We start from the raw sequence: 112,148 nt of genomic DNA on the forward strand, positions 1-112,148 counted from the left end.
TCGGCGGTGGCCGTGCGGTTGGCCCAGTCCTTGGTCGCGGTCACGTCGAAGAGCCGGGTCAGAGTGTCCGCCGTCGCCCGGAGCACGTCCTCGGCCTTCACCTGGACCCGGGTGGACTCGGGCGGCAGCTGCTCGCCCTCCTCGTCCTTGGGCTGGTACGTGCGCGAGAGTCCGGCCAGCAGGGCGGGCTTCTGCACGTCGTGGTGAGCCTGGGTCAGCTCCTGGAGGGACTTGGACTTGACGCCCTTTTCGACTGCGATGATCTGATTCAGCTTCGGCACGTGATGAACCTAGCAACGAGCCGGGCGTGCCGACCATCCTATTTTCTTCCGCCGGTCGGCGGCTCTGCACAGGCTCTGGCAGGAAAGTTTCCTATCAGTTAGCATCCGGGCGGCGGCTTGGCGCGGCGCCCGCATCCCCGTACTCCCGGGGGCGGGCGTGACGCGCTCAGCGAGAGCTCTGACCCGGCCGCCGTGCACGCGCGCGCCCCGGTACGCCCGCCGTCCCGGGTCGGTCCGCGCTGCTCGCACCGGTGCCCAGCTCTCGTCCTTTCCCGGCCAAGGGAGTCCCAGGTATGCACCAGCCACACGCCTCCGCCTTACCCCGGCGCACCACCGCCCTGTCCCTGCTGCTCGCCGCAGTCCTGCTCGTCACCGGCGGCCTCGCCCTCGCCTCCACCGGAACTGCCGTCTCCGGCGACCGGGCCGCGGCCGCCGACCCGCTGCTGTCCCGCGGCAAACCCGCCACCTCCTCCTCCGACGAGACGACCGCCCTGTCCGCCGCCAAGGCCTTCGACGGGGATCCCGCCACCCGCTGGGCCAGCGCCGAGGGCTCCGACCCCCAGTGGCTCCGCGTGGACCTCGGCGGCACCGCCACCGTCTCCCGCGTCCGCCTCCTCTGGGAGGCCGCCTACGGCAAGGCCTACCGCGTCGAGATCTCCGCCGACGGCACCAACTGGACCGCGCTCGCCACCGAGACCGCCGGCAACGGGGGCACCGACGACTGGACCGCGCTGGGCGGCAAGGGCCGCCACCTCCGCGTCCTCGGCACCACCCGCGGCACCCCGTACGGCTACTCCCTCCACGAGTTCGAGGTCTACGGGACCACCGGCGGCACCACCCCGCCCGGCAACGGCGCCTTCACCGTCGTCGCGGCCGGTGACATCGCCGCCCAGTGCACCGCCTCCAGCAGCTCCTGCGCCCACCCCAAGACGGCCGCCCAGGCCCAGCGGATCAACCCGAAGTTCTTCCTGACGATGGGTGACAACCAGTACGACGACGCCCGGCTGTCGGACTTCCGCGCCTACTACGACAAGACCTGGGGCGCCTTCAAGGCCAGGACCCGGCCCGCTCCCGGCAACCACGAGACCTACGACCCGGCCGGCCCGCTGGCCGGCTACAAGGCGTACTTCGGGGCCATCGCCTACCCCCAGGGCAAGCCCTACTACAGCTTCGACGAGGGCAACTGGCACTTCCTCGCCCTCGACTCCAACTCCTTCGACGACCCCGCCCAGATCAAGTGGCTCAAGGAGGACCTGGCCCGCAACACCAAGGGCTGTGTCGCCGCCTACTTCCACCACCCGCTCTACTCCTCCGGCGGCCACGGCAACGACCCGGTCTCCAAGCCCGTCTGGCAGATCCTCTACGCGGCCCGGGCCGACCTGGTCCTCAACGGGCACGACCACCACTACGAGCGGTTCGCCCGGCAGGACCCGGCAGGCCGGGCCACCGCCGACGGCATCGTCGAGATCGTCGGCGGCATGGGCGGCGCCGACCCCTACCCCATCGAGACGGTGCAGCCCAACAGCCAGAAGCGGATCAGCGGCACGTACGGGGTGCTGAAGCTGGACCTCACCGACACCACCTACAGCTGGCAGTACGTCGGCGCCGACGGCCAGGTCAAGGACACCGGCCCGACCTACACCTGCCACTGATGTACCTCGCGACCACCGGTCGCCGGGACGCGCCGCCCGCCCCCTCCGGGGCGCGGCGGCGCGTCTCCGCCACCGTCCTCGCCCTCGGTTCGGTCAGCCTGGTCACCGACGTCTCCTCCGAGATGGTCACCGCCGTGCTGCCCCTCTACCTGGTCGTCGGCCTCGGCCTGACCCCGCTCCAGTTCGGCTTCCTGGACGGGCTGTTCAACGGGGCGACCGCGCTGGTCCGGCTCGCCGGCGGTCATGCGGCGGACCGCAGCGGCCGCCACAAGGCGGTCGCCGGGGCCGGGTACGCGCTGTCGGCCTGTTCCCGGCTGGGGCTGCTGCTGGCCGGCGGGGCGGCCGGCGGCATCGCCGCGGCTCTGGCCGCCGACCGGCTCGGCAAGGGCATCCGCACCGCCCCGCGGGACGCCCTCATCACCCTCGACAGCCCGCCCGAGGGGCTGGGCCGCGCCTTCGGCGTGCACCGGGCCATGGACACCACCGGCGCCCTGCTCGGGCCGCTGGCCGCGTTCGCGCTGCTGTGGGCGACGGCGGGCGCGTACGACGCCGTGTTCGTGGTCAGCTTCTGCACCGGGCTGCTCGGGGTGCTGCTGCTGGTCGTGCTGGTGCCCGGCGGACGCCGGGAACCGGCGGGCGGCAGCCACCGTCCGCCCGGTCTCGGCGCACCGCTCCGGATTCCCGGGGTGCGCCGGATCGTCCTCGGAGCCGGGCTGCTCGGGGCGGCCACCGTCGGCGACGCCTTCCTCTACCTGCTGCTCCAGCAGCGGACCGGCCTGGCCGCCGCCTGGTTCCCGCTGCTGCCGCTCGGGGCTTCGGCGGCCTATCTGCTGCTGGCCGTGCCGGCCGGACGGCTCGCCGACCGCACCGGCCGCCGCCGGCTGTTCCTGTACGGGCACGGGGCCATGCTCCTGGCCCTCGGGCTGCTGCTCTCGGCCGCGCCCGCGCCGGTGCTGCTGGTCGGGGTGCCGCTGCTGATCGGGGTCTTCTACTCCGCCACCGACGGGGTGTTGATGGCGCTCGCCGGGCCGCTGCTGCCGCCCGGGCGGCGGGCGGGCGGGCTCGCGCTCGTCCAGACCGTACAGGCGCTCGCGAAGGTGGGCGCGGCGGCCGCCTTCGGGGCCGCCTGGACGGTGTGGGGTCCGACGACCGCGCTGGTACTGGCCCTCGGGGGGCTCGTCCTCGCGCTGTGCGGTGCGGTCCTGCTGCTGCCGGGCGAGCCGCCGGCCGGCTCGCCGGCGGCCGACCGCCCGGTGCCCCACCTCCCAGTGCCCGACCTCCCCGCGCCCGACCTCCCGGTGTCCGCTTCCCGCCCCGGAAAGGGGTCCCCCGCATGACCGCCACCGAGAACACCCCGACGACCGCCACGACCACGACCACGACCACGGCCGCTGCCGCCACCGCCACCGCCACGGCAACCGCGGGGCCCGGGACCGGCGGACGCCGGTACCGGCTGTGGGCGCTCGTCCTCGGGTTCCTGCTGCTCGCCGGCGGGGCCACCGCCTACACGGTGCGGGCGGCCGCCGGACGTACCGCTCCGGCCGCCGCGACCGCGGACGCCGGCTTCACCCTCGACTCGGGCTCCCCCGGCGGCCTGTGGTTCCGCGACACCGCCTCCGGACGGGTGGCCCGGCAGGACCCCGGCGCTCCCGGGCAGCGGGTGGCGCTCGGGCCCCGCTGCGACCGCTTCCACGCCGCTGCCGGTACCGGGCTGTGCCTGCGGCTGCGGCCCGGGGTGCCGGCCCGGTCCTCCGTGCTGGTCCTGGACCGGCGGCTGCGCGAGGTGCGTTCGATGGTCCTGCCGGGGATCCCCAACCGCGCCCGGGTCTCCGCCTCGGGGCGGGTGCTCGCCTGGACCACCTTCGCCAGCGGGGACTCGTACGCGGTCTCGGGGTTCTCCACCCGCACCTCGATCCTCGATCTGCGCACCGGCTATCTGATCAAGAGCATCGAGCAGATCCCGCTCACCCTGGACGGGCGGCGGCACCACGCGCCCGACGTCAACTACTGGGGCGTCACCTTCGCCTCCGACGACAACCGCTTCTACGCCACCGTCTCCACCCGGGGGCGCACCCATCTGGTCGAGGGCGATCTGCGGAAGTGGGCGGCGCGGGCGCTGAAGGAGAACGTCGAGTGCCCGTCGCTGTCCCCGGACGGCACCCGCGTCGCCTACAAGAAGAAGGTGTCCGCCGACCCGCGCGCACCCTGGCGGCTGCATGTCCTCGACCTCGCCACGCTCCGCGAACACCCCCTGGCCGAACGGCGGTCGGTCGACGACCAGGCCTCCTGGACCGGTCCGGACACGGTGGCGTACGCGTACGGGGGCGCGGTGTGGACCGTGCCCGCGGACGGCTCGGGTGCGGCGCGGCGGTCGGTCACGGGGGCGGGTTCGCCGGTGGTCCCGGGGTGAGCCGCCTCGCATGATCCACGGAATCCCGTGCGGGGAGAACCGAACGCGCCCCGAACGCGTGATACCGGGAGAACGTTGTGGCATGCACATGAGAGCGGGGGGTCACAGGTGATACCTGTGTCGAAAGTGAGGACGGCGGCGCTGGCCGCCACGGTGGCGGCGACGCTGATCGCGGGGACGGCGGCGGCCGCGGGGCCGTCGGCGGCGAAGCCTGCCGCCCACCAGGGGAAGAAGGCTCCGGCCGGGCCGGCGAAGACCGTCACGCTGGTCACCGGTGACCGGGTGGCCGTGGCGGCGGACGGTTCGGTCGTGCGGATCGACCGGGCCGCGGGCCGTGAGGGCATACCGCTCTCGATCCGGCGGACCCCCGGACACACCTACGTCATCCCGCAGGACGCCCTGCGGCTGCTGGACGAAGGGGTCCTGGACCGGCGGCTGTTCGATGTGGCGGGGCTGGTCTCGGCCGGGTACGACGACGCGCGCCGGGGCACCCTCCCGCTGATCGTCTCGTACCGCAAGGACGCCGCCGGGGCCAAGGCCCCCAGCGCCTTCGGGGAGGCTCTGGCCGACTCGGCACGGGACCGGCGGGCGCTCCCCGCCGTCGACGGGGAGGCCTTCGAGTCGCCCAAGTCCGCGGCCGGCGGCCTGTGGTCGCGGCTGGTGGGCCCGACCCGCGCCGGGACCTCGACCAGGTCCACGGCGCCCGTCACCCGGCTGTGGCTGGACGGCAGGGTCCGCGCGGCGCTCGACAAGAGCGTGCCGCAGATCGGCGCGCCCTCGATGTGGAAGGCCGGTTTCACCGGTACGGGCGTGAAGGTCGCGGTGCTGGACACCGGCGTCGACCAGACCCACCCCGACCTCAAGGGCGTGGAGATCGCCGAGAAGAACTTCAGCAGCTCCCCCGACAGCAAGGACCGGCACGGCCACGGCACGCACGTGGCGTCCACGGTCGCCGGCTCGGGTGCCAAGTCGGGCGGCAAGTACAAGGGGGTCGCCCCCGGTGCCCGGGTGCTGGACGGGAAGGTCCTCGGGGACGACGGCTTCGGCAGCGAGTCCGAGATCGTCGCCGGTATGCAGTGGGCCACCGACCAGGGCGCGAAGATCGTCAACATGAGCATCGTCGGCGGTGACGGGCCCGAGGTCGACCCGATGGAGGCGGCGGTCGCCCGGCTCTCCGGCAAGGCCCTGTTCGTGATCGCGGCCGGCAACGACGGCGACAAGCCCGGCACGATCACCTCGCCCGGCAGCGCCCCGGCAGCCCTGACCGTCGGCGCGGTCGACAAGCAGGACCGGATCGCGGAGTTCTCCAGCCGCGGGCCCACGGCCGCCGGCCTGTCCAAGCCCGACCTCACGGCCCCGGGCGTGGACATCGTCGCCGCCGCCAGCACCCAGGGCGGGGCCACCGGCGGCAACGGCTACGTCTCCATGTCCGGCACCTCCATGGCCACCCCGCACGTGGCCGGCGCGGCCGCCCTGCTGCTCCAGCAGCACCCCGGCTGGAGCGGGGCCCGGCTCAAGTCGCTGCTGACCGGTTCGGCCACCCCGCGCCCCGAGCTGAACGCCCATCAGCAGGGCGCCGGACGGGTCGACCTGAACCGGGCGCGGACCGCCTCCGTGGTCTCGGAGCCCGGCTCGCTCGACTTCGGCACCCAGCTGTGGCCGCACGCCGACGACAAGCCGGTGGCCAAGACCCTCACCTACCGCAACCAGGGAACCAAGGCCGTCACCCTGGCGCTGTCCGCGGCGGGCACGGACTCGGCCGGACGTCCGGCCCCCGCCGGGATGTTCACCGTCAAGGACGCCAAGCTCACCGTCCCGGCCGGCGGCACCGCGCAGACCACCGTCACCGTCGACACCCGAAAGGGCACCAAAGACGGCTCCTTCGGCGGCACCGTGCTGGCGGCGGGCGGCGGCCAGTCCGTGCGGACCGGCCTGGCCGTGCTGCGCGAGATCGAGTCGTACGACGTGACCGTGCGGCACCTCGACGACGCCGGCAAGCCGGCTCCCACCTACTCCACCCTGCTCGCCAAGGCCGGCAGTGACGGGCAGGAGCGGCTGGAGGTGCCCGCCAAGGCCTCCGGCACGGCCGTGCTGCGACTGCCCAAGGGCGACTACCAGCTGGAGAGCCTGATCATGAGCCCGGGCAAGGAGAACCGCATGGCGGTCTTCGTGCAGCCCGTGCTGAAGGTGACCGCGAAGAGCACCGTCACCCTGGACGCCCGCGCGGCCAAGCCGTTCGCCGTCACCGCCCCCGACCGCAACGCCAAGCTGGTGAGCGCCACCGTCGGCTACTACGACAAGGACGCGATCGTCAGCGGCAGCTGGGTGTTCGACGGGGCGACGCAGTTCCGCACCGCCGCGCTCGGCCCGGCCGCCGCCGGCATGCAGTCCCAGCTGTCCGGCGTGTGGCGGTCGCCCGCCGCGCCGACCACCGACTACCGGCTGTCCTTCCACCGCACCGGAAGCTGGTTCACCGGCCTCACCCGCACGGTCGCGCTCGGCGAGCTCGCCGAGCTGAAGTTCGGCTTCGGGTCCTCCGTCTCCGGCGCCCAGGGCCTGGTGGAGATCACCGCCTCGGCGCCGGACGGTTTCAGCGCCGGCCCGATCACCACCATGCAGCGGGCCCTCCCGCTGTCCGGCACCCAGTACATGAGCACCACCGGCACCCTGTGGAACTGGACGGCCACCCAGGCCGACGCCCAGGGCGCGGGACGCGTCATCTACAACCACGGGCCCGTCTCCTACAAGCCGGCCGCGCGGCACACCCTGGAGTTCAACAAGGGCGTGATCGGCCCCGACCTGGCCGCCACCCCCAACGAGCAGGGCGCCAACCGCTACGGCAACACCCTCGACGCCAACGTGCTGCTGTTCGTGGACGGCTCCGGGCACCCGGGCTACGCGGTCCCGACCGGAGGCTTCACCAGGCTGGAGTCCGGCGGGAAGACCCTCGCGCAGGCGGGTCCGGGCGAGTGGCTGACCGCCGAGGTCCCGGCCGCCTCCGCCGTGTACAAGCTCACCAAGGAGGCGACCCGGTCCGCGAAGGACACCACCATCAGCACCAAGGTGACGGGCGTCTGGACGTTCACCTCCGCCAAGGCCCCCGACCAGGGCGTCCGGCTGCCGCTGTCGACCGTACGGCTCTCCCCCGCGCTCTCCCTCAGCGGGACCGCGAAGACCGGCAGCAGCCTGAAGGTGCCGCTGAACGTGGCCGGGGCGGCCGCCGCGGCCGGCCAGCTCGCCACGCTCACCGTGAACGTCTCGTACGACGACGGCAAGACCTGGCAGCCGCTGACCGTGACCACCGACCCGAAGGGCGCCCGCTCGGTGACGGTCAAGCACCCGGCGACCGCCGGGGGCGTCTCGTTCCGGGTGGACCTGAAGGACAAGCAGGGCAACACGGTCCGTCAGACGATCGCCAACGCCTACCGTCTCGTGCGGTGACCTGAACACCCGTTCCACGCACCACCGAGGGCCCGGCCCCCGCACTCCGCGGGGTCCGGGCCCTCGGGCCGTGCCCCGGTTCAGGGGCGGGGGGTTGTCCAGGGCGGCGGGGCCTGCTGGCCGCTCCAGGCGGCGAGCGCCTCCCCGTCCAGGCAGATGATCCCGCACTGCCGGGCGTACTCCAGGGCCGGCCCGGTGAACCCGCTGGTGGTGACCAGCACCGCCACGGTCGCACCGTGGACGGTGAAGCAGGTGCCGCCGAAACGCTGGAGGTCCTGCGAGCCGACCCGCCGGTCCGGGTGGTAGCGCTTGCACTGGACCACCACCCGCTCCCCCTCCCGAGTGGTCGCCACCACGTCCGCGCCCAGATCTCCGGCCCCGCCCGAGACCTCCAGTGAGGTGCAGCCGTCCCGGACGCAGAGGGCGGCGATGGCGTGCTCGAACTCCTCCGGATCCAACGCCCCGTACTCCACCGGGACTTCCGGCGTCGGGGCGGCCGGGGGCGGACCGTCGATTGGGACCGTGACGGCCGGCGGTTCGGCTTCGGCGGGCCAGACGGCCGCCGCGTCGGGTGAGGAGGAACCGCGGCGCGGCCGGTCGCGGCCGCCCGCCAGTACCGCCGCGCCCAGCCCCAGGGTGACCAGGACCAGCGCCGTCACCGGCCAGAGGGCGGCCGAGGTCCGGGTCGAGGCGAGCGTCCGCAGCCCCAGGGCCAGCCCGCCCAGCAGGATCGACGGCAGTCCGACCGCCAACAGCAGGTCTCTCACCCGGATCCGGAACCGGACCCGCGCCCGTCCGCCGACGCCGGCCGTTCCGGGCCCCTGCACCGGTGTGCCCATCGCCCGCACCCCCCAAGATCGTTCCAGTGTGGGGGCCTCCTGCCCCGGTTCCCCCCGCGCATGCGGGCCGGGGGGCCGGCTCGGACGGGCGTGTCAGCGGAGGTCAGCTGCCCAGGGGGGCGCCGCGCCACTGCTGGTTGGTGTGGGCCGGGGCGCAGTCCCAGATGCCGAGGCGTGTGCCGTTGCCGGTGGCCCAGCCCAGGGCGTCCAGGCACTTCCCGGAGTGCACGCTGCGCAGCAGGCCGTCCGGGAGCAGCTCCCACTTCTGGTTCAGGCCCTGGTGGCAGGTGTTGAGCCCGATGTGGGAGCCGTTCTCGGTCTTGGCGTACTGGACGTCCATGCAGCGGCCGAGGGCGCGGACGGTGCCGTCGCTCTCCAGGCGCCAGGCCTGGGCGTCGGTGCCGTTGCACTGGTAGAGCTGGATCGGGGCGCCGTCCTTGAGGCTGGCGCCCTTGACGTCCACGCACTTGCCGGAGTGCACGCCGGTGATCTGGCCGGATCCGGGCGGGGGCGGCGCCTGACAGTAGATCTCGACGAGGACCTGGTAGTAGCCGTTGCCGCCGATCGGATTCGCGGCGGGGCCGGCCGAGCGGGCGCAGCGCGAGGTCTGGTAGCCCTCGTTGGCGGCGGCCGCGTAGGCGGTGTTCCAGGCGGCGTCGACGGCGATGTTGTACGGGCCGTAGCCGGTGCCCAGGAAGTACTTGGGGCCGGTGGGAACCAGCGCGGCGGCCGGTGCGGAGCTGCCCGCGGCGGCGGTCGCGGGGGTGCTCGCGCCGCCGCTCGCGGTGCCGCTGGCGGAGGCGGGCACGGTGAGCAGCGCGGTCGCGGCGAGGAGGGCGGTGGCGGTGGTCGACAGCCATCGGACGAGCTTCATTGCGGGTCCTTTCGGGCAGGTGGTGGCCGGGCGGGAGGTGCGCCGCCGGGGCCCCCGCGGTCGTTCCGACGCTAGCCGGGGGACGCCGCCGCGGAGTCTCACCGTGGTATCAACCCGCCGCCGTCACGCCCACCGTCACGTCCCGTTGACCGGCTGGTCATTTGCGCCAGAACAGGTGGTGTGTCACCCCGCTCGGGCTGGGGACGACGTCCCGGTGGAAGCGGTCGAGCAGTTCGTCGGAGGACTCCCAGAGCCTGACGCCGGATCCGAGTTCCACCGGTGAGACGGCCACGTGCAGGGTGTCGACGAGGTCGGCGTCGAGGAACTCGCGGATGGTGGTGGCCCCGCCGCCGAGCCGGACGTCCTTGCCCCGGGCCGCCTGCCGGGCCTGTTCGAGGACCGTGGCGGGATCGCCGTCGACGAAGTGGAACGTGGTGTCGGAGAGGGTCAGCGAGGGCCGCCGGTGGTGGGTCAGGACGAACACCGGGGTGTGGAAGGGGGGTTCCTCTCCCCACCAGCCCTGCCACTCGTGGTCCTGCCAGGGTCCGCGCTGGGGGCCGAACTTGTTGCGGCCCATGATCTCGGCGCCGATGTTCCGGGGATAGTCCCGGGTGAGGTAGTCGTCCAGGCCCCGGCTGCCGCCTGGTTCGGTGCGCATGGGCCAGCTCGCCGTGGCCCCGGCCCAGGCGAACAGCCTCGCGGGGTCCACATGGCCGAACGGCCGCTCCAGGGTCTGGTCCGCGCCGGCGCCGATGCCGTCGCTGGAGACGTTGAAGTTCTGGACCCTCAGCAATTGGGCCATGTGTTCCTCCTGCGCGGTCGACCGGCGGCGGTGGCGAATCCCCCGAAGCGAACGAAGCCACACCATCGGGGACGAATCAACACGACACGGCGGGGACGGGGACAGCGGCGGGAGTCGGCCGCGGCGGCGGGGCGGGAGGTGCATAGGGTGTGGATCAATCCCGGTCAGGGCGCTCTTCCGCCACGCGACCGGTCGGCGACACAGGGGACAGGGGGGTCGAGGCGTCATGCGCGTCACCGACAGGGGAACGGGACGCCGGGGGGCTCGGGGGGTGCCGGGGGTGCTGCTCGCGCTCGCCCTGGTGGCGGGCGCCGTCCAGGCCGTCGCCGGGCCGGCGGCTGCCGCGGCCCCCTCCGTACCGGACGGGTCCACGGTCGCCGCACCGCTCGCGCCGCAGGATCCCGGCGGCTACCGCCTGCACTACGACGACACGGCCGCCGCGGCCACCGCGGCACTCGAACAGGCCGACCCGGTCCGGCTCTCCCCCGTGTCCCTGGCCGCCGTCCTGGACTCGGCCGACCGGGACGGCCGCCCGGCCACCTGCCCGGAGGCCGCCAAGCGGGCCGACGACGGGGTGTACCAGTCCGGTGCCACCGGATTCTGCTGGGACGCCCAGGACACCACGACCGGCACCTGGACCCCGCAGGGCATCACCACGAACGCGACCCCCTACGCTCCGGTCGACGGCCGCCGGGTGCTCGCCGCCAGCTGGTACAAGTCGGGCAACACCCGGATCCGGGTGAGCTTCGCCGACACCACCGACCCGGCCCGGGTCCGCTACGTCCACGTCCTCCTCGTCGTCCCCTCCGGCGGCAGCTTCTCGGCACTGGCCGGGCACGGCGACGACATCGTCTGGTACCGGAACCGCCTCTACGTGGGGTTCGGCGGCGGCTTCCACCTCTTCGACCTGGACCACATCTGGAAGGTCGACGCCTCGGGCACCGGGATGGGCAAGGGCCCCTCGGGCGCCTTCTCCGCCGAGGGCTTCGGCCATGTGCTGCCCGCCGTCGGCTCCTTCTCCTACCGGAACCCGTCCGGCTGCGGCACCCATCTGGAGAACCCGTCGCCGAACCCCTGCAACGCGGGCGCCTCGCTGGACCTCGGTGGTTCCGCACCGGCGATCGTCACCACCGAGGTCACCTCCCGGGCGAACCAGGGCTTCGTCGGCAACGGAGGGAAGATCGTCCGCTGGCCCCTCGACCCGGCGGACGGGCTGCTGCGGAGGACCTCCGAGGGCACCGGCAGCGTGGTCCGGGCGACGGAGGCCTGGTCCTCGCCGATCGTCGGGGCCCAGGGCGTCGCCGTGCACGAGGGGGTCCATCTGATCTCGGCGCCCTGTCCCGAGTACGTGGAGTGGGTTCCGGGCGGGCCGGACGTCGAATCCGTGAACAGCTGTGTCTACCGGGCCCTGCCCGGCCAGCCGGTCCAGCTGTGGAAGCGCGCTTCGGTGCACCTCCAGAACCTGGCCTACGACCCGCGGCGCGGGGACCTCTGGTACCTCAACGAGAACCAGCCCAACCGGGTGGTCTACCGCACTCCTTGGCCACGTTTCACCGGACCGCTGGCCGCCCTCACCGGCACCGGGGACCTGACCGGGGACGGCCGCCCCGACCTCCTCGCCACCGGGGCCGACGGCGAGCTGTGGCGCCACTCCGGCGCCGGCGGGGGGCGCTTCTCCCCCGCGGCCGGTCTGGGCGGCGGCTGGGACGCCTTCGTCCGGCTGGTCGGGCCGGGAGACATCACCGGGGACGGCAGACCCGACCTCCTCGCCGTGGACGCCGGCGGACAGCTGTGGCGCTACCCGGGCACCGGCGGCGGGGCCTTCGGGACACGGGTCGCCATGGGCGGCGGCTGGCACACCTTCACCCACCTCGTCGGAACCGGCGACATCACCGGCGACGGACTGCCCGACCTGCTCGCCGTGGAGGCCGGGGGCCGGATGTGGCGGTACCCGGGCACCGGCGGCGGGGGCTTCGGCACCCGGGTGTCCATGGGCACCGACTGGGGCGGGTTCGGTCGGCTGGTCGGGCCGGGCGACATCACCGGGGACGGCAGACCCGACCTCCTCGCCGTGGACGCCGGCGGACAGCTGTGGCGCTACCCGGGCACCGGCGGCGGGGCCTTCGGGACACGGGTCGCCATGGGCGGCGGCTGGCACACCTTCACCCACCTCGTCGGAACCGGCGACATCACCGGCGACGGACTGCCCGACCTGCTCGCCGGGGAACGGGCCGGGGACGGCCCGCTGTGGCTCTACCCCGGCACCGGCACCGGCCCGTTCGGCAACCGCACCCCCTTCACCTTCTGACGGGGCGGGCCGCCCGCCCGGTCATCCGAGGGCCCCGGGACGGGGGTCCCGGGGCCCTCGGGCCGTAGTCCCCGCCGCTCAGGCGCTCTTCCGGCGCCGCGCTATCAGGGCGTACGCGGCCAGCAGGAAGGCCGTGAAGGCGAGGCCGACGCCCGCCGCCTGCCGCATGTCCGGGACCTCGATCGCGGTGGCGGCGACGGCGAGCACCCCGGCCCCCGCGACCAGTGCGAGCACCGGCCCGCCGGGGACGGTGAACCCGGTGAACCCGGCCGGGTTCGCGTCCCGGTGGCGGCGGAAGGCGATGTAGGAGGCGAGGATCAGCAGCCAGACCAGCAGCACCGCGAAGAGGGCGATGGACATCAGGATCCCGAAGATCCCGCCGACGTCGTAGAAGGCGAGGAGCGCGGCCACGGCGATGCCGAGGGTGGAGGCCGCCAGGGCGTTGGCGGGCACTCCCCGGGAGGTCAGTCTGGCCAACGGGGCGGGGGCCAGACGGTCGTCGCCAAGCGAGTGCAGGAGCCGGGAGGCCCCGTACAGGTGGGCGTTGGCGGCGGAGACGGCGGCGATCAGCACCACCAGGTTGGTCAGGGTCGCGGCGGCCGGGACCCCGATCTCGGAGAAGACCCGGACGAACGGGCTCGCCTCGACGCTGCCGTCCCCGGCTGCGAGGGTCTTCCAGGGGATCAGGGCCATCACCAGGGTGATCGCGAGCACGTAGAACACGCTGAGCCGCCAGGCGAGTTGCCGCATCGCGGTACGGATGGTGCGCTGCGGGTCGGCGGCCTCGGCGGAGGCGATGGCGACGACCTCGAAGCCGGCGTAGGCGAACATGACCACGGACATGGCGATCCAGATGGACTTGGCGCCGTGCGGCATGAACCCGCCGTCGTCGGTGAGGTGCGCGAAGCCGGTGGCCTCGCTGTCGGGGAGGCCGAAGAGGACGAGGAAGGCGGCGCAGAGGATGAACACGCAGAGCGCGGTCACCTTGATGGTGGAGAGCCAGAACTCGGTGGTCCCGAAGGACTTGACGTTGATGGTGTTGACCGCGAGCACCACCGCCGCCACCGCCAGGATCGCCGCCGTCATCGGGACCCCGGGCCACCACCAGCGGATGTAGAGCGCGGAGGCGACCACCTCGGTGCCGATCACGACGACCGCGCTGAACCAGTACGTCCAGCGGGTGAGGAACCCGGCCCAGGGTCCGAGGTACTTGTGCGCGATGACCCCGAAGGAGCCCTGGACCGGGTGGGCCGCGGACATCTCGCCCAGCAGCACGGCGATGATCGCGACGAGCACGGCCCCGATGGCGTACGAGACGATCGCGGCGGGCCCGGCGGCGCCCATCGCGGAGCCGGAGCCGAGGAAGAGGCCGGTGCCGAGGGCCGAGCCCAGGCCGATCATGGTGGTCTGGCGGTGGGTGAGGGAGCGGACCAGTCCCCCGGCCGGAGCTGCCCCGGCGGAGGGGTCGGCGGGGGCGGCGGGGTCCTGGGCGGGGGCGGGTCTGTCCGGAGCAGCCATGGCGGGGACGTCCTTCTGTGCGGGTGCGGCGAGCGGGGGGAGGCAGGGCCCCGCGGGCGGGGGCGGGGCCCTGCGGGTGGAGCGGTGCCCTGCGGGCGGGGCGGTGCTCAGAACTCGCTGTTGCGGAACGGCTTCTCGGGCCGGGTGAGGTGCGGCTTGCCGAGGACCTTGGGCGAGGACAGGGCGTAGATGCCGTGGTTGGTCAGCACCCAGGCGATGTTGCGGTCCCATTCCACGTAGACCCCGTGGGTCTGGTTGCCGTAGGCGTAGTCGGGGGTGTCCTTGCCGTAGGCCTTGGGGACGAAGTAGGCGTCGATCTCGGGCCGGGCCGGGTCGGAGACGTCGAAGAACTGGACGCCCGCGTTGTAGAAGCCGTAGCCGAGGACTCCGGCGTCGTGCCGGCCGGGGTTGGTGTAGTAGCCGGTGCGCTTGGGGCCGAAGCTGCCGCGGCGCTGGCAGTAGTCGCGGATGCCGGCGGCCGCGGGCGGGGTGGGGCGGGGCAGGGTGCCGACGATCCGGGGGTTCCTCGGGTCCTTGGCGTCGATCTGGTAGACGTCCTTGTACGGCTCGTAGCAGTCCTCGGTGAGGGGGTAGCCGGAGTAGTAGATCAGTCCGGTCTTCTCGTACTGCGAGACGTCGATGTTGTCGCCCTCGGTGCCGGCCACGGACGGCGGGAGGTCGAGGTGGCCGACGGTCCGCAGGTCGGCGGGGTCGGAGACGTCGAGGACGGTGAGGCCGTAGCCGCCCATGGCGGCGAAGGCGTAGCGGCCGCCCTGCTCCACCGGCTTGGGGAGGAACAGCGGCATCCGGGCGCCCATCCAGCTGGTGCGGTTGCCGCAGCGGGGGTTGGCCCGGTAGGCGGCGTCCTCGCCGGTGCGCTGGCCGGGCAGGTGCCAGGTGTCGAGGAGCTTGGGGCGGGCCGGGTCGGACATGTCCCAGGACTGGTAGCCGGCCGAGTGGAGGTTGGTGGGGTACTCGGTCCCGGAGTAGGTGTCGTCGGGGGCCGTGGCGATGAACATGTAGCGGTCGCCGCTCCAGTACGGCACGTCCAGCGAGCCGGAGCCCTGCTGGGCCTTGCCGGGGTCGGAGGCCAGCGGGTCCTTCTGGGTGGCGTCGGTGGACACCGTGGCGAGCAGCTTCCAGTCCTTCTTCCGGGGGCCGTCCAGCCGGAAGACCTTGAACCCCTTCAGACCGGGCTTCTCGCGGAGCTTGCGGACGCCTTCCGGGTTGCCGTACTTGTCGTGCCCGGGCTCGTCGGTGAGTTCGGAGATCTGCCGCTTGTCCTCGAAGCTCTGCACCATGACGTAGGCGCGGAGCTTCTTGTTCCACTGGATGGTGGAGGCGCCCCAGTAGTCGTGGGCGGCCCAGCTGCCGTTCGCCCGGCTCTCGTCGCCGCCGACGTCGGACCGGCTCATCTTCTCGACGACCCGGACCTTCTTCACGTCGGTGATGTCGTAGACCCGGCCCTCGGAGCGGTCGTACTGGAAGAGGTAGCGGCGGCCGTCGAAGTCGACGATGTTCTGCCAGGTGTGGAAGTGGTCGGGGGTGAAGTCCGCGCCCTCGTAGGCGGCTTCGACCTTCATGTTCCTGATGTAGGAGCGGGTGTCGTAGTCCTTGTTGCGGCCCGGGAAGGAGTGCTCGTGCTCCTCGTCGACGGGGGTGAGGGCGGGGTGGCGGAAGGTTCCGTCGAGCTGCATGCCGTACGCGCCGGGATCGGCGGGACCGGGGCGGCGGTCCTCGCAGACGTCGGGGATGTTCGGGTCGGCGGCTCCGGCGGCCTTGGTGGCGTCGGCGGCGGTCGGGGCGGTGGCGGTCGCGCCGGTGGCGCCGGGCACGAGCAGGGTGGCGGCGGTGGCCGCGGCCACGGCCGTGGCCAGTACCGCTCTGGTGCGCAGGGTTCGCATGGGAGTCCTCGGAGGTCTCGGCGGTGGGGGGAGGTGCGTCGGGTGTGGGTGTTCCGGGGTGTGACGGGGTGCCGGCCCGGGGGTCGGGCCGGCTCGGGGATCCCGTCGGGGCCGTCAGGTGACGGTGGGGCGCTGCTGGTGCTCGGGGGCCAGGTGGGCTCCCGTGGTGGCGATGTCCCTCAGCTCCTCGACGGCGTGCAGGACGTCGGTGTGCCGGAGGTAGAGGGCGTTGAACCCGAAGCGGAGCAGGTCGGGGGCCCGCATGTCGCCGATGACCCCGCGGGCGGTCAGGGCGGAGATCAGCGGGTACGCCTCCGGGTGGCGCAGGGCGACCTGGCTGCCGCGGCGGGCGGGGTCCCGCGGGGTGGCCATCTCGAAGCCGAGGCCGTCGAGGAGCCGGTCGGCGCATTCCTGGAAGAACCCGGTGAGGGAGAGGCTCTTGGTGCGGACCTCTTCCATGTGCACGCCGTCGTAGGCGGTGAGGGCCGCTTCCAGGGCGATCAGCGAGAGCAGCGGCGGGGTGCCGATGCGGGCACGGGTGACTCCGGGGGCGGGGGTGTAGGTGCCGGACATGGCGAAGGGTTCGGCGTGTCCGTGCCAGCCGGTGACGGGCTGGTCGACCTGCGGCTGGTGGCGGTGGGCGAGATAGGCGAAGGCGGGGGCGCCGGGGCCGCCGGAGAGGTACTTGTATCCGCAGCCCACGGCGAAGTCGGCGCCGATCGCGTCGAGCCGGATCGGCAGGGCTCCGGCGGCGTGGCAGAGGTCCCAGTGGGCGAGGGCCCCGGCGGAGTGGGCCGCCGCGGTGAGCGCGGCCATGTCGTACAGCTCGCCGGTGCGGTAGTCGACGGGGGCGTAGGCGGCCACGGCAACCCGGTCGCCCTCGGCGGCGAGGACGGCGGCGGCCTCGCGGGCCGGGACCCGGCGGACTTCGAGGCCGAGCAGGCGGGCGACGGAGTCGGCGATGTACTGGTCCGTGGGGAAGTGGTCCGGGTCGGTGAGGAGCAGCGGCCGGCCGGGGCGCAGTCGGGCGGCGGCGAGGAGGGTGTTGAAGAGCTGGACGCTGGTGGAGTCCCCGGCGATGACCTGGCCGGGGGCCGCGCCGACGAGCCGGCCGATGGCGTCCCCGGTGCGCAGGGGGGCCTCCCACCAGCCGTTGGCGTTCCAGGAGCGGATGAGGTCGGTGCCCCACTGGCGGTGGACGGCGTCCTCGATGGCGGCCGGGACGGCGGCCGGGAGGGCGCCGAGGGAGTTCCCGTCGAGGTAGACGACGCCCTTGGGGAGGATGAAGCGTTCGCGGAGGCGGGCGAGCGGGTCGGCGGAGTCCAGGTCGGCGGCGCGCTGGTTCAGCATGCGGGTACTTCCTCGGTACACGAAGGGGCGGTGCTGTCGGTGCTGTCGGTGCTGTCGGTGCTGTCGGCCGGGGCGTCGGACCTGGCGGCGGGGGCCGCGCCGAGGTCGAGGGCGATGTCGGTGAGCAGGTCCTCCTGGCCGCCGACGAGCCGGCGGCGGCCGGCCTCGACGAGCAGGTCGCGGGTGTCCAGGCCGTGGCGGGCCGCGGTGGTCTCGGCGTGGCGGAGGAAGCTGGAGTACACGCCGGCGTAGCCGAGGGTGAGCGTTTCGCGGTCGACGCGGACGGGCCGGTCCTGGGTGGGGCGCACCAGGGTTTCGGCGGCGTCCATCAGGGGGAAGAGGTCGCATCCGTGGTCGAGGCCCATCAGGTCGAGGACCGCGATGACGGGTTCCAGCGGGGCGTTGCCGGCGCCGGCTCCCTGTCCGGCGAGGGAGGCGTCCACCCGGTGGGCGCCGGCCTCGACGGCGACGATGCTGTTGGCGACGCCGAGGCCGAGGTTGTGGTGGGCGTGGATGCCGATCTCGGTGGCCGGGTCGAGGAGGTCGCGGTAGGCGCGGACCCGGTCGCGGACCCCGTCCATGGTGAGGCGGCCGCCGGAGTCGGTGACGTAGACGCAGTGGGCGCCGTAGGACTCCATGAGCCGGGCCTGTTCGGCGAGCCGGGAGGGTTCGGCGAGGTGGGACATCATCAGGAAGCCGGAGACGTCCATGCCGAGTTCCCTGGCCAGGGCGATGTGCTGGGCGGAGACGTCGGCCTCGGTGCAGTGGGTGGCGATGCGGATCGAGGTGACGCCGAGGGCGTGGGCCCGGCGGAGGTCCTCGGCGGTGCCGATGCCGGGCAGCAGCAGGGTGGTGAGGCGGGCCCGGTGCAGGACCTCGGCGGCCGCCTCCAGCCATTCCCAGTCGGTGTGGGCGCCGGGGCCGTAGGTGACGGAGGAGCCGGACAGGCCGTCGCCGTGGGCGACTTCGACGGCGTCGACCCCGGCGGCGTCGAGTGCGGCGGCGATGGAGCGGACCTGGTCGAGGGTGTAGCGGTGGGAGACGGCGTGCATGCCGTCGCGCAGGGTGACGTCCTGGACGTAGACGCGGGTCATCGGGCCGGGGTCCGTTCGGCCAGGCGCTCGGCGGTGCGCAGCGCGGCGGAGGTCATGATGTCGAGGTTGCCCGCGTAGGCGGGGAGGTGGTGGGCGGCGCCTTCGACTTCGAGGTAGACGGAGACCAGGAGCCGTTCGCCGCCGGCCGGGCGGGCGAGGCCCGCCAGGGGGTCGTCGGCGGTGAGGCGGCGGTACTGGGGCGGCTGCTTGAGGCGGTAGCCGGGGACGTACGCGGCGACGGACTCGGTCATGGCCCGGATGGACTCGGTGAGCCGGTCGGTGTCGCAGTCGTCGGTGACGCAGTGCACGGTGTCGCGCATCAGGAGCGGGGGCTCGGCCGGGTTGAGGACGATGATGGCCTTGCCGCGGGTGGCGCCGCCGACCTGTTCCAGGGCGCGGGCGGTGGTGTGGGTGAACTCGTCGATGTTGGCGCGGGTGCCGGGTCCGGCGGAGCGGGAGGCGATGGAGGCGACGATCTCGGCGTAGTGGACGGGGGTGACCCGGGACACGGCGGCGACGACGGGGATGGTGGCCTGGCCGCCGCAGGTGACCATGTTGAGGTTGCGGGCGTCGGCGTCGAGGTGTTCGTCGAGGTTGACGGGCGGGACGACGTAGGGGCCGATGGCGGCCGGGGTCAGGTCGATCAGGGTCTTTCCGTACGGTGCCAGGGCGGCCGCGTTCGCGTGGTGGGCGGCGGCCGAGGTGGCGTCGAAGACGACGTCGATGTCGGCGAAGCCGTCCAGGGCGATCAGGCCGCGGACCCCGTCGGCGCTGGTGGGGACGGAGAGGCGGCGGGCGCGGGCCAGTCCCGGGGAGTCGGGGTCGATGCCGATCATGGCGGCGGGGGTGACGGCCCCCGAACCGCGGATGATCTTGATGAGGAGGTCGGTGCCTATGTTGCCGGAACCGATGACGGCGGCCTTCATCGCACGGTCTCCTTCACCAGGTCGTGGAGTCCGAAGAAGCGGACGGCGTTGCCGCCGAGGACGGCCTCCTTCTCCCGGCCGGTGAGGGTGCTCTCCCCCACCAGCCGGCCGATCTCCTCCTCGCCCAGCGGGAAGGGGTGGTCGGAGCCCAGCAGCACCCGGTCGGCGCCCATCACGTCGACGAGCAGCCGCAGCGCGCCCGGGTCGAAGACGGCCGAGTCCACGGAGAACCGGCTGGTGTACGAGGAGGGGGGCCGCGGGCTGTCGGCGCGCACCAGGTCGCGCCGGTGCCAGGCGTTGTCGGCGCGGCCCAGCAGGTAGGGGAAGCTGCCGCCGCCGTGGGCGAACAGCAGGCGCAGCGAGGCGGGCAGCCGTTCGAAGGCGCCCGAGAGGATCAGGGACAGGATCGTCAGATGGGTCTCGGCGGCCATGCCGGCCAGCCAGGCGAGCATGTAGCGGGAGAAGCGGGGCCCGGTGGGCAGGTCCCAGGGGTGGACCAGGACGGCGGCGTCCTCCTCGGCGCAGTGGGTGAGGAACTCCAGCAGTGCGCCGTGGTCCAGGTCCCGGTCGCCGAGGTGGTTGCCGATGTGCACGCCGCGAAAGCCCTGGCGCATCGCCTCGGAGAGCAGGGCGCAGGCCGCGCCGGTGTCCTGGAGCGGCACCTGGCAGAGCGGGGCCAGCCGGTCGGGGGCGTGCGAACTGTATTCCAGAATGCGGGAGTTGACGGTGCGGCACCAGTCGGTGGCCCGGTCGGCGGGGAGGCCGTAGCCGAACATCAGGGGGGTGCTGGACAGCACCTGGACGTCGACTCCGAGCCGGTCCAGGTCGGCTACCCGTTCGGCGGGGTCCCACAGGGTGCGGTTCACCGGCCGGTACTCGCGGTCGCCGGCCATCATCATCCCGCTGCCGGGTCCGTCGGTGGTGCGCAGCCAGGGGCCGTCCTCGGATCCGGTGAGCAGCCGGGACTCGGTGCGGGTGATCTCGGGGAAGACGTGTGCGTGGGTGTCGACGACGGTCATGCGTCCGCTCCGTCCCGGGCGGTCCGAGGGCGCAGTTCCTCGGGCCACTCCCTGCCGGGGTGGACGGCCCCGCAGTGTCCGCAGGTGCGGGCGGTCTCGTCGGCGTAGAAGGCCTCGAACACCGGCGGGAGGTCGTCGACGATGGAGGTCAGCTGGACCTCGCTGCGGTGCACCAGGTGGTGGCAGTGCGTGCAGTACCACTCGAAGGCGTCGCGGCTGCCCTGCGGGCGGGCGAACTCGACGACCATGCCGATGCTGTCCTCCTCGGGGCGCTGCGGGGAGTGGCGTACGTGCGGCGGCAGCAGGAAGACGTCGCCCTCGCGGATGTGGACGTCCCTCGGCCGCTTCCCCTCCTCGTCCATCACCCGCAGCACCATGTCGCCCTTGAGCTGGTAGAAGAACTCCTCGATCGGGTCGTCGTGGAAGTCGGTGCGGCGGTTGGGGCCGCCCACGATCGTCACCATCAGGTCGGCGTCCTGCCAGATCTGGACGTTGCCCACCGGGGGCTTGAGGAGGTGGCGGTGCTCCTCGATCCAGGCGTGGAGGTTGAAGGGGCGCATGGTCATGGGTGCTGCTCCTGCTCTGGTGCGTGGTGCGGTTCCCGCGGCGGCCGGGGGTCGTGGTCCGGCGCGGGGGGTTGCGGGAGGTGGGCCACCGCGCTGATCTCGATCAGCAGGTGGGGGTGCGGGAGTTGGTGGACGGCGACGGTGGTGCGGGTGGGTCCGGTCTCGTCGAAGTACTCGGCGTAGACCTCGTTGTAGCCGCCGAAGTCGTTCATGCTGACCAGGTAGGTGGTGACGGACACCAGGTCGGCGAGGCTTCCGCCGACCGCGCCGAGCAGGCTGTCGATCGTGTCGAGGACGGCCCGGGTCTGGGTGCGGATGTCGAGGTCGGTGACGCCCATCCGGTCGGCCGACGCGCCGGCGAACGTGCCGTCGGGTCGGCGTGAGCTGGTGCCGGAGACATGGACGAAGTCCCCGGCCCGGCGCAGGTGCGGGAAGCGGCCGCGGGGCTCGGCGGCGCCGGGGACGATCACCGGGGCCCCCCGGGCGTGCGGCCGTCCGGCCCCGGGCCGGCGGGTGTCGGCGCCGGGGGTGTCGGTGCCGTGGCCCCCGGCCGTGCCGGGGCGGTGTCGAACCGTACGCTGCCGAGGGAGGCGACCGTCGCGCGGACATGGGCTCCGGGCGGCAGCGGTACGGCGGCGGTGGCGGCGCCCGCGAGGATCACGGTGCCGGCGGGCAGCGGTCCGGCCAGCCGGGCGGCCGCGGCCAGGGCCCGCAGCGGGTGTCCCAGGATCGCCGCGGTGGACCCGGTCTGCCGGGGCCGTCCGTCGATCTCCAGGATCACCCCCAGGTTGGCCAGGGCGTCGGCCGGACCGGCCGGACCGGCCGGGGCGCTCCAGGGGCCGATCGCGTACCCGGCGGCCGAGGTGTTGTCCGCGATCACCTCGGGCAGCGAGAACGCGAACCCGTCGTAGCGGGAGTCGATGACCTCCAGGGCGGGCGCCACGGCCGCGACCGCGGCCGCCGGATCGCCGTCCGGCCCCAGGGTGTCGCCGAGCAGGAACGCGATCTCGGGTTCCACCCGCGGGTGGATGAGCCCCGAGAGGTCGAAGCGGCCTCCGTCGGCGATCCGCATCCGGTCGGTGAGCCGGCCGTGGATCAGGTCGCCGACGCCCATCTGCCGCATCTTGGCGAGGCTGGTGAACCCGAGCTTGAACCCGGTGACCCGCTCCCCGCGCGCCACCATCCTGGCGACCAGGGCCCGTTGGACGGCGTAGGCCTCCTCGGTGCCGCCGAGCCCGGTGGTGCCGCCGGGGATCGTCCGGGCGGTGCGGGCGGCGTCGTCCAGCCGCCCGGCGAGCGTGTCGGCGCGATCTCCGCTCATCGGTCCTCTCCTGTCGGCGTGGCGGGTCCGAAGGCCGCGCGGACCGTGCCGAGGCCGTCGATCCGGGCTTCGAGCACATCGCCGGGGGCCACCTCGGTCATGGGTCCGAGCGCCCCGGTGAGGACGGTGTCCCCCGCCCTCAGCGGACGGCCCAGGCGCACCAGCGTGTCGGCGAGCCAGATCGCGGCGTGCAGCGGATGCCCCAGGCAGGCGGCGCCCGCACCGGTGGAGACCGGTTCGCCGCGCCGCTCCAGGACCATGCCGGCGGTGCGCAGATCGAGGTCCCGCAGTGCCACGGGCCGGGTGCCCAGGACGTAGGCGCCGCTGGAGGCGTTGTCGGCGACGGTGTCCACGGCGGTGATGTCCCAGTCACGGATGCGGCTGCCGACGATCTCGATGGCGGGCAGCGCGAACGCGGTCGCCCGGAGGAGGTCGGCGACGGTGTGCCGCTCGTGGTCCAGATCGCGTTCCAGGACCAGGGCGATCTCGGCCTCGGCCTTGGGCTGGAGCACCGAACCCCAGGGCAGGTCGGCGCCGTCGGGCACCGCCGTGTCATCGAAGAGGGCACCGAAGTCAGGTGTGTCCACACCGAGTTGGGCCTGGACGGCGGGGGAGGTCAGCCCGATCTTCCAGCCGGTGGGACGACGGCCCTCGGCGAGCCGGCGCTCGGTCAGCAGCGCCTGGACGGCGTAGGCCGTGTCCAGGTCCCCGGCGGGGAGGAGGTCCCGGACCGGGGCGCAGGGGATCCCGGTGCGGCGGGCCTCGTCGAGTCGGGCGGCGGCCTGCCGGACGTGCTCCGCGACGGCCGCGGGGCGGTCCGGCACGGCGGGGTGGGTCGGCACGTCCGGGTCGGTCGGCACGGCGGGGTCGGTCGGCACGGTGGGGTCGGTGGTGGGAGCGGTCACAGTTTCACGCACACGTTCATCGGCTCGGAGAAGAAGTCGAGGGAGTGGTGGCCGCCCTCGCGCCCGATCCCGGAGGCCTTGACCCCGCCGAACGGGGTCCGCAGGTCCCGCAGGTTCCAGGTGTTCACCCAGGCGATCCCGACGTCGAGGGCGGGGGCGACCCGGTGGGCCCGGGCGAGGTCGCCCGTCCACACGGTGGCGGCCAGACCGTAGGGGCCGGCGTTGGCCAGGGCCAGGGCCTCGGCCTCGGTGTCGAACGGGGCCAGATGGACCACCGGCCCGAAGATCTCCTCCCGGACGGCCGGGTGGTCCTCGGGGAGCCCGGCCAGCACGGTGGGCTCGACCCAGAAGCCGCCGTCCCGGGCGTCCCCGAAGCGCGGCACACCGCCGCCCGCCAGGACCTCGCCGTCGGCGGCGGCCGCGCCCAGATGGCCCAGCACCTTGTCCCGGTGGGCGGCGGACACCATCGGCCCGTATCCGCCGAGCTCGCGGGCCTCCTCGGCGAGCCGGCCGGCGAACTCCTCGAAGACCGGCCGCTCGACGTACAGCCTCTCGGTGCACAGACAGACCTGGCCGCTGTGGGTGAAGGCGGACCGGACCGTCCCCGCGACGGCCTGCTCCAGATCCGCGTCGGCGAACACCAACCCGGCGTTCTTGCCGCCCAGTTCGAAGGAGACGGGCGCCAGGCGAGCCGCCGCCGCACCCATGATCGTACGGCCGGTTCCGGAGGCCCCGGTGAAGGCGACGGCGTCCACCCCGGGGTGCTCGGTGAGCCACTGGCCGGCCGCGCCCGGGCCGGCGCCGTGGACCAGGTTGAACACGCCGGCCGGCAGCCCGGCCTCGGCGGCCACCTCGGCCAGCAGACAGGCGGTCGTCGGAGTCAGCTCGGACGGTTTGGCGACCACGGTGTTGCCCATCGCCAGAGCGGGGGCGACCTTCCAGGTCAGCAGCAGGAGAGGAAGGTTCCACGGCGAGACCACCGCCACCACACCGAGCGGCTTGCGCACGGTGTAGTTGAGCGCGCCACGCCCGTCGGGGGTCTCGGTGTGCCAGGACTGCTCGCTACGACCGGCCGAAAGGTCGGCGTAAGAGCGGAAGTTGGCGATGGCGCGCGGGATGTCCACGGTCTCGGCCAGCTCGCGCGGCTTCCCGGTGTCGGCGCACTCGGCGGTGACGAACTCCTCGAACCGGGCCTCGATCCCGTCGGCGATGCGGTGCAGCACCTTCGACCGGTCGGCCGCGCTCCAGGACCCCCAGGGCCCGCGCAGCGCCTCGCGGGCGGCGCGCACCGCACGGTCCACCAGCTCGGCGGGGGCCGAGGGGACCTCGCCGACCGTCCGCCCGTCCACCGGATCGATGAGCGGGAGCGGATCGCCCGACGCGTCGAACCCGCCTCCCACGTAATGCCGCACAGGTGAACTCACCTTGCAGACCTCCCTTGCCAGGCCGGGGCCGTCGGTTCGTCGACCCCGGTGCGTGCGGACATCATGCGCCCCCTTCGATATACCGAACCAATGCCTAATGAGGCCGTTCCCATATCGATTCCGGTATGGGATGCTCATGCCCTCCCGGCACCACCCCCCGGAAGGAACGGCTCTGTTGGACCTGCTGGACGGCCGGCTGAAGTTCCGGCACCTGACCCTCCTGCTCGCCGTCGTCCAGCACGGCGGCGTGGCGCGGGCCGCGGAGAGCCTGCACCTCACCCAGCCCGCCGCGACCCGCACGCTGCGGGAGCTGGAGGCCATCGCCGATCTGCCGCTGTTCGTCCGCGAGCCCCGCGGGATGCGCCCCACGGTCTACGGGGAGGCGCTCGCCGGTCACGCCCGGGCGGTGATCACCGAGGTCCGCCGGGCCGCCGAGCACCTGGAAGGCCTCCGGCAGGGCCACGAGGGCACGGTGACGGTCGGCACCCTCCTGGCCGGCGCCAACGTCCTGCTCCCCCGCGCGGTCGCCCGCCTGAAACGGGAGCGGCCCCGGCTGACCGTGGTGGTCCGCGAGGGAACCCTGGACGTGCTCCATCCGGCCCTGCTGGGCGGCGAGTTGGACGTGATCGTGGGCAGGGTGGGCCCCGCCCCGAAGGAGGGCGACCGACTGCACCAGCGCATGCTGTACCGGGAGCGCATCATGCTGGCGGTACGGGCGGGCCATCCGCTCACGGGGGCGGGCACGGGGGCAGGATCGGGGGCGGGAACGGGTGCGGACACGAGTGCGGACACGGGTGCGGATGGGGGGCCGGTCACGCTGACGGACGCCCTGGAGTACCCGTGGATCCTGCCGGTCGAACAGACCGCGCTGCGGCAGGAACTCGGCGCCCTCTTCGTGGAACGCGGCCTGGTCTACCCGGCGGACCGGGTGGAATGCACCTCGATCCTGACCATGCGGGCCCTGCTCCTCCAGACCGACATGGTGGCCCTGCTGCCCGAGCTCGTGCTGCGCGAGGACGAACGCCTGGCGGCCCTGCCGGTGGACCTCCCGTCGGTGGGCCGCACGGTCGGCACGACGGAGGCCGCCCGACGGACCCGCACCCCGGCCCTCGAAGCCCTCCTCCACCAGCTGGACGAGGAGGCCGCCCACCTGCGGCAGACCCTGGACACGGCACCCCGTCCGCCCGACTCCTGCCCCTGAGGGGACCCCCCGTTCGCCTGCCCCGAATGGCGCAGCAGCCCGGAGTGCCGCTGAATGTAACAAGACGTGCGCTTCCCGTAACGCACGATGACCGGCACGCGAAGCGTAGACCCGTGTGTCGGCGAACGGAGCTTTCCATGAATCACCCCAGCCCCCTCGCGGCCACCGAACCCCACGACCGCGAAGGAATTCCCCCAGCACAGGCCCCGACCGGCGGCCCCCTGCCGACGGACGGCCCGCCCCCGCCGGACGCACCCCGTCCGGACCAGGCCCCGCACCCACACGGCGCACCGGAGGCGGTCGCGCCCCCGGAATCCGCACTCCCGCCGGACCCGGCAGCCCTGGCGGCCGCGTCAGCCCCGGCCGACGCGGCCGTACGGGCCGCCGAACCGGCCACCGAACCGGCCGCCGACCAGGTCGCGGCACCCCCGCCACCACCGGAAGCGTCCGCGCAGCCACAGGCGCAGGCGGGCGCACAGGCGCAGACAGCGGTGGAGGCGCGGTCCGAGCAGAGCGGGTCGGTACGGACCCTGCTGGACACCGCGGCGACCTGCCGGCCCGTGGAGGAGCTCATCGAGCTGGTCGACCTGCTCGCGCGCACCGGTCAACTCCCCAACCCGGGGCACGAGGCGCTCCGCGCGGCCGCGGTCACCCGGCCCGTCCACGAGGTGCAGCGGATCATCGCCCTGCTGGGCGAGAACCGGCACGACGGGGTCGAGACCGCCGTCACCCTGCGCGCCGCGGCCGTGGGCAGGTCCGTCGAGGACGTGGCCCTGCTGGTCAGCATCCTCGGTCCCGACCCCGACCCCGACCCGGAGCCCGGCCCGGCGGCCGGATCCGCCCCCGCCGCCTCCGGCCGCGACCGGCGGACGGCCCCACCGCGATCGGGGCCGGCCTCCTCCCGGCCCGAAGCGGAGCCGCCGATACGCCGGACGGGGTGGTCCGAACCGGCGGGCCGTCCTGGCCCGGACCGGGCCGGCGGTGCCCTGCGGCACCTGCTGCGCTGGCCCGCCGCGGCCGCGCTGCTGCTCGTAGGGGTCGTGCACCTGCCGCGCGATCCGGGGGCGCTGCCCACGGCCGGATCGGGGATCGTGCTGCCGCTGGCCGTGTTCGTGCTCTGCCTGGGCGCGGGCGTGCTGCTGGCGGTGCGCGACACCGCGCCGGTCTGGCGGGGCGTGGCGGTGGCGGCGCTGGCCGTGGTGACCCTGCACCTGGTGGGCGGGATCGTCGCCTTCGCACCTCTGGAACGGGCGGTAGGCGGCCCGTACGACTGGGCCGGACCGGCCACGGTGCTCTGCGCGGGTGCGGTCGCCGTGCTCGCCGGCCTGGCGCTGAGGTCCCGCCCGGACGCGGCGGGGTCCGAACGGATCTGACCCGCCCCTGACGGCGCGCGAAGGTGCCCTCCCCCTGCGGGGAGGGCACCTTTCCGTGGGGGCCGAGGCCGGTCAGGAGTGCGGGACGATCGCGACGGGGCAGCGGCTGTGGTGGAGGGCCTCGTGGTCGGTGTGGCCCAGGGACCGGAAGTGCCGGTGCAGCCGGTGACCGAGCACCAGGAGCCCGGCGTCCCGGGTCGCCTGGAGGAGGGTGGCCGAGGTGCCTCCGGCGGGGATGGCGGAACTGCGCACGGGCACGGACGGGTAGGCCTGCCCGGCCTCCCGGAGGACGACGTCGAGCTGGTGCTCGATACCCCGGAGGGTGTCGTCGACGCCGGGCGGTGCGGACGGCGTTCCGACCGGGACCGGGTTGCCGGGGACGGGGTGCCAGACCCGGATCCCGTGGACGGTCGCCGACCGTTCGCGGGCCCGGGCGAAGGCGAATTCCAGTACCTCGGCGGGGTCCCCGGCCGGATCCATGCCGATGACGACCTCACCACCGCGTACCGGGGCCGGACCGGCGGCAGGCCCGGCGGCCGAGGCGGGGGCAGGAGCGGGGGCGGCGGCCTCGGATCCCGGTCCGTGCACGAGGACCACCGGGACCTCGGCCCGGGCGACCACCCGGTCGGCCGTCGTGCCCAGCAGGGCCACGGGATGCCGCAGGACCCCGCCGGGAACCTCGTCGCCGACCCCCAGCACCAGCAGACCGGCCGAGGCCGAGGCATGCAGCAGCTCGGTGGCCGCGACGCCCTGGGCGGTGTCGGTGAGGATCTCCAGCCCGGGGTGCGCGGTCCGGACGGCGTCGGCCGTGGTGGCCAGCCAGTCCCGGGTGCGCACACCGACGTGGACGAGGCTGGCCTCGTCCACCGGCAGCATGACGGGCACCGGATGGCCGACGGCGAGCATCCGCAGCGGCACGCCCGCGAAGGAAGCCTCCTGCGCCGCCCACAGGGCCGCTGAAATGGCCGCCGGAGAGCCGTCCACACCCACGAGAACGGGTCGGTCCATGTTCAGGCCTTCCGGTCGGTCGGCAGCCCCTTCAGGGCACCGCCTTGTCAGGCTAGCCCCGAATGTCGGATATCGCCGGACCGTGGTCGGCACATGGCAAAGGCAAGGAGAGGGATCTCCCTGCCACTGTCAAGGTATAGCGCGCAGGGGGGCTTGCCACAAGGCCCCCGTCCTGCCGCAGAATCATCGCTCCCACCCCCGACCTGCGGAAACGCGGAAGCAAGGACCGGGAACGGGGAGTGGTGTCAAGGTCGGCCGCGGTTCGGCCGGCGGTTTCGACGAGAGTGGACGGTGTCGCGGTGACCAGGCAGTACGTGTGGGGACTCGGCGAGGTCGACGAGACGCGGGGCGCCGACGTCGGCGGCAAGGGTGCGCAGCTGGGTGCGCTGACGCGGATCGAGGGCGTCCGGGTGCCCGACGGCTTCTGCGTCGGGACCGAGGCCTTCCGGCGGGTGGTGGCTGCCGCGGCTCCGTCGGTCGGCGAGCTGCTCGACCGCCTGTCCCGGGTCGCCCCGGACGACCGGGAGGCGATCCGCTCCCTCAGCGAGCGGATCCGCCGGACCATCGAGGGCGTCACCGTCCCGGACGACCTCGCGGCGGAGATCACCGGCGCGCTCGGCCGGCTAGGCGAGCGGGACGGGCTCGGCGGGCGGACCCCCGTGGCGGTCCGCTCCAGCGCCACGGCCGAAGACCTGCCGACGGCCTCCTTCGCCGGCCAGCAGGACACCTATCTCAACGTGGTGGGTCCGGCGGAGGTGCTGCGGCACATCAGCCGGTGCTGGGCCTCCCTGTTCACCGAACGGGCGGTGGCCTACCGCCGGCAGCACGGCATCGACCACCGTACGGTCCACATGGCCGTGGTCGTGCAGCGGATGGTGGTCCCGCAGGCGGCCGGGGTGCTGTTCACCGCCGACCCCGTCACCGGGGACCGGACCCTCGCCACCGTGGACGCCGGCCTCGGTCTAGGCGAGGCCCTGGTCTCCGGGCTGGTCAACCCGGACGTCTTCACCGTGCGGGACGGAGCGGTCGTCGGCCGGACGATCGCGGCGAAGTCCCGCGCCCTGCGAGCCCGGCCGGCCGGCGGCACCCAGGAGGTCGCCGTGGCGGCGGGGCAGCAGGGGCAGCCCGCGCTGACGGACCCGCAGGTCCTGCGGCTCGTTCGGCTCGGGCGGCGCATCGAGGCGCAGTTCGGCCGCCCGCAGGACATCGAATGGTGCCTGGTGGACGACGGGTTCCGGATCGTCCAGAGCCGCCCGATCACCACACTGTTCCCCGTGCCCGCCCCCGTCCCGGTGCCGGTGCCCGCTGCCGGGGGCGGGGATGACGTCGGGCGGAACCGGGTCTACGTCTCCGTCGGCCACGGCCAGATGATGACCGACGCCATGAAGGCCCTGGGCTGGTCCATGTGGCAGCAGACCGCCATGGTGCCGATGCACGAGGCCGGCGGCAGGCTGTTCGTCGACGTGACGGAACGCCTGGCCGCCCCCGCGAGCCGGGCCGGTCTCCTGGACGCCATGGGAAAGGGCGATCCGCTGGTCAGGGACGCACTGGAGACCGTCCTCGCCCGCGAGGACCTCATCCCGGCACCCGCCACGGCCGGCCCCGGGGGCGTCTCCGGGCCCGGGGCCGGGTCCGGGCGGCCCTCCCCCACCCCGGTGGAGACCGATCCGGCCGTCGTCACCGCGCTGATCGAGCGCAGCCGGGCCTCCGTCGCGGCCCTGGAACGCGAGATCCGGACCAAGTCGGGTCCCGCGCTGTTCGACTTCCTGCTGGAGGCCTTCGAGGAGCACAAGCGGGTCCTGGGGGATCCGCTGAACCTCCAGGTGATCATGGCGGGGATGGAGGCCAGCTGGTGGCTCAACGACACCCTGCTGGAACTTCTGGGTGAGAAGAACGCGGCGGACACCCTGACACTGTCCGCTCCCGACAACATCACCTCGGAGATGGGCCTGGAACTGCTGGACGTCGCGGACCTCGTCCGCCCGCTGCCCGAGGTGGTGGCGTTCCTGCGGAGCACCGCCGCCGACGGCCTCCCGGACGGGGACTTCCTGGAGGAACTGGCCAAGGTCCCGGGCGGAGCGGCGGCCCGCCGAGCCCTGGAGGCGTACCTCGACCGGTACGGCATGCGGTGCGTCGGCGAGATCGACATCACCCGGCCGCGCTGGCGGGAGCGCCCCACCGCGCTGGTGCCCGCGATCCTCGACAACGTCAGGAACTTCACGCCGGGCGCCGCCGGACGGCAGTTCGAGGAGGGCCTGAAGAAGGCCCGGGCGAAGGAGCAGGACGTGCTGTCCCGGCTGCGGGCCCTGCCGGACGGGGAGCGGAGGGCCGAGGAGACCAAGCGGATGATCGACCGGGTCCGCACCTTCATCGGCTACCGCGAGTACCCGAAGTACGGCATCGTCAGCCGCACCTTCCTCTACAAGCAGGCCCTGCTGGCCGAAGCCGGACGCCTGGTGCGGGCCGGAGTGCTGGCCGAGCCCGAGGACGCCTTCCACCTCACCTTCCAGGAGCTCCGGGAGGCCGTGCGCACCCAGCGGGTGGACTCCGGGCTCGTGGAGCGGCGCAAGGAGGAGTTCCGCTCCCACCAGGCGCTCACCCCGCCCCGGGTGCTCACCTCGGACGGTGAGGCCCTCAACGGGTCGTACCGGCGCGAGGACGTCCCGGAGGGCGCGCTGACCGGCGTACCGGTGTCCACCGGGACCGTCGAGGGCAGGGCCCGCGTCGTACGGGACATCGCGGCGGCCGACCTCGAACCGGGCGACATCCTGGTGACGCCCTTCACGGACCCCAGCTGGTCCCCGCTGTTCGTGGGGATCTCGGGGCTGGTGACCGAGGTCGGCGGGGTGATGACCCATGGCGCGGTGATCGCCCGGGAGTACGGCCTGCCGGCCGTGGTGGGGGTGGACGGAGCGACTCGGCTGATCCGGGACGGACAGCGGATCCGGGTGCACGGGACCGACGGATACGTGGAGCTCCTGACCTGACCGGCCAGGTCAGGACGGCTTGGCGTCGGCGCGTACGGCTTCGCGCCTCCGGCGCTCCTGCTCCACCCAGGCGTCGGAGTCGATGCGTTTGCGGTAGACCTGCTCCGGTTCCGCCGCGCCCAGGTGGACCGTCCCCACCCACAGGACGGCCGCCAGCGCGAAGAGGAGCAGCGCCGCCACCAGGAAGGAACCGATCTCGTCGGACTCCGCCACCCCCTCCTCGTGCACGAAGTCCGGCACACCGGAGATCAGCGCGTTCACCCACCATGCGAGGGCGGCGTTGGAGAGGGCGAGAACGATCCAGTAGGCGATGCGGATGCTCTTGGCGGGGCCGCTCACCTCCCCCAGCAGGAGCAGGCGCCGCAGCGATACCGGCCCCGCCGGGTTGCGGCTTCCCGACTGCTCCTTGGCACGGCGGACGGACGCGTAGCAGTCGTCCAGCCAGCGGCCCGGCTCCGGGTCCGGGGGCGGGCCGTCGGTCGGCGCCCGCTCCTTGGCCTGGATCCAGCCGTTGATGAACTGGATCTCCAGCTGGGCCCGCTCCAGCCGGCGGCGGTAGTGGTGGTCGGCGCCGCGCGCCTCGCGGCGGTCGCGGATGAGGAGGCTGGCCCCGCCCACCAGCCCGCTGATCACGGGCACCAGGAACGGGGCGAACAGCACCAGCGAGTCCATGGCAGCCACCGCACGCCTCCTCGCCCCTCCCCTCCGGACTTCCTTCCAGAGTCGCACCGCCCCGACCCCGCCCGCGCGGGCGGGGTCGGATTCCGCCCGCGGACGCGGCCGGCGGCAGCCCTCAGGCGCGGCGCCAGAGGGCCGGGGTGTTCGGGGGTTCCCAGCCGGGGGCGGCCGTATGGGCCTGGAGGCAGGTGTAGGCCGAACCGCCGTAGGTGACCCGGTCGCCCGTCCGGTAGGTGGTTCCGGCCGCCCAGGTGCCGCCGGGCGGGGTGCTCGGGCCGGGTGAGGTCGTGGTGGGCGAGGGTGAGGGAGACGGGGTCTGCGGCACGTCCAGGACGAAGTCGAAGGTGCCCTCCTTCGCCTGGCCGACCTGCCGGACGTTCATCAGCAGCCGGGCGTCGAAGATCGAGTCCGTGGCGTTGCGGGGTTCCCCCGGGAAGTACAGCTGGGTGGTCAGCACCGGCCGGCCCGGGGCCTGCACCTTGACGTGGATGTGGCGGGTGCGTCCGGGGTAGAGCCCGGGCACGATCGTCGACAGCCGGAAGGCGCCCTGGGCGTCGGTGAACTGGTGGCCCCGGAAGGCGAATCCGGTGTTGTCGTACGCGCCGTTCACATCGGCCTGCCAGAAGTCCAGCAGGGCGCCCGCGACGGGCAGGCAGGCCCGGCCGAAGACGTAGCCGCTGACGGTGAGCCGGGTCCCGGGCGTGGACACGGTCACCAGGGAGGTGCGCCGCGGGGAGTTCGGTTTGAAGTAGGGGCCCTCGGTCTGCGGCACCGTGGGGTGGTCGCCGTCGTCGCAGGCCGGGGTCAGTTCGAGCAGGGCACCGGCCTCGCGGCGGTCGCGGGCCAGGGCCACCCCGCCGCCGATGAGCAGCGGGGTGGCGGCGGCGAAGGCGGCGGCCTTGAGGAAGTTTTTGCGGGTCAGCCGGGTCTGCCGGGTGGCCGGGGCCGCGTCGGGGGCGGGGCCGGGGGCCGCGGGGGTGTGTCCGCCGGGCAGCGCCGACGGATCGGGTCCCTGGTCTTCGGGGCTGGGCATGGGACGGCTCCTTCACACTCGTGGGGCGGGGAAGGCGGGGGATGGGTGGGGCGGTGCACGGGGCCGGACCACCGGTCCGCGGTGGGGCGCGGCCCGGGCCGGGGCGCCCACTGGGTCGTCCGGCCCCGTCGGCGTCAACCTACGGTTCCTTCCGCGGCGGCCGCGATGGACGGGATCCGGGGATCGTGGTGAATTCCTCCGGCCTCCGGCTGGGCTCCCCGGCCGATCGCCGCCCGGTAGTCACCGGGGCTGAGGCCGGTCTCGCGGCGGAAGAACCGGCAGAAGTAGGCCGGATCGGCGAAGCCGCTGTCCCGGGCGACCTGTCGGATCGTGAGATCGGTGCGGGCCAGCAGCCGTTTGGCCTCCAGCGTCTGCCGACGCCGGATCAGCCGTCCCGGGGTCTGACCGGTGGCCTCCTTCACCCGGGCCTGTAAGTGGCCTACGGACACGCCGAGTTCCTTGGCGCAGGAGGCCACGGAGGACTCCGTACCGCCCGGTGCCGCGATCAGCCGGGTGAAGGCGGCGGCCAGTTCGGCGGCCCGCCCGGCTGCGGCGGGCGCCCGGCCCGGGCCCGGTTCGCCGTTGCGCAGGGCCCGGACGATCAGGATGTGGAGGTAGGCGCGCAGCACCCCGGCGTAGCCCGGGCGCAGGTTCCGGTACTCCTCCTCCATCTGTGCGAGCAGGTCGGGGATGCCGTCCTGGTGGCCGCGGAGGGTCAGCCAGGGGCGGCTCGCCAGCAGGTCCAGTGCGGTGGCGTCGTCGGGGTGGGAGAGCAGGAAGTCCTCGTTGAACAGCATCACCCGGCCGGTGAGCCCGTCGGCGTCCTCCCAGTGGTGGACCTGGCCGGGGGTGATCACGCAGAGGTGGGGCGGGTCCAGGGGCCGGTGGGCGAGGTCGAGGACATGGGTGCCGCGGCCGCCGGTGACATGGACGATCTCGTAGAAGGCGTGCCGGTGCGGGAAGTTCGCGCGGGACAGCGGCCCGATGGAGTCGAAGGATCCGATGGCGAAGGGCAGGAGGTGCGGGAGCGGGACTTCCAGGCGGTGCAGCGGCAGCTCGCCGGCCCGGGACACGCTCACGGGGTGATCCTCAAGGGGTTCATCGGGCCAGTCTGTGACGCCTGCTTCCTGTGGTCCAGACCAGAGATCGGCCAGCGGCCGCGCATCCGGTGTCCCGGCGGCCCCACTGGTTGCGGTGCCCTGGACGGGGCATACGCGAGGTATCAACCAGCCTGGTCCGGCCACCCCGCGCCGCGACACCAGGGGGGGGCGGCCGTGCCGGGCTCCGATGCGAACGGCGGATCCGCCCATGGGCCTCAACGATTTCGCCGTCGACGTCACCGGGCCGGCCGTCGGCGCCTCCGCGGCGGCCCATACGGCCGAGCGGTCCGAGCGGATCGTGGTGTCCGTGAGCGGTGACATCGACTACGGGACCTGCCCCCTGCTGGAGGACGCCCTGGCCGCCCTCGTCCTGCCCGGCCGGACCCTCGTACTCGATCTCGCCCGGGTGACGTTCGTCGGCACCAGCGCCCTGCACGTCCTCCTCGCGCTGCGCGCCCGCGCCATCGACGAGGAGTGGACCCTCGAACTCGCCGGTACCCCCGGCCAGGCACAGCGCGTGCTGGACCTGACCGGCACCCGCGAGCTGTTCGCCCTCCGCCCGGCGCTCGTATGAAGCTCAGCACCGACCACCCCGGTCCGGCGGAGGTTTCACGGAGGCCGACGGGGTACGCGCACTCCATGACCCCGGTGAAGCCGCCGAGCGGCACAGCATGCCTGGATCCCGTCCCCGTGGCGCACGGCGACGGTGAGCCCCTCCCGATGGACCACACGCAGGCGATCCTGGAGACCACCAAACTGGTCGCCGCCCTCCTCAAGAGATCCGGCCTGCCGTTCGCCCTGGCGGGGAGCGTGGCCGCGTTCGCGCACGGCCTGCCGGCCGGATTCCAGCACGACACCGATTTCTGTGTCCGCCCGCAGGACGCCGAGGCGGCGATCAAGGCGCTGGAAGACGGTGGGATCGAGATGCGCAGGGCCCCCGAGGACTGGCTCGTCAAGGGCCGCTCCGGCGGGGAGGAGATCGACCTGATCTTCGAACTGGCCCGGCGGCCGGTCAGTACCGCCCTGCTGGACCGGGCCGACGTCAAGGCGGTGGACTCGGTGTGGATGCCCGTACTGGCACCCACCGACCTCATGGACAGCCGGCTGTCCGCGCTCTGCGAGCACTACTGCGACTTCGGAGACCTCCTCCCGATGGCACGCATGCTGCGGGAGCAGATCGACTGGGCGCGGTTGGACCGCGACCACCGCGACGCCCCGCTGGCCGACGCATTCCTCCACCTGCTGGAGCGGCTGGACGTCATCGGCGGCCGGACCCGCGGGGGCTCCGGGCCCACCGGTCTCGCCGGACCGGCGGGGGAAGAGGAGGAGACGGCATGACATCCCACGACACGATGGTGGAGTACCGCATCGAGCACCTGCGCGACCGGCTGGCCCGCGAGGAGCTCGCGGAGCTCGGCGTACGGATCGAGGTGCACGGTGCCGCCGCGGTGGTCTCCGGCAGCGTCTCCAGCCCGGAGTGCCGGGCGGAGGTCCTGCGGCTGGCGGCCGAGGAACTGGAGGGCCTGGAGTGGCGGGAGGACCTGAGGATCTGCCGGTCGGCACCGCCCGGGCGGGCGGAGGAGCTCTCATGATCCGCGTGGCGGCCGTCGGGGACATCCATCTCGGGCCGGGCAGCGCGGGGTCCCTGCGGCCGGCCTTCGACACCCTCGGGGACTGCGCGGACCTGCTGCTGCTGGCCGGTGACCTGACCCGGCACGGCACCCGTGACGAGGCCCGGGTGGTCGCCGGGGAGGTGGCCGGGCTGGGCGTGCCGGTGATCGCGGTGCTCGGCAACCACGACTACGAGAGCGACCAGGAGGAGGCCGTCGCGGAGGAGCTCACCGCGGCGGGGGTCCATGTGCTGGAGGGCAGCGGGGTCGTCGTCCACGTCGACGGCACACCGGTGGGGGTCGCGGGCACCAAGGGCTTCTGCGGCGGGTTCGCGGGGCGCAGCGGCAGCGAGTTCGGCGAGCCGGAGATGAAGGCGTTCATCCGGTACACCCGCAGGTGCGCGGACGGGCTCGGGCGGGCGCTGCGCGAGCTGCGGGAGGAGGGGGGCAGCGAACTGCGGATCGCGCTCACCCACTTCGCCCCGGTGCCGGACACCCTCGCGGGAGAGCCGTTGGAGATCTATCCGTTCCTGGGCAGCTATCTGCTGGCGGAGGCCATGGACGGGGCGGGGGCCGACCTCGCCGTGCACGGGCACGCCCATGCGGGGACCGAGCACGGGATGACGGCGGGCGGGATCCGGGTCCGGAACGTGGCGATGCCGGTGATCGACCGCGCCTACGCCGTCTACCACCTCTCCGGGCCGGGAACCGGGCCGGAAGCCCGGCCGGGAGCCGGGCCTTCGCGGGATCAGAAGGCGTAGCGGATGCGGAGCCAGGGTGCGTGGGTGGTGACGAGGGTGCGGAGGGCGTCGACGGCCTCGGCCTTGACCCCGTCGCGGTAGCGGACGTTCCAGCTGCCGTTCTGGGAGCGTTTGGGTTGTTGCAGCTCGGGGCGCCAGAGCGCTTCCTCGGCGCGCGGGTGCCAGCCCAGGTTGAGGCGGTGCAGGTCCTCGTTGTGCGTGAGCATGATCACCTCGGCGGCTGCCCGGTCCTTCACCGCCGCGGGCAGGACCTCGTCCATCTGCCGCAGGAGCAGGGCCCAGTCCTGCTGCCAGCCGGGGCGCAGGACCACGGGCGAGAGGTTGAAGTGGACCTCGTAGCCCGCCTCCAGGAAGTCCCCGGCGGCGGCGATCCGGTCGGCCACCGGGCTGGTGCGGATGTCCAGGAGCCTGGAGTCGGCCTCCGGCATCACCGAGAAGCGCACCCGCGTCCGGCCGCGCGGGTCCAGCAGGAGCAGGTCCGGGTTGACGAACTTGGTGGCGAAGGAGGCCTTGGCGGTGGGCCAGCGGGCGAAGGACGCGACCAGGTCGGCGATGTTGTCGCTGATCAGGGCGTCGACGGAGCAGTCGCTGTTCTCGCCGATGTCGTAGACCCAGGCGGTCGGGTCGCACTGGTTCGGCTCCGGTTTGGGTCCGAGCCGGGCGATGTGCCGGGCGAGGTGGGCGATGAGGCGTTCGATGTTCGTGAACACGGTGATCGGGTTGGCGTACCCCTTGCGGCGCGGTACGTAGCAGTAGGCGCAGGCCATCGCGCAGCCGTTGGCGGGGCCGGGCGCGATCCAGTCCGCCGAGCGGCCGTTGGGCCGGGTGGTGAGGGTCTTCCGCTCCCCCAGGACCAGGACCTCGCTCTTGACGCGCACCCACCGGTCGACGTTCCCGGCGTTCCCGTGCAGGTCCGGGATCCTCCAGTGCGAGTCGACCGGGAGGACCTGGGCGTCGGGGAAGCGGGCGAGGACCTGCCGGCCGCGCGGGGAGGCCGCGGCGGCGGGCTCGGCCCGGATCTCGCGGACCGAGAGCAGCCGGCGGGCGGCCGGGGAGTCCCGGAACAGCGGGCCGGCCGCCGCGCGGGCGGGCCGCTCCCGCCCCGTGTCGATGTCCTCCGGACCGAACAGGGCCTCGGGCCCGAACAGGGTGTCGGGACCGGGCACGCCGTGGACTCCGTCGTCCTGGCGGCCCCTGCGAGGCGTGGCGCCCATGTGCTGCTCCCGGGTTCGGGCCGGGGTGGGTGCGGGGACCGCCCGGCCCTGGTGCTTGCGTGCTTGCGTGCTTGCGTGCTTGCGTGTGCGGGGGAAGGTCCAGGATGCCGTGCTCCGGGCGGTCGGACGGCCGTTTCAGGTGCCGGTCGTCAGTTCGGCGCAGCGGGTGACCACGGAGGCCAGGTCCCGCCCGTCGGCGTACAGCCGGCGCTGGGTGCGTGCCCCGTTCCCCTTCTCGTGCAGGTGTGCGAGGCCCTCCCGGACCCGTTCGGCGTCCCCGTGCTGCTCCAGTGCCTCCCGTACGTGCCGGTGGAGGGCGTCGACCGCGTCCTCGGCCGAGGTCTCCCGCATGGTCTCCGGATGCAGCAGCGGCCCGTCCAGCCCGGACCGGCCGGCCCGCCAGGAGGCCAGTCTCAGCAGGCTGGTGCCGGTCCGGGCCGGCGGCCGCCCGTCCTGCCAGTCCCGGGCGGCCGTCTCCACCAGACCGCGGATCAGGGCGGCGAGCAGTACGGGGGTGGCGGCGTCGAGGCAGACGTCGGCGACCCGGATCTCCACCGTCGGGTAGTTCGCCGACAGCCGGGCGTCGAAGTAGACCATGCCCTCGTCCCGCAGGACCCCGGTGTCGATCATCGCCCGGACCTGTTCGTGGTACCGGTCGGCGGAGCCGAAGGCGTCCACCGGGCCGGCCGAGGGCCACCGGTTCCACACCCGGCTGCGATAGCTTCCGTATCCGCTGTCCTCGCCCTGCCAGAAGGGCGAGTTCGCGCTCAGCGCGGTCAGCACGGCCAGCCAGGGCCTGATGCGGTCCAGGACCGCCACGCCCTCCTCGTCGGAGGCGACCGACACATGGACGTGGCAGCCGCAGGTGAGCTGCTCCTGCGCGGTCAGTCCGAACCGTTCGCCCATCCACCGGTAGCGCGGTCCGGCGTTCAGCGAGGGCTGCACCGGCAGCGGCGAGGTCGCCACCGCGGCCACCATGGCACCGGCGGTCGCGGCATGCCGGGCCGCCTCGCCGCGGATCCGGACGATCTCCTCGTGGAGCTCGCCCATCTCGGTGACCGGCTTCGTCGCGAACTCCAGCTGCTCCTTGTGCAGTTCCTTGGTGAACTCGTGGTCCGCCCCACCGTTCCCGCGGCCCTCCCGCCACACCGTGCGGTCCGCGGCGGCCAGCACCGCTCCGGACACGGCGAGCGGGGCGCCGCTCGCCTCGTCCACGAGCAGCAGCTCCTCTTCCACACCCACACTTCTCATCTCGCCGCCCATGGCTCTGTACCCTCGGTCGACCGGCTCACGGCCCTTCTCGGCAGGCGTCTGCCCGCACCCCGCCGATCCATGTGGGGATCGGCGGGCGGGCCCGACCTACCCTCGGCCGGTGGCGAAGGGGCTGTCGGCGAGGGAGGCCAGCAGATGGGCCGGGTCGCGGTAGACGGCCGCGGCTCCGGCCCCTACGAGGTCCTCGCCGGGGATGCCGCCGCAGAGCAGCCCCACGGCGGTGGTGCCGGCCCGGACGGCCGCCTTCATGTCCCAGACGGAGTCCCCGACGAACACGGCGCGCCCGGGCGGCACTCCCGCCCGGGCGAGGGCGTGCTCGACGGGGTCGGGTGCGGGCTTGCCGTGCTCGACGTCCTCGGAGGTCGAGGTGTCGGCGATGGCGTCGTCCGCGCCGACGGCCGCGCGCAGGGCGCGGAGTTCCCGGTCCTTGGCGGAGGTGACCAGCAGGACCGTCCAGCCTTCCCCGGCCAGCGCGCGAAGCAGCTCCGCGGCCGATTCGAAGGCGGGCAGCCGGTCGAAGTAGGTGGCGTAGAGGACGTCGTGGGCGGTGCTGAGCCGCTGGTCCCCGGCACGGTCGCGGCCCTGCTCACCGAGGAGGTGGGGGAGGAGGTCCTCCCCGGGGAGGCCGATCGCCCGGTGGACGGCGTGCATGGGGATCCGGTGTCCGCCCTGGCGCAGGGCTTCCCACCAGCACACGACATGGAGGTGGTTGGTGTCGGCGAGGGTGCCGTCCACGTCGAAGAGGGCTGCGCGGTCCATGGGCGCGGCCCACTCACAGGTCCCGTAGTACGGGCAGGAGCGCGGTCTCGGCCCATTCCAGGAACGGCTCCTGCCGGTCGCCGCCGATCTGGACCAGGGCGATCTCGGTGAACCCCGCCCGCACGTAGGGGCGTACCGCGTCGACGAAGGCGTCCGGGTCGTCGCCGCAGGGGATCGCCTCGGCGACGTCCTCGGGCCGGGTGTGCGCGGAGGCCTGCGCGAATCCGGCGGGGCCTCGGAGTTCGGAGTTCACCTTCCAGCCTCCGAGCGCCCAGCGGAACTGCTCGTGTGCCCGGGCCACCGCCGCGTCCCGGTCGGTGTCGTAGCAGACGGGCAGCTGGCCGATCCGCGGCTTGCCCTCGCCGCCGTGCGCGTCGAACCCGTCGAGGAGCCGTTTCTCCGGCTCGGTGGCGATGAGGAGGTCGGCGTGCCGGCCGGCGATCTCGCAGGAGCGGGGGCCGGAGACCGCGATCCCGATCGGGGGTGCCGTCCCGGGGAGGTCCCACAGCCTGGCGTCGTCCACGTCGAAGTGCGTGCCGTGGTGGGTCACCGACCCTCCGGCGAACATCCGCCGGATGATGCCGGCCGCCTCGTCCAGCATCTCCAGACGTACGTGGGCGGCGGGCCAGCCGGCTCCGACGATGTGCTCGTTCAGGTTCTCGCCCGAGCCCAGGCCCAGTCTGAACCGGCCTTCGGACAGGATCTGCATCGTGGCGGCCTTCTGTGCGACGACCGCCGGATGGTAGCGGAACGTCGGGCAGGTCACGTAGGTCATGAGCGGGATCCGGGAGGTCGCCTGCGCCGCCGCACCCAGGACGCTCCACGCGTAGGGTGCGTGCCCCTGGGACTCCAGCCAGGGGAAGGAGTGGTCGGAGACGACGGAGAAGTCGAATCCCGCCCGCTCCGCGCCCACGAGGTGGGACACCAGTTCCCTCGGCCCGGCCTGCTCGGTCATCATCGTGTATCCGATTCGCACCATACGCGGCGCCTTACCTCGTCGGCGGGTCCGAAACCTTCGCGGTGGTCCGGATCCGCCGGGGACCTCGGTCATCCCTCCCGGGCGGCGGTGCGGGAGCGGAGCTGCTCGGGGGTCAGGTACCGGTCCGTGTACTCGAAGTCGCGCAGGGTGCCGGGTTTGTGGGTCTGGAAGCCGGTGCGGACGAAGTCGTCGCCGGCCACGGCGTTGAGCAGCCAGTTCGTCATCACCCGGGTCTTCGCGGTCCCGGTGCGCAGGGCCGCCCAGTGGTAGCCGCGGGCCACCGCCTGGGCGGGCATCCCGCGCAGGCCGATGCCGAGCGGCCGGGCGACGCCGTCCCGGCCGCCGAGGTCCACGACGAGTCCGAGGTCCTTGTGGACGTACGGGCGGAGCGGTGTGCCCCGCAGGGTGGCGACGAGGTTGTCGGCGGCCGTCCTGCCCTGGCGTTCGGCGTGCTGTGCGGTGGGCGGGCAGACGGTGCCGTCCCCGCCGCCCGCGAGGTCGGGCACGGCGGCCGCGTCGCCGAGCGCGAACACTCCGTCCGCTCCCGGGACCCGCAGGTCGGGGGTGACGACGAGCCGGCCGCCCTTCGCGGTCTCGGAGCCCAGCGTGGCGATGAGCGGGCTGGCCGTGACACCGGCCGTCCAGACGAGGGTGCGGCAGGGCAGCACACGCCCGTCGGTGAGGGTGACCTCCTCGGGTCCGGCCTTGGCCACCGAGGTGCCGAGGGAGACCTCGACGCCGCGATGGCGCAGTACGTCGAGGGCGGCGCGGCCGAGCCGGTCGCCGAGCTCCGGCATCAGCCGGGGGGCCATGTCGACGAGGTGCCAGCGGATCTCGCGGCGCTCCAGCCGGGGGTAGCGGCCGACGGCGTTCGCGGTGAGCCGCTCCAGCGCGGCGGCCGTCTCGGTGCCCGCGTATCCGCCGCCGACCACGACGAAGCCGAGCCTGGAGGCCCGTTCCGCCGATTCCGGCGCACAGGCGTCGGCCAGGTCCAGCTGTGCGATGACGTGGTCGCGCAGATGGGCGGCCTCGGCGAGGGTCTTCATGCCGCGGCCGTGCTCCGCCAGGCCGGGGATGTCGAAGGTGCGGGTCACGCTGCCCGGGGCCAGCACCAGGTGGTCGTAGGGCTGGTCGACCAGTTCACCGGTGATCTTCCGGATGACGCAGATCCTGGCCGCGGTGTCGATGCCCACGGCTCCGCCGGGCACGATCCGGGTCCGGTGGCGGCGGCTGCGGCGCAGCGACACCGCCACCGACTGGGGGGTGAGCATCCCGGAGGCCACTTGCGGGAGCAGCGGCAGATAGAGCTGGTAGGAGAACGGAGTGACCAGCAGGATCTCCGCCTCCCCGGGTGACAGGGTCCGCTCCAGACGTCGTACGCAGGCGACTCCCGCGAAGCCCGCGCCGACGACGACGATCCTCGGTCGTGCCATGGTGTCCGTCCCTTCTCGCATCCCGCAGGTGTCCGGTCCCCGACGCGCCTTCCCCGGTCCGGTGCTCCTTGCACGTGCCCGGCGCCGGGAAACGGGAAATGGGAATGTCCTGCTCCGCAGGTTGTGCAGGACCGCTGATCGCGGGTAGGCGCCGTGCATGTTCGCATCCACGCCCCTCGCGGCCGAAGGTTCCTCGTCCCTGCTGATGCTCCTCGCCGGACTCGTCGTGGTCGTCCTGCTGATCGCGGCGTTCTGGTACGGGGCCCGGCGCCGCTCCCGCAACGAGGACCCCGGCACTTCACCGGCCGGGCAGCCCCCGCAGGCCGAGGCCCGTCGCGACTCCTGGCAGGACCCCGACGAGGCCCCGGGCTCGGGTGACCACCGCTGATGTCGGCGCGGGAACAGTTCCCCTCCCCACGGACCGGAGGTACCCCATGACCACCACGACCTTCTTCCCGGTCCCCCTGTCCGACGGGCTGATCGCCCTGCCCGGCGTCTACCGGCCGCAGGCGGACACCATGGTGCTGTCCGAGGCGCTCGCCCGGGAGCGTCTGGCGCCCGGCGCGGAGGTGCTGGAGATCGGCACGGGCACCGGCGCGCTGGCCCTCCAGGCCGCCCGGCGGGGAGCCCGGGTCACGGCCTCCGACGTCTCCTGGCGCGCCGTGGCCACGACCCGGCTGAACGCCGCCCGGCAGCGGCTGCCGGTGCGCGTGGTCCGCGGCGACTTCGCCTCGGCGGTCGCGGGCAGCCGCTTCGACCTCGTCGTCTCCAATCCGCCGTACGTGCCCGCGCCGGCGGCCGGGCTCCCGGGCCGGGGGCCGGAGCGCGCCTGGGACGCCGGCCGCGACGGGCGGGCGGTCGTCGACCGGATCTGCGCGGGCGCCCCCGCCCTGCTGCGCCCGGGCGGCGTCCTGCTCCTGGTGCACTCCGGCATGTGCGGGACCTCGCGGACCCTCGCCCGGATGGCGGACGCGGGGCTGACCGCGGAGGTCGTCGCCCGGGTGCTGGTGCCCTGGGGACCGGTACTGCGCTCCCGCCGCGCATGGCTGCGGCAGCAGGGGCTGACGGGCGAGGCCCCGGAACTGGAGGAGCTGGTGGTGTTCCGTGCCCGGTACCTCTGACGGCGCCGAGCGCCCGACCCCGCCCGAGACCCCGGTCCCGGGCCCGCCTCCGGGTGCTCCCGTGGTGGCGGAGGCCCGCACGGTGATGGTCGACCGGCAGGGCCCGGTGCTGGTGGAGGGCCCGGTGGAGATCGTCCTGGACGACGGCACCCGGGTGCGTTCCGACCGCTTCATGGTCGCGATCTGCACCTGCCGCCGCAGCCGCAGCTATCCGTGGTGCGACACCAGCCACCGCCCCCGCGTACGCAACGACCCGCCCCCTGCGGAGAGGAGCCCCTCATGACCCCGCCCAGCCCGTCCCCCGTGAGCCTCGCGTCCGGGCCCCGCCTGGCCGAAGGGCGAGGCATGCTCTCCGGCACCGTCGTCGAGGCGCTGCGGGACGGCACCGCACCCCGGTACGCGCCCGACGCCGTCCTCCGGGCGGACCCCTGGGGCGAGGACCTCCAGCTCTCCCTCTACCTCCTCTACGAGCTGCACTACCGCGGCTTCCACGGGGTTCCCGACGACCGGGAGTGGGATCCCGAGCTGCTGGGACTGCGCCGCCGGCTGGAGGACCGCTTCCTGCACGCCCTCCGCACCGACCTCGCCGGCGCCGCCCGGACCGTCGGCGAAGCCTTCGCCCCGCTCCTCGTCGAACCCGTGGACCCCGCCGAGGGTGGCCTCGGCCACTTCCTGGAGAAGGAGGGGGAGTTGTGGCAACTGCGCGAGTACGCCGCGCTGCGCTCCCTCTACCACCTGAAGGAGGCCGACCCGCACCTCTGGGTCGTCCCCCGCCTCACCGGCCGGGCCAAGGCCGCGATGGTGGCCGTCGAGTACGACGAGTTCGGCGCGGGCCGTGCCCAGAACGTGCACGCGCGGCTGTTCGCCGACCTGATGGTGGACCTCGGCCTCGATCCCGCCTACGGGCACTATCTCGACCGGGCCCCCGCGCCCCTCCTCGCCACCGTCAACCTGATGTCGCTCTTCGGGCTGCACCGGGCGCTGCGCGGTGCGCTCGTCGGCCACTTCGGCTGTGTGGAGACCACCTCCTCCCCCGGTTCCCGTCGCCTGGCCAACGCCATGCGGCGGTGCGGGGCCGGGGCGGCGGCGGAACGCTTCTACGCCGAGCACGTGGAGGCCGACGCCGTCCACGAGCAGCTGGTGCGCCGCGAGGTCATCGGCGGCCTCCTCGCCGACGAGCCCGGCCTGGAGGCCGACATCGCGTTCGGCTGCGCGGCCACCGTCCTGCTGGAGGACCGCCTGTCCGAGCACATCGCCACGGCCTGGTCAGCCGGCCGCAGCGCCCTCCTCGGCCCGCTGTAGACCATCCCCTGCGTAGGGCCCGGGGCGGTTCCTCCGCCGTCCCGCCCGGCCGGCCCCCGCTCAGAAGGCCGAGCCCGGGCCCGGCCCGGCGGGGGCCGAGTCATCCTCGTAGTAGCCCCGCAGGAGGGCCCGCTCGGCGTCCCGGTGCGGGTACATGAAGAAGATCAGCAGTGCGCCCAGGGCGACCGCGACCAGGCCGACGGCGTAGGCCCAGTCGTCGCCGTGGAGGAAGGACTCGCGGGCCGCCGCCACGATCCGGTCGGTGTACTGGGGGTGCTGCTCGGCGACCTGGCCGGCCGAGGCGAAGGACTTGGTCAGCTCGCTCTGCACCTGGTCCGACACGTTCTCGGCCTCGGCGGAGGAGGCGATCGCCGCGTTGAAGGCCGAGGCGTAGCCGGCGGTGAGGAGGACGCCCATGATGGACTGCATGACGGCCCCGCCCAGGTCCCGTTGCAGGTCGGCGGTGCCCGAGGCCATGCCGGCCCGGCGTACCGGCACCGATCCGGTCAGCGAGTGCGAGGCGGGCGTGCCGGCCAGCCCGGCGCCGATCCCGATGAGGACGTAGGCGAAGCCGATCTGCCAGTAGCGGCTGTCCTCGTCCCAGAACACCAGCATCCAGGCGAAGGCGAGGAAGAGGAACCCGTAGCCGATCAGCAGGGTCGTCCGGGCGCCGCGCGTCTCGACCAGCTTCGCGGACCGGGGTGCCACCAGCACCATCATCACCACCAGGGGGAGGATGGCGGCGCCGGCCTCGACCGGGTTGTAGCCGAGGACGTTCTGCAGGTACTGCATGCTGACGAACGCCGAGCCCATCATGGAGCCGAACACGATGATCCCGGCGCAGGCGGCGACCCAGAAGGTGCGGCGGCCGGCGATGTGGAGGTCGTAGAGCGGGTTGGGCGCCCGGCGCTGGCGCAGGAAGAACCCCACCCCGGCGACCAGGGCCAGCACGGCGAGGCCGATGACCAGCGGCCCCTCGCCGGGGACGGCGGCGAAGTTGATGGCCAGCACCAGTCCCGCGATCAGGAGGACGGACAGGACGCCGCCGAGGTTGTCCACCGGTTCGGTCGACTCGTTGGCGTGCGCGGGGACGAACACCAGGGCCATGGTCAGCGCGATCACGGCGAGGGGCAGGGTGACCAGGAACACCGAGCCCCAGTAGAAGCGTTCGAGGAGCGCGCCCGCGATCACCGGCCCGAGCATGGAGATGCCGCCGCCCAGCGCGGACCAGAGCGCGATCGCCTTCGTACGCCCCGGGCCCGCCCACAGGGCGGTGATGAGCGCGAGGGTGGTCGGGTAGGCCATGCCGGCCGAGAGCCCGCCGAGGATCCGGGCCATCGCGAGGACGGTGTCGTTCGGCGCGTACCCGGCGAGCAGACAGGCGGGGATGGAGAGGGCGATGCCGAGGAGCAGCAGCAGCTTCCGTCCGTGGCGGTCGCCGACCGCGCCCAGATAGAGCACCGAAGCGGCCAGGCCGAGGGAGTAGCCCACGGCGATCATGTTCAGTGAGGTCTGGGAGGAATCGAAGGCCTTCCCGATCGCGGGCAGCGCCACATTGGCCACCGACAGGTTCAGGTTGGCCACCGCGGCGACGGTGATCAGGGACCCGAGAACGAGCGGCGCCCGCTCCGGGGCCTCACGCGGAACGTCGGCGCGGGGCGCACCGCTGTGCGACATGGGACCTCCGGGGCGGAGTCGGGCGGGGCGAGGGTCCCGTCTGATCTATCGCGCCGCGCTCCGCCGCACGGGCATGACACGCCCACGACCCCGCACGCACCCCGGCGGAGGGCGTGCGGATGGCGGGCGGCCGGCCGGTCAGGTGCCGGGCGGGAGGGTGAAGTCGAAGATCGCGGAGTCGAAGGCGGTGTAGTCCGCGTAGCCGAGCACCTCGTAGAGGCGGGAGCGGGTCTGCATACGGGGCAGCAGGGACTCCTGGGTGCCTTCGGCGGCGAGGGTGCGCAGTCCGTCCTCCACCGCGCCCATCGCGAGGCGGAAGAGGGTGACGGGGTAGAGGGCGATGTTGTAGCCGAGGGCCTCCAGTGCGGCCGTGTCCAGGAGGGGGCCCTTGCCGAACTCGGTCATGTTGGCGAGGAGGGGCACGTCGACGGCCTTCCGGAAGGCCTCGAACTCGGCCTCCCCGGCGAGGGCTTCGGGGAAGACCGCGTCCGCGCCCGCGTCCACGTACGCCTTCGCACGGTCGACGGCGGCGCCGATCCCCTCCACCGCGCGGGCGTCGGTGCGGGCCATGAGGAGGAAGTCCGGGTCGCGGCGGGCGTCGGCGGCGGCGCGGATCCGGCGGACCATGTCCTCGCGGGGGACGACGGACTTGCCGTCGAGGTGGCCGCAGCGCTTGGGGTCAGTCTGGTCCTCCAGGTGCAGTCCGGCCAGCCCGGCGTCCTCCATCAGCTGGACGGTTCGGGCGGCGTTCACGGGCCCGCCGAAGCCCGTGTCGGCGTCGACGAGGACCGGCAGATCGGTGACCCGGGTGACCTGCTGGGCGCGGGCCGCGATCTCGGTGGAGGTGGTCAGGCCGATGTCCGGCAGGCCCAGGTCGGCGGCCAGCACCGCGCCGGAGAGGTAGACGGCGTCGAAGCCGTTCTGCTGGATGAGTCTGGCCGAGTACGGGTTGATCGCCCCGGGGACGCGCAGCAGCCGCCCGGAGGCGAGCTGCTCGCGGAACAGGCGGCGGCGGGCGGCGGGGGTGGTGCGTGTGTGGAGCATCGGACCGGGCCCTTCGGGAGGGATGCGTCGCGGGTGGCGACCGTACCGGTGTCCTCTCCGTGCCTGCCGTCTCGACAGCCGCATTCCGCCTGTCAGCCCGACAGAACGGAGCAATGGTCCCGTGCGCGAGAGCCGGGGCGTCCGGCCCCGAGCCGTGGGCGCGCGGGGCCGCGACGGGCTGGTATGCGGCGAATGCCCCAAATTATGGATACATTCCGTTCTGACCACCGGGCCTGGACGAGGGAAGCCATGAGCGACGTTGAAGCCAACGCGGCGGCCAAGCCGGCCTCGGGCCCGCCGGCCGTCAAGCTGACGCTGGTGACGCTGACCGCGATGGTGGTCGGCTCCATGGTGGGCGCGGGGGTGTTCTCGCTGCCCCGCCGCTTCGCCCAGGAGACCGGTGTCGCGGGCGCCCTGATCGCCTGGGCGATCGCCGGCACCGGCATGCTGATGCTGGCCTTCGTGTTCCAGGCCCTGGCGGTCCGCCGGCCGGACCTGGACGCCGGTGTGTACGCCTACGCCAAGGCCGGCTTCGGCGAGTACCTCGGGTTCTTCTCCGCCTTCGGCTACTGGGCGAGCGCCTGCGTCGGCAACGTCACCTACTGGGTGCTCATCATGTCGACCGTCGGCGCGGTCTGGCCCGCGCTCGGCGACGGCGACACCCTGCTGGCCGTGGTGCTGTCCTCGGTCGGGCTGTGGGGGTTCTTCCTGCTGATCCGGCGGGGCGTGCGGGAGGCCGCGGCGATCAACCGGATCGTGACGGTCGCGAAGGTCGTCCCCATCCTGGTGTTCGTCCTGATCGCCCTGTTCGCCCTCGACGCGGAGGTCTTCGCGGCCAACTGGGGCGGCGCCGACTATGCCGGCTCGCTGTTCAACCAGGTCCGCGGCACGATGCTGGCCACCGTCTTCGTCTTCCTCGGGGTGGAGGGGGCGAGCGTCTACTCCCGCCACGCCAAGCGCCGCGAGGACGTCGGCCGGGCCACGATCCTCGGCTTCCTCAGCGTCTTCGCCGTCTTCGCCTCCGTCACCATCGTGTCGTACGGCATCATGCCGATGGCCGAGATCGCGGAGCTCCGCCAGCCGTCGATGGCCGGTGTGCTCCAGCACGCGGTCGGCACCTGGGGGCAGGTCTTCGTCAGCGTCGGCCTCATCGTCTCCGTCCTCGGCGCCTACCTCGCCTGGACGCTGATGGCCGCCGAGGTGCTGTTCGTCGCCGCCAAGGACAACGACATGCCGCGCTTCCTGGGGCGCGCCACCCCCGCGGACGTACCGGCCAACGCGCTCCTGATGAGCACCTCCCTCAGCCAGGTGATCCTGGTCGTGACGATGTTCTCCGACGACGCCTTCACCTTCGCCCTCGACCTGACCAGCGCACTGAGCCTGATCCCCTTCCTGCTCGCCGCCGGCTTCGCCGTGAAGATCGCGGGTGGCCGGGACGACACCCGGACCGCCGGCCGGAGCACCCGACGGGAACTGGTGGTCGCCGTCCTCGCCACCCTGTACACGGCGTTCCTGCTGTTCGCCGCCGGCCTCAAGTTCGTCCTGGTGTCCTTCCTCCTCTACGCACCGGCCACGTTCCTGTTCGCGAAGGCCCGGCGCGAGCAGGGGCGCACGGTGTTCTCCGCCCGCGAGGCCGTGATCTGCGCGGTCTCGGTGGCGGGTGCCGTCGTCGGGGTCATCGCCCTGGCCATGGGCTGGATCGAGCTCTGACCCCGCACCGACCATCCGCACCCACCACCCGCACCCGCACCCGCACCCGAATGAGCGCGTCCCTCCGCCCCACCCGACCGAAAGGCGCAACGAGTTGAGCACCGACGGAACCTACGGCAGCGACGGCACCGCGGGTGCCGCCGGCGCCGAAAGCACCGCTCCCCCGGCCTTCGGCGTGCACTCCGAGGTCGGCAGGCTGCGCAAGGTCCTGGTCTGCGCCCCCGGACTCGCACACCGGAGGCTCACTCCGACCAACGCCGACGACCTGCTCTTCGACGACGTCATGTGGGTGGAGAACGCCCAGCGCGACCACGCCGACTTCGTCAACAAGCTGACCCGGCGCGGGGTGGAGGTCGTCGAGCTGCACGCCCTGCTGGCCGAGACGATGGCCATCACCGAGGCCCGCGACTGGCTCCTCGACCGCAAGATCACCGCCAATGAGGTGGGACTCGGCCTCCTCGACGGCACCCGGGCCTTCCTGGAGTCCCTCGCCCCCCGCGAGCTCGCCGAATACCTGATCGGGGGGCTGTCCACCGCCGACCTGCCCGACGAGTACCGGCCCGCGTACGTGGCGCTGGCCCGGGAGGGAACCGGGGCGCGCGAGTACCTGATGCCGCCCCTCCCCAACACCCTCTACACCCGGGACACCACCTGCTGGCTGTACGGCGGGGTCACCCTCAACCCGCTGTACTGGCCCGCCCGGCACGACGAGACCCTGCTGATGAAGGCCGTCTACACCTTCCACCCCGACTACCGGGCCGCCACCGTCTGGTGGGGGGACCCCGAGCAGTCCTGGGGGCAGGCCACCTTCGAGGGCGGCGACATCATGCCGGTCGGCAACGGGGTCGTCCTGATGGGGATGAGCGAGCGCACCTCCCGGCAGGCCATCACCCAGGTCGCCGCCTCCCTGTTCCGCAACGGCGCGGCCGAACACGTGATCGTGGCCGGCATGCCGAAGCTCCGTTCGGCCATGCACCTGGACACCGTCTTCACCTTCGCCGACCGGGACATCGTCACCCTCTACCCGACGATCATGGACGCGGTGCACACCTTCTCGCTGCGCCCGGGGGACGCGCCGACCGGTCTGCACCTCACGGACGAGGGCTCCCGGCCCTTCGTCGACGTGGTCGCCAAAGGCCTCGGCCTGCCCCGGCTGAGGGTGATCGAAACCGGCGGGGACGTGTACGCCTCGGAGCGCCAGCAGTGGGACAGCGGCAACAACGCCGTCGCCCTCGAACCGGGGGTGGTCTTCACCTACGACCGGAACACCACGACCAACACCCTGCTCCGCAAGGCGGGGGTCGAGGTCATCACCATCGTGGGAGCCGAGCTCGGACGGGGCCGCGGCGGCGGCCACTGCATGACCTGCCCGATCGTCCGCGACCCGGTCACCTTCTGACGCCCCCCCGGGGGGATGCCGCCGAGGAGGACCGAACCCGACGAGGGCGGGGGCGGCGGCGGGGCTTACGATCACGGCCATGACCACCGCCTTGATCCTCGTCGACCTGATGCCGCGCATCATCGCCCTCCCGCTCGCACCGTATTCCGGAGACGAAGTGCTCTCGCGCTGCCGGGAGTTGGCCGACTCGTTCCGGGAGAGCGGCCGGCCGGTGGTGCTGGTCCGGGTGGACCGTCCGGGCGTGGACCGGCAGCCGCCCGGCAGCGGCTTCGCCGAGGGCCTGGTCAGGGACGGCGACGTCCTCGTGGTCAAGCGCACCGTGGGAGCCTTCCACGGCACCGGCCTGGACGAGCGGCTGCGCGCCCTCGGCGCGGACACCGTGGTCATGGCCGGCCTGGTCACCACCATGGGTGTCGAATCGACGGCCCGGGCGGCCTCCGACCACGGCTACGAGGTGGAGTTCGTCGCCGACGCGATGTCCGGCCTGGCCGCCGACGAGCACGAGTTCGCCGTCGGGCGCACCTTCCCCCGCTTCGGCGAGGTGCGCAGGACCGCCGACTACCTCTGACGGCGGCCGCCGCGTTCCTGCGGCGGTCGCCCCCGGGTCAGTGCTCGCAGAGGGAGAACTCCCGCTCGTAGACCTGTTCGTTGTGCTCGTCGACGAAGAACTTCCGCTCCTTCATGAGCTCCTCCCGGTACGTCTTCGCCTCCTCCAGCGTCATGGTCGAGGTATCCGACCAGGGCTGCTGCGGCGGGACGTCGGCGGTGGACACGATCCGCTCCGACGGGTCGACCAGGAAGAACGCGAGGATCTTGCGGTGTCCCGGGCGGGTCGGGTCGGCGAGGCGGAAGGCGTCCACCCGGTGCTGGAGGACGTTGGGGAACGCCAGGCAGCGTCCGGCCGGGGTCGGTACGGCGCCCAGCTGCTGGTTCAGCGCGTCCTCGTCCTCCAGGCCGTAGACCTCACGCATCCCGGCGTCGTCGTTCTGCTCGTAGTTCGGGTCGTCGAGCGCGGCCCGGAAGCCCAGCCGGCTCTCGGTGATGTTCTCGCTGTCCCAGTAGTAGATGCCGGTCGAGACGATCCGCTCGTTCAGCATGCCCTCGACATGCCAGGAGCCCCCGGCGTACTCGGGCTCCTCCGGGGTCAGATGGACGGTGGCGAGCTTGACGATGACCTGGAGCCCCCGGCCGCGCAGGTCGACGCGGGCGGAGTCCTCGGGCGGGGCCGGCGGGGTGAAGACCGGGGCGTCCGGGAGGACCGGGCTGCGGTTCTCCCACCAGGCCTCGTGGGCCTCCCCCCAGGCGGCGCGGGCCTCCTGGAAGGCCCCGTCGTCGCCGAAGGCGGCCCGGCTCGGGTACTCCGGCTCCGAGTCGTACCAGCCGTAGGGGTCGGCCTCGATCCGCGGCGGGCGCGGATGCCGCAGATCGGTGAGCACGTTCTCGAACAGCGGGCGCAGGCGCGCGAACAGCTCCGGCAGCACCTCGGCCAGGGCGCGGTGCTCCACGGGGTGGACGTTGTTGACGTACGAGCGGAAGGCGGCGGCCCCGTCGTCACCGACCTCGACGTCCGCGGGCAGCCACTGGAACCGCTCCGAGAACTCGTACCGGGAGTAGCGGTGCGCCGTGTTCTGCCAGGCCCGCTCGGGTTCCCCGCTCACCCCCCGCACCAGGCAGAACAGCGAGGGGTGCACGAGGTCCAGGACCTGGCCGTCGGATCCGGGATGCCAGTCCCGCTCGGCTTCCGGGACCTCCTCCAGCACCCGGACCGCCTCGCGCAGCCGGGTGGTGAGCTCCTCGTCGACGAGGGCGTCCGAATGCCACACCCCGTCCACCGCGGACACCTCTATCCCGGTGTGCTCGTCACGCAGCGCGGCATAGTGCGCCAACTCGGCCACTACATAGGCCACTTGTGCCTCGGTGAGGCCCTGTGCCACCGCCTCCCGGGTCCACCGGGCGACGATCTCCGCGTCGTTCATCTTCTCGAACCAGGCGGGCTTGGCGCGCAGGTGGGCGCTGCACTGCATCATCTGCAGTTCCCGGAGCGTCCTGGGCGTGGCGAACGCCGATACACGGGATGACTGGAACGGCAGCGGGAAGGCGGACAGGCCGGTCACTTCTGGTGGTCCTCACGGTCGGTTTGCGGTGCCCGGAAGAATAGCCCGCCCTTCTGACAGCACCGCCCCGGCCCCGGCCGGGAACCGGCTCGGGCGCTACCCGGAGCCGGCTCCGGGGCCGGACAGGTGGGCGGTGGTCTTTCCGGCGACGGTCAGTTCGCAGCGGCCGTCCTGGCACGAGCGCCGCAGTCTGCCCCGGGAGACGGTCTGCAGCAGCCCGATCGTCCAGCACATGGGGCATCCGCGGAGGGCGAGCAGGCCGACCGGTGCGAGCAGGAGGGCGCCCGGCCCGGCCGCGGAGAGGAGGAGGACCGCCCCGGCCAGGGAGCCGAACCCCAGGGCCCCGCGGGCCAGATGGCGGGGCAGGGACGAGCTGGCGAAGCTCCGCCGGTCATCCACGGTCGGCCTCCGGCAGCAGGTCGGGGACCTGCCCCTCCCGGAGTTCCCGGCGGACCGTCGTACGGGCGCGGTGCAGCCGGGACTTCATCGCGGCGCCGCTGAGGCCGAGCGCGTCCGAGACCATCCGCCCGCTGTAGCCCTGGATGTCCCGCATGATCAGTACGCGCCGCTGGTCGGCGGGCAGGCCCGCGATCACCGCCGCGACCCGGGCCGCCTCCAGCCGCTGCAACACCTCGTCCTCGGAGGACGGCACGACCCCGTCCGGGACCGGTTCGTGGCCGCGGAGCGTCAGCCGGGCGCGCCGCAGGCATTCGTTGCGCACGATGCGGAACATCCACGAGGCCAGCGCACCGGAGGCCCGCAGCATCCCGATCTTGCGGTAGAGGATGATCAGCGCTTCCTGGGCGGCGTCCTCGGCGTCCTGGGGCGAGGCGCACAGGGAGCGGGCGAACCGCTGCACGTGCGGGTGCGAGCCGGACACCAGGGCGGCCGCCGCCTCGACGTCACCTTCCTGCGCCGCGGCGATCAACTGGTCACCGGGCCATGTGAACTCAGCCACGGGAGCGCCCCTGACGACGTCGCACGACGAGTACGCACGTGCAGACGAGCACGGCCGCGACGATGACGGCACCTATGATCACGACAACCTCCGGTTCCTGTGCCGACATTGTTGTCCGCACAGAGATGAGAGGCGCGACCGCCGCGAAAGGATTCGCGCGAATCGCGGCGCAGGGCGCGGCGTACGGTCACCTGGCGCGGCTTACGTTCACGTGGCGCGGCGGGGCCCGGTCCTCCCAGGCAAGGGCCCGACCGTCGGGGTGCAGGGAGGTCGCCCCGTCGTACACGCGCAGCGCGCCGCCCTCGAAGGGACGCGGCGTGCGGTGCAGGTAGTACACGAAGGTGAGCAGACGCCGGGAGGCGAACTCCGTTTCGCCCACGTCCTGGTGGGCGCGGTAGAAGTCGCCGTCGTTGTGCACGTTGAGCCCGTAGGAGTACTCGCTGTCGGGGCAGGACACGTCGAGGGCCTGCTCCATCCACGGCGGGACCTCGTTGATGGCGGCGATCAGTTCGGGTGCGGCGAAGGCACCGTCCGAGCGGGACCGGCGGAAGGTGGGGACCACGTCTCCGTCCCGGATGGTGGAGGCGGTCATGGTGCCGACGGCGGTCGCGACGGCACGGTCCAGGAGCGCTTCGGAGGCCCGGGCACCGAGCAGGTCGGTGATGCGGCAGACCGTGCTGGGCAGCCGCCAGACGGCGTCCCGGTGCACGGCGGATCAGGTCAGGTCAGGAGCAGTGCGCGATGGGCGACTTGTCCACGACGTACCTGGCCGGCACCCGGCCGCGGTTGTCGGGGAGCCGGTACCAGAGCTTGTTGTCGCCGACCTTCTCGCCGTTCTGCTTGCGCTGGACGGCGATCATGGTGCCCGGGGACGCCCTGCTGGCCGGGGGCTCCGGTCTCGCCGATGGGGCCGGCCGGGCCGGGGGCACCGGGGAGCCCGTCCCTGCCCGGCGTACCGGGTGTGCCGTTGAGGCCGGGCGGACCGGGCGCGCCGTCGGTGCCGGGCGGGCCCGGCACCGGCGTGGCGACGGCGAACGCCACGGGAGCGTCCGGGTAGCCGGTGCCGATCGCCCACTCGCCGTTCTCCAGCGTCACCCCGTCCGGGGCGCCGGGGTCCACCGTCAGGTTCACCGACAGCCTGGTGCGGGTGTTCGCCGGGAAGACGGGTTCGTTGCCGACCGGGGCGAGGCAGGTCAGCAGCGTGTCGGCGTTCGACAGCGTGCACGGCATGGGCCCGGCGCGCTCGGGGTTCCGGTCGCGGGAAAGGGGCGGGCGCGGTTGGGTGGTATGAGGGGCACCCCCACCCTCAACGGAGGAGGCGGGCCATGCATCCGTCCGGACCGGGGGGTCTCCGCCGCCGCCGTGCGGCGGGTCTGCTCGCCGCCGCGCTCTGTACGGCCGCGCTCGGCTCCCCCGGGCCCGCCGCGGCCCGGGACACCCCGTCACCCGCGCCCTCGCCCGCCGTACCGCGGCTGGACTGGAGTCCGTGCGCCTCCGGCAGCCCGTACGACTGCGCCACCGCCCGGGTGCCCCTGGACTACGCCTCGCCCGCCGGCCGGAGCATCGAGCTGGCACTGGTCCGCAGGAAGGCGGCCGACGGGGCGCAGCGGATCGGCACCCTCTTCGTGAATCCGGGCGGGCCCGGCGGCCCGGGGACGGTACAGGTCCCGCAGAACTACGAGACCCTCCCCTCGGAGGTGCGGGAGCGGTTCGACGTGGTCAGCTGGGACCCGCGCGGGATCGGCAGCAGCACGGCGGTGAACTGCTTCGACAGCACGGCCGCCGCCGAGGCCTGGGGCGCGTCCAAACCGGTGGGGTTCCCCGTCGGGGAGAAGGAGCGCGCCGCCTGGAACAAGGCGTACGAGGATCTGGGCCGGCGCTGTCAGCAGCGCGACCCCGAGCTCCTGCGCCATGTGTCGACCGCCGACACCGCCCGGGACCTCGACCTGCTGCGGCAGGCCGTGGGCGAGACCCGGCTGAACTACTTCGGGGTGTCCTACGGAACGATCCTCGGCGCCACCTACGCCAACCTGTTCCCCGACAAGGTCCGCGCCATGGTGCTGGACAGCAATATCGCGCCGTCCGCCTGGACCGACGACAACCGGCCGGACGCCACCGCGCCCACCTTCCTGCGGATGGGCTCCGACCGCACGGCCGCGGCCACCCTGGACCGGTTCCTCAGCCTGTGCGGAGCCGCCGGTACGGACCGCTGCGCGTTCTCGGCGGGCAGCGCGGAGGCGACCCGCGCCAAGTTCGACGAGCTGATGCGGCGGCTGCGGGAGCGGCCGGTGGACTCGTGGACGTACGCCCGGACGGTCGCCGACACCGTGACCGCCCTCTACATCGTCGACCCGGGCTGGACGGACCTCGCCGGGCGGCTCCAGGAGCTGTGGCAGGGCCGAGCCCCGAAGCCGCCCGTGTATCCGCCGCCCCCGCCCGTGGCCGAGCCGAATCCGTACCTGGGCGACGAGCAGGCGATGGCGGTGTGGTGCGGGGACAGCCCCAACCCCCGCGATCCCGGCGTCTATCCGCGTCTGGAGGAGGAGAGCGTCGCGCGGGCCGGTGACGTCGGCCGGTTCTGGACCTGGTCAGGCGAACCGTGTGCCACCTGGCCGGCGCGCGGGGCCGACGAGTACGACGGGCCGTGGGACAAGCCCACCGCGCACCCGGTGCTCGTGGTCGGCACCCGGTACGACCCCTCCACCTCGTACACGGGCTCCCAGGCGATGGCCCGGGAACTGGGCGACGCCCGGCTGCTCACCAACGACGGGTACGGCCACACCGCGCTGTTCAACAACGCGAGCAGCTGTGTGAAGTCCTACGAGAGCCGGTACTTCGTCGACGGCGCCCTGCCACCGGCCGGAACCGTCTGCCGACCGGACGAGCAGCCGTTCTCCCGAGAGGGACTAGAGCGATCGTTCTAGAGCTGTGCTACGTTTCCCCCAGGCGCTGGATAGAGCGCTCGTTCTAGTCCGACTTCCTGGGGGACCCACCATGAGCAGCACCAGCAACCCGCGCAGCACCCGGAACTCCGTCACCGTCATCGGGCTGGGTCCGATGGGGCGGGCCATGGCCGACGCCCTGCTGGACCGCGGTCACGAGGTCACCGTCTGGAACCGCACCGCCTCCCGGGCGGACGAACTGGTGGCCCGGGGCGCACGGCTCGCGCCGAGCGTCGGGGACGCCCTCGCCGCCAGCGAACTGGTGGTCCTGAGCCTCACCGACTACACCGCGATGTACGAGCTGCTCGGCCCCGCCGAGACCCGGCTCGCCGGCCGGGTGCTGGTCAACCTCAGCTCCGACACCCCCGAAGAGGCCCGCAAGGCCGCCCGCTGGGCGACCGACCGGGGCGCCGTACAGCTCACCGGCGGGGTCACCGTCCCGCCCTCGGGCATCGGCCGACCCGAGTCCGCCACCTTCTACAGCGGCCCCCGGGAGGCCTTCGAGCGCCACCGGGAGGTCCTCGAAGCGATCACCGGGACCACCGACTACCGCGGCGAGGACCCGGGGCTCGCCGCACTGCTCTACCAGATCGGCATGACGATGTTCTGGACCTCCATGCTGAGCTACTGGCAGGCGATCGCCCTGGCCCGGGCGAACGGGCTGACCGCCTCCGACATCCTCGGACACGCCGTCGACACCGCCAACTCCCTCCCCGGCTTCTTCGCGTTCTACACGGGCCGGATCGACGGCGGCGACCATGCCGGCGACGTCGACCGGCTGGCCATGGGAACGGCCGGCGTCGAACACGTCCTGCACACCCACGCCGACGCCGGGGTCGACACCGTGCTGCCCGCCGCCGTCACCGCCCTGTTCCGGCGCGGCATGGAGGCGGGCGGCGCCACGGAGAGCTTCTCCGGACTCGTCGAACTCATGGGCAAGAGCGCCTGACCGGCACCCCGGCGGCCTTTCAGCAACTCGCTCTCGGACGCCGACGCGGCCTGGGGCAAGACCGCCGTACTGCGCGGGCGAGGACGTCCTCGGGCAGATCGGCCGCCTCAAGGAGCCGGCGGATCCGGGGCGGTGGCCCTCACCCTGCGCCGTACGGAGTCCGGGGCCGCCGAGACCGGCGAGTTCCTCGTCCGCGACGGCCGGGAAAGCGTCGCCTGGCCGGACACCCCACCGGCGGGCGACGGCTCGCCCGCTGGTGGATCCGGGCTGACGGCCCGCCGGTGGCCGGCTGGTCGGTGGTCTGCTAGTCGGTGGTGAGGAGGTCGGCGACCAGGGTGGCGAACTCCTCGGGGGCGATGACGCGGATGCCGAGTTCCTCGGCCTTGGCCCGCTTGGAGCCGGCCTTCTCGCCCGCCACCACGAGGGTGGTCCGCTTGGACACCGAGGAGGAGGCCTTGCCGCCGGCCCGCTCGATCAGCTCGTTCATCTCGTTCCGGGACAGCACCGCGAGGGGGCCGGTCATGGAGCCGGTCACCACCACGGCCTGCCCCGCCAGCGGCCCGCCCGCCGGGGCCCCGCCCTCACTCGCCTCGTCCGCCCCGCTCCCGTCGCCCCCGTCGTCCCCGTCCGTGTCGCCGGGGGCGGCGGGCGCGGTGGTGGCGGGGCGCTGCGGCTCGCTGACCTGGGTGCCGACCCGCTGGTCCTGGAGCTTGTCGAGGAGCGGGGCGAGTTCGAGGAGTTCGGCGGCGACCACACGGGCCTTCTCGGTGCCGATGCCGGGGACCCCGGCCAGGGTCTCCGCGTCGGCGGCCCGGATCGCGGCCATCGAGCCGAAGTAGGCGGCGATCCGACGGGACATCGTCCGCCCGGTGCCGCGGACGCCGAGGGCGCAGAACACCCGGTTCAGCGCGGCCCCGCGGGCGGTCTCGATCGCGGCCAGGAGGTTGCCGGCGCTGGTCTCCCCCATCCGTTCCAGGCCGAGGAGCTGTTCGCGGGTCAGGGTGAACAGGTCGGCGATGTCCTTGACCAGACCGGCCTCCACCAGCTGGACCGCCCGGGTCCCGCCGAGGCCTTCGATGTCGAGCTGGTCGCGGCCGGCCGCGTAGATCACCGAGGCGACGGCCTGGCAGCTTCGGCCGCGCACACAGCGCCAGCGCTGCTCGGAGGTGTCGATCTCGTCCCCGCAGCGCGGGCAGGCCTCGGGGAAGACGATCGGGGACTCGGCGCCGGTGCGCTGGTCGGCCAGGGGTGCCTCGACCCGGGGGATCACGTCGCCGGCCCGGTACACGAACACCTGGTCGCCGATCATGAGTCCGCGACGGGTGATGTCGGAGGGGTTGTGGAGGGTGGCGTAGGTGACCGTCACCCCGTCGATGACCACGGGTTCCAGGACGGCGCGGGGGGCGATGATGCCGGTCCGGCCGACGTTCCACTCCACCGCCAGCAGGCGCGTCACCTTGTGCTCGGCCGCCAGTTTGCGGGCCACCGCCCATCTCGGGGCGCGCGAGCCGTTGCCGGCCTGCCGCTGGTCCTCGGCCGTGTCGGCCTTGACCACGACACCGTCGATGCCGAACGGCAGTTCCGCGCGCAGGCCGGCGATCACGTCGATGCGCTCCTGCACCTGCTCCACGGTCTCGCACCGCATCGGGGCGGCGGCCGTGCTGGCGGCGGTGTTCGCACCGAGCGCGGCCAGCCGCTCCAGCAGGGCGGCGTGGCCGAGGTCGTCCAGGCCGATCGCGCTGTAGGCGAAGAAGGTCAACTCGATTCGGTACGGGCGGTCCTTGGCCCGCAGGGTGCCGGCGGCCCCGCTGCGCGGGTGCGCGAAGGGGGTGGCCTCGTGGGCGAGGCGGATCCGGTTGGCCTCCTCGAACTGCTCGGTGGTCAGCAGCACTTCGCCGCGCAGTTCGACGTCGATCGGCTCGCTGAGCACCGGCGGGAGTCCGTGGACGGCGTCGGCGGCGTGGGTGATGTCCTCGCCGGCCAGGCCGTCGCCGCGGGTGAGGACCTGGACCAGCCGGCCGCCCTGGTACCGGGCGGCCACGGCGAGGCCGTCGAGCTTGGGCTCCACGCACCAGGCCGTCACCGGGTGCCCTAGCCGCCGTTCCAGACCGGCGGCCCATTCGGCGAGCTCGGCCGCGTCGAAGACGTTGTCGAGGGAGAGCATCGGCACCGAGTGCGGCACATCGCCCTGCACGGCCCCGCCCGCGACCTTCCCGGTCGGCGACTCGGCGAGCGCCTCGTCGGGGTGCGCCTCCTCGTAGGCCGCGATGGCGCGCAGCAGCGCGTCGTACTCGTCGTCGCCGAGCGGGGTGGTCCCGTCGCCGTAGTACGCGGCCGAGGCCGCCACCGCGGTGGTCACGGCCTCCGCGTAGCCGGCAGGGGAGAGCAGGGCACTGTTTTCGGTCATGAAGGTCATCATGCTGCCCCGCACTGACAACGCCGCCGTCCGCCCCCGCCGCGCCGCGGGGGCGTGCCGCGGAATCCTCCGCGCGTGCCCGGTGACCTGCGCGGACGCCACCCGTTCCGCCATCTGGCGGGCTTCCCGGCGGCCGGGCGGGCGGGGGTATCGTCATCCGGTCACGGGCGGCGATCGGGCCGTCCGGCCAACCCTGGAGAACCGAAATGGCTGATCTGACCGGCCCCGACTCACCGACCTCGCAGACCTCGCCGGACTCGTCGGGCTCCCTGGACTCGCTGCGGGCGAGCCTCGCCTCGGGTGAGCACGCGTTCGCCGACACCCTGGCCTTCGTCTCCGCGCACTACGCGTACCGGCCGCAGGCCTTCCGCAACGGGGAGCTGGAGAACGCCGCGGGCGAGAACGAGGGCTCCTGCAAGACGCTCGGCCTGGCCCTGCTGGAGGGGCTGAGCGACGAGGAGGCGCTGCTGGCGTTCGGCGAGTACTACCGCGGTGTGCTGGCGACGCCGGAGGGCACCGACCACGGCAACATCCGCAACCTCAAGGCCCACGGCCTGGCCGGGGTGGCCTTCACCGGGCAGCCACTGACCCGCAACGGCTGAACCGGCCGCCCCCGTCCCGGCCGCCCCCGTCCCGGCCGTTCCGGGACGCCGCTCCGGGAGACCGCTCGTCGTTCCTGTGGGCGCCGGGCCCGGTGTGAGACCGTACCGTTCGGGGGGCGGGGCAGGATGGGGCCGGCAGAGCGGGGCGGGGGCATGGAGTTCTCGGGTGGCGGGGAGCGGCTGCTGGCGGGTTCCTTCGGGCTGTTCGCGCTGTCGCTGGCCGTGGTGCTCGCGGTACGGACCTACGGTCACTGGCTGGTCCGCCGCCGGACGTTCGAGCAGGGTCTGACCGCCGTGGGCCGGGTGGAGGACGCCTACGTGCTTCCGGGTGACCAGGGCCGGGCGGGCCTCCAGCACGCGATCGTGGGTTTCCGGGCGGTCGACGGCCGCGAGTACCGGCTGGACATCGGGGTCGCGCGGCGCCGCCCGCTGGGCGAGGTGCTGGGCCTGCGCTACCTCCCGTCGAGTCCGGAACGGGCGGTGCTGGTCGAGACGGGCCGCGGCACCCTGCGCACGGTGCTGACGCTCCTGATCCTGGCGGCCCTCGGGGCAGCCGGCGCGTTCCTCGCGGCGCTGAGCCTGTTCTGAACTCGGCGCTCGGCGCAGCCCTGTCCGAGGAGGACGGCCGGGTGGCCGGGCGGCCGGGCTGCCGCACCGGCGGGCTGGCGGAGCGGCCGGTTCAGGTCACCAGGTGCAGTGAGGTGTCCGCGATGCCCACCCGTACGCTCTGTCCCCAGGTCAGGTCCAAGGCGTCGCCCTCCATTCCGTCGCCGAACACCACGATCCGGTCCGATTCCACGGTCAGCCGGAGCCCCTGTCCCGGCGTCAGCTCCCCGGCCACCCTGGTGGTGCCGGTGGTCGGGGAGGGCCAGGCCTCCCGCACGACCCAGAGGAGCCGCGGGTCGCAGGGGGCGGGCAGTCCCGCCGTACTGCCGCTCCCGCGCCACAGGGAGCGCAGCCAGCCGGTGGCGCCGGTACCGGTGCTCACCAGCACCCCGGAGGAGGCCTGGGCCTCGTCGGCGCCCTGTGCGCCGTCGGCTCCGAGCCGGTAGCGGGCCGTCTGGTGGCCGGGCGAGCCCAGGTAGACCTCGTTGAGCGCGAGGATGCGCTGGGTGTCGTCGGCGACGGCCTCGACCATGGTCAGCTCCTCCGCCCGGCCCCCGGCGGCTGCCGCGCGCAGCAGGGCGGCCGTGTCGGCCCAGCGGTGCCGGACCAGGACGCCCAGGCCGCGCCCCGGGTCGGTGTCGATGCCCACCACGGGCTGTCCGCGCAGGTACTTGGCCGTGTTGGCGACCAGGCCGTCCTGGCCGACCACGACCACCACGTCCTCCGGGGCGAACAGGAAGCGGTCCAGGTCCGCCCGCTCCACCCGGGAGCTGCGCCAGGTGAGGGGCACGGCGGCGGCCACCTCGCGCAGCGCCCGCCCGGTGGCGTCGTGGCGGCGGACCACCTCGTCGATGGAACGGCCGCGGCTGGAGAGGAAGAAGGCGGCCTGCCCGTGCGTGCCGTGCCGGGCGAGCAGTTCCTCGTACTCGGTCCTGCGGTGTACGAGCACGGCGCGCGGGGCGAGGCTCATGCGTCCGTGCCGCCCTCGGGGCGGCCGAGCCGGGCGAGGAGGCCGGTGAGGACGTCGGGGGCGACGCTGATGCTCTCGATCCGCGGCAGGTTCTCGGCCAGCCGGGTCACGGCCAGGGCGTGCAGGGTGCCGGGGCCGGCTTCGTCGTGCACCCGCAGCCATGCCGCCTGGGCCTCGGCGCGGGCCGCGCCCGTCTCGCGTGCCGCTTCCGCCTCGGCCCGGGCCAGGCGGACCTTGCGGGCCGCCTCGGTCTCGGTGCGTACGCCGTCGGCCGCCGCCTTCTCCTCGGCCTCACGGCGGGCGTTGGTGCCGCGCTGGTCGATCAACTCGGCTTCCCTGCGGGCCAGTTCGATCTGGCTGGCCAGTTCGTTCTCGGCGATGGCGCGTTCGCGTTCGACGGCGACGGCCCGGCGTTCGTAGGTGGCCCGGTCCGCTTCCTGCTGGATCTGCTCGCGGGCGGGGGTGCGGAGGGCGCGTTCGACCTCGGCCTCGGGGCGGATGGCGACCACACGGACGGCCACCACGTCGATACCGGTGTCCGGGAGCCGGGGCTCGGCGGCGAGTCCGGCGCTGACCCGGTCGCGTACGGAGGCGACGCCGTCCGTCAGGGCGCCGGCCAGCGGGGTCCGGGCCAGTACGTCCAGGGTGTGCTGCTGCGCGGTCTCGGTGAGGAGGGTGGCGATCTGTTCCAGGGGCGCGGCCCGCCAGCTGCCGCGGTCCGGGTCGATGGAGAAGTCGAGCCGGTCCGCCGCCTTGGCCGGGTCGCTGATCCGGTAGGTGACCGTGGCCTGCACGGTCACGTCCTGGAAGTCGGCGGTCCGCGCGTGGAAGGCCATGGCCAACTCACGGTCGTCGACCGGGACTTCGGAGAGCGCCGCGGACAGCGAGCGGTACCAGAAGCTGAGCCCCCGCCCGTCGTGGACCAGCCGTCCGCGCTTGTGGTGGCGGGTGTGGGCGGTGGGCGCGGAGCGCAGATGACGCCAGCCGAAGCGGCGGGTGATGTCGGCCATGGCGAAGCCCCTTCCTTCATTTCGTCAGTGCGACGATAACGAGCCGTGCCGATATCGTCAAGCGGACGAAAACGGGGGTTTCGGTCGATGCCGGGGCGGTGGCCGCCACGGGCCGTCAGCGGGCCCGCCCGAGGAGATGGTCGAGGTCCTGGTGGAGCAGTGTGGCGGGCCGGCCGTCCCCGGTGAGCGCCCAGCGCAGCAGGGAACCGTCCGTCATGATCTTGACGGCACGGGCCAGTCGCGACACGTCGGCGCCGGGCGCGAGTTCCCCCTTGGCCACGGCCTCGACCAGCAACTCCCGCAGCTGCTGGTCGACCTCGTGCGTGTGGGCGGCGGCATGGGCCCGGAACTCCGGGTCGGACAGGTCGAGTTGCAGCAACCCGAGATGGTGGGCCATCTCCTCCGGGGTGGCGAGCCGGCCGACCACCTCGTCGGCGACGGCATGCAGCGCCGCCAGGGGCGAGTCGTGCGCGGCCCGGGCCCTTTGGAAGGGCTCGACCACATCCACGGCGGCGTCCACGGCGACCGCCAGCAGCAGGTCCCGCTTGGACCCGAACCGCCGCACGAGGGTCGCCGGGGACACCCCCGCTTCGGCACCGACATGGGCAAGCGTGAGGCGGCCGGGGCCGTGGACCCCGACGGCACGTCGGGCGGCGGCGAGGATGTCCGTATCGCTGGTGACACACGGTCGTGGCATGGGTTCCTCTTCACGGGGTCGGCGTGGGCGCGGGGACGGGCGCCGATGACTGCCCGGGGCATTCCGTTGCCCCCTGAACCGCGAACCGCGAACCTCCCGTTGGTGTCGAGGGGCAGCCGTGCAGGCCGTACAGGTCTATCCGGAAATGCGAGTCCGGTGTTCTTTCGACACGCCTTGAACCCCGCAGAATCGGTCCGGCAGAAAGGGGCAGGAAATTGAACATTGGACGATGAGCGATGGACGATGGCTCTGTGGGCGCCGTTGCACGGTGAGCAATATTCGGAATCCCGAATCTGGTCGGGATTCCTCAGCCGCGGCGGAGCGGCGTTGTCGTCGATGAAGAGCCCGAGGCTCTCGCAGGTGAAGTCGAAGCCGGAGCGCAGGGCCAGACTGTCCGGACTCACCTCCGGAGCAACGCGGCGCACGATGCTGAATTCGTCCTCGACGGCAGTTCCGGCGAGGGTGACCTCCGCATAGTGGGTCGTCATGAATGCCTCGGCCGCCACGCTTCCGCCATCGAAGAGGATTTCTCTCAACGGCCGGCTCCTTCATGGGTGCGAATGCATTCCGCCCGAACGCTTGCCGCCACGGTCTGTGCCGGCCCGGTCCGGTCCGGCACATTACCCACATTGCGCAGGTTCGGTGCAGCGTCCTGCGCGGAAGGGTGACGGGTCGGACCGGGGATCGCGGGGAGCGGGGCCGCAGCGCACGCATCCCCCCGATGGACGACACCGCCCATACGGTCACACCAGCCGCTTTCCCGACCACCGCCCCGGCTCGGCAGGGGGTTCGCCCGGTTCGGCGTCCGCTTCGAGGAAGCCGGTGAGGGCGGGATCGTACGCGGGCCAGCCACCGCCGGAACCCGGCACAGCGGGGGCCGGTGCGGGGGCGCCGGCCGCCCCGAACGCGTCGAACCCCGTCTGCGCTGTGGTTGTTGTGCGTGCCGTGAGTGCGCCGACCTGCTCGGCGGGGATCTGGTCCGGGTCAGCCTCGGTGCCCCGGCCCAGGTGGTTCAGCAGGTAGTTGAGGAGTACGGCGATCAGGCATCCGGCGGTGATCCCGGAGCCCAGGACGGTGGCGACGGGGGTGGGCAGCCGGTCGTAGAAGCCCGGGCCGGCGATGGGGAAGAGGCCGAGGGCGAGGGTGACCGAGACGATCAGGCTGTTGTGGCCGGTGTTCAGGGAGGCCTTGCCCAGGGTGCGGATTCCGGCGACGGCCACCGAGCCGAAGAAGACCAGCCCCGCCCCGCCGAGGACGGGCAGCGGCACCAGTGCGACCAGGGAGCCCAGCACCGGCACGAGGCCCATGAGGACGAGGATCGCGCCGGCCAGGGTGACCACGTAGCGGCTGCGGATGCGGCTGAGGGCGACCAGGCCGACGTTCTGGGCGTAGGAGGTGATGGTGAACGATCCCAGGACTCCGCCGAGTACGGTGGCGAGGCCTTGGGCGCGCAGGCTTCCGGCGATGGTGCGGTCCCGGGTGGGACGGCCGGTGACCGCGCCCAGCGCCAGCAGCGAGGCGGTGGACTCCGTCATGGAGACGACCATGACCACCACCGCCGAGGCGATGACGGCGGGCACGAACTGGGGGCTGCCGAACGCGAACGGTTCGGGCAGTGCGAACAGCGGGGCCTCCCCCAGCGCGTCGAGGTCCACCCGGCCGAGGGGAACCGCGAGCAGGGTTCCGGCGAGCATGCCGAGCAGGACCGCGACGCGGCCCAGGAAGCGGCCGGAGAACGCGCGGTGGATGAGCAGGGTGATGGCGAGGGTGGCCGCCGCCAGGCCCAGGTTGGCCGGTGAGCCGAAGTCGGGGGCCGCGGTGTCGCCCCCGCGGGCCCAGACACCGGCGACGGGCAGCAGGGAGACCCCGACCAGGGTGATGACGCAGCCGCTGACCACGGGCGGGAAGAACCTGACCAGCCGGCAGAAGGCGGGCGCCAGCAGCAGGCAGACGACGCCCGCGACCAGGGTGGCTCCGAAGATCGCGGGCAGGGCGTCCGCCCGCCCTTCCGAGGCGAGGGCCGCGAGGGAGGGCGAGACCACCGCGAAGGAGACGCCGTTGGTCAGGGGGAGCCGGGCGCCGATCCCGAACAGGTCGAAGGTCTGGGCGATCGTGCCCAGTCCGGCCACCAGCAGGGCGGCCGCGAGCAGGGTGGTGAGCTGGGCGGCGGTCAGGCCGAGGGCGCCGCCGATGATCAGGGGTGGGGCGGTGAGGCCGGCGTACATGCCGGCGACGTGCTGGAGGGCGGCGGGGACCAGCCGGCGGACGGGGAGGAGTTCGTCGACCGGGTGCGGGGGCGCACCCGGTATCGGGGTGGTGGCGCGGGGGGACATCTGGGTCCTTGGGACACCGCCCGCGGGTCTGGTGACCGGGGGCGTGCGCGGATGGGGTGGTGGCGACGGGGACGGGTGACGGGCCCGCCCCCTGCCTGGGCCGGCATCGGCGTTCCGCGGGGGTGGGCGGAATCAACCACTGCCAGCTTTCGCATCACGGAAATTGTTTTCCGTTGTGGACGGGACGGGACTCTAGGAGCCCTCCGGCCCTTCGTCAACTCCCCCAAGCCGGGCGGCAGTAGGGGGCACAACTTTGGAGGAACCGCCGAAGGGCTCTGGGGCGCAACCCGCCCCACACCCTCCCTCCGTGGTACGGATCCGCAGGTCAGGGCGATTCGGCCGACCACACAACCCACAGAACCATCCGTACCGCACCCATGCTGGGCCGCGCCCCCGCCGGCCCGGGCCGGCCGTACCGGAAGCGGGCCGTCCCTTGGCGGAATCCCGAACGGTCCCTACGGTGTGCCGCTATGCCATCCGCAGACGATCCGCCCCACCACCCGACCCACCACCCGACCGACCAACCACCCCGCCACCCGTCCGACCATGCATCCGATCTGCCGCCCTTCGAACCGGCGCGCGCCCTGGCGGCCCGGCAACAGCTCGGGCTCACCCTCGGCCAGGTCGCGTGGGCGATCGCCGCCTACCGCGGCCGGCCCCTGCACCCCGCCACCGTGCGGGCGTGGGAGTCCGGCACGGCCGTACCCGGGGAACGGGAGCTCAAGGGGCTCGCCGCCGCCCTGTGGTGCTCGCCGGTCGCCCTGGTCGGCGAACCGGCCACGCTCGCGCAGTGCCGGGCCGTCGCCGGTCTCTCACCGGGCGAGACAGCCACCCGGCTGGGGATGACCCGCCTCCGCTGGGAGGACGCCGAGCGGCGCAACCGCTGGCAGGGCACGGCCGCCCAGACCGGCGCCCTGCTGAGGGTCCTGCGGCCGCCGCCCTCCTGCTTCGTGGCCGCCTGCGGCAGGACCCCGCAGCTCAGGGTGGTACTACGGGAGGCCGTGGCCGGCTGGTGGCCCAACCACGTCGGTGCCGTCACCCGCATCGTGCCCCTCGAACCCGGCGCGGTCCGCAGCGCCCTGGAACGCCTCCACCTCGCCTACCAGCGGCTGGAACACCCCACCGGCGGATCGGTCCGGGCCGCGGCCGCCGCCGATGCCCGGGCCGACGAGTTCCTCGAACACATCGACCTGCACCTGTGGCGCGAACTGCGCACTCCGGACGGCCCCCGGACCCGCCCTGGTCCCGGCCCCGGATCCGGCCCCGCCCCGTACGACGAGGGCCGTCACACCCCTTGACACCCGGCATCCGGGCGTGAACAACTAAGCCGACTCCGCCGGACGGAGCGCCGCTTGCCGCAGGGGTGGACACCTGCGAAGCGGCCGCCCGCCCCGGGACCCGCGGGAAACCGGCCGGGACACAATCCCCGCCCCCCGCCGCTCCCCGGGCCCGCCCGCCGGCATCCGCAGTCCGCGGGCCCGCCACGGCTCGTGCCCGTCCGGCCCGTACCGCTCGTACGGCCCGCAGCACGGAACCCATGGCCCGGAACCCGTAGCCCGGAACCCGTAGCCCGCTCCTGCGCCCACCCATCAGACCGCCATGCCGCCCTCACGGGCCCGCATTCACCGAGCGCTGCGCGCACACCCTGACCGCGCCGCAGCCAGGAGGCACGACTTCATGTCGGAGACACCCCCGGCCACCACCGGCCCGACCAACGCCGCCACCACCGGCCAGACCACCACGGCCGGCACGGCCGGCACCGCCACCACGGGCGCGACCGGCGACCGTCACCCCGTGGACCAGATGCTCCCCCCGGCCAAGCTCCTGGGAGCCGGCCTCCAGCACGTCGCCGCCATGTACGCCGGGGTCGTCGCCCCGCCGCTCGTCGTCGGCATCGGGGTGGGCCTGTCCACCGCCGAGATCGCGTTCCTGATGAGCGCCAGCCTGTTCACCTCCGGCATCGCCACCCTGCTCCAGACCCTCGGGTTCTGGAAGGTCGGCGCCCGGCTGCCGTTCGTCAACGGGGTCTCCTTTGCCGGAGTCGCCCCCATGCTCGCCATCGCCAAGGCCGAAGGACCCGAGGACGCGCTGCCCGTCATCTACGGCGCCGTCATCGTCGCCGGTGTCTTCGGCTTCCTGCTGGCACCGTTCTTCTGCAAACTGATCCGGTTCTTCCCGCCGGTCGTCACCGGCACCGTCATCACCCTCATCGGCGTATCCCTGCTGCCCGTGGCCTTCAACTGGGCCCAGGGCGGCAACCGTCAGGCACCCGACTACGGCAGCCTGAAGTACATAGGCCTGGCCGCGATCACCCTGCTGGTGACGGTGGTGCTGCGGCGCCTGCTGCGCGGCTTCCTCAAGCAGATCTCGATCCTGCTCGGCCTCGTCGCCGGCACCCTGATATCGATCCCCATGGGAGTGGCGGACTTCGGCGCCGTCTCGGACGCCGACATCATCGGCTTCCCCACGCCCTTCCACTTCGGCGCACCCCAGTTCGCGGCCGCCGCCATCGTCTCCATGTGCATCGTGATGCTGGTGTCGATGACGGAGTCCACCGCCGACGTCCTCGCCCTCGGTGAGATCGTCGAGAAGCCCGCTGACGAGAAGACCCTCTCGGCCGCACTGCGCGCCGACGGGCTCGGCACCGCGATCAGCCCGCTGTTCAACGGGTTCGCCGCCAGCGCCTTCGCCCAGAACGTCGGTCTGGTCGCCATCACCAAGGTCCGCAGCCGCTTCGTCGTCGCGGCGGCCGGCGGCATCCTGATCCTCCTCGGTCTCTGTCCCGTCCTGGCCTCCGTCGTCGCCCTCATCCCCCAGCCCGTCCTCGGCGGGGTCGGCATCGTCCTCTTCGGCACGGTCGCCGCCAGCGGGGTCCAGACCCTGACCGGCGCCGCCCTCGCCCACGGCGACAACGTCCTGATCGTCGCCATCTCCCTCGGCGCGGGCATCATTCCGATCGCCGCCCCCGACTTCTACCACGCGTTCCCCGAGAGCGCCCGGATCGTCCTCGACTCCGGCATCAGCACCGGCTGCGCCGTGGCCGTCCTCCTCAACCTCGGCTTCAACCACCTCGGCCGCCGCCCCGCCGCCCCCGACCCCCTCCCCGCCACACCCGCCGTCCCCTCCCCCACCCACCACTGACCGCCCACCGCCCGTAGGACGCCCCGCCCGGATGCCCGCACGCATCCGGGCGGCTCCGCCATCTCCCCGCGCACGGACGGACGTTCGGGATGCCGCACATCAGGGTGGTGGGGTGCGTGCGGCCGGTCGGAAGGGCGGGCGGCGGCGTTGTACGAGGGAACCCGTCCCTTGTGAGATGAGGAGTCTCGCGTGCCCACTGTGGAGTCACCCGCCGTCGGAACCCTGCTGCGCCGCACCCTCGGCGAGCGCCGAATCGGGCTCGTGGCCTGGCGGTTGCTCGTCCTGCAGATCGCGCATCCGGTGGTCGCGGCCGGCATGGACCAGTACTCCACCTACCGCGCCCACCCCTGGCGCCGGATCGAGCACACGATGGAGAGCGGCAGCCGGCTGTTCTTCGCCGGCCCGGAGGAGCGCCGGCTGGAGGTGGCCCGGCTCCAGCGCACGCACCGGCGCATCCGGGGCACGGACGCGGCGGGCCGGGCCTACGACGCCGAGGACCCGGCGGTGCGCGGCTGGGTGATGGTCACCCTGTACGAGTCCATGACCGCGATGCGGGAGCTCTCCGGGGATCCACTGTCGGCCGGTGAACTGGACGTCCTGTACGCGGAGTTCCTGGACGTGTGCGCCGCGCTCGGGATTGCGGCGGAGGTGCTGCCGGAGTCGGCGGCGGAGGTTCCCGCGTACCTGGACCACCATGTACGGGAGGTGCTGGAGTACGGCGAAGGCGTCCGCCACATGCTCCACGAGATGCTGCGCGAGGCGCCCGTACCGCGCCGGCTCGGCTGGGTGGGGCCCGCCTGGCCGCTGCTGCGGGCGGTGATCGCCCGGACGCTGACCGCCCTGACCGTCGCCGATCTGCCGGCCGCCTGGCACGAACGGTTCGGGACCCGGCGCGGGCGCGGGGGCGCCGTGCTGTCGTGGACACTGCACCACGGGCTGCGCCACGCCATGGCGCTGGCGCCGGAGCACGTGCGCTACCGGCGGCGGTCGGAGGGCGGTACGGCCCCCGGACGGGTGCCGCGGCCGCGGCCCCGGGCGCGCGGCGGGGACTCCCGCCGGGCACGGCTGGAGGCCTTCTACCGCCAGGTGCTGGACCAGACCGGGAACGGCCGGGTCGACTCGGCGGACCTCCAGGCGATGGTGCACACCATGTGCTGGCGCCTGGAACTGCCCGTCGAGCGGGAGGACGAGGTCTACGCCGCGTTCGAGGGCTGGTGGCGGCAGCTGCGCGAGGGCGCGGACACGGACGGGGACGGCGGGGTGGACCGCGAGGAGTTCGTCTCGGCGATGCTGGCCGGCGTGGACCGGGACCCCGACTACCTGTCGAAGGGACTGGTCCCGGCCGTGCGCGCCTTGTTCCGGGCGGCGGACGGGGACGGCAGCGGCCGTCTGGGCCCGGACGAGTACCGGGCCCTGTTCGGCGGACCCCGGACCCACCCGGCCGAGCTCAACGACGGGTTCCGGGAGCTGGACGCGGACGGGGACGGGCAGATCGACGAGGAGGAGTTCGTCGCCGCGTTCTGCGCCTACTTCACCGCCCGGACGGACACGACGGCGGGCACGGCCCTGCTCGGCCGCGCCTGAGCGAAGCCGGGCAGGACCGGGGGCGGCGGGTCCCGGGGGCCGGGTGGTAAATCGGGCGACGGGGCGCGGGGATGTGCCTAGCATCGGGGTGGGGCTCCGCCCCGTCCCGTGTGTCCCGGCCCGTGCCCGGCCCGGTTCGGCCTGCCCTGTTCCGGGTTGCCGAGGCCGATGGCCCGGGTGACTTCGCCCTGCCCCGATTGGCTCCCCCGTGAAATCCCTCGTGCCCGCGGTCCTGCGTGAAGAGCCGCAGTTCGCGCGTCTGTTCCTCGGGCAGTCGCTGTCCGTCCTCGGTGACCGGGTGGCCTTCGTGGCGCTGCCGTTCGCCGTGCTCTCGGTGGGCGGCTCGGCCGCCGAGGTGGGGCTGGTCGCGGCCGCCGGGCTGGTCCCGATGCTGGTCTTCACACTGGTGGGCGGGGTGTGGGCGGACCGCTTTCCCCGTCACCGCATCATGCTGACCTCCGATCTGGTGCGCTGCGTCGTGCAGGGCCTGATGGCCGTCCTGCTGCTCACGGGGTCCGCCGGGGTCCCGGAGCTCCTCGCGCTGATGATCGTGTTCGGGACCGCCGACGCCTTCTTCATGCCCGCCGCCACCGGGCTGGTCCCGCTGGTCGTCGGGCCGGAGCGGCTGCGGGAGGCCAACGCCCTGCGCGGGTTCGTCCACTCGGCCGGGCTGGTCCTCGGGCCGGCCCTGGCCGGCGGCCTGGTGGCGCTGGCCGGTCCGGGCGGGGCCCTGGCGCTGGACGCGCTGACCTTCGCGTTCAGCGCCGCCTTCCTGGCCCGGCTCCGGCCCCGGTCCGTCCTGCGGACCGGTTCCCCGACCGGATCGGACACCGGCGCGGACACCGGCGCGGACACCGGACCGGACACCGGCACGGGCGGCGGCGCCGGTTTCCTGCGCGAGTTGCGTGACGGCTGGGACCAGGTCCGCGGCCGGACCTGGGTGTGGGCCGGGATGGCCGTCATCGGCGTCTACCACGTGGTGGTGCTGCCCTCGGTGTTCGTACTGGGGCCGGTGCTCGCCGACCGGCACTGGGGCGGCGCCGCCGCCTGGTCGGTGGTGGTCGCGGCCTTCGGCCTCGGTTCGATCCTCGGCGACGTGATCGCCTACCGCCTCAAGCCGGCCCGCCCGATGGCCGTGGCCGCCGCCGCGCTGGCCGTGGCCTCCTGCCAGGCGGCGATCATCGGGTCGGGCGGTTCGCTGCTGGTGATCGCCGTCCTCGAAGCCGTCACCGGTGTCGCGGTCTCGCTCGCCTTCGTCCTCTGGGAGACCGCGCTGCAGACCCATGTGCCGGAAGCCGCGCTCTCCCGGGTCAGTTCGTACGACCATCTGCTGTCCACCGGGCTGATGCCGCTGGGCCTGGTGGTCGCCGGGCCCGTCTCCCAGGCCTTCGGGGTGCGCGCCACGCTGCTGGGCATGACGGTGCTCGCGGTTCCGGCAGCGCTGGCCCTGCTGTCCTCGGCGGCCGTACGCAACCTGCCCGCCACCCGTCCCCCGGCCCCGTCCGGCGAGCCGGACGGGACCCCGGCGGGCTCCCTGGCCTGACCTCCGCGGATTTTCAGGCCGGGTCCGCGGGGGTCAGGCGGCCGGCGGCCCCGTTCTGGAGGGTGCCCAGCAGCTCGAAGGCGGTCCGGTCGAGACGGCGTTGGGTGTTGCTGAGGACGATCACCGCCGTGCCGGTCTCGGGGTCGAACGCGACGAAGGAGGCGAAGCCGCCGGTTCCCCCGTTGTGCCAGATCCGCAGGTGCGAGCCCTGCCGGCGGTGCAGACGGTGGGCGTTCCAGCCGAGGTGCATCCAGCTGAAGGGGTTCGTACGGTGCTCGACCCGCCGGGTGAGCCGGATGGCCTCGGTGAGCTCGGCGAGCTCGGCGAGCTCCGTAGGTTCGGCGGGTTCGGCGGGTTCGGCGGGTTCGGCTGCGGTGGCGGCGGCATCGGCGTCCAGTTGGGCCCGCACGTAGGAGACCAGGTCGGTCGCTGTCGACCACAGGCCGCCCGCGCCGGCGAGGTCGGCGAGGTTCCACGGCGGAGTGGGCCGGCCCCGGCCGTCGTGGCCCTGGGCGAGCCGGCCGGGCCGGTCGGCGGGGGCCGACACCAGGGTGTCGGACAGACCCAGTGGGGCGCACACCTGTGAGGTGATCAGTTCCCCGTAGCCGAGGCCGGCGCGGCGGGCCAGGGCCAGTCCGAGGAGTCCGGCGCCGAGGTTCGAGTAGTGCGTCCGCCGGCCCGGTGCGGACCGGAGCCGGGTGCGGGCCAGCCCGGACAGCAGCACCTCGGCCGTGCAGTCGGCGTACGGGTCGGGGGTGCGGGGGTGCAGCAGGGCCCGCAGGAACATGCCCCGGGGCAGCCTGGGCAGTCCGGAGGTGTGGGTGGCCAGGTGGCGCAGGGTGATCTCCCGGCCGCCCCGGGAGGGGACGACCGTCCCCTCGGGGAGCAGGGCGGCCAGGGGTTCGTCGAGGGAGACCGTGCCGGCGACCGTCATCCGGGCGAGGGCCAGCGCGGTGAAGGTCTTGGTGACCGAGCCGATCTCGAAGAGCGTGTCGGCGTCCGGGGCCCCCGCCAGGGCGCCTGCGCCTGTGCTCGTGCCTGGGCCTGTGCGCGTGCCTGGGCCTGCGGTGCTGCCGCCTGCGCTGCCGGCTCCGGCGAATCCCAGTCGGCCGTCGGCGACGGCGGCGACCACCACACCGGTGTGCCGGCGGGCGAGCCGGTCGGCGGTGGCCCGGGCGAGGGCGTCGAGTTCCTGTGCCGTGTCCATGCCTGAATCATCCGGCCGGGCGGTCCGCCGCCGACTGCGTCCGGATGATGATTCGGGGCCACCGCCGTCCGCCTTGGGAAGGAGCGGTTCCGATACGAAAGTGAGTAGTGGGCCTCGGTTGATCGCCACGCGGCGGGGTAGCGGAGCGGCATGGAGACCAAGCACCCCGAGAGCCCGTCCGCCTCCGCCGCAACCGCAACCGCCGCCGCCGCTGCCGCTGCCGGCCATGAGATGGCGCCGCCGCCCGTGATCGACGTGCCCTCTCTGACCAGGGCGCTGGACGGAGAGCACGCGGCGGTCCGGGAGCGGGTGCGCGGGAGCCTGACGCGGTACGCCTCCGTCCTCGAAGACGCGGAGGAACTCGGCTTCGACGCGTTCCGGGAGCGGGTGCGGGAGGTGGTCGTGGAGCTGGCCGCGACGGGCCAGACCGGGATGGGTTTCCCCGTCGAGTACGGCGGGGGCGGGGATGTCGGGGCCTCGATCGCCGCGTTCGAGACGCTGGCCTTCGGTGATCTGTCGGTCCTCGTCAAGTCCGGTGTGCAGTTCGGGCTCTTCGGCGGCGCGATCCTGCACCTGGGGACCCGGCACCACCACGAGACCCTGCTCCCCCGTCTGGTCACCGGCGAGCTCATGGGCTGTTTCGCGATGACCGAGACCGGCCACGGATCGAATGTGCAGGCGCTCGGCACCGTCGCGGAGTACGACCCGGCGAGCGGCGGGTTCCTCGTCACCACCCCTGATGAGCAGGCGCGCAAGGACTACATCGGGAACGCCGCCCGCCATGCCGAACTCGCCGTGGTCTTCGCACAGTTGAAGGTGGAGGGCCGGTCCCGGGGCGTGCACGCCCTTGTGGTGCCGCTGCGGAGCGGGGGCAAGCTCCTCCCCGGGGTCCGGATCGAGGACGACGGCCGCAAGATGGGCCTCAACGGAGTCGACAACGGCCGCATCTCCTTCGACGGGGTGCGGGTGCCGCGCGAGGCCCTGCTCGACAGGTTCGCCCGGGTGACCGCCGAGGGGGTCTACGAGAGTCCGATCGACAACCCGGACCGGCGCTTCTTCACCATGCTCGGCACCCTGGTGCAGGGCCGGGTCAGCGTGTCCGGCGCCGGGATCAGCGTGGCGAAGACGGCCCTGACCGTCGCCACCAAGTACGCGGTACGGCGACGGCAGTTCGCCACGGCCCCGGGCGAGCGGGAGCGGGTGCTCCTGGACCACGGGACCCACCAGCGCCGCCTGCTGCCGCTGATCGCCCGCACCTACGCCCTCGACTCCGCGCAGGAGGTCGTACGCGCCCAGCTCCACGCGGTGTTCTCGGCCACCGGCGCGGACGCGGGCGCGGACGGTGGTGCCCGGGACGAGGGTGCGGGCGGGGCGGAGGAGGCGCGGGAGCGCCGCCGGCTGGAGTCCCGGGCCGCCGGGCTCAAGGCGCTCAGCACCTGGAACGCCACCCGGGTGGTCCAGGAATGCCGCGAGGCCTGCGGCGGCGCCGGCTATCTCGCGGTCAACCGTTTCGCCGCCCTCAAGGCGGACAGCGATGTCTTCACCACCTTCGAGGGCGACAACCACGTACTGCTCCAGCTGGTCGCCAAGGGCCTGCTGACCGATCACGCGAGCGAGTTCGAGGACCTGGACCAGCTGGGCACGGTCCGCTACGTCACCGGGCTCGCCGTCGAGACGCTCATCGAGCGGACCTCCGCCCACAAGCTCCTCGAACGCGTGCGGGACCTGCTGCCGGGCGGTGAGGAATGGGACCGGGAGGCCGCCCTGCTGGACCCGGAGTACCAGCTGGCCATGCTCCGCTTCCGCGAGGAGCACATGCTGGCGGGCCTGGCCCGGCGGATCAAGCGCGGGATCGACCGGACGGGAGATCCGGCGGAGGTGCTCGCGCAGGTGCAGGACCACGCCGTCGCGCTGGCCCGCGCCCATGTCGAGCGGCTGGCCGCGGAGGCCTTCGCCGAACGGGTGGACCGGCTGCCCGACGGGGGCAACAAGGAGGCGCTCGGGCTGCTCCGCGACCTGTCGGCGCTGTCGATGATCGAGGCGGACCGGGCCTGGTTCATGGAGCACGGCCGGCTGACCGTCCAGCGCTCCAAGGCGATCGGCCGCGAGGTCGCCGGCCTCTGCCGGCAGGTCCGCCCGCTGGCCGTCGACCTGGTCGACGCCTGGGCCGTCCCGGCCGCCGTGCTGCGCGCTCCGGACCTCGTCGGCTGAGCCGCCCGTCTGTCCGTACGCCCGGCGCGGGGCGTACGGACAGACGGCGCGGGGCGTACGGGCGGTATGGCCGGATCTGTTCGGTGTGGCACCACGCGGGGTTTACGGGCTGGTAACTTCCGGAATTCGATCTTGCTCCACCCGCAGTTCACCCTGCGCCGCACGAAGGAAACCCCGTGATACGTCCGCGCCATGCGGCAGTTCCCGCCCTCACCGTCGCCCTCGGCGCCGTCCTCTCCCTCGCCGTGCTGCCCGCCCCGGCCGCGCTCGCGGCCCCCGCGGACGGTGGCACTCCCCATCTGGACGCGGTCGAGCGGACCCTGCGCCAGGTCTCCCCCGGGCTGGAGGGCAGCGTATGGGAGCGGACCGCCGGCAACCGGCTCGACTCCTCCGCCCCCGGCGGCGCCGACTGGCTGCTCCAGACGCCCGGCTGCTGGGGCGATCCGGCCTGCGCGGACCGTCCCGGCGCCCGCCGGCTGCTGGACAAGACCGCCGAGAACATCGCGGCCGCCCGCCGCAGTGTGGACGTCTCCACCCTCGCCCCGTTCCCCGAGGGCGGGTTCCAGGACTCGATCGTGGCGGGCCTGAAGCGGGCGGCGGCGGCCGTCCCCGCCGACGGCCGGCTGGACGTACGGATCATGGTCGGCGCGGCGCCCGTCTACCACTCGACGGTGGTCCCCTCGAAGTACCGCGACGAACTGCTGGCGAAGCTCGGGCCGGCCGCCCGGAACATCCGGCTCAACGTCGCCTCCATGACCACCTCGAAGACGGCGTTCTCCTGGAACCACTCCAAACTGCTGGTGGTGGACGGCACTTCGGTCATCACCGGCGGCATCAACAGCTGGAAGGGCGACTACCTCGACACCGCCCACCCGGTCGCGGACGTGGACCTCGCCCTGACCGGGCCGGCCGCCGGTTCGGCCGGCGCCTATCTGGACACCCTGTGGGACTGGACCTGCCGCAACAAGTCCAGCTGGAGCAGCGTGTGGTTCGCCTCCTCGGCCGGCGCCGACTGCATGCCCACGCTCCCGCGCGACACCGCCCCGGCGGACGGCCAGGATCCGGCGGGCGGCCAGGGTCCGGCGGGCGGTCCGGGCGGCGGCCGTCCGGATGCCGGGGTGCCGGTCCTGGCCGTCGGCGGTCTCGGCGTGGGCATCAAGGACCGTGATCCGGCCTCCCCGTTCGCGCCCGTGCTGCCGACCGCCGCCGACACCAAGTGCCTGGTGGGCCTGTACGACCGGACCAACGCCGACCGCGACTACGACACGGTCAACCCCGAGGAGAGCGCGCTGCGGACGCTCATCGGCTCCGCCACCCGGCACGTCGAGATCTCGCAGCAGGACGTGAACGCCACCTGCCCGCCGCTGCCCCGCTACGACATCCGGCTCTACGACACCCTGGCCGCCAAGCTGGCCGCCGGGGTCAAGGTCCGCATCGTGGTCAGCGACCCGGCCAACCGCGGTGCGGTGGGCAGCGGCGGGTACTCGCAGATCAAGTCCCTGGACGAGGTCTCCGACGTGCTGCGCGGGCGCCTGACCGCACTCACCGGCGACGCCGGGAAGGCCCGGGCAGCGATGTGCTCGAACCTCCAACTGGCCACGTTCCGCAGCTCCGACAGTCCGACCTGGGCCGACGGGCACCCTTACGCCCAGCACCACAAGCTGGTCTCCGTGGACGGCTCCGCCTTCTACATCGGCTCGAAGAACCTCTACCCGTCCTGGCTCCAGGACTTCGGCTACGTGGTGGAGAGCCCGGCGGCCGCGGACCAGCTGACCGCCTCCCTGCTGGACCCGCAGTGGCGCTACTCGAAGGCCACCGCCAGCTACGACCACGAGCGCGGGATCTGCCGGGGCTGACCCGGACCCCCGCCCCGGACTCCGACCCCGGACGCCGGCCCGGGGGTGACTGTCGGTGGTCCCGCCTACGCTGGATCACCGACAGCCACCCCCGCCCCGCGCCGACCCCGCGCGGGGCGGATCCGAAGGAGAACCGCCCGTGTCCGCCGACGCCCCGCCCACCGAACCCGCCCCGGCTTTCCCGCGTGCCGTCCCCGTGGACGGCCGCGAGCCCTTCGGCCGCCGGTTCGCGCTGGTGGACGGAGCCCGGGGACTGCTCCGCCCGCCGGACCTGAGCGCCGTCGGGGCCTTCCGTACGGACGGTGGCGACGGGCCCGGTGGAGCCGGTGGAGCCGCTGGGGCGACCGCCCCCGCCGCCGACCTGGACGGCCGCTGGGGCTATCTCGACGGCCGGGGCAACTGGCGGAACACCCCCGCGCTGGAGCACGCCACCGACTTCGACGGGGCGGGCCTGTCCCGGTTCCGATCCGAAGGGTTGTGGGGCTATGCCGGCACGGACGGGGCCCCGGCGGTCCCCGCCCGGTTCGCCGAGGCGGGCCCGTTCTCGCACGGGCTGGCCGTCGTACGGACCGGTGCGGGCGTGGGGTACGCCGACACCGCCGGCACCGTGGTGATCGGTGGAACGTATCGTGCGGCGGGGCTCTTCGGGCCCAACGGGCTCGGCGGTGTCATGCTGCCCGACGGCCGCTGCGGATATGTGGACCGGGAGGGCCGCACCGTCATCTCCCCCCGCTTCGACGGGGCCCGGCCGTTCAATCGGGGCGGCACCGCGCCGGTGCGCCTCGACGGACTGTGGGGGCTCATCGACAGCGGCGGGGAGTGGGTGGTCCCGCCGTCGTTCCGGCTCTTCGGCGCCTTCGACGCGAACGACCTCGCGTACGTGGTCGGCGAGGAGGCCGGGGAGTCCTTCGCCGGATTCGTCGACCCGGGCGGAAAGGTGCTCGTGCGCCGCGACGGGGAGATGGACGACGTCCTGCGCTGCGGCCTGCTGAGGGTCGGCGACCACTACACGCGCGGCTTCCTGGACGCCACCGGCGCCCCGGCGATCGAGGCGGTCTACGAGTGGGCCGACGCCTTCGACGACGGCGGAGCCGCCGTGGCCCGGGCCGCCGAGCCCCGGAGCTGGGGCGTGCTGCGGTCGGACGGCTCGTTCGTCCCCGTCCCGCACCCCGAACCCCTCACCGACGAGGACAGCTGGATCGTGGGCTTCGACGGCGGCCACGGCCTCGCGCCCTTCCTCACCCGGGACGGGGACATCGTCCATGTGGACCGGGAGGGCCGAGACCTGTGCCGCGTCCGATCCGACGGCTCCCCGTCCTCCCCTTCGGACGGCAGCACGGTCGCCCTGGTCGACGCGGCGGGCCGGACGCTCTGGCAGGACACCGCCTCGCCCGGCACCTTCACGCGCCCCCGGCCCTTCCTCGCCGCCGACGCGCGCACCCATGTCGACCACACCGAGGTCTGGGAGGGCGACCTCCGCGCGGCCGTCCGGGAACTCCTCGACCGCCCCGCCCGGGAGTTCCGCCCCTGCTCCCTGGTCTTCGACCGCAACGAGGACCCGTACGACCTCACCGGACTCGACGCGTACGACCTGGAGCGCACCCACCGGGGGGCGATACGTGTCGTGGCGAGCACCTGGCTGGCCGCCGAGGTCCTCACCGAGTACCCCTTCCTCCGGGACGAGACCCAGACGCTCTTCGCGGAGATCCTCGACACCTGCGAGCAGCGGCTGCGCGCGCTGTTCTCCGCGCCGCTCGCCGACGCGGCCGACCTGCTGCGCTCGGGCGACGGCGAATGGACCGCCGTCTGGGAGGTGGAGGGCCGTCGGCTGGGCCTCCAGCTGTTCGAGCAGATCGGGGACGGGGACCAGGAGCTCCAGATCTGGCTCGCCGTCACCGGCCCCTGACCGGCCCCCGACCGGCTCCGGACCACCGTCCGACCACCTGACCCGGCCGCCGCTGTCCGCTGCCGCGACCCGCCGCGCCGCCCCGGGTCGTTGACCGGGGCGGCCGCCCGTGGTGGGTTCGCTCCCATGCGCAACAGCCGCCCACCCCGCACCCGGCCCGTCCCCGAGGAACCACCGGTCCCCCTCCCCTACGCCGATCCGGCCTTCCTCGCGGACCCGTACCCGCTGTACCGGCGGCTGCGCGAGGAGGGGCCGGTGCGCCGGGTCCTCATCGCGGGCGGGCTGGATGCCTGGCTCGTCACCCGCCACGAGGACGCGCTCGCGGCCCTGTCCGACCCCCGCCTCAGCAGCGACGTACGCGACGGCTCCGACACCCGGCTGCTGCGGCAACTGCCCGACACCGAGCGCGAGTCGCTGCTGGGCACCATGCTGCGCAGCGACCCGCCCGACCACACCCGGCTGCGCCGGCTGGTCTCCCAGGCGTTCACCGCCCGCCGGGTGGCCGGGCTGCGGCCCAGGATCCAGGAGGTGACCGACCGGCTGCTGGACTCGGTCGCCCCGGCCGGGCGCGCCGATCTCGTCGCGGACTTCGCGCTGCCGCTCCCGGTCACCGTGATCGGGGAGCTGCTCGGGGTGCCGGTGGACGAACGGCACGAGTTCCAGCACTGGACCGACCGCATGATCATGCGCGGCTCCGAGCCGCCGGACCCGGCCGTCGTGAACGAGGCCTGGCTGCACATGCGGGCGTACGTCACGGGCCTGATCCGGGACAAGCGGGCCGACCCCGGCGACGACCTGCTGAGCGCCCTGGTCACCGCCCGGGACGAGGAGCGGCGGCTGACCGAGGACGAGCTGGTGGCGATGGTGTTCCTGCTGCTGGCCGCCGGCTACATCACCACCGTCAATCTGATCGCCGGCGGTATCGCCATGCTGCTCACCCACCCCGACCAGCTCCGTCTGCTGAGCTCCGATCCGGGCCTGCTGCCGGGCGCGGTCGAGGAGTTCCTCCGCTACGACGGCCCGGTCAGCCCGGGCATCGCCCGGTTCGCCCGCGAGGACCTGGAGATCGCGGGGGTGCGGGTGCCGCGCGGGGCGACCGTACTGATCGGGTCGGCGCCCGCCGACCGGGACCCGGAGCGGTTCGCGGACCCCGACCGGCTGGACATCACCCGGCCGGACAACGCACACCTGGCCTTCGGGCACGGCATCCACTACTGTCTGGGCGCTCCGCTGGCCCGCCTGGAGGGCCAGATCGCCATCGGCACCGCCCTGCGGCGACTGCCCGGTCTCGCCCTCGCGGTCCCCCCGGCGGACCTCCCGTGGCGCCCGGGCGGGCTCCGCGGCCCGCTGGCCCTGCCGGTGACCTTCACCCCGCCGCACTGATCCGGTCGTGAACCGAACACGGGAGCCCGCTGATGCGCCTGTACGCCCAGACCCCGGCCCGTCGTCACCGGCAGGTGCTCGCGGATCTGATCGCCGTGGCCCTGATCGCCGCGGCGGTGTGGTTCGCGCTGACCGTCCACGATGTGATCATGCTGTTGGCCGAGCCCGGGCGGAAGGTGGAGAGTTCCGGCGACGGGCTGGCCTCGGCGCTGGGCGATGCCGGTGACGCGGCCTCGGACGTCCCGCTGGTCGGCGGGCTGCTGGAGAAGCCGTTCCGGTCGGCGGCCGATGCCGGTACGGGTCTCGCGGATGCCGGGGAGTCCCTCCAACACACGGTCGGCCAGGTCGCGGCGCTGGCCACCGCCGCGCTGATCGTCGTACCGGTGGCCTTCGTGCTGCTGCTGTGGCTGCCCGCGCGGCTGCGGTGGATCCGGCGCGGTGCCACCGTCCGGCGCCTGCTGGAGACCCCCGGCGGCGCCGACCTGCTCGCCCTGCGCGCCCTCACCGGCCCGATCCGCGACCTGGCCGCCCTCCCGGTCCCTCCGGGCGGCCTCGCCGACGCCTGGCGCCGCGGCGACCCGCAGACCATCGACGACCTCGCGGCGATCACCCTGAAACGCGCGGGTCTACGCCCCTGACCCACCCGGCGCCCCGGGCCGGGAACGCGCACGGCAGGATGAGCCGTACCCGCCCGACGAGGAGACCCCGTGCGCCACCGTCCACTGCTGTCCGTCCTGGTCCCGGCCGTCGTTCTGGCCGGCGTGTTGGCCGCAGGAGCCGTCGTACTGATCCGGGACGACGGGGGGCGGGAGGACGGGACGCTGGACATGGCGCGGATGATGGAGGTCCTGCCCCGCGGCGGGGAAGTGCAGGGGTATCGGGCGACGTTCGCCCATCCCGCCCTGAGTCTGGGACCGAGCACCGATTTCCTGTGCGGCTCCATGCACAGCGCGCTGATATCGCACGTACGCGCCCCGATCGCCTCGACGATGGTCGTCCTGACGGACCGGGCCCGCCCCGACGAGAAATACCAGGTGGAGTCCTACAGCTATGCCGAGGACCTCGCGGTGACGGTGATGCGGGAGCTTCGGGCGGCGATGCCGGGATGCGCCACCTACAACGCCGAGTACGCGGACCTCTACCACCAGTTCGGGCTGAAGGAGGTCCCGCCCGCGTATCCGGTCGGGGACGAGGCGCTGGCCTACCGCGTCCTCGAACCGCCGCCCGGCATGACGTCCGGCGGCACCATACCCGTCGAGCCCTCCGAGTTGGTGGACACCGGCCGGACCGTCACGTTCGTCCGCACCGGCAGTGTCGTCACCCAGTACAAGAGCCTGCCGCCGCGCCGGGTCTTCGAGGCCTTCGAGGGCCGGTTCCGGCGGGCCTCGGAGGCGGCCCGGGGCTGACACGGGGGCTCCGGGGGGCGCGGCCTCAGTCGCCTCCGCCGCCACACGAGGAACCTCCGCCGCAGGAGGAGTCCCCGCCGCATCCGTACCCGCCGCTGTCGCCGCCTCCCGAGCCTCTGCGGCGGCGCTGCGGGGAGCGGGCCGAGCGCCTGGAACGCAGGGCGCCGATCAGGATCACCAGCAGGACGAAACCGGCTATCAGCAGAAACTCGAACATGCGGCCCCCTGGGATCCCGATCACCCGTGCGCGCGCACGGCGTGTGTCCGAGGACGATGCCCGTCCGGGCGCGGTGGCGCAACCCTTTGTGGACACATCCGGGACCGGCGGGGAAGGCCCGCGGGCGGGCCGGCTCAGTCGGCCAGCAGGGACGCGAGGCGGGTCGCGGTTCGTTCTCCGGCCCGCTGCCTGATCAGGCCCTCCTTGGCGGACGCGCGGAGCCTGACGTGCGAGGCGCTCTCCGTCCCCCGCGCGACCAGCGCGGTGACCACCACCGGGTTCAGCCCGCCGAGACCGCCGCCGGTCACCACGCGGATCACCACATGGTCCTCGGAGGCCGGGACGGGCGGGGAAGCGACCGGCCGGCCGGCCCGGTGGAGAAAGGCGGACAGCTGCCGCACGGCCCGGTCGAACGGCAGCGGGACGACCAGGTCGACCTCGCGGGTGTTCTTGGGCATCAGCCGGGCCACGAACCCGGTCAGCCGACGACCGGCGCCACCCCCGCTGGCGGCGCCCAGCGCGGCCAGCCCCTCCACCAGGTACCGGTCCTCCCCCTGCCCGAGGTCCGGGCCCGGGCCCGGGTCCGGGGCCGGGTCCGGGTCCGGGTCCGGGGCATGCTCCCGTTCCCGTTCCGGCCGCTCTTCTCGTTCCACCGGGCCCCCGTGTCGCGTTGACCGCGCCCGGCTCGTCGCGGACGCGCGAGGCATCCTACGCCGGGCTCTGATTGCCGCGCGGGCCACGGGGCAGTCGCCGGACAGGCGCACCGCACGTCTTGGGTTCCGAGAGTTCGAGGGAAGGCCAGGTGGTTCCCACCATGAGCACCACAGAGCGACAGACGCCCGTCACCGACGAACCGGTGGGCGCACTCGTATCGCGCGCCTCGCAGCAGTTGTCGGAGTTGGTGCGCGAGGAGATGCGGCTGGCACGGATGGAGATGACGCGGAAGGGCAGGCGGTACGGGCGAGGGGGCGGCCTCTTCGGCACCGCCGGACTGGTGGGCGTGCTCGCGGCCCAGGCCCTGGTGGCGGCCGGAATAGCCGCGCTGGCCCTGGCCCTTCCGGTCTGGGCCTCGGCCCTGGTCGTCGCCGCGTTCCTGGCGGTGATCGCGGCCGTGGCCGCGCTGGCCGGCCGGAAGCAGATCTCCCGGGCCGGTGCGCCGGCCCCCGAGCAGACCATCGACAGCGTCAGGGCGGACCTGGCCGAGATCAAGGAGAAGGCACACCGATGAACGAGAACATCCAGGACGGACCGAACGGGGGCAAGGACATCGACAACACCCCTGCCGCCCACCCCGCCGCCCCCTCCACCCCCTCCGACCCCGCGACCGAGGAACAGCGCCGGCAGGTGGAACACACCCGTGAGGAGCTCGGCCGCACCGTGGAGGCCCTCGCGGCCAAGGCCGACGTCAAAGGGCGGGCCAAGGAGAAGACGGACGCCATCGTGGGCCCGGCCGCGGACAAGGCCGCCCAGGTCGCCGAGCAGGTCCGCGAGAAGGCGGAGCGGGCCGCGCACCTGGTCACGGACCACGCACCCGAACCGGTGGTCGACACGGCCGGGCGGGCGGTGTCCGCGGCACGGGCCAACCGCACCCCGATCCTCGTCCTGGGCGCGGCCGCCGTGCTCGTCCTGCTGGTCCGCCGCAAGCGGGGATCCCGGCGATGAGGGCGTCCAAGGTGGCGTACAGGCCGGTGGGACTCGTCCTCGGCGCCGCCAGCGGGATGATCGCGGGTGCCGCGTTCCGGCAGGTGTGGAAGGTCGTCGAGGGCGAGGGCGACGCGCCCAACGCCACCGACGAGGACCGCCCCTGGGGGCAGATCCTGTTGGCGGCGGCCGTGCAGGGGGCGATCTTCGCCGTGGTGAAGGCCTCCGTCGATCGGTCGGGCGCCGTCGCCGTACGGCGGCTGACCGGCACCTGGCCCGGCTGACCGGCCCCTGGCCGGTTGAGCGGCGCGGGCCGGGGAAGGCGCACGGAGAGGACGGAGAGGCCCCGAGCGCGGGCCCCGTACCCACCTCCCCGGACGGAGTGACGACATGCGCACCACGGCAGCACGGCTGATGGGCGGGGCCACCCTCGCGTACGGGGTGGCGGTCGTCCGCCGTCCCGGAGTCCTGGCCCGCCCCTGCGGGCTGCCGGAAGACGGCACCACCGGCCTGCTGATCCGGGCGCTGGGCGTCCGTGACGCGGTGATCGGCGCCGCCATGGTCGTCCTGCCCGCCGGATCCGCCCTGCGCACGGCGGTGATCTGCCGGGTGTTGGCCGACGCCGGGGACGCGGTGCTCTTCGGCACCTGTCTGCCCGGCGCCAAGGAGCGCGTCAAGGCGGCCTCGGTGGCGGCGGGTTGGGCCGCCCTGTGCGGGTGGACGCTGACCGGCGGCCGGCCCTCGGCCGCTCCCCTCGTCGAACCCGCCGCCAACGTGGCCGTACGGGCCGCCCGTTCGGTCAGCCATGCCGAGCTCTGAGCACGGAACGTCGGAACACGGGACGTCGGAGCACGGCCTGGGGGAGCGCGGGCGTTTGTCCGCCGGGAGGGCGGGCAGCCGCGTCAACAAATGAAGGGCCCCGGGACGGAGGCCGGTTATGTCGACGAACACCCTGATAGCGATCATCGTCTTCGCCGTTGTCGTGGTGGTGGTCATCACCGCACTGGCGTCGATGTTGGCCCGACGGCGCCATCTGCGGCGCAGGTTCGGACCCGAGTACGAGCGCACGGTCGAGGAGAAGGGCGGCAGACTCGCCGCCGAACGCGAGCTGCGTGCCCGCGAGGAACGGCACGAGAAGCTGGAGATCAAGGAACTGCCCGCCGACCGGCGCCGGCAGTACGCCGAGGAGTGGAGCGGCGTCCAGGAGCACTTCGTGGACCACCCCGAAGGCTCGCTGGTCGAGGCCGACGACCTCGTGTCGCGGCTGATGAAGGAGCGCGGCTACCCCGGCGAGGGGTACCAGGGTGCGGTCCGTGACCTGTCGGTCGAACACGGCCGGACGCTGGAGCAGTTCCGGTCCGCGCACGCGGTGAAGGAGCGCAGCGGGAACGGTGGGGCGACGACCGAGGAGCTCCGAGGGGCGATGGTCCGGTACCGCGCCCTGTTCGAGGAACTGCTCACCGACCAGAGGAGCGGATGAGATGCGCATACGGAACGAGAACGAGAAGGAGACGGCCGGACCCGGACCGGTCACGGAACCGGGCGCGGGACCGGGCGCGGCCGCGGGCTCCGGTCTGAGCACGGAGGACCTGGCCCATCCGACCGGGAGCCCTGGCGGGTACGAGGGCGAGGGCGAGGGCCGGCAGGCGCCGACGCAGGCGCCGGCTCCGCTCTACCCCGGCGAGGCCGATCCGGCCCCGCAGTCCCGCCGGGTGGGACCGCTCGACGACGCGGACCTCGGGGACGCCGACCTCGACGCGACCTCGGACGCCGCCACCGCGCCCGAGGAGACCTGGACCTCGGACGGGGCCGAGCCCCTGCTCGGCACGGGGGAGGCGGAGCGGTACCGCAAGGCGTGGAGCGAGATCCAGGGCCGCTTCGTGGACGATCCGCAGGACTCCGTGCGGTCTGCGGACACCCTGGTCGCCGAGGTGATGCAGACGCTCGCCCAGTCCTTCGCCTCCCACAAGCAGGGGCTGGAGGGCACCTGGGACCGCGGCGAGCAGGTGGCGACGGAGGACCTGCGGCTCGCACTCCAGCACTACCGGTCCTTCTTCAACCGGCTGCTCGAAACCTGAGCGGTGGACGGTCCTTCGGGCCCCCCTCCCGGCGCCTCGCCGTCGGGAGGGGGGCCCGCCGTCGTACCGTCCCCGTCCCCGTCGTCGCCGTCCTCGCCCTCGCCCTCGCCCTCGTCCGCATCGGCGGCCGCGTACGCGCGCAGGCGCACGGTGACCGTGTTGACCACGGCCACCAGCGGGACGGCGACGACGGCTCCGCCGATCCCGGCGACCAGCCCGCCGGTGGAGACGGCCAGCAGGACCGCCAGCGGATGCACCCGCACCGCCCGCCCGAGGATGAAGGGTTGCAGCACATGGCCCTCGATCTGCTGGACGAGGAGCACCACCAGCAGCGCCATCAGCGCGGTGAACACGCCCTGGGTGACCAGGGCGACGATCACCGCGAGGGCGCCGGAGGCCACGGCTCCGACCAGCGGGACGAAGGAGGCCAGGAAGATCACGACGGCGATGGGGACAGCCAGCGGCACGCCGAGGAAGTAAATGCCGAGCCCGATGAACAGGGCGTCGATGAAGGCGACGATCATCGTGCCGCGGATGTACGCGGTGAGGGTGTGCCAGGCCGGCGGGCCCGCGTCGGCCATCCCGGGCCGGGCCGCCGCCGGGAGCAGTTTGAGGGTCCACCGCCAGATGCGGGGGCCGTCGTAGAGCAGGCAGAACGTGCAGAACATCGCCAGCAGCATGCCGGTGATGACCTCCACCAGGACCGTCACTCCGTGCAGGCCGGTCGAGGTGATGTCGCTGGCGCTCGTGCCGATGGCGTCGCTCAGTCGGTCGGCGACATCGTTGATCTGTGCTTCCGTGACGTGGAACGGGCTGTCGAGCAGCCACTGCTTCAGCTCGGCGATGCCTTCCTGGAGCCGCCCGGACAGGGTGTCAAGGTTGTCGAGCACCTGCCAGACGACGAACCAGCCGACCAGTCCGAGCACCAGGAACCCGCTGACGGCGGTCACCGCCGTGGCGAGGCCCTGGGAGAGGCCCAGGCGGTGCAGCCGGGCCACGGTCGGCTGGAGCAGGGCGGTGACCAGCAGGGCGACGACGAACGCCAGGGCGACCAGCCGGACCGCGCCGATCACCCGCATCACCACCCACAGCGCGGCGGCGAGCACCAGGAACCGCCAGGCGGCCTCGGCCGCGACCCGGAGGCCCCAGGGCACGGCCGCGGCGGGGTCCGGGGGGCGCCCGCGCGCCTTGCGGGTGCGCGCCCGGTGTTCGGCCTGTAGGGCGTACTCCGCCTCGCGGGCGGCGTCGCGGCGGGCCAGGGCGCGTGCCCGCTGTTCCGCGACGGAGGCCGTTCCGTGTCTCAGGCGGTCGATCCACCCGTGGGGTCCGGACATCCGGCGCCTCCCTCCGCAGCCCCGCTCCTGCTCCTGCTCCGCGTGTGCCGGTGGACGCTCGCCTTCTGCCCCCTTTTCGCCCGCTCAGCCGGACGGGCCCCCACCATCGCGCACAGTCCGGCCCCGTCGCGCTCCGCAACCGGCCGGTTTGCCACCGGACCGCCGGGGCACACGTCGGGAATGCCGGAGACCGCGGAGACCTCGGAGACATCGGGTACAGCCGAACCGGGAGAGGGGAGAACCCTCACCACCCGGGTGCCGGCACGGCTGGACCGGCTGCCGTGGTCCCGCTGGCACTGGATGATCGTGGTCGGGCTGGGCACGGTCTGGATCCTGGACGGTCTGGAAGTCACCGTGGTCGGCAGCATCGCCAGCCGCCTCTCCGAGGAGGGCAGCGGCCTGTCCATCAGCGACGCCCAGGTCACCGGGCTCGCCGCGGCCCTCTACGTCGCGGGGGCCTGCTCCGGCGCGCTGTTCTTCGGCCGCCTCACCGACCTGTTCGGCCGCAAGAAGCTGTTCCTGATCACCCTGGCCGTGTATCTGGCGGCCACGGCCCTCACCGCCCTGTCCTTCTCCTCCTGGTGGTTCTTCCTCTTCCGTTTCCTGACGGGTTTCGGCATCGGCGGGGAGTACGCGGCCATCAACTCGGCGATCGACGAACTGATCCCGAGCAAGTACCGCGGCCGGGTGGACCTCATGATCAACGGCAGCTTCTGGCTCGGCGCGGTCGCCGGGGCGCTGCTGTCCGTCCTGGCCCTGAACACCGAGATCTTCGCCCCCTCGGTGGGCTGGCGGCTGACCTTCGCCCTCGGTGTCGTGCTCGGCCTGGTCATCCTGCTGGTCCGCCGCCATGTCCCGGAGAGTCCGCGCTGGATGTTCCTGCACGGCCGGGCGGAAGAGGCGGAGGACCTGGTGGCCGAGGTGGAACGGCGGGTCGAGGCGGAGACGGGGCGGCGACTGCCGGAACCGGGCCCGGCCCTCACCGTCGTCGTCCGCGGCAGCATCGGCTTCGGGGAGATCGCGAGGACGGTGTTCCGGACGTATCCGCGGCGGGCGGTGCTGGGCCTGTCCCTCTTCGTCGGGCAGGCGTTCCTCTACAACGCGATCACCTTCGGCTTCGGGTCGATCCTGGTCGGCTTCTTCGACGTGTCCAGCTCCGTCACCGGCTACTACTTCGCCGTCATCGCCTTCGGGAACTTCCTCGGCCCGCTGTTCCTCGGCCGGCTCTTCGACAGCTGGGGGCGGCGGCCGATGATCTCCGGCACCTATCTGCTGTCCGGGCTCCTGCTCTTCGCGACCGCATGGCTCTTCGGTGCCGGCCGGCTCGATGCCGTGACGATGACCGCGTGCTGGTGCGCGGTCCTCTTCTTCGCCTCCGCGGGGGCCAGTTCGGCCTATCTGACGGTGAGCGAGGTCTTCCCCATGGAGACCCGGGCGATGGCCATCGCCTTCTTCTACGCGATCGGCACCGCCGCGGGGGGCATCTCGGGCCCCCTCGTCTTCGCCGGCCTCACCTCCAGCGGGGTGGTCTCCGACGCGGTCCTGGCCTTCTGTATCGGTGCCGCGCTGATGGTGGCCGCCGGGCTCGTCGCGGTCTTCTACGCCGTGGCCGCCGAGGGCCGCTCCCTGGAGGACGTCGCCACGCCGCTGTCGGCCCGTACCTGACCCGCGGGGCCGGAGCCGGGCAGGGCCAGGCCCGAGGCCGGGCCGGTCAGCCGGCGGCCTGTTCGGCGGCGCGGATGCGGGCGGAGAACTCCTTGGCGGTGAGCCGTTCGAGGGTTCCGCCGTGCCGGCGGGCCAGGTCGTCGGCCGTCCGCGGGTCGGACTCGTTCAGGTCGACGATGAGCAGCGCCGCCCCGTCCTCGACCCGGCTGCTCAGCATGATCATGCCCGCGCCGCCCTCCTGGGCCCAGCCCTCCTCGGCCGCGTTGCCGAGGGCCACTCCGGCCGCCGCGCCCAGGAAGACGCCGATGGGGCCGCCCAGCAGGCCGAGGAGGCCGCCGGCCAGGCCGGCGCCGGCGGTGGTCAGGCCCGCGCCGGGGACATGGCTCTCCGGTACGTCCAGGAGTCCCTCGGGCGACCGCTCCAGTACGGCCGCCTGGCGCAGGCCCGGGAGGTCGACGGCTTCCGTGTAGGCCGCCCGGCAGGCCGGAGGGCTCGCGAAACCGATCAGCAGCACGTGGTGGCCGTCCGCCATGTCCGATGCCTTCCGTCGTGTCCTGTCGCGGCGTGTCCTGTCGCACGGGTTCGGGCCGCCTGGGCGCGCACCCCACACCAGTGGACCCCGCGCCGCCGGGCCCCGCCACCGAAGGGGTCAGCGGGCGTGGAGGCCGTGCACGGGTTCAAGGAATTCGAGCCGGTTGCCCAGGGTGTCGAAGGTGTGGAACCGCTCGTAGCCGGGGAAGGCGTCGTCCCAGGTGACGCTCACGCCGTGCGCCTCCAGGCGCGCGGCCAGGGCGCGGATCGAGGTCACCAGGATGCCGGGGTGCGCCTTCCGGTTCGGCCGGAAGTCCTCCTCGACCCCCAGATGGACCTCCAGCCCGCCGCCCCGGAACCAGCATCCGCCGCGCGCCGCCAGCACCGGCGGCTTAGGGACCTCGGTCATGCCCAGGAGGTCTCCCCAGAAGGCCCGGCAGAGGTCCTCGCCGCCCGCCGGAATCGACAGCTGCACATGATGCAGTCCGCCCAGGGCGTATCCGGTCGTCGTTCCTGTAGTCATCTCTACTCCCCCACTGGAATCTTGACGTCAAGATACTCAGGGGTGAGTGACCCCTGCAAGGGACTTCGCCGACGAGGGTCGGTATGGGGTTCTCCCCAATGCTGCGCGGGTGCGGCGGATCGCAGACTGGGCCCGTTCTCAGGCATCCGCCCTCCCCCCTCCCACCAGGAAAGGAACCTCCGTGACCAGCATTTCCGAGCACGTCAACGACGCGTCGCCCGCGCTCTTCGGCGAGTTGACCGCCGCGCGCGGCGCCCGGCACCTGTCGGACCTGACGCCCGTCATGGCCACCCCCGCGGCCTTCGCCGCCGGCGTGGTCGTCAGCGCGGCCGTCTACGGCGCCGGCTTCGCCTACGGCGCCTCCGGCGGCAACAACAAGGACCGCTGAACATGACCCGATCCGCCCTCGTCGAGCACGCCGACCACAGCGGCGCACTCGCCGGCCTTCCCGTACGGGCCGACCGGGCCCGGCAGTTGAGCCCGCTGGCACCGGTCCTGGCCACCCCCGTGGTGGTGGTCACCCACGCGGGATCCGTCTACGTCGCCGGGGCCTCCGGCGGCAACCACAAGGACAGGTGAAACACCTTGGGAGCCTTCATGTCCGAATCCGTACTGACCCGGCACGCCGACCACAGCAGCATGCTGGCCGACCTGCCGGTGCGGGCCGACCGCGCACGGCAGCTGAACGAACTCGCACCGGTGCTCGCCACCCCCGCGACGGCGCTGGCCTTCGCCGCCGGTGTCGCCGTCGGGGCCCAGCTCGGCGCGGTGTTCGCCGCCGGAGCCGACGCCGGCGGCAGGAACAAGGACCGCTAGGGACAACCGCTGGGGACCGCACGGCCGCGGGAGGACGCGCCACCGGCGCGCGTCCTCCCGCACTCCCCCTCGCACCTCCCCCACCCCCCTTCCAACCCTCGTCCATCGGGCAGGCGGCATGAGCGACATTCACGACCTCGGATACGGGCGGCAGTTCGCCGACTTCTACCACCGCATCTTTCCGCCGGGCGACGGCGCCGCCAAATGGCTCGCCGGCCTGCACCCCGGTGACGGCACCCCCACCCTGGAGCTCGGGGTCGGCACCGGACGCATCGCCCTGCCGCTGGCACCGCAGGTCGGCGAGGTCGTCGGCGTGGACTCCTCCCCCGAGATGCTGCACGTGCTGCGCACCGCCCTGGCGGACGAACCCCTGCCGGTGCTCCCGGTCCACGGGGACATCCGCGGCTACCGCGACGAGCGCGCGTACGGGCTGGTGTTCTGCGTCTGCGGGACCCTCTCCATGCTGCTCGACCCGGCCGAGCAGCAGCAGGTGCTGGACACCTGCGCCCGGGCCGTCGCGCCGGGCGGCAGGGTGGTCGTCGAGACCCACAACCCCGCGTTCGTGGAGGCCATGCACGAGGGCCGCCACAAGGACACGTTCTTCATCCCCTGCGGGGAGGACGCCGGTCTCCAGTCCTACTCCCTGATCAACCCGCAGCGGCAGTTCTGGCACCTGTCCCACATCTGGCACGAGGGCGGCGGCACCCGCCTGGCGCACGAGACCAGCCGGCTGACCACGCCTGAGGAGATCGACGCGTACGCCGAACGCGCCGGGCTGCGCCTGGAGGCGCGCTACGGGGACTGGCAGGGCTCGCCCTTCACCGGCACCGAACCGATGACGATCTGTGTGTACCGGACGAACGGTGAGGACTGAGCCATGGCCGCGACCACCTCGCTCCCTCCCCTGAACGAAGGGTCCAGGGAACCCGGGCCCAAAGAGGCGGCCGGCGCGGAGGATCCCGCGTCCGCCCCGCACGCCCCGTCCGCGCCGCCCGCCCCGCCCGCCGACGGGCTGTCGCCGCGCGAGACCTTCCTGGCGTTCCGCGGGCACATCCTGCCGCACTGGCGCGAGATCGCCCTGGCCGCCGTCCTGCTGGTGGCCGCCGGGGTGCTCGGGCTGCTCCAGCCGCTCGCCGTGAAGGACGTGCTCACCGCGTACGGCCAGGGCCGGGACGTCACCCCGGCGCTGCTGGAACTGGTCGGGCTGGTGCTGGTCGCCGCGCTGGCCCTGGCGGTCGGCGACTTCCTGCTGCTGCGGGCCGCCGAGCGGGTCGTGCTGGCCGGGCGCCGCGGCCTGGTGCGGCACATGCTCCGGCTCCCCATGGGGGTGATGCGCCGGCAGGCACCGGGCGATCTGCTCGCCCGGGCCGCCGGTGACACCTCGCTGCTGCGGCAGATCGTCACCCAGACCCTGGTGCAGGCCCTCACCGGCGTGGTGATGATCGTGGGCACGCTCGTGATGATGGCGATCGTCGACCCCGAGCTGCTGGCCGTCACGGTCGGGGTGATCCTGCTCCTCGGCCTCGTGGTCGGCGTGATCATGCCGCGGATCCGGCGCGCCGCACTGCGCGCCCAGGAGGCCGTGGGCCTGATGGGCGCCACCCTGGAGCGCGCCCTGAGCGCCTTCACCACGGTCAAGGCCTCCGGCGCGGAGGACGTGGAGGCCCGGCGCGTGGACGCCGCGGCGCGGGAGGCGTACGAGGAGGGCGTGGTCCTCGCCCGCTGGGGATCGGTGGCCGGGACCGCGGCCGGACTGGCGATCCAGATCGCCTTCCTGGTCGTCCTCGGCGTGGGCGGCGCCCGGGTCAGCAGCGGGGCCATCTCGGTGGCCACGCTGACGGCCTTCCTGCTGTACGTCCTGTACCTCGCCCAGCCGGTGATGTCGCTGACGGACGTCGGTACGTACTTCCAGGCGGCCCGGGCGGCCGTCCAGCGGCTGTCCGAGGTCACCCGGCTGCCCGTCGAGGACCTCGGGGACGCGGACCCGGACGCGGACGCGGGAGACGGTGGCGCGGCCGCCTCCACCGCCGCCGCCGGTACCGCCTCCGGGGCCGCCTCGCTGGTCTTCGACCAGGTCACGTTCACCCATGCCGGCCGGACCTCGCCGGCGCTCGACGGGTTCTCGCTGGAGGTCCCGGCCGGCGGTCTGACCGCCTTCGTGGGGCCGTCCGGGGCCGGCAAGACCACCGCGCTGAGCCTCGTCGAGCGGTTCTACGACCCCGACCGGGGCCGGGTCCTGCTCGACGGGCGCGACCTGCGGGACTGGCCGCTGAAGGACCTGCGGGCGGGCATCGGCTACGTCGAGCAGGACGCCCCCGTGATGGCCGGCAGCCTGCGGGACAACCTGGCCTACGCGGCACCCGCCGCGACCGACGCCGAACTGCTCGACACCCTGGCCGCGACCCGGCTGCTGCCGCTGCTGGAACGCCTCGGCGGCGACCTGGACGCCGAGCTCGGCCACCACGGCACCTCGCTGTCCGGTGGCGAACGCCAGCGGGTCGCCATCGCCCGGGCCCTGCTGCGCCGGCCCCGGCTGCTGCTCCTCGACGAGGCGACCTCCCAGCTCGACGCCGTCAACGAGGCGGCCCTGCGCGAGGTCATCGGGGAACTGTCGGCGCGCACCACGGTCCTGGTGGTCGCCCACCGGCTGTCGACCGTGCGGTCCGCCGACCGCATCGCCGTCCTCCAGGACGGTGCCCTGCGGGCCGTCGGCACCCACACCGGGCTGCTGCGCGAGGACACCCTGTACGCCGAACTCGCCTCGCACCAGCTGCTCGGCTGACCACGACAACAACCGGCCACGGCCGCCGACCAGGACCACGACGACCACCACCACCGGAGACGGAGGGGACTTCGCCCCATGGCCCGACTGCCGAAACTGATCCGCGCGCTCGTATCGCCGCCGACCGTGTCCCGCGGCACCGCCCTGTCGCTCGGCGAGCGGCTCAGCGCGGCCACCCATCTCGCGTCCAGCCTGGAGTACCTGGCCGCCGGACGCGACCGCGAACGGGGCGGGTTCAACAACTGGGAGGTCTCCCGGGAAGGGCATCTGGCCCGCTCGCCCCGAGGCGTCAAGGTGCTCGACATCGCCGCCCGCCCGCGCGTCACCACCGCCCTGCACCTGGCCCGGGTCGGCGCGGCGGCCGCCCTTCTCGCTCCCTCGCCCCGGCCCGTCCGGATCGCCGCGAACGCCGTGCTGTCCGGTACCTCGCTGCTGCTGTACCCGCTGAACCACTACGGCACCGACGGCTCCGACCAGGTGTCCTTCCTGGTCCAGTCCGTGACCACGGTGGCGCGGGCGGGCGAGCGGAACCCGCGGGTGGTCGACGCCTGCCTGTGGTTCATCGCCCTCCAGTCCACGCTGTCGTACGCCGTGTCCGGCTGGGTGAAGCTGGCCAGCCCGACCTGGCGCAGCGGGCGGGCGCTGCCCGGGGTGATGCGGACCCTGACCTACGGGGACCGGCGGGCCTTCGAGCTGGCGCGCCGGCACCCGCGCGCGGCGCACGCCCTGTGCGCCGGGGTGCTGGCGCTGGAGTGCGCGTTCCCGGCCGTCTTCCTGGCCCGGGGGAGGCCGGCCCCGCTGATGGTGGGCTCCGCCGCCGTGTTCCATCTGGCGAACGCCCGGCTGATGGGGCTGGGCCGGTTCCTGTCCTCGTTCGTCGCCATGCACCCCGCGGTGCTGTACGCGGCGGGTCCCCGGGAGCGGGCCGGGGCGCCCCGGCGGGACGACGCGCTGCCGGTGCTGGCGCTGGGGCTGCTCGGTGCGGCGCTGGGCCTGCTCCAGGCGGAGAAGGGGCGCCGGCGCCGGGCGGTGGCGCGCGGCCGGGGCGACGAGCTGCGCTTCACCGCCTCCTCGGGGAACACGCTCTCGTACCGGCGGAGCGGGCCCGCCGACGGCGTGTCCGCGTCCGGCGGCGGGCGGCCGGTGCCGCTGGTGGTGCTGGAGAGCGGTCTGGTGGCGACGGCGGAGCACTGGGAGTGGATCGTGCGGGGGCTCGCCGAAGGGTTCCCCGTGGTGTCGTACGACCGGGCGGGCTACGCCGCCAGCACGTACGCCGGGAGCGAGGCCGGGTACCGGCTCGACACGGCGGTGGACGATCTGGTCGAGCTGATCCGGCACACGGCGGGGGGTCGGCCCGTGGTGCTGGCCGGGCACTCCCTCGGCGGCCATCTGGCGCTGAAGGCGGCCCGCCGGCTGCCGGACCAGGTGGTGGGGGCGGTGCTGCTGGACTCCAGCCATCCCGCCGAACTGCGGCGGTCCTCGCGGCAGGCCCAGGGCCAGAAGGCGCTGAGCAGTTCCCTCGCGCTCGTCACCGCCTCGCTGAAGGCGGGCCTGGGCTCGCTGCTGACCCATCCCGACTGGGTCGACCGGCTGCCGGCGGAGGTGCGGGAGCTGTCGGAGACGCACTACCGGGACGCGGGCCTCTGGGCGGCGGGGCGCCGTGAATGGCGGGCCGTGCAGGCGGAGTTCGAGGAGCTCGACGGGAAGGTGCCGGAGGTGGGCGTGCCGCTGCTGGTGCTGACGGCCGGGCACACGGCCGCGCAGGACCCGGTGCAGTGGGAGCTGCACGCCGAGTTCGCCTCGGCGGCACCCGGCAGCGCGCATCTGGTGCTCGACGGCGCCGACCACGACTCGGTGCTGACCGACCGCGAGGCGGCCGGCCGGGTCGTCACGCTGATGAGCGACTACCTCGCCGGTCTCGGCGGCGGTCCGGAACCGGAAGGGGAACGGGAATGAGGGCCACGGTGGTCGAGAACGGTGCGGCGGTGGCGCGCGGGGGGCTTCCCCTGCTGCTGCTCGGCGGGTTGGCGGTGTGGTTCGGGGCGACGGCGGCGAGCCAGCATCCGAGCTCCGCCTTCGACCGGGTCCGCAACCGGGACCGGGTGGGGCTGCTGCTGCCGAACTGGCGGTTCTTCGCCCCGGAGCCGGCCCAGCACGACTTCCATGTGCTGCACCGTGTGCTGGACGCGGACGGCGGCCAGTCGGGCTGGCGGGAAACCACCCGGATCGCCGCGCGGGACTGGACGCAGATGGTGTGGTTCCCGCACCGGCGGCGGGAGAAGGGCCTGTTCGACGTGTGCGCCGAACTGATCATGATCATGAACCGGCCCGGTGGGCACGACGTGACCGTGTTCCCCGTCTACCGGCTGCTGCGCGACTCCGTGGAGGCGGCCGTGCGCGAGGCCCACGCGGACGGGGAGCCGCCGCGCGGGTTCCAGTTCGTCATCGCACGGCACACCGGGCACGATCCGGACCACGAACCCGACTACATCCTGCTGTCCCCCTTCGTGCCCCTGGCGGCGGCCGCGTGAGCGACGCGGTGGTCGTGGGCGCCGGCCCCAACGGGCTGGCGGCGGCGCTCGTCCTCGCCGGGGCCGGTCTGGAGGTCGAGGTGTTCGAGGCGGCGGCAACCGTCGGCGGGGGCACCCGCACCGCCGGATCGACGCTGCCCGGCTTCCGGCACGACGTGTGCTCCGCCGCCCATCCCATGGCGCTGGCCTCGCCGTTCTTCCGCGCCTTCGACCTCGCGGCGCACGGGGTGCGGATGGCGGCTCCGGAGGTCTCCTACGCCCATCCGCTGGACGGCGGCCGGGCCGGGCTGGCCTGGCGCGATCTGGACCGTACGGTCGAGGGGTTGGGCCGGGACGGGCCCGCCTGGCGTGCGCTGCTCGGCCCGCTGGTGGAACGCTGGGAGGAACTGGCCGGGACGGCCCTGTCGGATCTGCGGAGCCTGCCGGACGGTCCGGTGACGGCGGCGCGGCTGGCCCTGCGGATCGCCGAACAGGGCTCGCCGCTGTGGGGGGCGAGGTTCCGGGGGCCGCTCGCCCCGGCGCTGCTCACCGGGGTGGGCGCACATGCCGGGGTCCCGCCGCGCGGGCCGGTGCCGGCCGGGGTGGGGCTGGTGCTGGCGGCGTTGGGCCATGCGGTGGGCTGGCCGGTGGTGCGGGGCGGCAGCCAGGGCATCGCGGACGCCATGGCCGCCGAGCTGCGCCGCCGCGGCGGGCGGATCGTGACCGGCCGGCCGATCCGGGACTTCGGCGAACTGCCGCCCGCCCGGGCGGTCCTTCTGGACGTGTCGCCCGCCGGGCTGCTCGGGATCGCCGGGTCCGCGCTGCCCGCCCGCTATGCCCGCCGGCTGCGCGCGTACCGGTACGGCAGCGGGGTGTGCAAGGTGGACTTCGCGCTGTCCGGCCCGGTGCCGTGGCGGGCTCCGGGCTGCGAACTGGCCGGCACCCTGCACCTGGTGGGCTCGCGCGCGGAGGCGATGGCCGCGGCCCGGGAGGTGGCCGCGGGGCGGCATGCCGAGCGGCCGTACGTGCTGGTCGTGCAGCCCGGTGTGGTGGACCCGACCCGGGCGCCGGCGGGCCGGCACACCCTGTACGCCTACGCGCAGGTGCCGAACGGTTCCCCGCTGGACGTCGCCGACGCGGTGGCCGCGCAGGTGGAGCGGTTCGCCCCGGGGTTCGGGGATCTGGTGCTGGCCCGGAGTTCGGTGCCCGCCGCCCGGCTCGGCGAGCACGGCCCCAACCATGTGGGCGGTGACATCACCGGGGGCGCGCTGTCGCTCCGCCAGCTGGTGATGCGGCCGGTCGCCGCGCGGGACCCGTACGCCACCCCGCTCCCCGGGGTGTACCTGTGCTCGGCGTCCACTCCCCCGGGGCCGGCAGTGCACGGGATGTGCGGGGTGCACGCCGCCCGGCGGGTGCTGCGGGACCGGTTCGGGATCCGCGCCGATCCGCTGGGGCCGTTCCGGCCGGCGGGGTCGTCGCGGGCGCCCGGGTGAGCCGGTGGCGGGGCCGGGCGGGGGCGGTGCCGGGAGCCGCTAGCCGGTGCGCCGCAGGAGCTCGGACAGGGCCAGCCGGGAGGTCACCTCCAGTTTCCGGTAGATGCGGGAGAGGTGGGTCTCCACCGTGCGGGGGCTGAGAAAGAGGCGTTCGGCGATCTGCCGGGTCCGCAGGCCCGTGGTGGCGAGGGTCGCGATCTCCCGTTCCCGTTCGCTGAGCAGCCCGAGGAGGTGCCCGGCCGGGTTCTCCCCGGACAGTTCGGCGCGCAGCTCCGCGACCCGTTCCGTGACGAGCTCGGCGCCGCAGGCGCGGGCGATCGACTCGGCCGCGTCGAGGTGGTGCAGTGCCGTGGCACGGCCCCGGGCGGTGTGGAAGGAGCGGGCTCCGGTGGCCAGGGTCCAGGCGTACTGCACGGGCATGCCGGCCGACCGGAAGACGGCCGCGGCGCGTTCGAGGAGCGCGGCCGCCGCCTCGTGCGCGCCGTCGGCCATCAGGAGTTCGGCGCGGGCGGTGCGGGCGTGGGCCTGCTGGACCGGGAGTCCGAGCCGTTCGGCCTCGGCCTCGGCGGCGAGCACCAGCCGGTCCGCTTCCGGGCGGTCCCCGCAGCGCAGGGTGGCGGTGGTCAGCAGGGCGAGCAGCAGGGGCCGGGAGAAGGGCCGCACCAGGGGCAGGTGCCCGCCGCCGCCGCTGTGCAGCAGGGTGCGCCGGCAGCCTTCGGCGTCGCCGGTGAGCAGCCGGGCCTGGGCGAGCAGGCCGGTGGCCGAGGCGGTCCACCAGTTGTGTCCGTGCCGGGTGGCGGCGGCCGCCTCCTCGACGAGGGCGAGGACCTCGCCGGTGTGTGCCCGGCCGCGGGCCCAGACGAGGGCGGTGGCGCGCATCGCCAGGGCGAGGGCGACGGCGGGCTGGGCGCCGAGGGTGCGGGCCAGGGCCTCCGCCTCGCGGGCCCGCTGTCGGCAGGCGTCCGGGTGGCCGGTCCACTGCTCGGCCATGGCGAGCCCGAGGAGCCGGTGGAGCAGGATGACGGGCCGGCCGGTGCCGGGTTCGGAGGCGGTGAGTCCGCGGCCCAGATGGCGTGCGGCGTCCGTGAAACGTTCCAGATAGAGCTCGGCGCTGCCGAGCAGGGCGAGGGTTTCCGGGGTCCGGCCGGCCAGCGGGTCGGGGAGGGCGTCGACGAGCCGGGCGCAGTGGGTGACCTCGTCGGCGGCCTCGTCGAGGTCTCCGGCGTGGGTGGCGCAGAGGGCGGCCAGGACGCGCAGCACGGTGCGGTCCGCGTCTCCGGCGCGTTCGGCCCGGCCGGGGGTCCGGGCGGCTTCCCGGAGCAGGTCGCGGGCCTGGTCGTGGGTGCCCTGGAGGACGTGCACCAGTCCGTACTCGATGATCAGGCCGACGGTGTCGGCGGGCAGCGGGTCGGGAAGCGGGCGGGGCAGCAGGCCGACGGCGGTCTCGATGATGGCCGTGGCCTCGGCGAACCGGCCGAGCTGGCGTTCGGCGTCGGCGCAGACGGCATGGGCCTGGAGGAGCTGTCCGTCGCCGGGGGCCGGGTGGGGGCGCCCGAGCAGTTCGTGGGCGCGGGTACGTGCCTCGGCGGGGCGTCCGGAGGCGATCAGGGCGCGGCAGAGGGCGAGTTCGCGGCCGGTCCGGGTGGTGGGGTCGGTGCCGGGGTCGGGCGGGGAGTCCAGGGCCAGCCGGAGCCAGCGTGCGGCGGTGGCCGGGTCCTCGGCGGCGATCTCGGCGGCGCCGTCGGCGAGGACCCGGGCGGCGAGGGCGGCGTCGGTGCCGAGCAGGTGCTCGGCGTGGCGGGCGCGTTCGCGGGCGCGGCCGGTCTCGTGGCCCTCGGTCAGGTCGAGGGCGCGGCGGTGGGCGCGCAGCCGGAAGGAGACTCCGGCCCGTTCGTGGACGAGGTGGCCGATGAGGGGGTGGCGGAAGGCGAGTCCGCCCTTCCAGTCGGCGGGGTGGACGAGTTGGGCGTGTTCGAGTTCGGCGAGGGCGTCGAGGGTGCCGTCGAGTCCGAGTCCGGAGACCCGGGCGATGTCCTGGGGGCGGAACGGGCTGCCGGCCACGGCGGCTGCCGAGGCGGTGAGCGCGGCGCGCGGGGTGAGTTCGTCGAGTTCGGAGAGCAGCGGTTTAGCCTCGCGGAGCAGGGCGGCCGTGTCGGTGCCGGGGCGGTCGGGCCAGTGGGCGGGGTGCCAGCCGGCCGCGATGAGCAGGTGCAGATAGCGGGGGTTGCCCTCGGCGGCGGCGCACATCAGGGCGGCGAACTCGTCCCGGGCGGCGGGGTCCCGGGGCGCGGGTGCCGGGTCGGCGGGGTTCCTGGGGGCGGTCGGGTGGTGCGCGCTCTTGCTGTGGGCGGGGTGGGCGGCGAGCAGGGCGGTCACGGCCGCGGTGTCGAGGGGGCCCGGTTCGATCCGGGTGACCGTGCCGGCCCGTACGCCGTCCTCCAGGGCCGACAGCAGTACCGGGGCGGTCCGCGCGGGCCGGTGGGCCAGGGCGAGGAGTAACGGGCGGGCCGGGGCGGAGCGGATCTGCCGGGCGATCTTCCCGGCCGGGCCGGGGGCGCAGCGGTGGGCGTCGTCCAGGACCAGGATCCGGGCGGCCGGTGCGGCGGTGCCGGGATGGTCCGGGAGGGCCGGGGCGGTGGCGGGGTCCTGGCGGTCGGCGTGGACGCGGACGGCCGGTATGCCGTGCCGGTCGGCCAGTTCCAGCAGGGCGGCGGTCAGCCGGGTCTTGCCGGTGCCCGGCTCTCCGGCGATCTCCACGACCGCGCTCCGGCCCTCGCGCAGCTCTTCCACGGCCCGTGCGAGCAGGGCGAGTTCACCCTCCCGTCCGAACAGGTCCGCCGCGACGGCCGGTCCGGATACTGCGGTCTCCAACGTGCCTGCTCTCCCCCCCGGTTGGTGAAGCAACCATCCAAAGGTAAAGGAAGTCTTTTGAGTTCTCGACTACGTACCGCGCTTGCGTGTTTCCCCCGATGCGTTCGCATTCGTGTTCGAAGAGGCTCGGGTCCTCAGCCGAACACCGCCGTGAGGGGACACCGTTGGGCACCGAAGAACCGCTGATCGGCCGCGCGCCGGAAACCGCCCGGCTCCACCGGATCCTGACCGGCCCCCCGGACACCGGGCCCTGGCTGCTGGAGGTCTCCGGGGACCCCGGTATCGGCAAGACCCGGCTGCTGGCGGAATGGGGCGCGGCGGCCGGCCGCGCCGGGCTGTCCGTACTGACGGGCCGGGGGGCCGGGGCGGACCGCGACCGGCCGTTCTCGCTGTTCCGGGGCCCGGTGCTCGGGGCGCTCGGCCTCCCCGGCGCCGCCGAGGCGCTGGACCCGGACGAACGGGCCCTGCTGCTGCGGTACTTCGCGGACGGCGACTGGGACCGCGAGGACGGGGACGCCGGCCCCACGGAGACCGGGGCGGAACGGGCCGGTCTGCGCCGGGCCGTCGCGGGACTGCTGTGGCCGGCGCCGGGCGGCCCTCGCCTGAGCCTCTGCCTCGACGACCTCCAGTGGGCCGACGAGGACTCGCTGCTCCTGCTGGGCCGGCTGCTGCGCCGCCCCCGGCCGCGGGCACCCCTGGTCCTGGTGTGCTCCGTACGCCCCCGGCAGCTGCCCGGGGCGCTGGCGGCGGCCCTGGCCTTCCCGGACGACGCCTACCGGGTGGAACGGATCCGGCTCGGACCGCTCCCGCGCGCCGCCGCCGGGGAACTGCTCGGCTCCGGCACCCCGCCCGAACGGCAGCGGCTGCTGTACGAGGCCGCCGGCGGCAACCCGTTCCATCTGCGGACCCTGGCCCGCTCGCCGGGGCCGCTCACCCCGGCCGACGGCGCCGGCCCGTGGATCCTGTCCGACGAGGCGGTCATGGCGGCGGCCCCGGCACTGGCCCGGGAGACCGGGCTGCTGGACGCCCTGGAGCAGGAGGTGCTGCGGGCCGCCACCGTGCTGGACGAGGAGTTCGACCCCGCCCGGCTGGCCGGACTCGTCGGCCGGGACCCGGCGTCCACCTCCCGGGCCGTGGACCGGCTGCTGGCCCTGGACCTGATCCGCGCCGACCCCGGGCTGCGCCGCCACCGGCTGCGCCATCCGGTGCTGCGCGGGCTCGTCTACCGGGACGCGCCGCCCGGCTGGCGCAGGGCGGCCCACGCACGGGCCGACCGGATCCTCCGCGAGACCGGCGCGGGCCCGTTACGGCGCGCCCCGCACCTGGCCCGGTCCGCCGAGCCCGGCGACCGGGCCGCCGTACGGCTGCTGGCCGAGGCCGCCGAACAGGCCCGGGAGGGGGATCCGGCCGCCGCCGCGTCCTGGCTGGACACCGCCCTGGGCCTGCACCGCCCGGCGGACGGCGCGGGCCCGGACGACGGGGTGCGGGCCGGGCTGACGACCTCGCTGGCCCGTTCGCTGGGGGCGCTCGGGCGGCTCCGCGAGTGCGCCGAGCTGCTGCACGGCGCCGCGCGCCCGGACCCCGCCGCCCCCACCGGACCGCACACCGAACTCGTGGCCTTCCACGCCATGACCGAACGCCATCTGGGCAACTACCGGGCGGCCGAGTCCCTGCTGACCGCCCAGCTCGACCTGATCCCCTCCGACCCGGCCCCCTCCCCCGCGCTGGAGGCGCTGGCCGCCCCGCTGCGGCTGGAGCTGTCCACGGTCACCCTGCTGCGCCGGGCGTTCCCCCGCTCGCGGGCCCTGGCCGAGGAGGTGCTCCGGCACGCGACGGCCGCGCAGGACCGCCGGCTGCGGCTGGCCGCCGTGGTCCGGCTCACCCACTGCAGCGCCTTCGCCGGGGACGTGCCCGCGCTGCTGCGCTGGTCCCGGGAGGCGGGGACGCTGCTGGACGCCGCCTCCGACCGGGAACTCGCCCGCTGCCCGGACACCGTCGCCCAGCTCGGCTGGGCCGAGGCCCTCGCCGAGCGGCACCAGGAGGCGCTGCGCCACACCGCGCGGGGCATCCGGCTCGCCCGGTCCTCGGGACAGCTGTTCGTCCTGCCGTACCTGCTGCTGGCGCACGCCTACGCCAGTGTCAGCGTCGGCCGGCTCGCGGACGCCCTGGAATCGGCGGCCGAGGCCGAGCGGGAGGCCCGGCGGATGGAACGGCCGGCCCTCCTCGGGTTCGCCCTGGCCCTGCGCGCCTGGGCGACCTCCCTGCTGGACGGCCCCGACGCGGCGGCGCCGCTCGCGGAACGGGCCGTGCAGGAGGTGGGTGCGGGGGGCCGGCTGTGGGCGGTCACCGCGGGGGTGCTGGCCGGTGTCCGCTTCGACCAGGAGCGGTACGCCGAGTGCCTGGGCCTGGTCGGTTCGGCCATGGACCGTGAACGGCACCCGGGCACCGCGCATTCCGTCCGGCCCATCTGGTGCGCCCTGGGCGCCCGGGCGGCGGCCGCCCTCGGCGAACGGGCCCCGGCCGCCGCCTGGGCCCGCCGGGCGGCCGCCGACCCGGACCTGCTGGAGCTGCCCGGGCAGCGGGGCCATGTGGCGCTCGCCCGGGCCTGCACGGACCCGGACCCGGTGGGCGCGCTGGAGGAGGCGGTCGCCGGCTTCCGGGCGGGCGGGCTGGTCCTGATGGAGTGCCGGGGCCGACTGCTGCTGGCCGAGGCGCTCGCCTCGGGCGGGCCGCACGGCGGTGCGCGGGCCCCGGAGGAGGCGCTCGCCCACGCCAACCGGGCGAAGGCGCTGGCGGAGGCCTCGGGCGCCCGCCACCTCTACCGGGAGGCGGTCGACGCCCAGCGCCGGCTCGGCGCCCGCCGGCCCCGGCCCACCCAGGGCGCGGCGGACGCGCTGCCGGAACTGTCGGGTCGGGAGCGGGAGATCACCCGCATGGTGGAGCTGGGCCTGTCCAACCACGACATCGCCCGCGCGCTCGTCGTCTCGCCGAAGACCGTGGAGGCCCACCTCACCCGGATCTTCCGCAAGGCGGGCGTACGCTCCCGGGTGGCCCTGATCACCTCCCTCGCCCCGGCGGACTGAGCCCCGGCGGACTGGACCCGGGCGGACCGGGCCCGGGCGGACCGGGCCCGGGCGGGCGGCCGGGGCGGGCGGCCGGTGGACTGTTATCGTCCGGGAATGCCCGAGCTCATCGCCCCCACCCCCCGTCTGCGCGCCTCCTGGCTCGACGCACGGCGGGAATGGGGCGAGGACGCCCATCTGGACGGGGCCGGGCTCGGGTACGAGGACGATGTGGACACCGTGGCGGGCTTCGCGGCCTGGACGGAGCGGCTGCGCGGGTACGGGGACCGCCGGGTGCCGGTGGAGCAGGGCCGGGTGCACGCGACGTACTGGTGGATCGCCGAGGGCGACACCTATCTGGGGGCCATCGACCTGCGGCACTACCTCAACGGCTTCCTGCTCGACGCGGGCGGACACATCGGCTACAGCGTCCGGCCGTCCGCCCGCGGCCGGGGGCTGGCCGGCTGGGCCCTGGGCGAGGTGCTGCACGAGGCCCGGCTGCTGGGGATGGACCGGGTGCTGCTGACCTGCGATCCGGACAACGGCGCCTCGGTCCGCACGATCGAGAACGCCGGCGGGGTCCTGGAGGACGTCCGCGAAACCCTGATCGGCCCCAAGCGGCGCTACTGGATCGAACTCTAGGCACCCGGGGAGGCCGTCCTCCGGTCAGCCCCGGGCGGGTGGGAAGGGCGGGGCGGCGGGGGCCGGGCCCAGGGTGGTGGTGCCGGGGGCCGCCCGGTGTCCCAGACCCGTGCGGTAGGCGTCCAGCGCCGCCTCCGGGCGGCCGGTGCGCCGCAGCAGATCGCCCAGCAGCCGGCACAGGTCGGCGAGATCGCCGGTGGCCCCGCTGCGTTCGAGCAGTGCCATGGCCTGGACGTAGTGCTCCTCGGCGGCCTCCGGGTCGCCCCGGTCCTCCGCCATCAGGCCGAGCAGCCGGTGGGCGCCGCCCGCGTGCACGGCGCCGTGCCGCTCGCCCAGTTCCAGCAGGGTGGACAGCAGCCCGGCCGCCTCCTCGTAGCGACCGAGCCGGCGCAGTACGTCGGCCAGCTCCACTTCCACCTGGGCGGTGTACAGGGCCGCCCGGCGGGCCGACAGCATCCCCCGGGCGATCCGCAACTCCCGCTCCGCCGCGTCGAGTTCGCCGTTCTGCGCCTGGACGTAGCCACGCATCCAGTGGCAGTGGGCCAGCTCGGTGCGCAGTTGGAGCCCGGCGTAGATGGTCTGCGCCCTGGCGATCGAGGCGTCCGCGTCGGCCACCCTCCCCTCGGCGAGGAAGGTGCGGGCGACCTGCCGGTGCATGCCCGCGACCAGGGCCGGGTCGGCGACCTGCGGGGCGAGGGCGAGGGCGAGTTCGGCGGCGTGGGCGGCCCGGGCGTGGGCGCCCATGTCGATGTACGGGCCGATCACCGCGGCGTAGAGCATCAGCAGGGCGTCGGGGTCGGTCAGCCCGCCGGTGGCGAGTTCGTCGATCGCGCTCTCCAGCAGGTAGCAGGCGTAGCGCAGTTCCCCGGCGAGCAGATGGGCGATGGCGCGGCCGCGGATCGGGCGGGCCCGGCGGGTCAGCGGCTCGTCCGCCATCAGTCGTTCGGCCGCCTCGAAGTCCCTTATCGCGGCCTGGAGTTCGCCGGACTCCAGGGCGCAGTCACCGAGGCCGAGCAGGGCCTGTGCCTGTTCCGGGGCGAGAGCGAGCCGCTGTGCGTCGCCGAGCAGCCGCCGGAACTGCGCGGCGGCCTCGTCCGCTTCGCCGCCGGCCAGGGTCTGCTGGGCGTCGGTGAGGGCCAGCCGCAGTTCGGTGGCCAGATGGACGGGGCGGCCGGTGGCCAGTTCCTCGTAGGAGGTGCCCAGCCGGTCGGCGAGGAAGCGCAGCGCCGTCTCGGAGGGCCGCACCTTGCCCGATTCCAGCGTGGAGATGTAGGCGGGGGTGTAGGAGGGTTCGGCCAGCTTGCGCTGGGTCAGCCCGAGTTCGGTGCGCAGCCGCAGGACCCTGCGGCCGATCGCGTCCGGTTCGTCCATCGGGTCCCCCTCGTCGCTTGGACTCCCCAGTATTCAGGGGCGGTCGGGCATTGCGCACCTCTCGCGCGCCACCTAGTTTAACCAGTCGGTTCACTTGGCTTACTTTTCGATTTAACTCCCCTTGCCGCTGGAGGACTTCATGCCCCCGTACCCACGCCCGACCGCCCGGATCCTGCTGCGCTCGGCCGTCGCCGCGGTCTGCGCGACCACCGCCCTGCTGGCCGCGGGCCCGGCCCGGGCGGCGGCCGCGCCGGACTCCCCCTCGGCCTCCCGGGTGGAGGTGGAGGTGCCGGGGCCCGAGCACGGCGGCCCGGCCGGTTCGGGTCATATCGAGGTCCCGGTGGGCTCCGGTCCGGCCAAGGACCGGGCCGCCCGGCTCCCGGCGGCGGGCCGGGCGGCCGACGGCCAGGTCACGAAGGTGGTGGACAGCGGCCCCACCGCCGACCGGCTGGACGTGGTCGTCATCGGCGACGGCTACACGGCCGCCGAGCTGGCTAAGTTCCACACCGACGCCGAGGCCAAGTGGGCCGAACTGATGGCCGTGGAGCCGTACACCACCTACCGGGGCCTGTTCAACCTCTGGACGGTGGACGCCGTCTCCCCCGAATCCGGGGTGTCCGGGGACCCGGACCCGGCGGCGGTCCGCGACACCGCCCTCGGCTCCTCCTTCTGGTGCGAGGGCATCGAGCGGCTGCTCTGCGTGGACCAGCCCAAGGTGGACGCGTACGTGGCCAGGGCGCCCGAGGCCGATCTGGTCATCGTGCTGGCCAACAGCGCCAAGTACGGCGGGGCGGGCTACAACGAGCGCAGCGCCACCCTCGGCTACGAGGGCATATCGACCGCCTCGGCCGGCCACCCCAAATCCGGTCAGGTCGCCATCCACGAGACCGGGCACTCGCTGGGCAAGCTCGCCGACGAGTACTTCTACCCCGACTACCCCGGCTACGAGGAGTACACCGGCCCCGAGCCGGCCGAATCCAACATCTCCACCCTGGGCGCGGACCGGCTCGCCGCCGAGCGGGCCAAGTGGTACCGCTGGCTCGGCGAGACCTCCCCGGACGGCGGCACCGTCGGCGCGTACGAGGGCGGCGGCTACTACGCCACCGGCCTGGTCCGGCCCACCGACAACTCGCTGATGAGGGTGCTGGGCAAGCCCTTCAACCTGCCCGGCGTGGAGTCGATGATCGCCGGCTTCTACCAGCACGCACGGCTCGCCACCCCCGCGACCCCGACCGTCCGCACCCTGCGGCCGGGCGACAGCGCCCGGGTCACCGTCCCCCGGCTGGCGGGCGCGGACGGCCGCCAGCCCGTGGTCCGCTGGTACCTGGACGGCCGGGAGCTGCCCGGGCTCCGGGGCCGCACCAAGGTGTCCGTGACCCGGTTGTGGCTGCTGGGCCTGCGGACGCACCGGCTGACGGTCACCGTCGAGGACCGCACCCCCTCGGTCCGCGACCCGAGGATCGCCCGCACGCTGCGCTCCTCGGTGGAGTGGAAGGTCCGCCTCTAGAGGAAGCGGCGGATGGGCTGGACCGCGAGTTCGCGGGCCCGCTGGAGGGTCGGGCGGCGCTTCCAGCGGGCCTCCACGATCTGCTCGCTGCGCAGCAGGTCGGCGTCGAAGTGCCCGTCGAGGGCCGCCGTGAAGGACCCGTCCAGGACCGCCAGCATGACCTCCTCGTCGTGGTCGAGGGAGCGGCGGTTGAAGTTGGTGGAGCCGATCAGCGAGGCCACCCCGTCCACGGTGATCACCTTGGCGTGCATCATCGTCGGCTGGTACTGGTGGATCCGCACCCCGGCGGCGATCAGCTCCGCGTAGTGGTGCTGCCCGGCCAGCTGGCACACCCGCTTGTCGGTGTGCGGGCCGGGCAGCAGGATCTCCACCTCCACCCCGCGCCGGGCGGTGGCGCAGAGCAGGTCGATGAAGTAGGGGTCCGGGGAGAAGTAGGCGGTGGTGAGTCGGAACCGCTCCTCGGCGGACTCCAGCATGACCCGGATCAGGGTCTGCATGTCCTGCCAGCCGAAGCTGGCGGATCCGCGGACGACCTGGACGATGGCCTCGCCCTGCGGTCTGTGCTCGACGAACCGGTCGCGCTCGTCGAAGAGCTCCTCGTGGCACTCGGCCCAGTTCTGGGCGAACGCGGCCGCGATCCCGTCGACGGCGGGCCCCCGGACCTCCACATGGGTGTCCCGCCATTCGGTCTCGTCGCGGGCGTCCCCGCACCACTCCTCGGCGATCCCGACGCCGCCGGTGAACGCGGACTCCTCGTCGATGACCAGCACCTTGCGGTGGCAGCGGTGGTTCTGCTTGAGCGGGGACAGGTAGAGCGGCTTGCGGAACCAGGCCACCTGGACCCCGGCCCGCTCCATCTCGTCCAGGAGTTCCTTCTCGATCAGCCGGCTGCCGAAGCCGTCCAGCAGCAGCCGGACCCGGACACCGGCGCGGGCGCGCTCGGCGAGGGCGTCGGCGAAGTCCCGGGCGATGTCCCCCCGCCAGTACACGAAGGTCATCATGTCCACGGTGTGCCGGGCACCGCGGATCCCGCCGAGCATGGCCGCGAAGATCGCGTCCCCGTTGAGCAGCGGGGTCAGGGCGTTCCCCTCGGTGGCGGCGATGCCTATCAGGCGCTCCAGCCGGCGCCGCAACCGTGCCACCCGGAGTTCGGCGGTCCCTCGCTCGTGCGTCGTGGTCATGGTGTCTCCTGGGCGAAAGGGTGGGGGCGGCGGGCGAGCCGACCCTACCCGAGCCGCGCCCGAGGGTCTCAGCCGGCGAAGACGGCGGTCAGCGAGGCGAGGATCGCCAGGGCGGGCTGGGCGATGTCGGCGGCGGGGGCGAGCAGGGCCCGGAGGCGTTCGATGCGGGTCCGGGCGGCCGGGGCGTCCGGTTCGGGGGCCTCGGCGAGTTCGGCCAGCCGGTGGATCTCCACGGCGGCCTCCTCCCGCGCCCGGTCGGTCACATCACGGCTGCCCAGGGTGAGCCGGAGCAGCCGGGCCAGCTCGGCGGACCCGGCCCCGGTGGCGTAGGTGTTCTGGAAGTCCCGCACCACCGTGTCCTGGGGCCGGTTGATGAAGGTGGTGTTCTCGCCCTGGAAGTAGAAGTTCTCCGACACGTGCTGGTCTCCTTGGATGACGGTGGTGCCGATGCCGGCGGAGATGCGGGGCGCGGCCGGGACCAGCGGGCGCAGCGCGGCCCTGATGCCGGCCTCGGCGTCCCGGAGCGCGGTCAGGGCGCCGGCGTCCGCGGCGCGCGGAGTGCGGGCCTGGTCCGCCCCGGGTCCGGGTTCGGCCGCTCCTGCCTCCAGCACCTTCCGGATCCCGCCGAACAGGGCCCTGAAGTAGGGCGTGGACGTGTGCTCCACGGGGAACACCACCGGGCCGCGCCCCTCGGCCGGTTCCCCGGAGCTGGGGAAGAAGGCCAGGCAGGGCAGGGCTTCGGCGCCGATGCCCAGCCGGGCGGCCGCCTCGTAGGCCCCCTGGGGGTCGTACGGGGTCCAGCGCAGCCAGCGCACCGCCGCCATCACCCGGTACAGCTCGGGTTCCAGGTGCCTGCGCCAGTACGCGCGGGCGGCGGTCCGGCCGGTGGCCCGTTCGATCGCGAAGACCCTGGTGGTCGGTCCGGACAGGGCGTTGAGGTCCTCGAAGTGGGACCGGACGTACGTGGCGAGTTCGGCGTCGGCCTCGGTGTAGAGCAGGGCGCCCCACAGGCGCGGCCGGCCGTCCGGGGCGGGCACCCCGGCAGCCAGCGGGAGCCACTCGAAGAGCTCGTCGGCGGTGTGGGGGCTGCCGAGCATGTAGCAGCCGCTGGGGCTCCGCTCGATGCAGAGCACCACCAGGTCGCCGTCGGCCAATTCGGTTTCCGACAGGGGCAGTTCGTCGGGGAGGCGGCGGTCGGTGTCGGCGTCGACCAGCCACACGTCCAGGACCCGGGGCCCGTCGAGCCGGGCCCGCAGGGCGGCGCGGAGCGCCTCCCGGCGCTCGGGCGTGGGGTCGGCGAGCAGCTCCGGAACCTCGGGCTCCGGAAGGTCCGGGCGGGCGGCGCCGGTCCGGCGGGCCTCCCGCAGACAGCGGTCCCGCAGTTCGCCGACGGTCAGTTCCCCGGAGAATCCGGAGACCTCGAACAGGCCCGGGTGCAGCTCCCGGTCGAGGTCGTGCCAGCGGCCGTGCGGGTCGGGCGCGTCGCCGTCGGGGGCGTCCCGCCGTTTCAGCCGGTCCCAGTAGAGCCTCGTACAACACCTCTCGCTGTACGTGGAGTTCCCCATCAACGCCGAGTCCGTCTCCCGGACCGCGACCTGTAACCGCAACCGACCCACCCCCGCCTTCGGCTCCCGGCGGCTCCCCGCAGTCCCCGCCGCCCCCGCGAATGGTACGGGCGGCGCGGCCGGGAGTCCGCCGAATCCGGGAGCCCCGGATTCGGCGGGGCGCCCCGGACTCAGTCGGTGGACATCTCGGTGTCCTCGTCCTTGCCGGGCACCCAGTCGGTACTGGTGTCCTCCTTGTACGTCAGCACCGGCGACCACTTGGTGGCGAGGGCGGCCCACAGGGCGGCGGACTTGACCGCGGACCCGGTGGTGGCGATCTCCACCAGGCGCTTGTAGAGGGCGTCGAGTTCCGAGCCGTAGCCGCGGCCGAGTTCGGCGAAGTGGGTGATGACGGCGAACTCCTGGGCCGCCTCGCCGAGCCCTTCCAGGGTGCGCGTGCCCTTGATCCATTCGATCAGGGCGGTGGCCTGCCCGGCTCCGCCGTCGGTGCCCGAGGCCAGGGTCGCGGCCAGGGCTACGTACCGCTTGGGGCGCCCCCGGCGCACCACCGGGTCGTAGGCCTGGAAACCGCGGGTGACCCGGATCCGGGCGGTGGCGAGCTGTCCGTTGACGGCGTCGGCGATCCTGGTGCGCGCGGTGGTGGCCGCGGTGCCGTCGTTCTCCATCCAGACGTAGGCGTGCCAGAGCCGTCCCAGATAGGCCAGCTGGTTGGCGCTGCCCGAGGTCAGTTTGAGCGCCTCGGCCAGTTCGGTCGTGAGCGGCATGCGTGTCTCCCCCCGCCGTCCCGTCGGGCCGCCGTCCGGCGTCCCGTGCGCAGCGTCATCGAACGACCGCGTACGGTCAAGGGGTTGTGCGGTGCCGTCATCGCGCGGCGGCAACTCCCTTATCGGCTGCGACGGTTGCCGATACGGTTGCGGCGGCTGCGGTGGCGGCCACCTCCAGCGGGTCGCGGGCGGGGCGGCCGAGCAGCCGGGCCAGATCGGGGGTGGTGCCGTCCAGGAAGCCGTGCCGGATCGCGGTGGCGATCGACACCAGCATCGGCGGCTGGAACGGCAGCAGGCCGGGGGTCTCATCGAGGAGCCGGTTCCGGTAGTCGGCCAGGCCGATGGTGCGGTGCGGCAGGCCGATCCGTGCGGCCACCTCGGCGGCGGTGACCGGTGTGCCGACGAGGTCGTGGGTGCGGCCGGCGTGCCGGGCCGGATCCTCGGCGACGATCGCGGCGGCCTCGGCGAGGTCCGCGCGCGCCACCGCGGCCAGGGCCCCGTCGCCGAACGCCGACTCCAGCACCCCGCCCCCGTGGAGCAGGAGCCCGCCGAGCAGTTCGGCGTACAGGCCGTTGCGCAGGATCGTCCACGGCAGTCCGCGGTCCCGCACCAGCCGCTCGGTGGCCCGGTGCGCGAGCGCGAAGCCGAGGTGGTCCCCGGCGGTGGTCAGGCTGGTGTAGACGACATGGCCGACCCCGTCCCGGACGGCCGCGTCCAGGACCGCCGTGTGCCGGGCGACGACCCGGTCGTCCTCCGCGTACCCGGCCGAGACCAGGACCAGGGTGGACACCCCGGAGAGGTCGAGGCCGGCCGGGTCGTCGAAGTCCAGCCGGCGGACGCCTTCGCCCGGTGTGCGGCTGCCGCCGGTGGCGGCGGTCCCCCGGCTGCGCAGCGCCGCGAGGGTCGCCGAGCCGAGGCCGCCGTTGGCTCCGGTCACCAGAATCATGTGGATCACTGTCTTCCGTCGTGGTTCTCTTCGGTAACTGGGCTTGATCCTCGACCGCGGGGCAGGCGCTCACAAGAAGGCAGTTCCATGTCACTCACGCACACCGGGGTAACCACCCCGCCCGCCCGGCTCGACCCCTGTGGGCAGCCGGAGCACCCCGACTGCGGCATCCGCGACGTCCTGGACCGGATCGGGGACAAGTGGTCGGTGCTGGTGGTCGTCGAACTCGCCCAGAGGCCGCGCCGGTTCCGCGAACTGCAGCGGGCCGTCGACGGGATCTCGCAGCGGATGCTCACCCTCACGGTCCGCCGGCTCGAACGCGACGGCCTGGTCCTGCGCACCGTGTACCCCACCGTGCCCGCCCAGGTCGACTACCGGCTCACCGACACCGGGTCCGGGCTGACCCATCTGGTGAAGGCCCTCGCCGACTGGTCGCTGGCCCACCGGGACGGCATCGCCGAGGCCCGCGCGGCGTACGACCGGGCGCACCCGGGGCACGACATCCACTGACCCGCCGGGC

The 112,148-nt window shown here is 73.9% G+C and carries 100 protein-coding genes (1 of these 100 cut by a window edge); 52 read left to right on the forward strand and 48 right to left on the reverse strand.

What is annotated here, in order from left to right; genetic code table 11:
* Positions 1-281, reverse strand: partial view of a DUF7873 family protein gene (locus ACZ50K_RS18820; RefSeq protein WP_468904155.1) — the beginning only. It extends 451 nt beyond the left edge of the window; only the first 281 of its 732 coding nucleotides appear in the window; the start codon lies at positions 279-281; the stop codon falls past the left edge of the window.
* A gap of 293 nt (positions 282-574) precedes the next feature.
* Between ACZ50K_RS18820 and ACZ50K_RS18825 the strand changes: the two genes are divergently transcribed.
* From ACZ50K_RS18825 to ACZ50K_RS18840, 4 genes are all read left to right on the forward strand, one after another.
* Positions 575-1,933 carry a discoidin domain-containing protein gene (locus ACZ50K_RS18825; protein WP_468904156.1) on the forward strand — a complete coding sequence of 453 codons (1,359 nt, stop codon included), beginning with the start codon at positions 575-577 and terminating at the stop codon, positions 1,931-1,933.
* Positions 1,933-3,270, forward strand: a complete 1,338-nt coding sequence (locus ACZ50K_RS18830; RefSeq protein ID WP_468904158.1) for an MFS transporter — start codon at positions 1,933-1,935, stop codon at positions 3,268-3,270. The genes ACZ50K_RS18825 and ACZ50K_RS18830 overlap by 1 nt, the downstream gene beginning before the upstream one ends.
* Positions 3,267-4,343 carry a TolB-like translocation protein gene (locus ACZ50K_RS18835; protein WP_468904160.1) on the forward strand — a complete coding sequence of 359 codons (1,077 nt, stop codon included), beginning with the start codon at positions 3,267-3,269 and terminating at the stop codon, positions 4,341-4,343. Before ACZ50K_RS18830 ends, ACZ50K_RS18835 begins: the two co-directional genes overlap by 4 nt.
* Positions 4,344-4,460: 117 nt before the next feature.
* Positions 4,461-7,784: a S8 family peptidase gene (locus ACZ50K_RS18840; protein WP_468904161.1), complete on the forward strand. Its 3,324-nt coding sequence runs from the start codon at positions 4,461-4,463 to the stop codon at positions 7,782-7,784.
* 80 nt (positions 7,785-7,864) lie between these two features.
* On the opposite strand, the gene ACZ50K_RS18845 is transcribed toward ACZ50K_RS18840, so the two are convergent.
* From ACZ50K_RS18845 to ACZ50K_RS18855, 3 genes are all read right to left on the reverse strand, one after another.
* Positions 7,865-8,623 (reverse strand): restriction endonuclease, encoded by a 759-nt coding sequence (locus ACZ50K_RS18845; RefSeq protein ID WP_468904163.1) that lies wholly within the window; start codon positions 8,621-8,623, stop codon positions 7,865-7,867.
* A 103-nt stretch (positions 8,624-8,726) separates the two neighbouring features.
* On the reverse strand, positions 8,727-9,497 hold the full coding sequence (locus ACZ50K_RS18850) for a ricin-type beta-trefoil lectin domain protein (RefSeq protein WP_468904165.1): 771 nt from the start codon (positions 9,495-9,497) through the stop codon (positions 8,727-8,729).
* Between the two features lie 157 nt (positions 9,498-9,654).
* Positions 9,655-10,299, reverse strand: coding sequence for a dihydrofolate reductase family protein (locus tag ACZ50K_RS18855; RefSeq protein ID WP_468904167.1), 645 nt, complete (start codon positions 10,297-10,299; stop codon positions 9,655-9,657).
* A 280-nt stretch (positions 10,300-10,579) separates the two neighbouring features.
* Between ACZ50K_RS18855 and ACZ50K_RS18860 the strand changes: the two genes are divergently transcribed.
* Entirely contained in the window at positions 10,580-12,607 is a 2,028-nt protein-coding gene (locus ACZ50K_RS18860; RefSeq protein ID WP_468904169.1) for an FG-GAP repeat domain-containing protein, read from the forward strand.
* A 78-nt stretch (positions 12,608-12,685) separates the two neighbouring features.
* Here ACZ50K_RS18860 and ACZ50K_RS18865 read toward each other — a convergent pair whose 3' ends face one another.
* From ACZ50K_RS18865 to ACZ50K_RS18915, 11 genes are all read right to left on the reverse strand, one after another.
* On the reverse strand, positions 12,686-14,125 hold the full coding sequence (locus ACZ50K_RS18865) for an amino acid permease (RefSeq protein WP_468904171.1): 1,440 nt from the start codon (positions 14,123-14,125) through the stop codon (positions 12,686-12,688).
* A gap of 107 nt (positions 14,126-14,232) precedes the next feature.
* Complete coding sequence (locus tag ACZ50K_RS18870; RefSeq protein ID WP_468904173.1) at positions 14,233-16,029, reverse strand: LVIVD repeat-containing protein; 1,797 nt, start codon at positions 16,027-16,029, stop codon at positions 14,233-14,235.
* Between the two features lie 114 nt (positions 16,030-16,143).
* Positions 16,144-17,379 (reverse strand): kynureninase, encoded by a 1,236-nt coding sequence (gene kynU, locus ACZ50K_RS18875; protein ID WP_468904176.1) that lies wholly within the window; start codon positions 17,377-17,379, stop codon positions 16,144-16,146.
* A complete protein-coding gene (gene dmpG / locus ACZ50K_RS18880) occupies positions 17,373-18,473 on the reverse strand; it encodes a 4-hydroxy-2-oxovalerate aldolase (RefSeq protein WP_468904178.1) in 1,101 nt (366 codons plus the stop codon). The genes kynU and dmpG overlap by 7 nt, the downstream gene beginning before the upstream one ends.
* Positions 18,470-19,399, reverse strand: coding sequence for an acetaldehyde dehydrogenase (acetylating) (locus tag ACZ50K_RS18885; protein WP_468904180.1), 930 nt, complete (start codon positions 19,397-19,399; stop codon positions 18,470-18,472). Before ACZ50K_RS18885 ends, dmpG begins: the two co-directional genes overlap by 4 nt.
* Entirely contained in the window at positions 19,396-20,418 is a 1,023-nt protein-coding gene (locus ACZ50K_RS18890) for an amidohydrolase family protein (protein WP_468904182.1), read from the reverse strand. The genes ACZ50K_RS18885 and ACZ50K_RS18890 overlap by 4 nt, the downstream gene beginning before the upstream one ends.
* On the reverse strand, positions 20,415-20,984 hold the full coding sequence (locus ACZ50K_RS18895) for a 3-hydroxyanthranilate 3,4-dioxygenase (protein ID WP_468904183.1): 570 nt from the start codon (positions 20,982-20,984) through the stop codon (positions 20,415-20,417). The genes ACZ50K_RS18890 and ACZ50K_RS18895 overlap by 4 nt, the downstream gene beginning before the upstream one ends.
* Entirely contained in the window at positions 20,981-21,454 is a 474-nt protein-coding gene (locus ACZ50K_RS18900; RefSeq protein WP_468904185.1) for a RidA family protein, read from the reverse strand. Before ACZ50K_RS18900 ends, ACZ50K_RS18895 begins: the two co-directional genes overlap by 4 nt.
* Entirely contained in the window at positions 21,451-22,305 is an 855-nt protein-coding gene (locus ACZ50K_RS18905) for a 2-keto-4-pentenoate hydratase (protein WP_468904188.1), read from the reverse strand. Before ACZ50K_RS18905 ends, ACZ50K_RS18900 begins: the two co-directional genes overlap by 4 nt.
* On the reverse strand, positions 22,302-23,147 hold the full coding sequence (locus tag ACZ50K_RS18910; RefSeq protein ID WP_468904711.1) for a 2-keto-4-pentenoate hydratase: 846 nt from the start codon (positions 23,145-23,147) through the stop codon (positions 22,302-22,304). The genes ACZ50K_RS18905 and ACZ50K_RS18910 overlap by 4 nt, the downstream gene beginning before the upstream one ends.
* A gap of 59 nt (positions 23,148-23,206) precedes the next feature.
* Positions 23,207-24,622, reverse strand: coding sequence for a 2-hydroxymuconic semialdehyde dehydrogenase (locus ACZ50K_RS18915; protein WP_468904190.1), 1,416 nt, complete (start codon positions 24,620-24,622; stop codon positions 23,207-23,209).
* A gap of 187 nt (positions 24,623-24,809) precedes the next feature.
* On the opposite strand from ACZ50K_RS18915, the gene ACZ50K_RS18920 reads away from it, so the two are divergent.
* Together ACZ50K_RS18920 and ACZ50K_RS18925 are read left to right on the forward strand one after the other, a co-directional pair.
* Complete coding sequence (locus ACZ50K_RS18920) at positions 24,810-25,835, forward strand: LysR substrate-binding domain-containing protein (protein ID WP_468904192.1); 1,026 nt, start codon at positions 24,810-24,812, stop codon at positions 25,833-25,835.
* Positions 25,836-25,972: 137 nt separating this feature from the next.
* On the forward strand, positions 25,973-27,208 hold the full coding sequence (locus ACZ50K_RS18925) for a hypothetical protein (protein ID WP_468904194.1): 1,236 nt from the start codon (positions 25,973-25,975) through the stop codon (positions 27,206-27,208).
* Positions 27,209-27,280: 72 nt separating this feature from the next.
* Here the strand turns inward: ACZ50K_RS18925 and ACZ50K_RS18930 are convergent, their stop codons facing one another.
* Entirely contained in the window at positions 27,281-28,216 is a 936-nt protein-coding gene (locus ACZ50K_RS18930; protein ID WP_468904196.1) for a universal stress protein, read from the reverse strand.
* A gap of 299 nt (positions 28,217-28,515) precedes the next feature.
* On the opposite strand from ACZ50K_RS18930, the gene rph reads away from it, so the two are divergent.
* Positions 28,516-31,203: a rifamycin-inactivating phosphotransferase gene (rph, locus tag ACZ50K_RS18935; RefSeq protein ID WP_468904198.1), complete on the forward strand. Its 2,688-nt coding sequence runs from the start codon at positions 28,516-28,518 to the stop codon at positions 31,201-31,203.
* A 9-nt stretch (positions 31,204-31,212) separates the two neighbouring features.
* Here rph and ACZ50K_RS18940 read toward each other — a convergent pair whose 3' ends face one another.
* The 3 genes from ACZ50K_RS18940 to ACZ50K_RS18950 all read right to left on the reverse strand — a co-directional run bounded on the left by ACZ50K_RS18940 (position 31,213) and on the right by ACZ50K_RS18950 (position 33,993).
* Positions 31,213-31,884 carry a hypothetical protein gene (locus ACZ50K_RS18940; RefSeq protein ID WP_468904199.1) on the reverse strand — a complete coding sequence of 224 codons (672 nt, stop codon included), beginning with the start codon at positions 31,882-31,884 and terminating at the stop codon, positions 31,213-31,215.
* A gap of 112 nt (positions 31,885-31,996) precedes the next feature.
* Positions 31,997-32,914 (reverse strand): dioxygenase family protein, encoded by a 918-nt coding sequence (locus ACZ50K_RS18945; protein WP_468904201.1) that lies wholly within the window; start codon positions 32,912-32,914, stop codon positions 31,997-31,999.
* A gap of 134 nt (positions 32,915-33,048) precedes the next feature.
* Positions 33,049-33,993 carry a helix-turn-helix transcriptional regulator gene (locus ACZ50K_RS18950; protein ID WP_468904203.1) on the reverse strand — a complete coding sequence of 315 codons (945 nt, stop codon included), beginning with the start codon at positions 33,991-33,993 and terminating at the stop codon, positions 33,049-33,051.
* A gap of 229 nt (positions 33,994-34,222) precedes the next feature.
* On the opposite strand from ACZ50K_RS18950, the gene ACZ50K_RS18955 reads away from it, so the two are divergent.
* From ACZ50K_RS18955 to ACZ50K_RS18970, 4 genes are all read left to right on the forward strand, one after another.
* Complete coding sequence (locus tag ACZ50K_RS18955) at positions 34,223-34,588, forward strand: STAS domain-containing protein (RefSeq protein ID WP_468904205.1); 366 nt, start codon at positions 34,223-34,225, stop codon at positions 34,586-34,588.
* Positions 34,589-34,734: 146 nt separating this feature from the next.
* The gene (locus ACZ50K_RS18960) at positions 34,735-35,352 is read left to right on the forward strand and encodes a nucleotidyltransferase family protein (RefSeq protein WP_468904207.1); all 618 of its coding nucleotides are present in this window, start codon (positions 34,735-34,737) and stop codon (positions 35,350-35,352) included.
* Positions 35,349-35,606: a hypothetical protein gene (locus ACZ50K_RS18965; RefSeq protein ID WP_468904208.1), complete on the forward strand. Its 258-nt coding sequence runs from the start codon at positions 35,349-35,351 to the stop codon at positions 35,604-35,606. The genes ACZ50K_RS18960 and ACZ50K_RS18965 overlap by 4 nt, the downstream gene beginning before the upstream one ends.
* Positions 35,603-36,385: a metallophosphoesterase family protein gene (locus tag ACZ50K_RS18970; protein ID WP_468904210.1), complete on the forward strand. Its 783-nt coding sequence runs from the start codon at positions 35,603-35,605 to the stop codon at positions 36,383-36,385. Before ACZ50K_RS18965 ends, ACZ50K_RS18970 begins: the two co-directional genes overlap by 4 nt.
* Here the strand turns inward: ACZ50K_RS18970 and ACZ50K_RS18975 are convergent.
* The 5 genes from ACZ50K_RS18975 to ACZ50K_RS18995 form a co-directional block, all read right to left on the reverse strand.
* Positions 36,373-37,599 carry a spore photoproduct lyase family protein gene (locus ACZ50K_RS18975; protein WP_468904211.1) on the reverse strand — a complete coding sequence of 409 codons (1,227 nt, stop codon included), beginning with the start codon at positions 37,597-37,599 and terminating at the stop codon, positions 36,373-36,375. The two genes, ACZ50K_RS18970 and ACZ50K_RS18975, sit on opposite strands and share 13 nt — an antisense overlap.
* Positions 37,600-37,734: 135 nt before the next feature.
* Positions 37,735-38,850, reverse strand: a complete 1,116-nt coding sequence (locus tag ACZ50K_RS18980) for a glutamate--cysteine ligase (protein ID WP_468904213.1) — start codon at positions 38,848-38,850, stop codon at positions 37,735-37,737.
* 108 nt (positions 38,851-38,958) lie between these two features.
* Positions 38,959-39,630: an HAD family hydrolase gene (locus ACZ50K_RS18985; RefSeq protein WP_468904215.1), complete on the reverse strand. Its 672-nt coding sequence runs from the start codon at positions 39,628-39,630 to the stop codon at positions 38,959-38,961.
* A gap of 13 nt (positions 39,631-39,643) precedes the next feature.
* Positions 39,644-40,609: an LLM class F420-dependent oxidoreductase gene (locus ACZ50K_RS18990; RefSeq protein WP_468904217.1), complete on the reverse strand. Its 966-nt coding sequence runs from the start codon at positions 40,607-40,609 to the stop codon at positions 39,644-39,646.
* A gap of 68 nt (positions 40,610-40,677) precedes the next feature.
* Positions 40,678-42,042, reverse strand: a complete 1,365-nt coding sequence (locus ACZ50K_RS18995; protein ID WP_468904219.1) for an NAD(P)/FAD-dependent oxidoreductase — start codon at positions 42,040-42,042, stop codon at positions 40,678-40,680.
* 157 nt (positions 42,043-42,199) lie between these two features.
* Between ACZ50K_RS18995 and ACZ50K_RS19000 the strand changes: the two genes are divergently transcribed.
* From ACZ50K_RS19000 to ACZ50K_RS19015, 4 genes are all read left to right on the forward strand, one after another.
* On the forward strand, positions 42,200-42,430 hold the full coding sequence (locus ACZ50K_RS19000; RefSeq protein WP_468904221.1) for a DUF6479 family protein: 231 nt from the start codon (positions 42,200-42,202) through the stop codon (positions 42,428-42,430).
* A 46-nt stretch (positions 42,431-42,476) separates the two neighbouring features.
* Positions 42,477-43,163 (forward strand): HemK2/MTQ2 family protein methyltransferase, encoded by a 687-nt coding sequence (locus ACZ50K_RS19005; RefSeq protein WP_468904223.1) that lies wholly within the window; start codon positions 42,477-42,479, stop codon positions 43,161-43,163.
* A gap of 85 nt (positions 43,164-43,248) precedes the next feature.
* On the forward strand, positions 43,249-43,446 hold the full coding sequence (locus ACZ50K_RS19010; RefSeq protein WP_468904713.1) for a CDGSH iron-sulfur domain-containing protein: 198 nt from the start codon (positions 43,249-43,251) through the stop codon (positions 43,444-43,446).
* Positions 43,443-44,465, forward strand: coding sequence for an iron-containing redox enzyme family protein (locus ACZ50K_RS19015; protein WP_468904226.1), 1,023 nt, complete (start codon positions 43,443-43,445; stop codon positions 44,463-44,465). Before ACZ50K_RS19010 ends, ACZ50K_RS19015 begins: the two co-directional genes overlap by 4 nt.
* A gap of 60 nt (positions 44,466-44,525) precedes the next feature.
* On the opposite strand, the gene ACZ50K_RS19020 is transcribed toward ACZ50K_RS19015, so the two are convergent.
* Both ACZ50K_RS19020 and prpB read right to left on the reverse strand, forming a co-directional pair.
* Positions 44,526-46,142: an MFS transporter gene (locus tag ACZ50K_RS19020; protein ID WP_468904228.1), complete on the reverse strand. Its 1,617-nt coding sequence runs from the start codon at positions 46,140-46,142 to the stop codon at positions 44,526-44,528.
* A gap of 138 nt (positions 46,143-46,280) precedes the next feature.
* A complete protein-coding gene (gene prpB / locus ACZ50K_RS19025) occupies positions 46,281-47,186 on the reverse strand; it encodes a methylisocitrate lyase (RefSeq protein WP_468904230.1) in 906 nt (301 codons plus the stop codon).
* 249 nt (positions 47,187-47,435) lie between these two features.
* Between prpB and ACZ50K_RS19030 the strand changes: the two genes are divergently transcribed.
* The 3 genes from ACZ50K_RS19030 (at position 47,436) to ACZ50K_RS19040 (ending at position 50,863) form a co-directional block, all read left to right on the forward strand.
* The gene (locus ACZ50K_RS19030; RefSeq protein ID WP_468904233.1) at positions 47,436-48,896 is read left to right on the forward strand and encodes a basic amino acid/polyamine antiporter; all 1,461 of its coding nucleotides are present in this window, start codon (positions 47,436-47,438) and stop codon (positions 48,894-48,896) included.
* 175 nt (positions 48,897-49,071) lie between these two features.
* A complete protein-coding gene (locus ACZ50K_RS19035) occupies positions 49,072-50,295 on the forward strand; it encodes an arginine deiminase (RefSeq protein WP_468904715.1) in 1,224 nt (407 codons plus the stop codon).
* A 79-nt stretch (positions 50,296-50,374) separates the two neighbouring features.
* Positions 50,375-50,863, forward strand: coding sequence for an isochorismatase family protein (locus tag ACZ50K_RS19040; RefSeq protein WP_468904235.1), 489 nt, complete (start codon positions 50,375-50,377; stop codon positions 50,861-50,863).
* A gap of 37 nt (positions 50,864-50,900) precedes the next feature.
* Here the strand turns inward: ACZ50K_RS19040 and ACZ50K_RS19045 are convergent, their stop codons facing one another.
* The 5 genes from ACZ50K_RS19045 to ACZ50K_RS19065 form a co-directional block, all read right to left on the reverse strand.
* The gene (locus tag ACZ50K_RS19045; RefSeq protein ID WP_468904237.1) at positions 50,901-52,409 is read right to left on the reverse strand and encodes a DUF4246 domain-containing protein; all 1,509 of its coding nucleotides are present in this window, start codon (positions 52,407-52,409) and stop codon (positions 50,901-50,903) included.
* Between the two features lie 96 nt (positions 52,410-52,505).
* A complete protein-coding gene (locus ACZ50K_RS19050) occupies positions 52,506-52,808 on the reverse strand; it encodes a hypothetical protein (RefSeq protein ID WP_468904239.1) in 303 nt (100 codons plus the stop codon).
* On the reverse strand, positions 52,801-53,367 hold the full coding sequence (locus ACZ50K_RS19055) for an RNA polymerase sigma factor (RefSeq protein ID WP_468904241.1): 567 nt from the start codon (positions 53,365-53,367) through the stop codon (positions 52,801-52,803). The genes ACZ50K_RS19050 and ACZ50K_RS19055 overlap by 8 nt, the downstream gene beginning before the upstream one ends.
* A 187-nt stretch (positions 53,368-53,554) precedes the next feature.
* Complete coding sequence (locus tag ACZ50K_RS19060) at positions 53,555-54,076, reverse strand: 2OG-Fe(II) oxygenase family protein (protein WP_468904243.1); 522 nt, start codon at positions 54,074-54,076, stop codon at positions 53,555-53,557.
* A 16-nt stretch (positions 54,077-54,092) separates the two neighbouring features.
* The gene (locus ACZ50K_RS19065; protein WP_468904246.1) at positions 54,093-54,227 is read right to left on the reverse strand and encodes a hypothetical protein; all 135 of its coding nucleotides are present in this window, start codon (positions 54,225-54,227) and stop codon (positions 54,093-54,095) included.
* Positions 54,228-54,692: 465 nt separating this feature from the next.
* Here ACZ50K_RS19065 and ACZ50K_RS19070 point away from each other — a divergent pair, with 465 nt between their 5' ends.
* Both ACZ50K_RS19070 and ACZ50K_RS19075 read left to right on the forward strand, forming a co-directional pair.
* Entirely contained in the window at positions 54,693-56,291 is a 1,599-nt protein-coding gene (locus ACZ50K_RS19070) for an alpha/beta hydrolase (RefSeq protein WP_468904248.1), read from the forward strand.
* 70 nt (positions 56,292-56,361) lie between these two features.
* On the forward strand, positions 56,362-57,258 hold the full coding sequence (locus ACZ50K_RS19075) for an NAD(P)-dependent oxidoreductase (protein WP_468904250.1): 897 nt from the start codon (positions 56,362-56,364) through the stop codon (positions 57,256-57,258).
* A 304-nt stretch (positions 57,259-57,562) separates the two neighbouring features.
* Here ACZ50K_RS19075 and ligA read toward each other — a convergent pair whose 3' ends face one another.
* Positions 57,563-59,674, reverse strand: a complete 2,112-nt coding sequence (gene ligA, locus ACZ50K_RS19080; RefSeq protein WP_468904717.1) for an NAD-dependent DNA ligase LigA — start codon at positions 59,672-59,674, stop codon at positions 57,563-57,565.
* A gap of 206 nt (positions 59,675-59,880) precedes the next feature.
* Between ligA and ACZ50K_RS19085 the strand changes: the two genes are divergently transcribed.
* Positions 59,881-60,276 carry a HopJ type III effector protein gene (locus ACZ50K_RS19085; protein ID WP_468904253.1) on the forward strand — a complete coding sequence of 132 codons (396 nt, stop codon included), beginning with the start codon at positions 59,881-59,883 and terminating at the stop codon, positions 60,274-60,276.
* A 153-nt stretch (positions 60,277-60,429) separates the two neighbouring features.
* Entirely contained in the window at positions 60,430-60,864 is a 435-nt protein-coding gene (locus tag ACZ50K_RS19090; protein ID WP_468904255.1) for a DUF3592 domain-containing protein, read from the forward strand.
* 91 nt (positions 60,865-60,955) lie between these two features.
* On the opposite strand, the gene ACZ50K_RS19095 is transcribed toward ACZ50K_RS19090, so the two are convergent.
* The 4 genes from ACZ50K_RS19095 to ACZ50K_RS19110 form a co-directional block, all read right to left on the reverse strand.
* On the reverse strand, positions 60,956-61,852 hold the full coding sequence (locus tag ACZ50K_RS19095) for a hypothetical protein (protein WP_468904256.1): 897 nt from the start codon (positions 61,850-61,852) through the stop codon (positions 60,956-60,958).
* Positions 61,849-62,862, reverse strand: coding sequence for an SPFH domain-containing protein (locus ACZ50K_RS19100; protein WP_468904258.1), 1,014 nt, complete (start codon positions 62,860-62,862; stop codon positions 61,849-61,851). Before ACZ50K_RS19100 ends, ACZ50K_RS19095 begins: the two co-directional genes overlap by 4 nt.
* 115 nt (positions 62,863-62,977) lie before the next feature.
* Complete coding sequence (locus ACZ50K_RS19105; protein WP_468904260.1) at positions 62,978-63,559, reverse strand: TetR/AcrR family transcriptional regulator; 582 nt, start codon at positions 63,557-63,559, stop codon at positions 62,978-62,980.
* 743 nt (positions 63,560-64,302) lie between these two features.
* Complete coding sequence (locus tag ACZ50K_RS19110) at positions 64,303-65,892, reverse strand: nucleobase:cation symporter-2 family protein (protein ID WP_468904262.1); 1,590 nt, start codon at positions 65,890-65,892, stop codon at positions 64,303-64,305.
* A 470-nt stretch (positions 65,893-66,362) separates the two neighbouring features.
* Between ACZ50K_RS19110 and ACZ50K_RS19115 the strand changes: the two genes are divergently transcribed.
* From ACZ50K_RS19115 to ACZ50K_RS19130, 4 genes are all read left to right on the forward strand, one after another.
* Positions 66,363-67,190 (forward strand): helix-turn-helix domain-containing protein, encoded by an 828-nt coding sequence (locus tag ACZ50K_RS19115; RefSeq protein WP_468904265.1) that lies wholly within the window; start codon positions 66,363-66,365, stop codon positions 67,188-67,190.
* A gap of 379 nt (positions 67,191-67,569) precedes the next feature.
* The gene (locus ACZ50K_RS19120; protein WP_468904267.1) at positions 67,570-69,033 is read left to right on the forward strand and encodes a nucleobase:cation symporter-2 family protein; all 1,464 of its coding nucleotides are present in this window, start codon (positions 67,570-67,572) and stop codon (positions 69,031-69,033) included.
* Positions 69,034-69,222: 189 nt separating this feature from the next.
* On the forward strand, positions 69,223-70,617 hold the full coding sequence (locus ACZ50K_RS19125) for an oxygenase MpaB family protein (RefSeq protein ID WP_468904269.1): 1,395 nt from the start codon (positions 69,223-69,225) through the stop codon (positions 70,615-70,617).
* Between the two features lie 220 nt (positions 70,618-70,837).
* Positions 70,838-72,160, forward strand: a complete 1,323-nt coding sequence (locus tag ACZ50K_RS19130) for an MFS transporter (RefSeq protein WP_468904271.1) — start codon at positions 70,838-70,840, stop codon at positions 72,158-72,160.
* Positions 72,161-72,173: 13 nt separating this feature from the next.
* On the opposite strand, the gene ACZ50K_RS19135 is transcribed toward ACZ50K_RS19130, so the two are convergent.
* Entirely contained in the window at positions 72,174-73,367 is a 1,194-nt protein-coding gene (locus ACZ50K_RS19135) for a serine hydrolase domain-containing protein (RefSeq protein ID WP_468904273.1), read from the reverse strand.
* Positions 73,368-73,598: 231 nt separating this feature from the next.
* Between ACZ50K_RS19135 and ACZ50K_RS19140 the strand changes: the two genes are divergently transcribed.
* The 6 genes from ACZ50K_RS19140 (at position 73,599) to ACZ50K_RS19165 (ending at position 82,129) form a co-directional block, all read left to right on the forward strand.
* The gene (locus ACZ50K_RS19140) at positions 73,599-75,578 is read left to right on the forward strand and encodes an acyl-CoA dehydrogenase family protein (RefSeq protein ID WP_468904719.1); all 1,980 of its coding nucleotides are present in this window, start codon (positions 73,599-73,601) and stop codon (positions 75,576-75,578) included.
* Between the two features lie 176 nt (positions 75,579-75,754).
* Positions 75,755-77,434, forward strand: a complete 1,680-nt coding sequence (locus ACZ50K_RS19145; RefSeq protein WP_468904274.1) for a phospholipase D-like domain-containing protein — start codon at positions 75,755-75,757, stop codon at positions 77,432-77,434.
* A 139-nt stretch (positions 77,435-77,573) separates the two neighbouring features.
* Positions 77,574-79,340 (forward strand): WG repeat-containing protein, encoded by a 1,767-nt coding sequence (locus ACZ50K_RS19150; RefSeq protein WP_468904276.1) that lies wholly within the window; start codon positions 77,574-77,576, stop codon positions 79,338-79,340.
* 126 nt (positions 79,341-79,466) lie between these two features.
* Positions 79,467-80,723 (forward strand): cytochrome P450 family protein, encoded by a 1,257-nt coding sequence (locus ACZ50K_RS19155; protein WP_468904278.1) that lies wholly within the window; start codon positions 79,467-79,469, stop codon positions 80,721-80,723.
* Between the two features lie 32 nt (positions 80,724-80,755).
* The gene (locus tag ACZ50K_RS19160; RefSeq protein ID WP_468904281.1) at positions 80,756-81,361 is read left to right on the forward strand and encodes a hypothetical protein; all 606 of its coding nucleotides are present in this window, start codon (positions 80,756-80,758) and stop codon (positions 81,359-81,361) included.
* Positions 81,362-81,430: 69 nt separating this feature from the next.
* Positions 81,431-82,129 carry a hypothetical protein gene (locus ACZ50K_RS19165; protein WP_468904283.1) on the forward strand — a complete coding sequence of 233 codons (699 nt, stop codon included), beginning with the start codon at positions 81,431-81,433 and terminating at the stop codon, positions 82,127-82,129.
* A gap of 25 nt (positions 82,130-82,154) precedes the next feature.
* Here ACZ50K_RS19165 and ACZ50K_RS19170 read toward each other — a convergent pair whose 3' ends face one another.
* Together ACZ50K_RS19170 and ACZ50K_RS19175 are read right to left on the reverse strand one after the other, a co-directional pair.
* The gene (locus ACZ50K_RS19170) at positions 82,155-82,346 is read right to left on the reverse strand and encodes a hypothetical protein (protein ID WP_468904285.1); all 192 of its coding nucleotides are present in this window, start codon (positions 82,344-82,346) and stop codon (positions 82,155-82,157) included.
* A 134-nt stretch (positions 82,347-82,480) separates the two neighbouring features.
* Positions 82,481-82,999 (reverse strand): hypothetical protein, encoded by a 519-nt coding sequence (locus tag ACZ50K_RS19175; RefSeq protein ID WP_468904287.1) that lies wholly within the window; start codon positions 82,997-82,999, stop codon positions 82,481-82,483.
* 161 nt (positions 83,000-83,160) lie between these two features.
* On the opposite strand from ACZ50K_RS19175, the gene ACZ50K_RS19180 reads away from it, so the two are divergent.
* The 6 genes from ACZ50K_RS19180 (at position 83,161) to ACZ50K_RS19205 (ending at position 86,065) form a co-directional block, all read left to right on the forward strand.
* Positions 83,161-83,574 (forward strand): phage holin family protein, encoded by a 414-nt coding sequence (locus ACZ50K_RS19180; RefSeq protein WP_468904289.1) that lies wholly within the window; start codon positions 83,161-83,163, stop codon positions 83,572-83,574.
* Complete coding sequence (locus ACZ50K_RS19185; protein WP_468904290.1) at positions 83,571-84,008, forward strand: DUF3618 domain-containing protein; 438 nt, start codon at positions 83,571-83,573, stop codon at positions 84,006-84,008. Before ACZ50K_RS19180 ends, ACZ50K_RS19185 begins: the two co-directional genes overlap by 4 nt.
* A complete protein-coding gene (locus ACZ50K_RS19190; protein ID WP_468904293.1) occupies positions 84,005-84,271 on the forward strand; it encodes a DUF4235 domain-containing protein in 267 nt (88 codons plus the stop codon). The genes ACZ50K_RS19185 and ACZ50K_RS19190 overlap by 4 nt, the downstream gene beginning before the upstream one ends.
* 106 nt (positions 84,272-84,377) lie before the next feature.
* Entirely contained in the window at positions 84,378-84,806 is a 429-nt protein-coding gene (locus ACZ50K_RS19195; protein ID WP_468904295.1) for a hypothetical protein, read from the forward strand.
* Between the two features lie 118 nt (positions 84,807-84,924).
* Complete coding sequence (locus ACZ50K_RS19200) at positions 84,925-85,467, forward strand: hypothetical protein (RefSeq protein WP_468904297.1); 543 nt, start codon at positions 84,925-84,927, stop codon at positions 85,465-85,467.
* 1 nt (position 85,468) lies between these two features.
* Entirely contained in the window at positions 85,469-86,065 is a 597-nt protein-coding gene (locus ACZ50K_RS19205; RefSeq protein WP_468904298.1) for a hypothetical protein, read from the forward strand.
* Here ACZ50K_RS19205 and ACZ50K_RS19210 read toward each other — a convergent pair.
* Positions 86,029-87,399 (reverse strand): AI-2E family transporter, encoded by a 1,371-nt coding sequence (locus ACZ50K_RS19210; protein ID WP_468904300.1) that lies wholly within the window; start codon positions 87,397-87,399, stop codon positions 86,029-86,031. The genes ACZ50K_RS19205 and ACZ50K_RS19210 overlap by 37 nt on opposite strands.
* Positions 87,400-87,579: 180 nt before the next feature.
* Here ACZ50K_RS19210 and ACZ50K_RS19215 point away from each other — a divergent pair, with 180 nt between their 5' ends.
* Positions 87,580-89,064: an MFS transporter gene (locus ACZ50K_RS19215; RefSeq protein ID WP_468904302.1), complete on the forward strand. Its 1,485-nt coding sequence runs from the start codon at positions 87,580-87,582 to the stop codon at positions 89,062-89,064.
* Positions 89,065-89,110: 46 nt separating this feature from the next.
* Here the strand turns inward: ACZ50K_RS19215 and ACZ50K_RS19220 are convergent, their stop codons facing one another.
* Both ACZ50K_RS19220 and ACZ50K_RS19225 read right to left on the reverse strand, forming a co-directional pair.
* Entirely contained in the window at positions 89,111-89,596 is a 486-nt protein-coding gene (locus ACZ50K_RS19220; RefSeq protein ID WP_468904304.1) for a histidine kinase, read from the reverse strand.
* A 117-nt stretch (positions 89,597-89,713) separates the two neighbouring features.
* Positions 89,714-90,118: a VOC family protein gene (locus ACZ50K_RS19225; RefSeq protein WP_468904306.1), complete on the reverse strand. Its 405-nt coding sequence runs from the start codon at positions 90,116-90,118 to the stop codon at positions 89,714-89,716.
* 181 nt (positions 90,119-90,299) lie between these two features.
* Between ACZ50K_RS19225 and ACZ50K_RS19230 the strand changes: the two genes are divergently transcribed.
* The 8 genes from ACZ50K_RS19230 to ACZ50K_RS19265 all read left to right on the forward strand — a co-directional run bounded on the left by ACZ50K_RS19230 (position 90,300) and on the right by ACZ50K_RS19265 (position 97,719).
* Positions 90,300-90,506, forward strand: coding sequence for a hypothetical protein (locus ACZ50K_RS19230; RefSeq protein WP_468904308.1), 207 nt, complete (start codon positions 90,300-90,302; stop codon positions 90,504-90,506).
* A 2-nt stretch (positions 90,507-90,508) separates the two neighbouring features.
* Positions 90,509-90,697: a hypothetical protein gene (locus ACZ50K_RS19235; protein WP_468904309.1), complete on the forward strand. Its 189-nt coding sequence runs from the start codon at positions 90,509-90,511 to the stop codon at positions 90,695-90,697.
* An 18-nt stretch (positions 90,698-90,715) separates the two neighbouring features.
* Positions 90,716-90,934 (forward strand): hypothetical protein, encoded by a 219-nt coding sequence (locus ACZ50K_RS19240; protein WP_468904311.1) that lies wholly within the window; start codon positions 90,716-90,718, stop codon positions 90,932-90,934.
* Positions 90,935-91,052: 118 nt separating this feature from the next.
* Positions 91,053-91,808, forward strand: coding sequence for a class I SAM-dependent methyltransferase (locus ACZ50K_RS19245; RefSeq protein WP_468904314.1), 756 nt, complete (start codon positions 91,053-91,055; stop codon positions 91,806-91,808).
* Between the two features lie 3 nt (positions 91,809-91,811).
* Entirely contained in the window at positions 91,812-93,716 is a 1,905-nt protein-coding gene (locus ACZ50K_RS19250) for an ABC transporter ATP-binding protein (protein WP_468904316.1), read from the forward strand.
* Between the two features lie 78 nt (positions 93,717-93,794).
* On the forward strand, positions 93,795-95,672 hold the full coding sequence (locus ACZ50K_RS19255) for an alpha/beta fold hydrolase (protein WP_468904317.1): 1,878 nt from the start codon (positions 93,795-93,797) through the stop codon (positions 95,670-95,672).
* Positions 95,669-96,247, forward strand: a complete 579-nt coding sequence (locus tag ACZ50K_RS19260) for a hypothetical protein (RefSeq protein WP_468904319.1) — start codon at positions 95,669-95,671, stop codon at positions 96,245-96,247. The genes ACZ50K_RS19255 and ACZ50K_RS19260 overlap by 4 nt, the downstream gene beginning before the upstream one ends.
* Positions 96,244-97,719, forward strand: a complete 1,476-nt coding sequence (locus tag ACZ50K_RS19265; RefSeq protein WP_468904321.1) for a phytoene desaturase family protein — start codon at positions 96,244-96,246, stop codon at positions 97,717-97,719. Before ACZ50K_RS19260 ends, ACZ50K_RS19265 begins: the two co-directional genes overlap by 4 nt.
* A gap of 39 nt (positions 97,720-97,758) precedes the next feature.
* Here ACZ50K_RS19265 and ACZ50K_RS19270 read toward each other — a convergent pair whose 3' ends face one another.
* Positions 97,759-100,590 (reverse strand): LuxR C-terminal-related transcriptional regulator, encoded by a 2,832-nt coding sequence (locus ACZ50K_RS19270; RefSeq protein WP_468904324.1) that lies wholly within the window; start codon positions 100,588-100,590, stop codon positions 97,759-97,761.
* A gap of 164 nt (positions 100,591-100,754) precedes the next feature.
* Between ACZ50K_RS19270 and ACZ50K_RS19275 the strand changes: the two genes are divergently transcribed.
* Both ACZ50K_RS19275 and ACZ50K_RS19280 read left to right on the forward strand, forming a co-directional pair.
* Positions 100,755-103,673: a helix-turn-helix transcriptional regulator gene (locus ACZ50K_RS19275; RefSeq protein WP_468904326.1), complete on the forward strand. Its 2,919-nt coding sequence runs from the start codon at positions 100,755-100,757 to the stop codon at positions 103,671-103,673.
* A gap of 96 nt (positions 103,674-103,769) precedes the next feature.
* Complete coding sequence (locus ACZ50K_RS19280) at positions 103,770-104,294, forward strand: GNAT family N-acetyltransferase (RefSeq protein WP_468904328.1); 525 nt, start codon at positions 103,770-103,772, stop codon at positions 104,292-104,294.
* 24 nt (positions 104,295-104,318) lie between these two features.
* Here the strand turns inward: ACZ50K_RS19280 and ACZ50K_RS19285 are convergent, their stop codons facing one another.
* Positions 104,319-105,665 (reverse strand): tetratricopeptide repeat protein, encoded by a 1,347-nt coding sequence (locus ACZ50K_RS19285; protein ID WP_468904330.1) that lies wholly within the window; start codon positions 105,663-105,665, stop codon positions 104,319-104,321.
* 139 nt (positions 105,666-105,804) lie between these two features.
* Here ACZ50K_RS19285 and ACZ50K_RS19290 point away from each other — a divergent pair, with 139 nt between their 5' ends.
* Positions 105,805-107,172, forward strand: coding sequence for a M64 family metallopeptidase (locus ACZ50K_RS19290; protein ID WP_468904332.1), 1,368 nt, complete (start codon positions 105,805-105,807; stop codon positions 107,170-107,172).
* On the opposite strand, the gene ACZ50K_RS19295 is transcribed toward ACZ50K_RS19290, so the two are convergent.
* From ACZ50K_RS19295 to ACZ50K_RS19310, 4 genes are all read right to left on the reverse strand, one after another.
* Positions 107,169-108,353, reverse strand: coding sequence for a phospholipase D-like domain-containing protein (locus ACZ50K_RS19295; RefSeq protein WP_468904334.1), 1,185 nt, complete (start codon positions 108,351-108,353; stop codon positions 107,169-107,171). The genes ACZ50K_RS19290 and ACZ50K_RS19295 overlap by 4 nt on opposite strands.
* Before the next feature lie 68 nt (positions 108,354-108,421).
* Positions 108,422-109,918: a hypothetical protein gene (locus ACZ50K_RS19300; protein ID WP_468904336.1), complete on the reverse strand. Its 1,497-nt coding sequence runs from the start codon at positions 109,916-109,918 to the stop codon at positions 108,422-108,424.
* 170 nt (positions 109,919-110,088) lie between these two features.
* On the reverse strand, positions 110,089-110,682 hold the full coding sequence (locus tag ACZ50K_RS19305; protein WP_468904338.1) for a hypothetical protein: 594 nt from the start codon (positions 110,680-110,682) through the stop codon (positions 110,089-110,091).
* A gap of 97 nt (positions 110,683-110,779) precedes the next feature.
* Positions 110,780-111,628, reverse strand: coding sequence for a Rossmann-fold NAD(P)-binding domain-containing protein (locus tag ACZ50K_RS19310; RefSeq protein ID WP_468904341.1), 849 nt, complete (start codon positions 111,626-111,628; stop codon positions 110,780-110,782).
* A gap of 87 nt (positions 111,629-111,715) precedes the next feature.
* On the opposite strand from ACZ50K_RS19310, the gene ACZ50K_RS19315 reads away from it, so the two are divergent.
* Positions 111,716-112,138, forward strand: coding sequence for a winged helix-turn-helix transcriptional regulator (locus ACZ50K_RS19315; RefSeq protein ID WP_468904343.1), 423 nt, complete (start codon positions 111,716-111,718; stop codon positions 112,136-112,138).
* The last annotated feature ends 10 nt before the right edge of the window (positions 112,139-112,148 follow it).

Source organism: Streptomyces sp. NPDC033845, from assembly GCF_055576225.1.

What these genes read in the sequence shown, in the direction of transcription:
- ACZ50K_RS18825 (WP_468904156.1), top strand. Translation starts at nt 575, where the DNA reads ATGCACCAGCCACACGCCTCCGCCTTACCCCGGCGCACCACCGCCCTG.
- ACZ50K_RS18830 (WP_468904158.1), top strand. Translation starts at nt 1,933, where the DNA reads ATGTACCTCGCGACCACCGGTCGCCGGGACGCGCCGCCCGCCCCCTCC.
- ACZ50K_RS18835 (WP_468904160.1), top strand. Translation starts at nt 3,267, where the DNA reads ATGACCGCCACCGAGAACACCCCGACGACCGCCACGACCACGACCACG.
- ACZ50K_RS18845 (WP_468904163.1), bottom strand. Translation starts at nt 8,623, where the DNA reads ATGGGCACACCGGTGCAGGGGCCCGGAACGGCCGGCGTCGGCGGACGG.
- ACZ50K_RS18850 (WP_468904165.1), bottom strand. Translation starts at nt 9,497, where the DNA reads ATGAAGCTCGTCCGATGGCTGTCGACCACCGCCACCGCCCTCCTCGCC.
- ACZ50K_RS18855 (WP_468904167.1), bottom strand. Translation starts at nt 10,299, where the DNA reads ATGGCCCAATTGCTGAGGGTCCAGAACTTCAACGTCTCCAGCGACGGC.
- ACZ50K_RS18865 (WP_468904171.1), bottom strand. Translation starts at nt 14,125, where the DNA reads ATGGCTGCTCCGGACAGACCCGCCCCCGCCCAGGACCCCGCCGCCCCC.
- ACZ50K_RS18870 (WP_468904173.1), bottom strand. Translation starts at nt 16,029, where the DNA reads ATGCGAACCCTGCGCACCAGAGCGGTACTGGCCACGGCCGTGGCCGCG.
- kynU (WP_468904176.1), bottom strand. Translation starts at nt 17,379, where the DNA reads ATGCTGAACCAGCGCGCCGCCGACCTGGACTCCGCCGACCCGCTCGCC.
- dmpG (WP_468904178.1), bottom strand. Translation starts at nt 18,473, where the DNA reads ATGACCCGCGTCTACGTCCAGGACGTCACCCTGCGCGACGGCATGCAC.
- ACZ50K_RS18885 (WP_468904180.1), bottom strand. Translation starts at nt 19,399, where the DNA reads ATGAAGGCCGCCGTCATCGGTTCCGGCAACATAGGCACCGACCTCCTC.
- ACZ50K_RS18890 (WP_468904182.1), bottom strand. Translation starts at nt 20,418, where the DNA reads ATGACCGTCGTCGACACCCACGCACACGTCTTCCCCGAGATCACCCGC.
- ACZ50K_RS18895 (WP_468904183.1), bottom strand. Translation starts at nt 20,984, where the DNA reads ATGACCATGCGCCCCTTCAACCTCCACGCCTGGATCGAGGAGCACCGC.
- ACZ50K_RS18905 (WP_468904188.1), bottom strand. Translation starts at nt 22,305, where the DNA reads ATGAGCGGAGATCGCGCCGACACGCTCGCCGGGCGGCTGGACGACGCC.
- ACZ50K_RS18925 (WP_468904194.1), top strand. Translation starts at nt 25,973, where the DNA reads ATGAATCACCCCAGCCCCCTCGCGGCCACCGAACCCCACGACCGCGAA.
- ACZ50K_RS18930 (WP_468904196.1), bottom strand. Translation starts at nt 28,216, where the DNA reads ATGGACCGACCCGTTCTCGTGGGTGTGGACGGCTCTCCGGCGGCCATT.
- ACZ50K_RS18945 (WP_468904201.1), bottom strand. Translation starts at nt 32,914, where the DNA reads ATGCCCAGCCCCGAAGACCAGGGACCCGATCCGTCGGCGCTGCCCGGC.
- ACZ50K_RS18955 (WP_468904205.1), top strand. Translation starts at nt 34,223, where the DNA reads ATGGGCCTCAACGATTTCGCCGTCGACGTCACCGGGCCGGCCGTCGGC.
- ACZ50K_RS18960 (WP_468904207.1), top strand. Translation starts at nt 34,735, where the DNA reads ATGGACCACACGCAGGCGATCCTGGAGACCACCAAACTGGTCGCCGCC.
- ACZ50K_RS18965 (WP_468904208.1), top strand. Translation starts at nt 35,349, where the DNA reads ATGACATCCCACGACACGATGGTGGAGTACCGCATCGAGCACCTGCGC.
- ACZ50K_RS18970 (WP_468904210.1), top strand. Translation starts at nt 35,603, where the DNA reads ATGATCCGCGTGGCGGCCGTCGGGGACATCCATCTCGGGCCGGGCAGC.
- ACZ50K_RS18975 (WP_468904211.1), bottom strand. Translation starts at nt 37,599, where the DNA reads ATGGGCGCCACGCCTCGCAGGGGCCGCCAGGACGACGGAGTCCACGGC.
- ACZ50K_RS18980 (WP_468904213.1), bottom strand. Translation starts at nt 38,850, where the DNA reads ATGAGAAGTGTGGGTGTGGAAGAGGAGCTGCTGCTCGTGGACGAGGCG.
- ACZ50K_RS18985 (WP_468904215.1), bottom strand. Translation starts at nt 39,630, where the DNA reads ATGGACCGCGCAGCCCTCTTCGACGTGGACGGCACCCTCGCCGACACC.
- ACZ50K_RS18990 (WP_468904217.1), bottom strand. Translation starts at nt 40,609, where the DNA reads ATGGTGCGAATCGGATACACGATGATGACCGAGCAGGCCGGGCCGAGG.
- ACZ50K_RS18995 (WP_468904219.1), bottom strand. Translation starts at nt 42,042, where the DNA reads ATGGCACGACCGAGGATCGTCGTCGTCGGCGCGGGCTTCGCGGGAGTC.
- ACZ50K_RS19000 (WP_468904221.1), top strand. Translation starts at nt 42,200, where the DNA reads ATGTTCGCATCCACGCCCCTCGCGGCCGAAGGTTCCTCGTCCCTGCTG.
- ACZ50K_RS19005 (WP_468904223.1), top strand. Translation starts at nt 42,477, where the DNA reads ATGACCACCACGACCTTCTTCCCGGTCCCCCTGTCCGACGGGCTGATC.
- ACZ50K_RS19010 (WP_468904713.1), top strand. Translation starts at nt 43,249, where the DNA reads ATGGTCGACCGGCAGGGCCCGGTGCTGGTGGAGGGCCCGGTGGAGATC.
- ACZ50K_RS19015 (WP_468904226.1), top strand. Translation starts at nt 43,443, where the DNA reads ATGACCCCGCCCAGCCCGTCCCCCGTGAGCCTCGCGTCCGGGCCCCGC.
- ACZ50K_RS19020 (WP_468904228.1), bottom strand. Translation starts at nt 46,142, where the DNA reads ATGTCGCACAGCGGTGCGCCCCGCGCCGACGTTCCGCGTGAGGCCCCG.
- prpB (WP_468904230.1), bottom strand. Translation starts at nt 47,186, where the DNA reads ATGCTCCACACACGCACCACCCCCGCCGCCCGCCGCCGCCTGTTCCGC.
- ACZ50K_RS19030 (WP_468904233.1), top strand. Translation starts at nt 47,436, where the DNA reads ATGAGCGACGTTGAAGCCAACGCGGCGGCCAAGCCGGCCTCGGGCCCG.
- ACZ50K_RS19040 (WP_468904235.1), top strand. Translation starts at nt 50,375, where the DNA reads ATGACCACCGCCTTGATCCTCGTCGACCTGATGCCGCGCATCATCGCC.
- ACZ50K_RS19065 (WP_468904246.1), bottom strand. Translation starts at nt 54,227, where the DNA reads ATGATCGCCGTCCAGCGCAAGCAGAACGGCGAGAAGGTCGGCGACAAC.
- ACZ50K_RS19070 (WP_468904248.1), top strand. Translation starts at nt 54,693, where the DNA reads ATGCATCCGTCCGGACCGGGGGGTCTCCGCCGCCGCCGTGCGGCGGGT.
- ACZ50K_RS19075 (WP_468904250.1), top strand. Translation starts at nt 56,362, where the DNA reads ATGAGCAGCACCAGCAACCCGCGCAGCACCCGGAACTCCGTCACCGTC.
- ligA (WP_468904717.1), bottom strand. Translation starts at nt 59,674, where the DNA reads ATGACCTTCATGACCGAAAACAGTGCCCTGCTCTCCCCTGCCGGCTAC.
- ACZ50K_RS19085 (WP_468904253.1), top strand. Translation starts at nt 59,881, where the DNA reads ATGGCTGATCTGACCGGCCCCGACTCACCGACCTCGCAGACCTCGCCG.
- ACZ50K_RS19090 (WP_468904255.1), top strand. Translation starts at nt 60,430, where the DNA reads ATGGAGTTCTCGGGTGGCGGGGAGCGGCTGCTGGCGGGTTCCTTCGGG.
- ACZ50K_RS19095 (WP_468904256.1), bottom strand. Translation starts at nt 61,852, where the DNA reads ATGAGCCTCGCCCCGCGCGCCGTGCTCGTACACCGCAGGACCGAGTAC.
- ACZ50K_RS19100 (WP_468904258.1), bottom strand. Translation starts at nt 62,862, where the DNA reads ATGGCCGACATCACCCGCCGCTTCGGCTGGCGTCATCTGCGCTCCGCG.
- ACZ50K_RS19105 (WP_468904260.1), bottom strand. Translation starts at nt 63,559, where the DNA reads ATGCCACGACCGTGTGTCACCAGCGATACGGACATCCTCGCCGCCGCC.
- ACZ50K_RS19110 (WP_468904262.1), bottom strand. Translation starts at nt 65,892, where the DNA reads ATGTCCCCCCGCGCCACCACCCCGATACCGGGTGCGCCCCCGCACCCG.
- ACZ50K_RS19115 (WP_468904265.1), top strand. Translation starts at nt 66,363, where the DNA reads ATGCCATCCGCAGACGATCCGCCCCACCACCCGACCCACCACCCGACC.
- ACZ50K_RS19120 (WP_468904267.1), top strand. Translation starts at nt 67,570, where the DNA reads ATGTCGGAGACACCCCCGGCCACCACCGGCCCGACCAACGCCGCCACC.
- ACZ50K_RS19135 (WP_468904273.1), bottom strand. Translation starts at nt 73,367, where the DNA reads ATGGACACGGCACAGGAACTCGACGCCCTCGCCCGGGCCACCGCCGAC.
- ACZ50K_RS19140 (WP_468904719.1), top strand. Translation starts at nt 73,599, where the DNA reads ATGGCGCCGCCGCCCGTGATCGACGTGCCCTCTCTGACCAGGGCGCTG.
- ACZ50K_RS19155 (WP_468904278.1), top strand. Translation starts at nt 79,467, where the DNA reads ATGCGCAACAGCCGCCCACCCCGCACCCGGCCCGTCCCCGAGGAACCA.
- ACZ50K_RS19160 (WP_468904281.1), top strand. Translation starts at nt 80,756, where the DNA reads ATGCGCCTGTACGCCCAGACCCCGGCCCGTCGTCACCGGCAGGTGCTC.
- ACZ50K_RS19170 (WP_468904285.1), bottom strand. Translation starts at nt 82,346, where the DNA reads ATGTTCGAGTTTCTGCTGATAGCCGGTTTCGTCCTGCTGGTGATCCTG.
- ACZ50K_RS19180 (WP_468904289.1), top strand. Translation starts at nt 83,161, where the DNA reads ATGAGCACCACAGAGCGACAGACGCCCGTCACCGACGAACCGGTGGGC.
- ACZ50K_RS19185 (WP_468904290.1), top strand. Translation starts at nt 83,571, where the DNA reads ATGAACGAGAACATCCAGGACGGACCGAACGGGGGCAAGGACATCGAC.
- ACZ50K_RS19190 (WP_468904293.1), top strand. Translation starts at nt 84,005, where the DNA reads ATGAGGGCGTCCAAGGTGGCGTACAGGCCGGTGGGACTCGTCCTCGGC.
- ACZ50K_RS19195 (WP_468904295.1), top strand. Translation starts at nt 84,378, where the DNA reads ATGCGCACCACGGCAGCACGGCTGATGGGCGGGGCCACCCTCGCGTAC.
- ACZ50K_RS19200 (WP_468904297.1), top strand. Translation starts at nt 84,925, where the DNA reads ATGTCGACGAACACCCTGATAGCGATCATCGTCTTCGCCGTTGTCGTG.
- ACZ50K_RS19205 (WP_468904298.1), top strand. Translation starts at nt 85,469, where the DNA reads ATGCGCATACGGAACGAGAACGAGAAGGAGACGGCCGGACCCGGACCG.
- ACZ50K_RS19210 (WP_468904300.1), bottom strand. Translation starts at nt 87,399, where the DNA reads ATGTCCGGACCCCACGGGTGGATCGACCGCCTGAGACACGGAACGGCC.
- ACZ50K_RS19215 (WP_468904302.1), top strand. Translation starts at nt 87,580, where the DNA reads ATGCCGGAGACCGCGGAGACCTCGGAGACATCGGGTACAGCCGAACCG.
- ACZ50K_RS19220 (WP_468904304.1), bottom strand. Translation starts at nt 89,596, where the DNA reads ATGGCGGACGGCCACCACGTGCTGCTGATCGGTTTCGCGAGCCCTCCG.
- ACZ50K_RS19225 (WP_468904306.1), bottom strand. Translation starts at nt 90,118, where the DNA reads ATGACTACAGGAACGACGACCGGATACGCCCTGGGCGGACTGCATCAT.
- ACZ50K_RS19235 (WP_468904309.1), top strand. Translation starts at nt 90,509, where the DNA reads ATGACCCGATCCGCCCTCGTCGAGCACGCCGACCACAGCGGCGCACTC.
- ACZ50K_RS19240 (WP_468904311.1), top strand. Translation starts at nt 90,716, where the DNA reads ATGTCCGAATCCGTACTGACCCGGCACGCCGACCACAGCAGCATGCTG.
- ACZ50K_RS19245 (WP_468904314.1), top strand. Translation starts at nt 91,053, where the DNA reads ATGAGCGACATTCACGACCTCGGATACGGGCGGCAGTTCGCCGACTTC.
- ACZ50K_RS19250 (WP_468904316.1), top strand. Translation starts at nt 91,812, where the DNA reads ATGGCCGCGACCACCTCGCTCCCTCCCCTGAACGAAGGGTCCAGGGAA.
- ACZ50K_RS19255 (WP_468904317.1), top strand. Translation starts at nt 93,795, where the DNA reads ATGGCCCGACTGCCGAAACTGATCCGCGCGCTCGTATCGCCGCCGACC.
- ACZ50K_RS19260 (WP_468904319.1), top strand. Translation starts at nt 95,669, where the DNA reads ATGAGGGCCACGGTGGTCGAGAACGGTGCGGCGGTGGCGCGCGGGGGG.
- ACZ50K_RS19280 (WP_468904328.1), top strand. Translation starts at nt 103,770, where the DNA reads ATGCCCGAGCTCATCGCCCCCACCCCCCGTCTGCGCGCCTCCTGGCTC.
- ACZ50K_RS19285 (WP_468904330.1), bottom strand. Translation starts at nt 105,665, where the DNA reads ATGGACGAACCGGACGCGATCGGCCGCAGGGTCCTGCGGCTGCGCACC.
- ACZ50K_RS19290 (WP_468904332.1), top strand. Translation starts at nt 105,805, where the DNA reads ATGCCCCCGTACCCACGCCCGACCGCCCGGATCCTGCTGCGCTCGGCC.
- ACZ50K_RS19295 (WP_468904334.1), bottom strand. Translation starts at nt 108,353, where the DNA reads ATGACCACGACGCACGAGCGAGGGACCGCCGAACTCCGGGTGGCACGG.
- ACZ50K_RS19300 (WP_468904336.1), bottom strand. Translation starts at nt 109,918, where the DNA reads ATGGGGAACTCCACGTACAGCGAGAGGTGTTGTACGAGGCTCTACTGG.
- ACZ50K_RS19305 (WP_468904338.1), bottom strand. Translation starts at nt 110,682, where the DNA reads ATGCCGCTCACGACCGAACTGGCCGAGGCGCTCAAACTGACCTCGGGC.
- ACZ50K_RS19310 (WP_468904341.1), bottom strand. Translation starts at nt 111,628, where the DNA reads ATGATTCTGGTGACCGGAGCCAACGGCGGCCTCGGCTCGGCGACCCTC.
- ACZ50K_RS19315 (WP_468904343.1), top strand. Translation starts at nt 111,716, where the DNA reads ATGTCACTCACGCACACCGGGGTAACCACCCCGCCCGCCCGGCTCGAC.